The following is a 112,646-nucleotide window of genomic DNA, read 5'->3' as shown; positions in this document are numbered from 1 at the left end:
TGGTCGCCGGCCCGCACCAGCACCACATCACCCGGGACCAGGTCCGCCGCTGGCACCGCGAGCACGGCACCGCCGCGGCGCACCCGAGCCGTCGGACTGAGCAGCAGTTTGAGCTCAGCCACCGCACGCTCCGAACGCCGCTCCTGCGCGAAGCCCAGCACGCCGTTCAGCGCGAGGGCCACGCCGATCGCGATCGCCTCCCGGTAGGAGCGCTCCACCGCACCCGCCACCGCCGCCGCAGCGGCCAACGTGACGGCCAACGGATTGGCCACCTGCGCGAACAGCAGGCGCCACCACGGTCGGGCCGGCGGCTCGTCCAGCCGGTTCGGCCCGGTCTCCCGCAGCCGGCGGCGGGCCTCGGCGGGCTCGAGGCCCTGCGCGGGATCCACGTCGAGCCGCTGCGCGATCTCGTCGGGTTCGGCACGCCAGGGCGCGGAGATCATCGGCGCGCCGGGACGACGGCGACCGGGCACGGGCTGTGGTGGATCAGGGCCTGGCTGGTCGATCCCAGCAGCAGCCCGCGGAATCCGCCACGGCCCCGTGAACCGACGACCACGAGCTGCGCGCGGGCGGCCTCGTGCAGCAGCGCACGAGCCGGGCCATGACGGACGACGAGCGGGCGCACTTCGACGTCCGGGTGGCGCGTGCGGTGCGCGGCCACCTGAGCGTCAGCCACATGCTGCCAGTCCGCGCCGATTGCCGCTTCGTGCCATGCGCTCTCGACGATCGTGTCCGGGCACGCGTGCACCACCACCAACGGCACATCACGCAGCTCGGCCGCCTGAAACGCGAGGGCGAGCGCGGCATCGCTCTCGACCGACCCGTCCGCCCCCGCCACGATCGGCACCGCAGCGTCCGGTTCGTCGCCTCGGACGACAACGAGCGGGCAGTGGCCATGCGCCGCTACCGCAACGGCCGTCGAGCCGACCAACAGCCCGGTGAACCCGCCGAGCCCGCGCGAACCCACGACGACCAGTCGCGCCGCCGACGACAGGCCGATCAGTGCCGGCGCCGCGCTCGCGCGGCTGAGCCGCACACCGACCTCCACCTTCGGCGTCACCGCCTGAGCCTGCGCTGCGGCGGCCGCGAGGTACTGCTGACCTATCTCCAGCACTGCCTGGTGATAGGGCCTTGGCAATGGGAGGCTTGCGGGCACGTACACCGCGTCCAGTGCCGTGGCGTGGACTATGGACAGCGGGGAGCTCGTGAGCTCCGCTTCCTTCGCGGCCCACCGCACCGCGTGCGCCGCCGACTCGGACCCGTCGACGCCCACGACAACCGGGTCCGGCCCCGGCGTGTCCTTGATCATGGTGACTCCTCGGGTTCAGACGCCGGTCGACCGGCGGGCAGCCGCCCGGTCCGGCGCAAGCCGCCGGCCCCACCGCTGCGGCGGGAACATCAGGACCAGCACGCCCACCAGCCCCAGCAGGTTGCCCACGCCGTAGGCGCCGCTGGCCGCAGCGGCGATCACCGCCGCCAACAGCGCGGTCGGCTTCACCAGCCGCCTGGTCCAGTGCCCGTCCGGCAACCAGAACGCGACACGCACGAGCATGTCCGCCAGCGCCAGCCCGGTGCCCACCGCCCACAGGAACGCACCGACGCCGGGCAGGCCCGCGACCGTGAACGCCGCGCCTGCCACCAGTTCGTGGCCGACCAACGCCAGCAGGGCCGGCTCACCGTGTCGGGCCGACCAGTTCCGCAGCCCCGTCGTGGCCATGCGATCGCCTCCCGGGTGGTCGCGGCTCCCGCCGGTGGCCTTCGCCACTGGAACCATCACAGCTCGCGACCGTCCCGAGGCGACAGTGCGCGAAGACCTCCGGGCCGGGGACCTTCGGCCTGCCCGCCGCCCGGAGGCCGTGCCAGGTGGACCGCAAGAGCCAGATCACGGCCGCGCTGTCGCTGACGGCTCAGGTCGACGGCGTGGTCGATGTGATCGACCAGCTGGACTTCGTGTTCGACGACAGCCATTTCGGGCCGGCGGACGAGGTGAAACTGGGTCTCACCGACATCTGACCCGACACCGCCTGCGGGGCACAGGGCCGCGGCTGGATCCCGCTGTCACCGCCATGGGATGACGACTGAGGACACGCCGCGTGAAAGGCCTTGTGGCCCTGTGGGGGCGCACGACCACGCTCCTAGCGTCGATTTGAGGACCGGGTGTGCCGGAGAGGAGGCCGGCATGGTGACCGAATGGGACGCGGACCGCATCGAGCGAGAGGTCCGTCGGCGGGCTGCCGTCGAACGCGCGCCGCTGTCCGCCCGCCACTTCGTGATGGTCTGCCACGACGTGTTCGACGCCGCGGGCGTCGGCGTCCAGCTCATCGCCGACGACGGCGCGCTGGAACCTGTCCACGCCACCACCGACGTCGTCGAGCGGGTGATAGAACTCGAGACCACGCTGGGCGAGGGGCCCGCTCACCTCGCCGTCGCCGGCGGCCGGGCGGTGGCGGTCGACGACTTCCGACAGCAGCGCGCCCGGTGGCCGCTGTTCAGTGACGCCGCCGAGTTCGCGCGGGTACGCGCGGCGCTCGCGTTCCCGATGTGGCTGGGGTCGGGCACCATCGGCGCCGTGGAGGTCTACTCGCCCGAACCGCGCCTGCCCACCACGGCCGAGCTGGACCTGGGCGGGGTGTTCACGGAACTGCTGACCGACCAGATCGTCACGCGACTGGACGAGGTGGGCGCGGATGCGCCCGAGGAGTTCGGCATCGAGCGGTTCCACATCCGCTGGCAGGTGGTGTACCAGGCGACCGCCATCGCGTCGATCCACCTGCGGTGCGGCCTGCCCGAGGCGTCCCTGCGGCTACGCGCGCACGCCTTCGCCAGCGGGCGACGCCTGTGCGAGGTCGCCGAAGACGTCGTGACCGGCGTTGTGAGGCTTGCTCCCGACGATCCGTTCGGCCTGGAGGCGCCCTGATCGACCTCGGCCGCGCGGCGCAGGACGACGTCCGGCTGCTACGGGGGAACTTGGCTTGCCACAACGGTTTACTGGCTGGTAACAACGGTGTCTCCGTACTCCCCGCTCGAGGAGGAACGAATGCACCGCCGCATCCTGCTCCCCGTGCTGGTGGCCGGACTCGTCGCCGAGACCGCGGCGCCGGCGTGGTCGAAGCCTGCTCACGAGCAGCACTCGGTCACGCTGGTCGCCCGCGACGGCATCCATCTCGCCGCCACCGTGCTGGAACCGACCGCTCCCGGCCCGCATCCGGGCCTCGTCCTGGTGCCGGGCTACGGCACGAACGACAACCTCTACGCCGCCCAGGCGAACAAGTTCGCCGAGGACGGCTACGTCACGCTCACGTACACGCCTCACGGGTTCTGGGACTCGCAGGGCACCATCGACGTGGCCGGACCCGACGACGTCGCCGACGCCTCGACCGCCGTGGACTGGCTGCTGGCCAACACCGACGCCGATCCGCAGCGCATCGGCATGGCGGGCCTGTCCTACGGCGCCGGCATCAGTCTGCTCACGGCCGCCCACGACAGCCGCGTGCGCGCGGTCGCCGCACTGAGTCCCTGGGCCGATCTCGGCCGGTCCTTGCTGCCCAACAACACCTGGAGCCAACAGGCCATCGGGCTGTTACTCGCACTGGGCGGCCTCACCGGCCGGCCCGGTCCGGACCTGACCGCCGCGACGACGGCGTTCCAGCACGACGACCGCAGCGCGGTGCCGACCCTGTCGGCACAACGGTCCCCGGCCGGCCAGGTGGACCGGCTCAACACCAACCAGCCGGCCGTGCTGTTGGCGGCCCCCTGGGGCGACGACATGTTCCCGCCCGAGCAGCTCATCGACTTCTTCCAGCGGCTGAACCTGCCCAAGCAACTGCGCCTCGTGCCCGGCGACCATGCGATGCCGGAACTGGGCGGACTGCTCGGCCTGCCCAACGAGACGTGGGACGAGGCGCACGCGTGGCTCGATCACTACCTGTTGGGCGCGCCGAACGGCGTCGACCGGCAGCCGGCGGTGCAGGTGCGACCGACGCTGGGCGGCCCGTGGCAGGGATATCCGTCCTGGGCAGCGATGAGCACTTCGCGCGAGCGCGATTTCCTCGGCGCCACGACGATGTCTCCACAGGGCGCACCCGCTTGGAGCGAGCCCGTCACGGCCGGCTTCGACACCGTCGCCGACGGCGGCATCATCGAGTTCACCGCGGCACTCCAACAGATCGGTGTCCCGCACGTCGCCTGGATACCTGCTGTCGCAAGGACAAACGCCATGGTGTGGGAGTCTGCGCCCGGCGTCCAGAGGCTGCGCGGTGAGCCGCACATGCATCTGCGCATGACGTGCGGTGCCACGTCCACCACGGTCATCGCCTATCTGTATGACGTCGCGCCCGACGGTGTCGGCACGCTGCTGTCCTGGCAGCCCGACACACTGCTGGACGTCGCTCCGTCCGCACCGCAGGATGTGGACATCACGCTCGGGCCGGTCGTGCACGACGTCCCCGCCGGGCACCATGTCGCGCTGGTCGTCGACACGGTCGACCCGCTCTACCGGGACGCGACGAGCCCGGGCAGCACGGTCGCCTTCAGCGCCACCGCGACCGACCAGTCCTATGTGGACTTCCCGCTCGGCTGATCCGCCATCCCCAGCACGTCGACGATCTCCAGGGCCAGGTGCAGTTGCGCCACATCCGCCGGCCGGCCCAGGTTCCGGCCGGTCAGCCGGGCCACCCGGTGCAGCCGGTAGCCGACCGTGTTGCGGTGGCAGTGCAGCCGCCTGGCGGCCGCCGCTGGTGAACCGTCCTGCTCCAACCAGGCCCGCAAGGTGGACAGCAACGTCTCGTGCTCGCGCCGGGCCAGCGACAGGATCCGGCCGAGCACGGCGTCGGCGAGCCGTCGCGCCGCGTCGGGCGCGGCGGCGATCAGCAGCGGCACCAACGCCTGGTCGTGCCGCACGACTTCGGTGCTGCCGGGCCGCCCCGCCGAGCGCGCGGCGCTCGCCTCGGCGAGGGCGGTCCGGACCTCGTCGAGGTTGTGGAAGACCTCACTGACTCCGATACGCGTGGTGGCCCGATCGGCGAGCTCCCCGCACAGCTGCGCCAGGTCGAACCGCGGCCCCAGCACCACCAGGCCGTGTTCACCCGTCCGGCGGCGCAGCCACACCGACACGACACCGCGGGCCAGCAACCGGTCCTCGATCCCGGACAGTGCCGGTCGGCCGTCCTCGCTCTCGCCGGTGACGACCACGAACGTGCCGTCCAGAGGAAGCCTCAGTTCGGTCGCCACCTCCGTCGCGCACCGCTGCCCGCCGTGGAACAGCGCGTCGAGCGCCTCGGCCCGCGCCTTGGTGTCCGGCCGGATCCGATACGTCTCGAGCCGCTCGTAGGCGTCGGTGACCGCCTGGGACAGCTCGTCGATGACCGTCCAGACCCGGTCGGAGGCGTCCAACAGGATGGTCCGCCGAGTCTCGGCCGCCATCACCGCCGTCCACACGAACTGCCCGCCGATCCGCAGCGCGTGCAGCGCCGCCGTCACCGGGACTCCCTGCTCCGCGTGCAGCCGCGCGCCCTCCCGCACCTCGGTGAGCGCGGCCGCGCTGTCGTCGGCGAGCACGTCGGCCGCGTTCACGAGCGCGCGACGGCACATCGCCGCCACTTCCTCGGCCGTCAGCAGCACACCGGGCCGGTAAGCCGACTCCTGCTCGGCTATGCGGCTGGCGAGCTCCGGCGCGAGCTCGTCGGCACGGCGGCGGACGAGCTGGACCACACGTAGCACGGCCGGAGCAATCGTCCGGCCTCCGTCGGACGTCACCCGCGAAGGATAGCCAGGACCGGTCGTGCTTGTGTCAGGGCACAAAGTCCCGCATCCGATCTTTGTGCCCGACCCCCTGGCGTCCCCCCGCCGGCTGGGCCAGGCTCGGAGAGGTTGCCGCCGGCCCTGCCTCCCGGCCTTCGCCCGGGCACAGCGCCGTGCTCGCCTTCACCCTGTTGCCGCAGACAACACGGAGGACGCTTGCACGCGCAGCAAACCAGGGCCCGCGACCAGCGCGGGGCCAAGGCCGTCAATCTGGAGACGTTGCAGCGTAAAGGATTTTCCGTACCATCCTGGGGCGTTGTCGAGGTCGACGTGTTCCGCCGGTTCGCCGCGGAGCGACGCGTCGCCGGCCCCATCGCCGCCGCGCTGCGGGAGGTGACGCCCGACAACGCCGGTGTCGTCGCGGAGCTGATACGGCGCCTGGTCACCAGCGCCGAACTCACCGCGGACGCCGTCGACGCCGTCGCCCGCGCGTGTCGGGACGCCGGCGGCGACACGTTCGCGGTGCGGTCGTCCGGACCCGACGAGGACGGGGCCGTCCTGTCCTTCGCCGGCCAGTTCGACACCTTCCTGAACGTCGCCGGATTCGACGAGGTCTGCGCCCGGGTGCGTGACTGCTGGGCGTCCGCGTACAGCGAGCGGGCCCTGCACTACCGCATGGACCACGGCCTGGCTCCGGTGTCCGGCGGACTCGCGGTGATCGTGCAGACGATGGTGCACGCGGACAAGAGCGGCGTGCTGTTCACGGCGGATCCCGTCAGCGGCAGCCGGCGCGAGTACGTCGTCAGCGCGACCCCAGGACTCGGTGACGGGCTCATGGCCGGACTCGCTGCGGCCGACACCGCGCACATCGACGTGGCCACCGGAGCCACTCGTGACAACGGCAGCGGCTGCCTCACCGATCAGGACATCGCCGCCCTGCACCGGGTCGGCCGCGACATCCGCGAGGCGTTCGACGCCCCGCAGGACGTGGAATGGACGATCACCGGCGACGAGCTGCGCCTGGTGCAGTCCCGCCCGATCACCACACCGCTCGGCGGCGAGCCGCTGATCTGGGACAACGCCAACATCGTCGAGAGCTTCAGCGGCCTCACCTCGCCGCTCACCTACAGCTTCGCGGCGGACGTCTACACGCGGGTGTACCAGGAGTACGCCCGTTCACTGCTTCTCCCCCACGGCGTGCGCCGGCAACTCGACGACTGGCTGCCGGCGATGCTCGGCTACTTCCACGGGCGCGTCTACTACAACCTGTTGCACTGGTACCGAATGGTCCGGCTCGTCCCCGGGTACCGGCTGAACCGCAAGGTTCTCGAGGTGTCCCTCGGCGTGGCTCCGCTCGACGACGACATCGCCGACCGGGTCCGCCCGTACCGGCGCGCGCCGCTGGTCGCGCTGACGTCCGGAGCCGTCTTCGCCTGGCGGTTCCTCACCATCGGCCGCTCGGTGCGCCGCTTCTGCGGCGAATTCGACGCCGCCGCCGCGGTGTTCGACCACGCCGACCACGACGGTGTGCCGTGCGATCAGCTCTACCAGCGGTTTCGTCTGCTCCAGCGGGAACTCATCGAACGATGGGGGCCGATGATGGCGCTGGACGCCACGCTGCTCACGTCGGTCGGCGTGCTGCACCTGCTGACCCGCCGGTGGCTGCCGGCCGCGCCCGACTGGTTCTTCTGGGCAGCGGCCGGCCCGGGACCGGAAGTGCAATCCATCGAACCGGTGACCGCGCTGCGCCGGCTGGCGGCCGAGACGCACCGGGATCCGGACCTGGCCGCGCTGGTCCGCGACACGCCGGCCGCCGAGCTGCGGGCGCGACTGGCGGCGGCCGGTCGGCACGATTTCCTCGCGGCGCTGGACGACTACGTCGCGCGGTTCGGGTTCCGCGGTGTCGACGAGATGAAGCTGGAGACGCCCGACCTGAGTGAGGATCCCTCGCCCCTCGTGGCCATGCTGCGGGCGGCACCGGCCGCCGGGGACACGCCGCGCGGCGACGTCGCCGCATATCTCGACGCCGTGCTGGGCGGCGCCCGTCGAATCGTCTACGACGTCGTGCGCCGCAAGGTCTCCACCGGCATGGCCGACCGGGAGCGCCTGCGCTGGCGGCGGGCCAAGGCGTTCGGCATGGCCAAACGGATGCTGCGGGCCATCGGCAAGGACCTGGCCCGGCTCGGCGCCCTCGACGAGTGGCGGGACATCTTCCTGCTGCGCCTGGACGAGGTGCGCGGGTGCTGCGAGGGCACGATCGCGCACACCGAGCTCAAACCGCTCGTCGCGCTGCGTCGCGAGCAGCGGCTCCGCGACGAGCACGTGACCGCCCCGACCCGCTTCGAGACGCGCGGGGCGCCCTACTGGCTCGGGAACCTCGAACGCGCCGGGTGGGGTGCGCCTCCGACACCGTCCGACGGAGCGGCCCGCGTCCTGCGCGGAACGCCGTCGAGTCCGGGCGTCGTCGAGGGCACGGCGGTGTACGCGGGCGGTGGCGCCGGCATCATGCTCGCCCGCCACACCGATCCGGGTTCGGTCGCGGCACTGTCCTCCGCGTCCGCCCTGCTGGTCGAACGCGGCAGCCCGCTCACCCATGTGGCCATCGTCGCCCGTGAACTCGGCATCCCCACGGTGGTGCAGATCGAGCATCTGCTCTCGAGCGTCCGCACCGGTGCACGGCTCCGGGTCGACGGCGGCGCCGGGATCGTGGAGGTGCTCGAACCGTGACGAGCCCGGACGTCGAGCAGTTGCTGAAGCTGGCCATGGCCGAGGTGCACGTGCCGCCGGGCAGCGCGGTCGTGCTGGAGGGGTCGATCGCCGAAGGGTTCGGCACACCGCACTCGGACGTCGACTTCCTCGTGCTCGTCGACGGCGAGGACCAACCGTCGATGCCGACCGTGTTGTTCCTCGACGGCCGGCGGGTGGAGGTGCGCATGCGGTCCGTACGGCAGGTCGCGGCGCAGTTCGACGCCGCCCTCACCGCGCCCGACGCGGAGGTCCTCGACCGCTGCCAACGGCTGCTCGGCGCCGTGCCGATGCGGGGCGAGTCCCTGCTGCGCAGCGCACGGAGTGCGGTGTCCACCGAGGCGTTCGGCGACCGGGTGTCCGCCTGGTGCGGCGAACGGTCGCGACAGGCGCTTCGGTACGCGCAGGCGATGGCGCAACTCGCACAGGCCGACGATGCGGCGGACTGGGCCGCCGTCGGGCTTCTGTACGCCGTGAAGTCCTGGGCGGCGCGTCACGGCGAGACCTACCTGGAGCCCAAGTGGCTACCGGCCCAGCTCGATCGGATCGAGGCGCGTGCCGGCGGTCCGCAGGACCTCGTGCGCCGGTACCGTGCGGGCGTCACCGGCGCGGCCTGCGTCGACCTGGCCGAGGAGTTCGGTGTCACGGGTTGCCGCGTCGAGCCGGGCGGCGTGCGGCTGCGCCGCGTTCCGGACGTGACCACGTGGCCGATCGGCGACCGGGTGCACGTGCTCCGTGACGGTGTCGACGTGTTCGCGTTCGACGACGGCGCAGGCGAGGTGTGGCGGTCCATCGTGTTCGACCGCGCGCCCGCCGACGGTGTCGACCTCGACGTGCTCGCGCAGTTCGTCCGGCTCGGCCTCGTCGGCCTGTCCGACGCCGCCGGGGACCCCGTCCGACCGGACCTCCGGCCGGTCACGCCGCCGCCCGGTCGCACTTGCCCGGCGCTGTCGGCGCGCGGCGGCGCGGTCGTCGGGCCGGTGACGCTCGTGCCGCTGCCGGCACACCGATTCTGCGCGGCCGGCCTGGATCTGGTGTGGTCGAACGTGCTCGCGGAGAACGCGCGGGAGGACCTCCTCGGCGCGCTCGCCGTCGGCGGCGCCGGCGCCGGCGAGTTCGCCGGGCGCCGGATGGCCCAGGTGGCCTGCCGCGGATTGTTCAGTGCCGCCGGCGTCCACCCGCTGCCGCCGGACGACGCCCTGACGCGGTCGCTGGGCGAACTGCCCTTCATCGACGGTTCGCTGGTGGAGCTGGCCCGGCGGGCCGAGCGGCCGCCGGTGTCGCTCACCGACCTGGACTACCTCGTGGCGGAGGTCCGCGCCCACACCGGCGCGGCCGGGTTCCCGTCCTCGTTCGAGTCCGCCGCGGACTGGCAGCGCACGCTCGAACTCGGCCACGACTGGCTGCGGCTGGCCGCCTACCTCGGCGCGGTCCTGCCCATCAGCGACGCGGCCGACCTGCTGGCCCCGAGGGGGACGGCATGAACGTCGTCGTCACCGGCGCGGCCGGTCTCGTCGGCGCGGAGGTCTGCGCGCGACTCGCCGCGTCCGGGCACAGCGTCGTCGCCCTCACGCACCGCAGCGCGACCGTCGCCGACCACCGCGGCGTCATCCCGACGACGCCGTTCGGCGGGCGCTTCGCCGCCGGTGTGTCGCGTCTGACCGTCGACGTCACGCGACCCGACCTCGGTCTCGCCGCGGAGCTGGTCGACCGGCTGTGCCGGGGCCGGTGCACCCTCGTGCACGCCGCGGCGGTGACGGAGTTCGGCCGCGACGACAGCGTCTACGACGCCGTCAACGTCCGTGGCACCGCGCACGCCCTGGCGCTGGCGCGGCGGGGCGAGATGCCGTTCGTGCACGTCAGCACCGCGTACGTGGCGGGTGCCAACGGGTATGAGCGCAGCAAGTCCGCCGCCGAACGTCTCGTGCGCGGCAGCGGCCTGGACGCGGTGGTGATCCGGCCGAGCATCGTCGTCGGCACCGAGGCGACCGGCGCGATCCGCGCCTTCCGCAGCTTCTACGTGCTGCTCCGTCTGATCGTGGAGGGCAAGGTCGGCGCCCTGCCCGGTCGTTACGACGCCCTCCTCGACCTGGTGGCCGTCGACCGCGTGGCCGACCTCGTGGCGGATGCCGTGCACCGGTTCGGCGAAGTCCGGGGCCGGACGTTGCCGGCGATCGGCGGCCGCCCGGTGTCGCTGCGGGAGTGTTCGGACCTGTTCGCCGAGTACCCCTCGTTCCGTGTGCCGAAGTTCGTGCCGCCGGAGGTCTTCCGCGCGGACACGCTATCGCCCGCCCAGCGCCGCTACCACGACCGCGTCGTTCGCCTGTACGAGCCGTACCTGCGCGACAGGACGTCCTTCGAGGACAGTGCGACCCGCGCTTTCCACCACCGCCGGCCCGGCATCACCGGCGTCGCGCACCTGAGGCGCCTGCTGGACTACTGCCTGGCGATCGGGTACCTGCGATGACCGACGTCTACCTGGACGACTGTGTCGCGCAGCTCGACCGGCTCGGCGTCGACCCGGCGGCGTTCGCCCACGAGCACGGTCTGCTGCTGCTCAAGCCGGACGCCGTCGTGGCGCGACGGCTGCTGCCGGCCGTCGACTGGTTGTCGCGCCACGGCTTCCGCATCGTCGCGGCCGAACGGATCAGCCTGGGGCGGCACGCCATTCGCGCCGTGTGGCAGGAACCGTGGCGGTCCGCGACGTGGCAGCGGCGGCGCATCGCCGACCTGCTCGCGACCGCCACGGATTCCCTCGTGCTTCTCGTGCGCCGGGAGGTCACGGGACGGGCGCCGGTCTGCGTGCGGCTGACCGCCATGAAGGGTGCCGGTGACCCCCTTCGGCGTGAGCAAGGTCAGCTGCGCCACGCGCTCGGCGCACACGGGTTCCTGCTCAACATGGCGCACACGGCCGATGAACCCGTCGACGTGCTGCGCGAGTTGGCCATCTACTTCGACACCGACCATCTGTTCCGCACGCTGCGCGGCACGCTCGCCGGCGCGGACCGGTCGGCGCGCGCCAGGCAACTCGCTCGGGAGCTCTGCGCGCGATTCCCGCCGCAGTGCCTCGATCTTGCCGAGCGAGCGGCCAGCCTGCTGCGGGAGGTCGACCGTCTGCTGGTCGACGACGCCATCTCGACGGCGGCGCGGGCCGGCCTGCGGGCCGCCGTCGGACCGCCGGACGCGGACCTGCGGGCGGCGCTCGCCGGCATTCTGCTGTGGGCGTGGCAGTGGGGTGTTCGGCTCGACCCCTGGAACGTCATCGTCGTCGGCGCGGCGGTGCTCCCGCTGACCAGCGAGACGACCGACACGAGGCGAGGAGTGGCATGCACCGGCTGACGTTCTCCCGTACCGTGCCCCGCGAGCTCGTGCATCGGGCCTCGGTCGCCGAGGTGTTCGTCACCTCGTTGGTCGAGCGCGGCGGCCAGATCGCCGTCGGCGTGCAGCTTCCCAGGTCGCACGCCTTCTACCGGGACTCCGTCACCGGCCACCACGACCCGGTGGCGTTCGTGGAGGCGGGCCGCCAGGCGTGTCTCGCCGTGGCGCACCAGTGCTTCCGGGTGCCGCCCGAGGCGCGGTTCGTGCTGCGCCGCTTCGAGCTTCGCGTGCACGACCCGGATGGCCTCGCCGTCACCGGCGCTCCCTGCGACGCCATCCTCCACTGTCAGGTCGTACGGCGCTTCACCCACGACGAGCAGCTGTGCGGCCTGCACCTGCGCCACCGGTTCGAGATCGATGGCAGTCACGTGCTCACTGCGGACTTCGCCTTCTCCTGGGTGCTGGAACACGAGTGGGCCGCGGTGCGCGGCACGATCGAGCCGCTGCGCACGTCACCGCCACCGGCCAGGTGTGCGGCTGCCGTCGTCGGACGCAGCTGTGCGCGCAATGTCGTGATCGGGCCGCCGCACATCGACGGCGTCTTCGCCCGCGCCGCCGTCGTCGTGGACACCGGCCATCCGACGCTGTTCGACCATCCCGTCGACCACACGCCGGGCATGGTGCTGGTCGAGGCGGTCCGACAGCTGGCGACCGCGTGCGCGGCGGTGTCCGCGAACCTGGGTTTCGGTCTGGTGACGGCGCTGCGCTGTCGGTTCAGCGACTTCACGGAGCTCGGCGCCGAGGCGATCTGCCACTGCCAGCTCGGTGCGGTCCAGACGGTGGGCGACGCCCGGGAGGTGGACGCCTGGTGCTGGATCGACCAGTCCGGCAGCGCTGTCGCCGACGCTCAGCTCCGGATGCGCTTCCCGGTGACCGCGGACGCCGAGCAGACCGATTTCGCCGCGCGCACATGCTGATCGACGAGGCGCTCACCACCACACGCGCCGTGCGCCGCGGCGTCGACCTGCGCCGACCAGTGACTCGCGACGTCATCGAGCAGTGCCTGCGGCTCGCGGTGCACGCGCCGACCGGGGGTGGCCGGCAGGACTGGCGGTTCGTCGGGATCGACGACCCGGGGCTGAAGCACGCCGTCGCCGAGTACTACCGCTCGGCCTCGGCGGCGCACCTGAAGCACGCGCCGCCGTCCACGGACGTCGAATCCGCTCGGTACCTGGCCCAGAACCTGGAACGGATCCCGGTCCTGCTGCTGGCGTGCATCCTCGGCCGGCAGAGCCCCTCGGAGCACCCGGCCAGGACCGCGAGCCGCTACGGCTCGCTGTACCCGGCGGTGTGGAGCTTCATGCTGGCCGCGCGGGCGCGGGGCCTCGCGACGGCCTTCACCACCGTGCACCTGGCGTACGAGCGCGAGATCGCGGACCTGCTCGGCATCCCGTACGACCAGGTGACCCAGGGTTGTCTGGTGCCCGTCGGGTACGCCAAGCGCTGGTTCGGCGCGGCGGGTCGGCGGCCGGCCGCCGACGTCACCAGCTGGAACCACTGGCGGCACGGATGACGGCGCCCGCGAGCCGCCTCTGGGGCTTCGTGCTGGTCAGATTCCGCCCGCACATCTACGTCACCTACGGCGTGCTGTGGTCACTCGCGCTGGAGGCCGTGGCGAGTGACCACTGGCGTCCGTCGCCGGCGACGGCGGTCCGCGCCACGAGCGTCGTGCTGAGCCTGTTGTTCCTCCGCGTGCTCGACGAGCAGAAGGACCTCGGCTACGACCGTGCGCACCACCCCGACCGCCCCTTGGTGACGGGCGCGATCAGTGTCCGCGAGCTGCGGACCGCGATGGTGTTTCTCGCGCTTTCCGTGCTGGCGCTCAACTCGCTGCTGTCGGCGCTCTCGGTGGTCCTGTCGCTGCTGGTCCTTGGCTACGGCCTCGTCCTTGCTGCCGTGGAGCGCCGATCGGCGGCCGTGCGGGACGACCTGCTGCTGAACCTCGCCGTCAGCTATCCGGTGCAGCTCCTGATCAGCTGCTACCTGTATGTGTCGCTGACCGCCGGCGTGGATTGGCGGGTGGTGCCGGTCGTCGTGGTCTTCGCCTGCGTGTTCCTGCACTTCGAATTCGCCCGCAAGACGCGGTGGCACGGCGTGCCCGGGGAACGGCTGTACTCGGCGGTGCTCGGTCCGGCGCTGAGCGGCACGGTGACGCTCTGCTGGGCCGTCGCCGCGGTCGCATTCATCGTCGCGCTCACCACCACCTGGTTCGTCGTGCTGCTCGTGCCGCCCGTCCTCGCGGCGCGGCGGTTCCTCGCCGGCGCGAGCGAGTGCTGGCCGCTGCGCCCCGCCATGGCCTTCGTGCTGTTCAGCTACCTGTTCCTCATCGCCTACGGGCTTCGCTGACGTCCGGGAGCATCGCCTTGCTCAACCGCCTTGCCGACTTCGCCGTCACGCGTCCCCGCACAGTGCTCGTCGCGGCGGCGGTGTTCCTGCTCGTCGCGGTGGTCTGCGGGTACGGCGTGGCCGATCACCTGCGGGGGCTCGGCGCGACCGATCCGGCGGCGCCCTCGTCGGCCGCCGCCCGCACTCTGGCGGCGGAGTTCCCCACCGCCGACCCGAATCTCACCCTGCTGGTGGACTGCGAGCGCGGTGTGGACGACCCGGCCTGCGCGGTCGACGGGTCCACCGTCGCCAGCCGGCTTGCCGGCGAGGAATCCATCACCGGCGTCACGTCCTACTGGACCGGCCGGCAGCCCCCGTTGCGCTCGCGCGACGGCCGGCAGGCGCTGATCACAGCCCGGATCACCGGCTCCGATCTGGCCGCGGCCGACCGCTCCGCGCAGCTCGCCGCGGCCTACGACGGCCGACACGGCAGCGCGCTCGTTCGCACCGGCGGCCCGGCGGCCGTGGCGGACCAGGCTCGACGCGCCATCAGTGACGACCTCACCCGTGCGGAGCTGATCGCACTGCCGCTCACCCTGCTGGTCCTCGTCTTCGTCTTCGGCAGTGTGGTGACGGCGTTGCTGCCGCTCGTGGTCGGCGCCATCGCCATGGTGGGCACGGGCGCCGTGCTGCGCGCCGTGAGCGCGTTCGCCGATCTGTCGGTCTTCGCCCAGGACTTGAGCGTCGCGCTCGGCCTCGGGCTGGCGATCGACTACGCGCTGTTCATCGTGCGCCGCTTCCGCGAGGAACGACCGCATCCCGACGCAATCCGCCGCGCCGTGCTGACAGCCGGCCGCACAGTGCTGTTCTCCGCCGCCACCGTCGCGGTGTCGCTCGGCGCCCTGGTGCTGTTCCCGCTGGGCTTCCTGCGGTCGTTCGCGTACGTGGGAGTGAGCGTGGTGCTGCTCGCGGCGCTGGCAGCCCTGACGGTCGTGCCGGCCGCGCTCGCCGTGCTCGGCGACCGGGTCGACGCCGGCCGCCTCGTCCGGATGTCCGAAGTGGACGGCCGCCGCTGGACACGAGTGGTCATCAGGTACGCCCCGCTCGTCGCCGCTCTGACCGCGCTCGGACTGGCGCTGTCCGCGGTGCCGTTCCGCGACGTTCGCTTCGGCTCGGTCGACGACCGGCAGCTGCCGGTGGTCGCGCCCGCCCGCGTGGTGCAGCAGAACATCCGAGACAACTTCAGCGGCAACGCCAACGGGCGGATCGACGTCCTCGCGCCGGAGTCCGCACCGGACGTGGCGGCCCGGTTGTCAGGTCTGCCCGGTGTGGTCGCGGTGACCATCACCGGTCGCGCGCAGGGCACCGCCGCCTACGCCGTGGAGTCGGCCGGCGACGCCGTCTCGCAAGCCAGCCAGGATCTCGTCCGCGCGATTCGCGGCCAGCGCGGCGACCTCGCGGTGGCCGGCCCGGCCGCGGAGCTGGTCGACGCGCAGGCGGCCGTCGGCGGCCGGCTGCCGTACGCGCTGGCGTGCATCGCCGCCGCGACCCTCCTGCTGGTGTTCCTGATGACCCGGACCGTCCTGCTGCCGGTCAAGACCGTCGTGCTCAACGCGCTGAGCCTCACGGCCACGTTCGGCGCCGTCGTCTGGGTGTTCCAGGACGGCCACCTGTCGGGCCTGCTCGGCTTCACCCCCGTCGGCGCCGTCGACACGACGCTGCCGGTCCTCATGTTCTGTCTGGCGTTCGGGCTGTCCATGGACTACGGCCTGCTCGTGCAGTCACGGATCCAGGAGGAGTACCGCCGGACCGGGGACAGCCGGGAGGCGGTGGCCGTCGGTCTGGCTCGCAGCGCCCGGGTCGTCACCGCCGCGGCGGCGATCCTCGTGATCGTGCTGGTCGCCGTCGGCACCTCGGACGTGCTCAACATGAAGATGCTGGGCCTGGGATCGGCCCTCGCGGTCGCCGTCGACGCGACCGTCGTCCGCTGCCTGCTCGTGCCGTCCGTGATGGTCCTGTTCGGACGCGTCACGTGGTGGTCCCCTTTTCCCAGGGAGAAGCGATGAACACTGTCAGCACCATGCCCCACCGGCTGCCGGTCATCGGCCACGGCCTGCCGCTGCTGCGCCGGCCGCTGCCTTTCGTGCTGTCGCTGCGCGACCGTGGCGGCATCGTCCGGATCCACCTCGGTGGGACCCCGGCGTACGTCGTCACCACGCCCGCCCTGACCCACCGCGTGCTCAGCGGAGCCGCCGGCGACTTCACCCGCGACGATGTCGCCGACGCCGTCCGGGCGTTGTGCGGACGCGCGCTGGCCACGCTCGGCGGTGCGGAGCACCGGCAGCGACGCCGCCTGCTGGCGCCCGCGCTGCGGACCGCCCGCGTTCGCCAGCACGTGCCGACCATGGCGGACCTCGCCGAGAGACGGGTCCGGTCGTGGACCGACGGGGCGCGCGTCGCCGTCGACGCCGAACTGTTCGAACTGTCGCTCACCACCTTGACGACGACCCTGCTCGGCGCCGACCTCGCCCCGGCCGTGGCGGCCGAGATCCGCCGCTCGCTGCCGGTGGCGCTGGCCGAGATCCCCCGCCGGCTGCTGCTGCCGCGTCGACTCCGGCAGCTGCCCACCCCCGCCAACCGGCGGTTCGTGGCCGCCGCCTTCCGGCTGCGGCGGGCGTTCCGCTCGGTGGTCGCACAGCGCCGCCTGGTCGGCCCCGGCGGCGACCTGGTGTCCGTCCTGCTGTTCGAGGCCGGCCTGTCCGACGAGGAAACGGTGGACGAGCTGGTCGGGCTGGTGATCGCGGGCGTGGACACGCCGGCTGCGGCCATCGGGTGGGTGTGCCACGAACTCGGCGAGAATCCCCGGCTCGAGGCGCGGGTGCACGACGAGCTGGACACGGTGCTGGGAGACGGTCCGATCACCGCTGACAGCGTCGCCGCGCTGCCCCTGACCGGTCGGGTGATCACGGAGGCGCTGCGCAAATACCCCGCCTGGATCAACCTGCTGCAGGCGGCGACCGAGGTGGACCTCGGCGCCGTGCGGCTGCCACCGGGCACCACGGTCGCCGTCAGCCCGTACCTGCTGCACCACGACCCGGCCCGCTTCCCCCGGCCCGCGGAATTCGACCCCGACCGCTCCCTCGCCGGCTCGCTGCCGTTCAGCACGGGGACGCGCCGGTGCCCGGGCGAGGGGTTCGCGCTGGTGCAGATGGCGGTGCAGGTCGCGGCCGTCGCTCGGCGGTGGCGACTGCGACCGGCCGGCCCGGTCCGACCGGCGACCAGCGGTGTCGTCGTTCACCCGGACCGGTTGACCATGACCGCGCGCCGGCGGTGATCGTCCCCGTCGGCGCGGCGGCGCGCCCGGCCCCGTCCGGCGGCGGCTACGCTCGTCCGACGGCAATCGGCTAGGGGCGACTGTGGATCCCGATCGGGAAATCGAGATCACCGAGGCGATCCGCGACCGAGCCCGGATCGAGGGCGCGACGGTGGCGGTCCGCCATGTCTGCGCCGTCGCGGCGAGGACCCTGAACGCGACGGGCGTGGGCGTGTACCTCGTCTCCGACCTCGGTCCGATCGAGCCGGTGCATGCCACCGACCCCGTCGGCAGCCGGCTGGCCGAGCTCCAGGTCGTGCTCGGCGCCGGTCCGGCCACGGTGGCCGTGGCCAAGGACCTCCCGGTGCTGGTGGCCGATCTCGACACGGCGGCCAGCCGCGAGCACTGGCCCATGTTCGCGCCCGAGGCGCTCGCCGAGGGGGTTCGGGCGGTGTTCGCCTTCCCCATCGGCGCGAACGGGGTGACGATCGGGGCGCTGGAGATCTACCGCGCCGACGCGGGGCTGCTGTCCGCGGCCGATCTCGAGGACGCGTGGCTGTTCGCCGACGCGGCCATGGCGCTGATCCTGGCCGGCGTGTCGGACGCGCCCACGGTCACCGAGTACGGCCTGTTCGCCAGCGAGTTCGGCGAGCGGTGGGCGGAGGTGCACCAGGCCACCGGCATGGTCGCCGCTCAGCTGGGGGTCGACCCCACCACGGCGTTCCTGCGGCTGCGGGCCCGGGCGTTCACCAGCGGCGAGGGGCTGTCCCGGCTGGCCGAGGACATACTGGCCGGGCGAACCCGGCTGGACGACGGCAAGGACACGGAAGGGCCATGACTCAAGGGGACAACGCAGGCGGCCCGTCGACGGCCCGCGACGGGCGGCTGGCGGCCACGTTCGTGGAGCTGGCCGACACCCTGGTCGCCGGGTTCGACATCATCGACATGCTGCACACACTGACCGAACGGTGCGTTGAGCTGCTCGACGTCACGGCTGCCGCCGTGCTGCTGCCCGACCGCCGCAGCGCACTCCAGCTCGTCGCCTCCTCCAGCGAACAGCCCCGTCTGCTCGACCTGATGCGGCTGCGCAACCAGGAGGGGCCGTTCCTGGACGCCTACCACTCAGGAGAGCCGGCCGCCAGCGCCGACCTCGCGGCGGAGGTCTTCCGGTGGCCGAGGCTGGCCGAGGCGGCCCGCGACAGCGGCTACGTCGGCACGCAGGCACTCCCCCTGCGGCTGCGCGACCAGCCGCTCGGCGTGCTGGGTCTGTTCAGCGCGGACGCCGGCGCCCTCGCCACGGACACCGTGGCCGTCGGCCAGTCGATGGCCGACATCGCCACCATCAGCATCCTGCACACCCGCGCCTTCCAACGTCGGGAGCAGGTCGCCGAGCAGCTGCACAACACGCTCAACGCCCGGATCACCATCGAGCAGGCCAAGGGCTTCCTCGCCGAGAAGCTCCGGGTGCCGGTCGGCGAGGCCTTCGCCCTGATGCGGGCGCACGCGCACGCCCACCACCTGGCGCTCACCGAGCTGGCCCGAGGTGTCCTGACGTCCCAGGTCGATCCCGCCGACCTGCGCAGCTCACCGCCGGGCGGTTGAGCACCGGCTCAGGGACTTTCGGCAGTACGCCGGCGAGCACTGCTTCTCTTCGCCGGCCACCGCGTTGCTCCTAGCGTCGAGATGCACGGAATTCGTGCCCTGACGTCGAGGAGAGCGAAGTGACCAGCAACCTGGCCGGCCGCCACATCGTGGCCGGCGTGGACGGATCCGAATCCGCGCTAGACGCCGTCCGCTGGGCGGCGGACGAGGCGGCACGGCGCCGCATGTCGCTGCGCCTCGTGCACGCCGTCGAGGTCAGCACCATCGCCTACGGGGGCGCATTCGGCCTGCCGAAGGACTTCTTCGAGGCGCTGCGGCAGTCCGGCCGCGCCTACCTCGACGCCGCCGTTTCCGCCGTCGGCAAACTGCACCCGGACCTGACGGTCACCACCGAGCTGATCGACGGCTCGCCGATCCCGGTGTTGGTGGACGCGTCCGAGCACGCGGCGATGATCGCGCTCGGCTCGCGCGGGCTGGGCGGCTTCACCGGCATTCTCACCGGGTCCACCGCGATCGCGACGATCGCCCGCGCGCACTGCCCGGTCGTGGTGGTCCGCGGCGACCGGCCCGATCCGGCCGGACCGGTGGTGGTCGGCGTCGACGGGTCGCCGACCAGTGAGAGCGCCCTGGCCTGGGCGTACGAGGAGGCGTCGTTCCGGGGCGTCGAGCTGGTCGCCGTGCACGGCTGGACCGAGTTCGCCTCGGAGAACTCCTACGCGTTCGCGCGGCAGTTCGTCGTGGACTGGGACGTCGTCGAGACCAGGCAGGACGAGCAGCTGGCCGAGCGCCTCGCCGGCTACGGGGAGAAGTTCCCGGACGTGACCGTGCGGCGGATCGTCGAGGGCGGCCGGGCCCGGCAGCTGTTGCTGGACCACGCCCGCGGCGCCCAGCTGGTGGTCGTCGGCAGCCGGGGCCGTGGCGAGCTCGGCGGCCTGCTGCTGGGCTCCACCAGCCAGGCGCTGATCCACCACGCGCCCTGCCCGGTGCTCGTCGTCCGAGCCGAGCACTGACCCGCGCCCGGCGCCGACGCGCCGAGCGCGGGCCAGCCAGCTGCGGGCGAAGTCCTTGGCCCACAGGAAAGCCCGTGACAGCGCCGCGCGTCCGTGAGCCGTCGCAGCACCGGCTGCCCCGGCTCACGGACGCGATGGCAACGGTCGGCTTCGAGCGGGCGTAACAGACCGTGCGTCGACGCTGTACGCGGTTCAGGTGATGTCGGTCGGGCGTGCCTCGTCCGTGTCGCGTGCCAGCTCGCGGTCGATGTCGGCCTCGGTGATCGGCCGGCGCACGAACGCGTTCCACGCATGCATGACCAGTCCGATACCCCAGGTGAACATCACGATCGCCGGCCAGAAGAAGCCCTGCGGTCCGACGTTCGCCCAGACAAAGAGCAGCGTGCCGTTGACGAACAGGTAGACGACCAGGTGCGGGAGGAAGCCGCGGCGGTCCTCGATGCGCTTGCGTGCGGCTTCCCTTCTGTCGTCGAGTGTCTCGGTCATGGAAGCCACCTCCTCGCCTCCAGCCTCGGCCGGTGCCGACGCCGCGCACAGGGGCGTCGGTAACCGCGTGGCAGGGACCATCGTCGCGTCAGGCCAACGCGAGCACTGAGGCGAGCAGGCGGGCCGCCGCACCGCCTTCGGTCACCGCGACGTCGACGGCCCCGGCGACGTCGAGATCGCGTGCGAGCACGTCGAGCACCCGACCCGGGTCCCCGCCCGGCCGTCCCGCCGCGGCGTAGAGGCGGTCCACCCGGTCCGCCGCGACGTCCAGCAGCCCCTCCGTGTAGTCCCAACTCCGCGCCCACGGCCGGTCCAGGATCATCATCCGCACCACGGCGGCCGGCGCGGCGGCGAGAAGGTCCTCCACCAGCACCAGATTGCCCGCGGACTTGGCCATCTTCGCGCCGTCCACGGTCACCGTGCCGACGTGCAGCCAGGCCCGTGCGTACGGCCGGACGCCGGTCACCGCCTCGGCCATCCCGCGGTGATAGGCGTGATGAGGGAAGGCGAGATCGGCCCCGCCGGCATGGAAGTCCACACCGACACCGATCACCGACATGGACATCGCGACGCACTCGGCGTGCCAGCCCGGCCGGCCGGGACCCCAGGGGGAATCCCATGCCGGGTGGCCGGCCTCGGCCGCCTGCCAGACGGCGACGTCGAACGGATCCTCCTTGGCGGGATCGTCGAGCCGGCCGCCGTATTCCGCCGCGAGCGCCGCCGCGCGGACCGGGTCCAGCCCACTGTCCTCGACGACGCGGCGGCCCCGGAAGTACACGCTGCCGCCCCGGACATAGGCGTCGCCGGTCGCCAGCAGCGCCGCCGCCAGGCGCACGACGACGTCGACGTACCGGCGCGCACGAGGCTCGTGCTCGGGCTGGCGGATGTTCAGCAGCGACATGTCGTTCTCGAACTGGAACTGCTGCACCGCCGCGAAGCGGTCGTAGTACGCCCCGACCCGGCCGGCGGCGGCGTCCAACACGTCGTCGACATCGGTGACATTGCGGCACATGACCGGCTCCACGTTCAGCGCGCGCAGGACTCGTGCCAGCGTGTCCGCCCACACGAAGGTCGCGGCGTGCCCGAGGTGGGTCACGTCGTACGGCGTGATGCCGCACGTGTAGATCCGGGCGCGGTCCACCAGCGGCACGGTCCGGCCGGCGAGCGAGATCTGCTGCGGCTCTGTCACATCCGGTAGTGTGCGCCGCCGCGGCCAGGGTGCGAGAAGGGTCCTTCGACCGCGCGGGTCCGGTGACATCGGCTCTGGGGAACGCGGTCCGCCCGGCCGACCATCGAGTCATGAGCGACACGCCGGTTCGGCTCGAGGCACGCCTGGACGAACACCTCAGTCCGGGACTGTGGCTGGTGAAATGGCTGCTGGCGATCCCGCACGTGATCGTGCTGTTCTTCCTGTGGATCGCGTTCGTCGTGGTGACGGTGGTCGCCTTCGTGGCGATCCTGGCCACCGGCCGGTATCCCCGGCCCCTGTTCGACTTCACCGTGGGGGTGCTGCGCTGGAGCTGGCGGGTCGGCTACTACGCCTACGGCGGGCTGGGCACCGACCGGTACCCGCCGTTCAGCCTCGGCGAGGACCCGGACTACCCGGCGACGCTGGACATCGCCTACCCGGAGCACCTGTCGCGCGGGCTGGTCCTCGTGAAGTGGTGGCTGCTGGCCATCCCGCACTATGTCGTGATCAGCTTCTTCGTCGGCGGCGGAGCGCAGGGCACGCACTGGAACGCCGGCCTGATCCTCGTGCTGACCGTGGTCGCGGGCGTCGTGCTGCTGTTCACCGGCCGGTACCCCGAGCGCGTGTTCGACCTGGTGGTCGGACTGCAACGCTGGGTGTTCCGGGTGACCGCGTACGCCGCGCTGATGACGGACGCCTACCCGCCGTTCCGGCTCGACCAGGGCGGCACCGAGCCATTGGGGGGAACTGCGCCATGAGCAGGATCGCTGCCACCCAACCGATTCCGGCGCTGGAGAACGCGACGCGGCTTGCGACCGAATGGGTCCGCGACGTCGTCGACGTGTTCGACACCGACGACACACCGTTCGCCTACCGTGTGCTGCGGGTCTGGCTGCACGCCCTGCGGGACCGGCTGACCGTGCCCACCGCGGCGACAGCGAGCCGCGGCTTGGGCATCGCCGCCATGGCACACAGCCGGTCGACGACGGCGTGCAGGCCGGGCGCCTCCTCGGGGCCGACGACACGGGCCCGCATGGCGTCCAGGGCGATCCGGTCGGAGAACCAGAACTGCGCGGCCAGCAGCCCGCCGGCGATGAGCACGACCGCCACCACGGACTTGATCAACACAAGCAGCGCAGCCACGAACGCGACGTAGGCCAACCCCAGCAGGAACATGGTCAGCAGCATCCGCGCGGTGAGCTGGTGGTCCGGGCGGAACCGGGTCGGCGCGGTGGTCACGGTCCGACTGTCCCGCACCGGCGGCGCGAACCGGCAGAGCCGAACGCACCGCCGCATGGGCCGGAGGTCCCGTCGGCCGCCGGTCGCGGTGGGGTCCTTGTGCCCCAACGGCAGCGTCCACCGGCACTACCAGGGACCGGCGTCGTGGCGTGATGGTGAAGACGTGAGCGAGAAAAGGGTGACGGTCGGGACCGACGGTTCCCGCTGGGGCGAAACCGCGCTTCACTGGGCGGCCCGTCATGCCTGGAACCGCGGCGACGAGCTACTGGTGCTGCGTGGCGCGCACGGCGGGTCCACGCGGCCGATCACCCGCGATTTCCCGCTGCTGCCCGTGCGCATCCGGACCACCGTCGGCAACCCTCTGGCCGCATTCGCCGAATCCAGCTGGGAGTCCGAACTCCTGGTGCTCGGCTGCCGCGGCGAGCGGCACCGCCACCCGGGGCTCGGCGACCTGGTCGTGCCGGCGGTGCTGACCGCGCACTGCGACATCGTCATCGTGCGGGGTTCCGACGACGCGGTGGACGGGCGGCACAGGCGGGTCACCGCCATGGTCGGCGGCAGCCCGGACGATCCCCTCGTCGTCGCGCACGCCGTCGACAAGGCGCTCGCGCTTCGCGCGCAGCTGATGGTGCTGCACGCCGTCCCGGACCCGCTGACCCACCACCCGGTGTCACGGCAACACGACACGGACGAGATCCTGGTCGCCGCCGAGAAGGTGGTGGCTGGTCTGGCCCGCTACCCGGCGACGTTCATCGAACCGGTCCGCGCGCACCCGCACGAAGTCGTGGCCTCGCGCACCGATACCGACCTGCTGGTCGTGGGCCGCGGCCGGAGCGGGGCGGTGATGAGGTCGGCGCTGCACCTCGCGCCGTGTCCGGTGATGGTCGTGCACGACCCCACCCCGCCCGTCCGCACCGCGCCCAGCGGCCACCGCGCCACGTGGACACCGTGCCTGCCATGGCCGCGCGACAACCGCTCTCCCCTCACCCCGGCGACAACTGGAGGTATTTGATGGCAAGGCTCAACGTGGTTCTGCTCGCCGGTTGTGGGGTACTCGCCGCGTGCGCCACGACCAGCACTGTGGCGACGCCGTCGACGACCGCCTCGACCGTGGCCACCAGCACGACAGCTGCGGCGGCGCCGTGCCGCACCGAGTCCCTGCGGGTGTCCCTCGGACAGGGCGAAGGCGCCGCCGGCCACCACTACGTGCCGATCGTCTTCACCAACGCGGGGCCCGCCTGCACGATCACCGGCTTTCCCGGCGTGTCCTACTACGCGGGGGCCGACCAGCACCAGGTCGGCGACGCGGCCGCCCGTGAGCCCGGCGCGCCCACCGCGATCGTGCTGGGCCCCGACAGTTCCGCGTACGCCTGGCTCAACCAGGTCAACGTGGACAACTACGACCCGGCGGTGTGCCAGCCGGTCGCCGCGACCGGACTGCGGGTGTACCCGCCGGACAACACCGCCTTCGTTCTGCTGCCCGAACCGAACGCGCGGGGATGCACCCGCCCGATGGATGGCCAGCAGCTGACCGTGCGCGCCGTCCAAGGGGGCAGCAGCCCGCACTGATCCGGAGGAGAAACCATGCTGCACGCCAGGAAGTGGCACATCGAGATCTACATCGACGAGCACGACGACCGCACCCGCGCCGAGGCGCGGCTGACGACACAGGACGCCGCGGTGACCATCGGCCGTGGTTACGCCCGGCGGAATCCGCACGACCTCGACGTGCCGGAGATCGGCGACGAGCTCGCCGTCGCGCGGGCGCTGGCCGATCTGAGCCACCAGCTGGTCGACGCCGCCGTCCAGGACGTCGAGGCCATCACGCACCGGCCGGCGCATTTCGCCGAGTGAGTCCTGGAGGTCGGCGATGAAGGGCACGATCCCTTGTGGACGGTGGGCCGGCATCCCCATCGGAATTCACTGGTCGGCGCTGGCCGCCGTCGCGCTCATCGCCTACATGGTGGCGTTCAGCGTGCTGCCCGGGCTGACCCCCGGCTTGTCGGCCGCCGCGTACTGGATGGCCGGCACGGCAGCGGCGGTGCTGCTGATGGTGTCGTTGCTGGCGCACGAGTTGGCCCACACCGCGACCGCGCTGCGGTCGGGCATGCGGGTTCGTGCCATGACGCTCTGGCTGCTGGGCGGGCAGACGGAGCTCGATGGTGATGCGCCCAACCCCCGCACCGAGCTGCGCATCGCGCTCGCCGGCCCGCTGGCCAGCGCCGCCGTCGGCGGCGTCTTCGCCGGACTGACCTCGCTGGCCGGCTACGCTGGCTGGCCGCCAGTCGTCCGGGCCTGCCTGGCGTGGCTGGCGCTGGTCAACCTGATCCTGGCAGCGTTCAACCTGCTGCCGGCGGTCCCGATGGACGGCGGCCGCGTGCTGCACGCGCTGCTGTGGCGGCGTCGCAGCACGGACCGTGCCACCGCGATCACCGCGCTGGTCGGCCGCCTGATCGGATCCCTGTTCATCGGCTTCGGCGTCGTCATCCTGTTCGGCGGCGACCTCGTGGACGGCATGTGGCTCGGCCTGCTCGGCTGGTTCCTGCTGGCGGCCGCGGCCGGCGAAGAGGTCAACGCCGTACGCCGCAACCAGTTCTCCCAGGTCTTCGTCCGCGACGTGATGGCCCCGGCCGACACCATCGCGCCGGCGTGGTTCACCGTCGACACCTTCCTCGAACAGGTGGCGTCGGCCGCACACCGCCGGGTGTTCGCGGTCATCGACTTCTCCGGCCAGCCGTTCGGCGTGCTGAGCCTGGCCATGCTCACCAGCGTGCCGGTCGAGCGCCTGCGCACGGCACGTGTCGCCGACGTCTGTCGCAAGCTGGCGGACACGGTCGTCGTGGCGCCGGACAGCACGCTCGCGGACCTGCTCGCCGCCCTCCAGCGGCGCGGCGGTGCGGTCGGCCCGGCACTGGTCATCGACAACGGCACGATGGTCGGCACGATCGGCGACGACGACATCGCCAGGGCCGTGGAGCTCGCGCTGCTGCGGCAGTCCTCAGGCGCCGCCGCCGTCGCGGTGCGCCCGTGACCGCGCCAGCAGCGCGAGCACCTCGTCGTCCGTGGTCGGCCGGAAGTCCTCGTACCACTGGCCGACCGCGCCGAACTCCTCGGGACACAGCGGGCACACCAGCTCGTCCACCGCCGGCCGCAGCGCGGCCAGCGCGTCGACCGAGGCGACCGGCACGGCGAGCACGATCCGCACGGCGCCGAGAGTCCGGGCGACCTGACAGGCCGCGCGTGCGGTCGATCCGGTGGCCATGCCGTCGTCGACGACGACCGCCTCGCGGCCGGTCAGGTCGAGACGGGGCACCGTTTGGCGATACCGCCGCACGCGGCGTGCCATGGCGGCGTGCTCCTTCGCCAGCACGGCCTCGAACTCGCTGTCCGTCACGTGCGCCAATCGGCGGAACGGCTCGTCGACCACCTCCGCGCCGCCCTCGCCGATCGCGCCCATCGCGACCTCGGGCCGGCCGGGCACGCCCAGTTTCCGCACGACGATGACGTCCAGCGCAAGGTTCATCCCGGCGGCGACCTCGTACGCCACGGGCACGCCGCCGCGGGGCAGACCCAGCACCGTCGCCTCGCCCACACCCACCAGCTCGTTCGCGAGCCGGCGACCGGCCTCCCGCCGGTTCGCATAGCGCACGTGCCGCTCAGCCACGCCGACCAGTCCACCGCCGTCCGGTGGCGGCGGCAACCGCACGAAAGGAGCCAGTCATGCTCGCCGAACGCGTTGTCGTCCTCGGCGGCGGATTCGCCGGCCTGGAGACGGCGTTCCAGCTCGCCGCGATGGTGAAGCCGAGCCGGCTGCACCTGACCGTCGTCTCGGACCGCGACCGCTTCCTGTATCGGCCGGGCCTGGTGGCGCTGCCCTTCGGCGCGGCCGAGGCGCCGCTGCACGTGCCGCTGAGCCAGGCGCTGGACCTGCACGGCATCAAGCGCCGCCTGGCCTGTGTGGAGAACATCGACACCGACCGGCGGGTCGTGCACACGAACCGGCTGGCGCCGGTCCACTACGACCATCTGGTCATCGCGACCGGAGCGCAGGCGCACCCGCACCGTGTTCCCGGACTGGCCGAGCATGCCGTGGCGATCTCCTCCCCCGGCCAGCTGCACCAGCTCGGCGAGCGGTTCCAGTGGGTCGCGCACAACGCCGGCCATGGCCGCCCGCAGCAGGTGTTGTTCGTCGTGCCGCCGAACACGGCGTGGCCCGGTCCGGCCTACGAGATCGCCCTCATGCTGGACACCTGGCTGCGTCGGCGCGAGGTGCGCCACCAGGTCGGGATCACCTTCGCCACCGCGGAGCGGACCTTCGGCGAGCACCTCGGCGAGGGCCTGCACCACATCCTGGCCGGCGAATTCGCCACCCGGGGCATCGCCGGCCGGACGGGCCTGGCCGTCACCGAGATCGCCGAGGTGCACACGGGCTTCGACGACGGGACGAAGGTCCAGCACGACCTCGTCGTGGGGGTGCCGCCGGTGGCCGCGGCGATGTGGCACGACGGGATGCCGGCCGACGGCCGGGGCTTCCTCACCTGCCGCCCCGCCGACCGGTCCGTCCTCGGACAGGATGGCGTCTATGCGCCCGGCGACGCCGGCGACTTCCCGGTCAAGCAGGCGTTCCTGGCGGTGACGCAGGCCAGGGCCGTGGCGACGGCGATCGCCAGCCGGATCCTCGGCCGCCCGGCCGGGACCGAGTACGAGCCGACGGCGCTGTGCGTGCTGGACACCGTGGACAAGGGCATCCTCGTCGAGGCCCCGCTCACCGCCGAGGGACTGGTCCGCGTCGACCACGACCACGTGCTGACCGGACCCGCCTGGCGGGCGGTCAAGCACGCCATCGGCCGGTACGTGCCGATGCGCTACCGGCACGGCCGGCCCGCGCTGCCGCGAACCGGCGACGGGCTGCTCACCGCGGCTCGGCGGCTACTTGGCCCGATAGGCCGATAGTCCCCGGCCCGGACGGGCCCGTCGGCGCGCGGAGAGGAGCCCACGGGCCGTGTCGGCGGTCACGCTCCCGGCGTGAGACTTCCTTCAGGTTCAGGGAAACTTCGGAGGCGGCCATGTCGACGACGACGCAGCGGGTGATCGACGACCGGCGATACGCGGACCTGCGGGACCGGCGGCTCGCGGCGGCGCTGGCCGCCGAGGACGCCGCCGAGACCGACGGGCTGGACCCGTTGGAGCGCATGACGTGCGGCCTGCACCGCAAGTGGATCCACCGCTGCGTGCACTCGCCCATGCACGTCATCCCGGTCACCGGGCATCGCTGGTGCCGCGACTGCTCGACCGCCGCCGACGTCATGATCGACGAGCTGACCGGCGAGATCCGGGTGACCTGCCCGGGCTGCCGCCGGACGCCGAATCCCCGCGCCACCAAGCAGATCGTCCGCACCTGCCGCGCGAGCCTGTCGGCGGCATCGGCCTGACCTCGTCGAGAACCGTAGTGGGGTGATGACATGAACAAGCACTGGTGGCTCGCCGCCGTTGCCGTCGTGGTGCTGGTCGGGACGGCGATCGTCATCGGCGCGCAGTTGCCGTCCGACACCGCCGCGCCTCCCTCGCACCCGCCGACGGCGACCACGACGAACGCGGCCACCGTCAGCAGAACGACACCCGTTCCGGCGGCGAAGTACCAACTGCTGTGGCCGTTCGCGGACGAGCGGCAGGCGGCCGCGTGGCAGGCCGGCTACCGGGCCGGCGGTCACCAGCCCTGGCACCTCGACGCCGACCTGACGGCCCAGTCGTTCACTCAGGGCTACCTCCGCTACGGCACGCTCGACCAGGTCACCAGCGTGTCCGTGGTCGGCACGGACGCCCGCGTCGGCGTCGGGTACAAGCGGCCCGACGGCAGCACCGCCACCGCCGCGGTGATCCATCTGGTCAAGATCAGCAGCGGCACGGACGCCCCCTGGGAGGTCGTCGGCACCGACGACACTGCGGAGCTGACTCTCACCACGCCCGCCTACGGTGCGATCGCCAGCCCGCCGGTGACGGTCGGCGGCCGGATCACCGGCGTCGACGAGAGCCTGCGGATCCAGGTGCTCCGCCTGGCCGACGAGAACGCCATCGGGCAGGCCGGCGGTATCCCGGCCGGTGGTCAGAACGCGCCGTGGACCGCGCAGGTGTCGTTCACCGCGCCGGCGGACAGCACGCTCACCATCGCCGTGTCGACCGGCGGGCACGTCAACGACGTCGAGCGCTTCGCCGTCACGGGTGTTCGCTCACTGAACGCGATCCACGGATGACCGCTCGGCCCGCCAGGCCGACGGCGAACATCACCACGCCGGCGAGCACCGACTGCCAGGGCAGGGCGGCCACGAGGACCACACAGCCGGCGGCCCCGAGCACGTTGAGCCAGCGGGGCCACCGACGCTGATCGGGCGGCTGTGTGAAGGCACTGGCATTGGCGATGGCGTAGTAGATCAACACCCCGAAGGACGAGAAGCCGATGACTCCGCGCAGGTCGACGGTCGCGGCGGCGACGCTGACCACGACCGCCAGGGCCATCTCGGCGTGGTGCGGGACCTGGTAGCGGTGGTGGACGGCGGCCAGCCAGCCCGGCAGGTCGCGGTGGCGGGCCATGGCCAGGCTGGTACGGCCGATGCCCGCGATCAAGGCCAGCAGCGCGCCGAGCGAGGCCAGAGCCGCGCCGACGCGGACCACCGGATCCAGGCCGCCGGCCCCGGCCGCCTCGACCGCGGTGGCCAGCGGCGCGGTCGCGGCGGCGAGCCGCTCCGGGCCGGCCGCGAGCAGGGCGCTGACGCCGACCACCACGTACACGGCGACGGCGACGAACAGGGCGATCGGGATGGCGCGGGGAATCGTGTGCCGCGGGTCGCGGACCTCCTCGCCCATGGTGGCGATGCGGGCGTAGCCGGCGAAGGCGAAGAACAGCAGGCCGGCGGCCTGGAGGATGCCGTAGACGCCGCCGGTTCCCCAGCCGACGAGGTTGGCCTCGGTGGCCCGCCCGCCGACGAAGATCCCGATCACCACGACCGCCAGTGCAACCAGGCTGGTCGTGACCAGGATCCGGGTGAGCAGCGCGGTCCTGGTGACACCGCGGTAGTTGAGCGCCGCCAGTCCGAGCACGGCGACCACCGCGACCACCCGCTGCGCCCACCAGGGGCCGGGTACGGCATAGGAGGCGAAGGTGAGGGCCATCGCCGCGCACGAGGCGGTCTTGCCGACCACGAATCCCCAGCCGGCGGTGAACCCCCACCACTCGCCGAGCCGCTCCCGGCCGTAGATGTACGTGCCGCCGGACGTCGGGTACGCCGCCGCGAGCTGCGCCGACGCCGTGGCGTTGCAGTAGGCGATCACCGCGGCGATGGCCAACCCGATCAGCAGGCCGGTGCCGGCGGCACGGGCGGCCGGGCCGAACGCGGCGAAGACGCCGGCTCCGATCATCGACCCCAGCCCGATGACAACGGCGTCGCCCGTGCCCAGCCGCCGCGCGAGTGCTCCCTGGCTCACGCCGTCATCGAACCATGTCAGGTCGGCTCGGGCCGCATCTCGATCGCGCCACAGGGGCACTCCGACACGCAGATCCCGCACCCCTTGCAGTAGTCGTAGTCGATCTCGTAGCGCCGGCCGGGGCCGAGCTTGATGACGGCGTTGTCGGGGCAGACGCCGTAGCAGTTGTCGCACTCGAAGCAGTTGCCGCAGGACAGGCAGCGGCGGGCCTCGAACAGCGCGGTCGACTCGTCCAGGCCGCCGGTCACCTCGTCGAAGGTGGAGACGCGGCGGGCGGCCTCCAGCTGCGGCCGCACTGTGGCGTGGGCGTCGGAGTAGTACCAGGTGTTGAGCTTGTCGTAACTCGCGAGCTTCGGCGGTTCCGGTGCGCGGTGGTCGCCGTGGCGGAGCCAGGAGTCGATCTGCCGGGCGGCGTTCCTGCCGTGCCCGATGGCGATCGTCACGGTTCGTTCGGACGGCACCATGTCGCCGCCGGCGAAGATGCCGGGATGCCCGGTCATCAGGTTGGGCCCGACGCGGACAACGCCGTCCTCGGTCTCGATGCCGGAAACGCCGTCCAGCAGCGCGAGGTCTGCCTCCTGCCCGAGCGCGAGCACGACGGTGTCGGCGGTGAGTTCCTCGAACTCACCGGTCGGCTGCGGGAAGCCCCTGTCGTCCAGGCGCATCTTCTCCACGGTGATCGTGTCGCCGTCGGCCCGTTTGATGGTGGACAGCCACTTCATGGTGACGCCCTCGTCGGTGGCCTCGGTGACCTCGATGTCGTGCGCGGGCATCCGGTCGCGGGTGCGCCGGTAGACGACGAGCGCGTCGGTCGCGCCGAGCCGTTTGGCCGTGCGGGCGGCGTCCATGGCGGTGTTGCCGCCGCCGTAGACGACGACCCGGCGGCCGAGCATGGGCGGCTGCGCGTCCTCCATGTCGTGCAGGAGGGACACGGCGTCCAGGATGTGCGCCGAGTCGCCGGCGGGGATGTAGGCGCGCTTGGCGATGTGGGCGCCGACGGCGAGGAACACGGCGTCGAACTCGGCCAGCGCCGCCACGACATCGGTGACGGGGCAACGGCGTTCCAGCGTCACGCCCATCGCCAGGATGCGGTCGATCTCGGCGTCCAGCACCTCGCGGGGCAGGCGGTAGCGGGGAATGCCGTAGCGCATCATGCCGCCGGGGGCGTCGCCGGCATCGCGAATCGTCACGTCATGGCCGAGCAGCCGCAGGTGATAGGCCGCCGAGAGACCGGCCGGGCCGGCGCCGACGATCAGCACCCGCTTGCCGGTCGGCGACACCGTCACCGGCACGGTCCAGCCGCTGCGAATGGCCTCGTCGCCGAGGAAGCGCTCCACGGAGTTGATGCCCACGGACTCGTCGAGCTGCCCGCGGTTGCAGGCGGTCTCACACGGCCGGTAACACACGCGGCCCATCACGGCCGGGAACGGGTTGTCGGCCATGATCTGCCGGCACGCGGCCTCGTAGCCGCCGCCCTCGGCGTGGTAGAGCCACTGCTGGATGTTCTCGCCGGCCGGACACGCCTGGTTGCACGGCGGCAGCAGGTCCAGGTAGACCGGGCGCTCGGTCCGCCACGCGCCGGTCTTGTTGGCCAGGCTGGACCCGACGTCCAGGGTGATCGCGAACGGCTTCTCGCGGTCCATCACGCCTCCTCGAGCAGGCCGTAGCGGCGGATGTTGCGGTCGGCGATCTCCTGGAGGCGCGCCACCGTCCCGGGGCTGCCGTACTCGCCGAACAGGTGGGCGTAGCGGCTCTGGAGCCGCAGGTAGTCCTCGACCGGCACGCGGTGGCGGATCTTCGACACGTCGGTGATCTCGCCGCGTTCGGCCTCGAACACCGGGAACAAGCCGCTTTCCTTGGCCAGCCGGGCGATTCGCACGGTGTCGCAGGAGGCGCTGCCCCAGCCGAGCGGACATGGCACGAGGATGTGCAGGTACCGGGCGCCGTGGAACTCCATCGCCCGAGTCACCTTGTACTCCAGGTCCCGAAGGTCGGCGACGGTGGCCGTTGCCACGTAAGGGATCTCGTGCGCCATCGCGATCGCCGGCACGTTCTTGCCCTGCCCGAAGACGTTTCCCGGCTCCGGACCGACGGCCGGGGTGGTCGTGGTCCGCGCGGCGGGCGGCGTCGCGCCGGAGCGCTGCACGCCGGTGTTCATGTAGGCCTCGTTATCGTAGCAGATGAACAGCACGTCGTCGTTGCGCTCGAACATGCCCGACAGGCAGGCGAATCCGATGTCGACGGTGCCGCCGTCGCCGCCCTGGCCGACCACCCGGACGTCGTCGCGCCCCTTGGCCTTCAGGCCGGCGGCGACGCCGGTGGCGACGGCAGGTGCGTTACCGAACAGCGAGTGCAGCCAAGGAATCCGCCACGATGTCTCCGGATACGGCGTGGAGAACACCTCAAGGCAGCCGGTGGAGTTGACGGCGACCATCTGGTTGCCGGTGGCGCGCATCGCGGCGTCGAGCGCGTAGCGGGCGCCCAGCGCCTCGCCGCAGCCCTGACACGCGCGGTGCCCACAGTTCAACGAGTTCGTCCGGTCGGCCCGAGCCTGCACGGACCGCCGATCTGGGGCCAGCAGGCGGTTCCCGACGACGAAACTTCCGGTTTGGTAGAACTTGATCGGCTGGACCGGCACGGCTCCCCCTCACCCGATCCGGGACGCGACCGCGCCCAGGTCGCGCAGCATGTTCTCGGCCATCGGCCCGGACCGCCGGCCGGCGGCCATCCGCGCCAGCTCGTTGCCGATCAGCTGCCGGTTGAGGTCCAGGAACGTCAGCGGCTCCAGCCGGCCGGCGACCGCCTCGTCGAGCATCCGGCGCAGCGACGCCTTGGTGATGGCACGGCCGCCGAGCCCGGCGATGACGGTGGACACGTGTTCCGGCACCACCGCCATGCGGACGTTGGCGGTGACGATGCCGCCGATGCCGACCGCGAGCGCCTTCTCCAGCACCACAACGTGGTGTGCGTCGCCGACGGCGGCGCGCACGGCGTCCAGCGGGAACGGACGGAAGCTGGTGATGCCCAGGACGCCGATGCGCACGCCGTCGCGACGCATCTCATCGACTGTGTCCTTGATGGTGCCCAGCACCGAACCCAGCGCCATGACGACGGTGTCCGCGTCGTCGGTGCGGTACGGGTGCACCAGGCCGCCCGAGTTGCGGCCGAACGCCTCGGCGAACCGGGCGGCGACGTCCGGGATCAGCTCCAACGCCTGCATCTGACGCGCGTGCGCCAGGTACCGAACCTCCGTGAACGCCTCCGGACCGACCATCGCGCCGATCGACACCGGGTCGGCCGGGTCGAGGACCTGGCGCGGCTCGTAGGGCGGCAGGAACGCGTCGACCTCCTCCTGCGTGGGCGTGTCGACCTGCTCCCAGGCGTGGGTGAGGACGAAGCCGTCCATGCACACCATCACCGGCAGGGACAGCTCCTCGGCGATCCGGAACGCCTGCACGTGCAGGTCGGCCGCCTCCTGGTTGGTCTCGGCGTAGAGCTGGATCCAGCCGGAGTCGCGCTGGGACATGCTGTCGCTGTGGTCGTTCCAGATGTTGATCGGCGCGCCGATCGCCCGGTTCGCCACCGTCATCACGATCGGCAGCCCCAGTCCGGACGCGTTGTAGACGGCCTCCGCCATGTACAGCAGCCCCTGGCTCGCGGTCGCCGTGTACGCCCGCGCGCCGACCGCCGAGGCCCCGATGGCCACCGACATCGCGGCGAACTCCGACTCGACGGTGACGAACTCGCAGGGCGCCAGCCGGCCCGACTTCACGTGCTCCGCCAGCGCCTCGACGATGTGTGTCTGCGGCGAGATCGGATACGCGCACACGACTCCCGGCCGGCACAGCGCGACCGCGTCCGCCACGGCGCGGGATCCCTCAACCTGCCTGAGCATGCCGCAGCTCCTCCTGCTCGGCCCGGACGAACTCGTAGGCGGCGGTCGCCGCCGCGATGTTGCCGGCGGCCACCGGACCGGTGAAGCGCCGGCCGATCGCCGTCGTCACCGACTCCAGCGACACCAGGCCGCTCAGCGCCGCGAACCCGCCCAGCAGCACGGCGTTGGGCACCGGCCGGCCGACGTGCTCCAGCGCCAGCTCCGTCGCCGGCACCACCAGCAGCCGCTCGCGCCGGAAGTCCCGGACGAACTCGCCGATGCCCAGCTCGTCGAAGCCGCGCGCGGAGTTCACCAGCAGGTAGCCGTCGGGCCGCAGGCCGTCGAAGACCTGAACCTGGTGCAGCAGCGTGACGTCCTGGATGATCACCGCGTCCGGCCGCACCACCGGCTCCCGGGACCGGATCGTGTGGTCGTCGATCCGGCAGAACGCCACCACCGGCGCCCCGGTCCGCTCGGAGCCGAAGCTCGGGAACGCCTGGGCGTGGCGCCCCTCCAGGAAGGCCGCCACCGACAGCAGTTCGGCGGCCGTCACCACTCCCTGGCCGCCGCGACCGTGCACACGCACTTCGAACATGTCCCCAGCCTCCCGGCCCGGCGTCCCGGCCAGGCAGGGACGAAAGGCATCACCGGCAGGGTGGAAGTTCCCGAGTCAGCGTTCGGCCCGATCCTCAGGCCACAGCGACGTCCAACACGAACTCCCGGACCCGACCGGCCGGATCGAGCATCGTGAACACGCGGAACGGCGTCTTGTCCCGGACGCCGACCGCGAACGTGCACTGCCCCTCGAAGTAGCCGGCGAACCGGATCGCCCGCAGGCTCGTCCAGGACGCCAGCTGGCTGACCGGATACAGCTGGTCGCCGACTCCCGCCAGCACCGGCCCGGACCCGTCCGCACCGCGCTCGACCGCGCGCACCACGACCTCCAGCGTCGCGCCGCCCCGCACCGGCAGCGGGTCGCCCTTGGCGTCGGAGTACACCATCGGCACGTAGCCGACGGTGTAGCCGACCGGAGCCGGCCCGTCGACGTCGAAGACGATCCGGTCGTAGCAGTCGTGCCGGCCGATCCGCACGGCCACGAGCCGCGACTGCGACATCTCGCTCCGGTACGCCATCCCGGTGCCCCACTGGCCGCCCGCCGGGCAGTTGGTGGTCGCGGTGGTGGTCCGGGGGTCGTCGGAGTGGGCGTGCCGGTCGTCGGTGTCGCAGCCGCACTGGTCGTGGCCGTGGTCGTCGAGACGCTTGTCGTCGGGGCAGATGCCGGACGGCCGCCGCATGCCGTCAGCGCTGCGACCGCCATCAGCGCGGCGGCGAGGATTCCTGTGGTTCTGCGAAGCATGATGGCCACCTCCCGCCATCTGTGGTCAAATCCAGCCGCGCAGCTCCCGCGCGGCGGCCCGGTGCCAGGTCCGCGGCCACAGCACCCGCAGCCGCGCGCGTTCGGCGCGTTCGATCGCGATCAGCTCACCGGCGGCGACGCGGCCCTCGGGCGTGACGTCGGCGGTGGCCCGCAGCCATCCCTCCGCCACCACGGTGTCCTGGTGGTCTCCGAGGACGGTCTGGATGTCGGCGATGGCGCCGGCGAACCGGTGCGCCGGCTCGCCGATCACCGGCGCGACGGCGTCCGCGGCGTAGCGGCAGCGCTTGGCCAGGATGCGGATCGCGTGCAACTCGGCGTCGGTCGGCTCGTCGCCGGCCGCACGAACGGCGTGCGCCAGCCGACGCCAGGCGTGGCCGACGAGTTCGGGCGCATGCTTGCGGGCGGAGCGGGCATCGACCGCCGCGAAACGCGGATTGCGGGCGGCGTCCACGAGCGAGTCCAGCAGTGTCGCGTAGCGGTGACTGCGCAGCGCGGCCAACAGGTCGCACCGGGCGGTATTCGACTCCTCCGCGAGCCGGGCCAGCAGCGCCCCGACTCCCACGTCGTCGACGTCGGGCAGCTGTGTCGCCTCCCGGCGCAGCCGTTCCCCGAGGACGTCACGGTCGCGCACCACGCCGGCCCGGTCACAGAGCCACCGCAGCTCGTCCCGGAGCACCGTCACCCACGCCCCGTCGAGGAAGCCGATGAAGGTTCGCAGGTCGGCGCGCAGACGCCGGGTGCCGACCCGGAACTGGTGCACGTGCTCGGGATCCTCGCCGAGCCGCACGCCGGCATCGTGGCGGACGATCCGTTCCACCGAGGCGGCGACCGCATGCCGGACGAGTTCGAGCATGCCCGCGTCCACTCCCATCTCCGGCACCACCACGTCGGCCGGCTGGCGCGCCCGCTTGCCGAGGGCGCGCAGCAGCTTCGGGGTCGGCGGCCCCGGCTGGCAGCCGGCGACGACCAGTTCGGCCACCACCGCGTCGGCCAGGCCAATGTCACCGGCGGTGAGCTCGACCTCCACCTCCCGGAACCGCCGCGGCTCGTTCATCTGGTCATGTCCGATGACGACGTCGTCCGCGACCTCCACCTCGTCGCCGCCGGCCCGCACGACGACGGTCCGCCGGTCGGTGTCGACCTCGCCGACCTCGACCAGTCGCTCCGTCCGCAGGTACCCGCGCACGAGGTCGATCGCCTTGTCGGGCACGATGTCCGGGGTGCCGGCGAAGTCGATCTCGCGGCGGACGACGCGGGTTGCATTCACACCCAACGGAATTTTGAGTGTCCACACGGGAGTATCGTCGCCGGTGCGGTGTCGCAGTGTCACGCCGGCGCGGGCCAGCCGCAGGTCGGCGGCGTCGTAGTAGCGGGCGACCAGCGTGCGGTGCGGGGCCTGTTCGGCGACCGCACCGTCCACGACACCGGTCAGGTCGGGCAGTTCGAACTCGGGCGGTGCGCCGAGCTTCGACTCCCGTTCGACCGTCATCTCAGGCTCCGGCCTTCACGGGCTGCCGACCGTTCGCCGCGACGGACGCCTCGACCTGCGCCGGCTGCTCGGATGTCTTCTCGAAGAACCGCAGCAGCTCGACCGGGAACGGCATCACCAGTGTGCTGTTCTTCTCCGCCGCCACGTCGACCACCGTCTGGAGCAGCCGCAGCTGCAACGCGCTCGGCGTGCCGGCCATCCGCTCGGCGGCCTCGGCCAGCCGGCTGGAGGCCTGGTACTCGCCCTCGGCGGCGATGACCCGGGCGCGGCGCTCGCGCTCGGCCTCGGCCTGCCGCGACATCGACCGCTTCATGCCCTCGGGCAGCGTGACGTCCTTGACCTCGACGCGTTCGATCCGCAGCCCCCACGGCTGTTCGGTGGGCGCGTCGATCACCGACTTCAGCTCGGAGTTGATCTCCTTGCGGTCGGACAGCAGTGTGTCCAGGTCGAACTCGCCGATCACGGTCCGCAGCGAGGTCTGGGCGACCTGGAGCACCGCCCGCGGGTAGTCCTCGACACGGATGATGGCCTTGACCGGGTCGACGACCCGGAAGTACACCACGGCGTCCACGGTCAGGGTCACGTTGTCCTTGGTGATCGCGCCCTGCGCAGGGATGCCCAGCACCACCGTGCGCATGGACACCTTCACCATGCGGTCCACGAACGGGATGATGAACCGCAGCCCCGGCTCCCGGACGCCCGGCAGCAGTCGGCCGAACCGGAAGACGACACCCTCCTGGTACTGCTGCACGAGCCGCATCGACCCGCCGACCAGAAGGATCAGCACGAAGACAGCCAGGAACACTATCGCCAGCACCATGGCCGGTCACTTCCCTTCCGACGGGTTCCTCTCCCCCGACGGTAGGTCGGCGAGCGGCTTCCGTTGCAGGGCAGCAGGAACCGGCGCGGCAGGGCCCTTGGTCACCGTCCGGTGAGCGGCACTCGCCACCGCACCAGCGTGCCGCCTTCGGGCAGCGCGGAGACGCTGACGCTGCCGCCGGCGGACCGGGCGCGCTCGGCCATGTCCCGCAGGCCGTTTCCGTCGGCGCCGTCCTGGATGCCGACGCCGTCGTCGGCGACCTCCATGTCGAACTCCTCGTCGGCGGTCACCGACACCGACACCGCATGCGCACGGCTGTGCCGCACGACGTTCGACAGCGCCTCGGTCAGCACGACGACCGCGTGTTCGGCGACCACCGCCGGCACCGCCGAGTCCACGGTGCCGTGCATCCGGGTGGTAGGAGTGAGCTCGGTGTTGTCGGTCGCCTGCACGACGACGTCGAGCAAACGGCCGCGCAGTCGCTGTGGCTCGGCGGCGTTCTGGAGGTCGTAGACAGACGTGCGGATGTCGGCGATGACCTGGTCGATCTCCTTGACCGACTCGCCGACCCGCCGCGCCCCGGTGCCGCCGACGGCCGGGATCACGCCCTGTAGCCGCAGGCCGACCGCGAACAGCCGCTGGATGACGTTCTCGTGCAGCTCCTGGCCGATCCGGTCGCGATCGGAGACGACGTCGAGCCGGCGCTGCATGTGCTGCTTCACGGCCAGTTCGAGGGCCAGCGACGCCTGGCTGCCGAAGAACGCCAGCAGCGGCAGCTGCTCGTCCAGGAACGCCGCTTTCTCCTTGCCGCGCAGCACCAGCAGCACGCCGGCGATGTGGTGGCCGGACCGCATGGTGACGGCCATCGAGTGCTGGTGGCCGGCCAGCGCGGCGGCCAGCGCGGTCTCGCCGCGGTGTCCGGCCAGATCAGTCTCGATCATCGCCGACCCGCTGGTGACGACGTCGCCGATCAGCGGGTCGTCACGGGATATCACCCGTCCGAGCACGGCGCGGTCGACGTCGCCCACCACGGCCTGCACCACGCGGCGGTCCCGGTGGGCGTCCGGCGTCAGCAGCACCAGGGCTGCGTCCGCCGCGGTCAGTTCGACCGCGCGACGGGCCACCAGCTCCAGCGCCTTGTCCTGGTCCATGCCGGACAGCAGGTCGGTGGTCAGCTCGGTGAGCGCCTCCAGCCAGCGCTGCCGCTGTCGGGTCTGCTCGAACATGCGGGCGTTGTCCACGGCGATGCCGGCGGCGGCGGCCAGCGCCTGCACCACCACCTCGTCGTCCTCGGTGAACTGGCCGCCGCCGCGCTTGTCGGTCAGGTAGAGGTTGCCGAAGACGGTGTCCCGGATGCGGACCGGCACGCCCAGGAACGTCCGCATCGGCGGGTGGCGCTCCGGAAAGCCGACGGACTCGGGGTGCGCCCCGATACTCGGCAGCCGCAGCGGTCGCGGATCGGCGATGAGCTTGCCCAGCAGCCCGTGGCCGGTCGGCAGTGGGCCCATGCTCGCCACGGTGGCCTCGTCGAGGCCGATGGTCAGGAAGTTGGCGAGTTTTCCGTCCCCGCCGAGCACCCCCAGCGCGCCGAACTCGGCGTCGACGAGGTTCACGGCCGCCTGCACGATCTGATGCAGGGTCTCGTCGAGGTCGAGTCCGGTCGAGACGGCCATCACGGCGTCGAGCAGGCCCTGCACCTGGGTCTTCGCCACCGACAGCTCGGCCACATATGAGGAGAGCTCGGCGACGAGTTCGTTGAGACGCAGGCGCGAAAGGTCCACATCAGGCTCCCTGCTGAACCCGGATCGACCTGTCCTGTCTAAACCGCGCCGCGTGCCCAGGCAAGGGGCCGTGAGCCCTACGCCCCGACGCCGACGGGGTCCGAGGTCCCGGCGCGCGGTGGCCTTGGGCACTCCTACCAGGCATTTCCCGTTCCTACGGTGGAACGCATGACGGACGCGATCTCCGCGTCGGGCCTGCGCAAGCATTTCGGCCGGACGCGTGCACTCGACGGCCTCGACCTGCGTGTGCGCACGGGCGAGGTCCACGGCTTCCTGGGGCCCAACGGGTCCGGAAAGACCACGACGCTGCGCATTCTGCTCGGCCTGCTGCGGCCGGACGGCGGCACGGCCACGGTGCTCGGCGGCGACGCCTGGCGCGACGCGACCAGCCTGCACCGCCGTCTGGCCTACGTGCCGGGCGAGGTCGCGCTCTGGCCGAATCTGACCGGCGGCGAGGTGATCGACCTGCTCGACCGGTTGCGCGGACGAAGCAATCCCGGGCGGCGCAAGGAACTTCTGGAACGATTCGACCTGGACCCGACGAAGAGGACGCGCGCCTACTCCAAGGGCAACCGGCAGAAGGTGGCGCTCGTCGCGGCGTTGGCCAGCGACGTCGAACTGCTGCTGCTGGACGAGCCGACTGCCGGCCTGGACCCGTTGATGGAGGCGGAGTTCCGGGCGTGCGTGGAGCAGGAACGGGATCGCGGCCGGACGGTGCTGCTGTCCAGCCACATCCTGTCCGAAGTGGAGGCTCTCTGCGACCGCGTGAGCATCATTCGCGACGGTCGTGTCGTCGACTCCGGCACGCTGTCCGATCTGCGCCACCTGACGCGGACCGCCATCACCGCCGAGCTCGCCGGGCCGCCGAACGGGTTGAGCACGCTGCCCGGCGTGCACGACCTGGACGTGCAGGGCGACCGGGTGCGGCTGGAGGTGGACAGCGACAAGCTCGACGCGGTGCTGGCCAGCCTGACCAGCACCGGCGTGCGCAGCCTGACCAGCCAGCCGCCGACGCTGGAGGAGCTGTTCCTGCACCACTACGCGGTGCGGCCGTGACCGGCGTGTGGCCGCTGGTGCGCCTGGCGCTGCGCCGCGACCGTGTGATGATCCCGGTCTGGATCGCCGCGCTGGTCGGCATGTCGGTGACCTCGGTGCTCGGCACGGTCGGGCTGTATCCGGACGCCGCCTCACGGACGGCGGCCTCGGCCGGCATCAACGGCGTCCCGTCGCTGGTGGCGCTGTACGGCCGGATCTACGACCCGGCCTCGCTCGGGGCGCTGTCGATGATCAAGATGGACGGCCTCGGCACGGCCTTCGTCGCGATCCTCGGCCTGCTGCTGGCCGTTCGCCACACCCGAGCCGAGGAGGAGGCCGGGCGGCTGGAGCTGGTCGGCGCGGGCGTGGTCGGCCGCTACGCGGCACTGACGGCGGCGCTGATCGTCGCCGTCGGCACCAGCCTGGCGCTCGGCGTCGTCACGGCGCTGTCGCTCATCGCCTGCGGCCTGCCGGTCGCCGGCTCGTTCGCCTTCGGCGCCGCCTGGATGGGCGCGGGCATTGCCTTCGCCGGAATCGGCGTGCTGGCGGCCCAGCTGACCCGAAGCCCGCGCTCGGCCAACGCGATCGGCGTGGTGGCTCTAGGCGCGGTGTACCTGCTGCGGGCTGTCGGCGACACGCGGGGCCCGGAGTGGCTGTCGTGGCTGTCCCCGATCGGGCTGAGCCAGCAAATTCGACCGTTCGCGGGCGAACGATGGTGGGTGTTCCTGATCCTGGCCGGCATCGCCGCGGTCTTCTCGGCCGGCGCGTACGTCCTGCACGGGCGTCGCGATCTTGGCACCGGACTGCTGCCCGACCGAGCGGGCCCGGCCCACGCGGACAGGCTGTTACACGGACCGCTGGGCCTGGCCTGGCGCCTGCACCGGGGCTCGGTGCTCGGCTGGGCGGCGGCGTTCTTCGTACTCGGGGCGGTCTGCGGGAGTATCGCCCACAACCTCGGCGGCCTCGCGACCACCCCGCAGGTGAAGGCGATGTTCGAAGCCCTGGGCGGGGAGCAGGGCCTCACCAACGCGTTCCTCGCGGCCGAGCTGAGCATCGGCGGCATCACCGCCGCCGTGTACGGCATCCAGGGCGCGATGCGCCTGCACAGCGAGGAGACCTCGCTGCACATGGAGTCGCTGCTGTCCACCGGCGTCAGCCGCGTCCGCTGGGCGCTCAGCCACATCGTGGTCGTCGCCCTCGGCTGCACGGTGCTGCTCCTCGCGATGGGCCTGGGCGCCAGCCTGACCGACGGCCGCATGCTGCTCGGCGCGGCGCTGGCGCAGCTGCCGGCGACGCTCGTGCTGGTCGGCATCACCGTGGCGGCGTTCGGGTTCGTGCCGAGGTTCTCGGCGCTCGGCTGGGCCGCGCTGGTGGCGTTCGTGCTCGTCGGCGAGCTCGGCCCGCTGCTGCGACTCAGCCACTGGGTGATGGATCTGTCGCCGTTCACCCACCTGCCCAAGCTTCCCGGCGGTGTCGTCACCGCCACCCCGCTCGTGTGGCTGTCCGTGGTCGCGGTCGGCTTCGCGGCGGCCGGACTGGCGGCTTTCCGTCAGCGGGACATGTCATGACCACGGATTGGAGAACGCCATGAAGGCCGCCGTCGTGCCCGAACTCGGCGCACCGCTGGAGATCCGCGACCTGCCCGTGCCGCGGCCCGGCCACGGCCAGGTGCTGGTGCGGATGATCGCGTGCGGGGTCTGCCACACCGACATCCACGCCGCCCGCGGCGACTGGCCGGTCAAGCCGCACGCGCCGTTCGTGCCCGGCCACGAGGGCGTGGGCATCGTGGACGCGGTCGGTGAGGGCTGCACGCTGCGGCAGATCGGCGACCGGGTGGCCATCGCGTGGCTGGGCTCGGCCTGCGGGAGCTGCTCGTACTGCGTGTCCGGTTGGGAGACGCTGTGCGAGGCCCAGCAGAACAGTGGTTACAGCGTGGACGGCGCCTACGCCGAGTACGCCGTCGCCGACGAGCGTTTCGTGGTGCCGGTGCCCGACGGCGTGTCCGCCGTGGACGCGGCCCCGCTCACCTGCGCCGGCGTGACGACGTTCAAGGCGGTGAAGGTCGCCGACATCCAACCGGCGGAGAAGGTCGCCGTCTTCGGCATCGGCGGCCTCGGGCACCTGGCCATCCAGTACGCGCGGCTGCGCGGCGCCGAGATCATCGCCGTCGACGTGACCGAGGAGAAGCTGGAGGTCGCCGAGGAGGCCGGCGCGGACCGGCTGGTCAACGCGGCCACGCAGCCCGCGGCGGAGACAATCGCGGCGCTGGGCGGCGCGGACGTCACCATCGTGCTGGCGGCCGCGCCGGACGCGTTCGAGCAGGCGTTCCGGTCGCTGCGCCGGGGCGGCCGGCTGATCTGCGTCGGCCTGCCGGCCGGCGGCACGATCACCCTGCCGATCTTCGACGTGGTGCTGCGGGGCCTCACCGTGAAGGGCTCCATCGTCGGCACCCGGCAGGACCTCGCCGACGTGTTCGAGCTGCACGCCGCCGGTCGCACGAAGATCATTTCCGAGACCCGCGAGCTGGAGGAGATCAACGACGTGTTCGCCGAGGTGCTCGGCGGACGGGTGCCGGCGCGGGTCGTCCTGGAGTTCTGAGGAGGAGACCATGGTTTCCGTACTGGTGGGCTACGCCAGCGCGCACGGCTCCACCGAGGAGATCGCCGGCCGGATCGCGGACCGCCTCGCGGTCGACGACATCCACGTCGACCTGCGACGGATGACGGACGTGCGCGAGATCGGCGGCTACGACGCCGTCGTCCTGGGCAGCGCCGTCCACAACCAGCGGTGGCTGCCGGAAGCGGCAGCGGCCGTCAAGCGGCTCCGGTCCGAACTCCTGGACAAACCGCTGTGGGCGTTCAGCGTCGGCATGCCCGGCGCGCTACCCCGCGCCCTGCGATCCCTTGCCATGCGCGAGGAGGCTGAGATCCGCGGGCTCGACCTCGAATCACTGCACCCGCGTGACCACCACCTGTTCACCGGCGTCATCCGACCCGAGCACCTGCCGTTGTTCGGCCGCGTGGTGATGCGCGTGATGGGCGTGCGGTTCGGCGACTTCCGGGACTGGGCGGAGATCGACCGGTGGACCGACGAGGTCGCCGCCGCGCTGCACGGCCACCAGGTCGCGACATGACCGAAGCCGCGGTCCGCGAGACGCACTGCGCCACCGTCTTCTTCACCGGCGACCGCGCCTACAAGGTGAAGAAGACGGTGGACCTCGGCTTCCTGGACTTCACCACGGCGCAGGCCCGGCGCGCAGCGTGCCACCGCGAGGTGCGGCTCAACCGCCGCCTCGCGCCCGACGTGTACCTCGGCGTCGCCGAGGTACACGATCCGGCCGGCGAGCCATGCGAATGGATCGTCGTCATGCGGCGGATGCCGGCGGAGCGGTCCCTGTCGCGGCTCGTGGTCGACGGCGTGCCCGTGCACGACGAGTTGCGGCAGGTCGCCCGCCTGATCGCGGCGTTCCACGCCACCGCCAAGCGCGGTCCGGAGATCGACCGGGTGGCGCTGTTGGAAGGCCTGCGCGAGCGGTGGACGGCCAACCTGACGGAGATGGTGCCGTTCCGGAACGGCCCGCTGGACGCCGCCGTGCTCGCGGAGATCACCGACCTGGTCAACCGCTACCTCGCCGGCCGCCAGCCACTGCTGGCCGCCCGCGCGCAGGCCGGCGTCGCCTGCGACGGGCACGGCGACCTCATCGCCGACGACATCTTCTGCCTGCCGGACGGCCCCCGCGTGCTGGACTGCCTCGAGTTCGACGACCGGCTGCGCTGGGTCGACTCGCTCGACGACGCCGCTTTCCTCGCGATGGACCTGGAACGGCTCGGCCGGCCGGACCTCGGCGCGTGGTTCCTGGACTGCTACGCGGAGTTCTCCGGCACCGAGCGCTGCGTGTCGCTCGAGCACCACTACATCGCATACCGGGCGGTCGTGCGGGCCAAGGTCGCCTGTCTGCGGCACGCCCAGGGCGTCGCCGGTCAGGACGAGCAGGCGCGGCAACTGGCCGACCTGGCGCTGCGGCACCTGCGCCAGGCCGAGCCGAGGCTGGTCGTCGTCGGCGGCCGGCCGGGCGCCGGGAAGTCCACAGTGGCCGGTCGGCTGGCCGACGAACTCGGCGGCGTGCTGGTGCAGTCCGACCGGGTCCGCAAGGAGATGGCCGGCATCTCGCCGGAGACCAGCGCCGCCACCGGCTGGCAGGAAGGCATCTACAGCGCCGCCGGCACCGAGCACACCTACCGCGAGATGCTGCGGCGCGCCGAACTCCTGCTGGGGCGCGGCGAAACCGTGGTGCTCGACGCCAGCTGGCGTCGGGCTGCGCACCGGGAGCAGGCCCGGGCCGTGGCTGCCGGCACGTCGAGCCGCATGGTCGAGCTGCTGTGCCGGGCGCCGGACGAGCTCGCCGACACGCGGATCGGGCGGCGGGCACGAACCTCGCACTTCTCCGACGCCACCGCGGAAATCGCGGCGACCATGGTGCGGGAGTCCGACCCGTGGCCGGAGGCGGAGATCGTGGACACGACCGCGCCAGCCCGGTGAACGGGCCGGCGCGGTCGTGCCGGGAGGTCACTTGTGATCCGTCTTCTTCTCCTGCTTCTCCTTGTACGCCACCGCCCCGAGGTAACGGGCCAGCGGGTCGCCATGCGTCGTCTTGGCCGTGGGCTCCGCCTTGAGCTCGTCGCGAGCCTCCGTCGCGGCCTTGGCGGACTCGGCGTTCGTCATCTCGCCCACCTCCTTCCCCACCAGATCGTCCCGCTCGTCCCGGTCGGGCCGCAGGTGCCGAAAGCCCCGCTCCCCCACGTCCTTGCGGCCCTTCGGAACCCGAATCCGCCTCCCTACCGTCGTGGTCATGACCAACGTGCAGGATCTGCTCGCCGACGCCGTGGGATCGGCCAATGCGGTGCCCGGCGCGGATGCCTCCCCCGACTACTCCCGTGACGAGTCGCTGACGTGCACGCCGCAGACGCCGGCCTTCGTGGTGCGGCCCGGCTGCACCGCCGAGGTCGCCGCGGTGCTGCGGGTCGCCGGCCGCGAGGGAATCCCCGTGACGGCAAGGGGATCCGGGACGAGCCTGGCCGGCGCGGCGATCGCCCGGCCGGACGGCATCCTGGTGTCGTTCGAACGGATGAACGCCATCCTCGAGATCGACGAGGCCAACCAGGTGGCGGTGGTGCAGCCGGGCGTCACGTTGACCGAGCTGGACGCCGCCACGGCGGCGCACGGCCTGATCTACCCGGTGCATCCCGGGGAGATGGGGGCCACGGTCGGCGGCAACCTGGCGACCAACGCCGGCGGCATGCAGGCCGTCAAGTACGGCGTGACCCGGCACAACGTGCTCGGGCTGGAGGCCGTGCTGGCCACCGGCGAGGTCATCCGCGCGGGCGGCCGATTCGTCAAGAACAGCACGGGATACGACCTCACCCAATTGATCGCCGGCTCGGAGGGAACGTTGGCGCTGGTGACGCAGCTGATCCTGCGCCTGCGGCCGCGCCTGCCCCACCAGGCGGTCGTCCTCGCGCCGTTCGCCGACGCGCACGAACTGACGCTGGCGGTGCCGCGACTGCTGGCGACGGGCATCGACCCGGTGGTTCTGGAGTACGTGGACGCGCTGACGATGGCGGCCCTCGCCCACGCCGAGGACATGGCGTCCGCGGTGCACGAGTCGGCGCAGGCGTACCTGATCGTCGAACTGGAGTCGCGTACCGCCGAACGCCTGGCCGAGGACGTCGTCGAGGTAGCGGAATTCCTTGCCGCACAAGGAGCCGCCGATGTCTACCCACTGGATCGGGCGACCGGTCGGCGCCTGCTCCGGGCACGGGAACGGGCCCTGCACACGTCGAAGGCGGCAGGCGCGAACGACCTGCTCGACACGGTCGTGCCCCGCGCGGCGATGCCGGACTTCCTCGCCGAGGTGCAGCGCCTCGCCGCCGACACCGGCTCGTACGTGATCGGCTGCGGCCACGCGGGCGACGGCAACGTACATCTCTCGGTCTTCCAGCCGGATCCGGAGACCCGGCAGCAGCTCATGACGTCCGTGCTCAGGGCGGGCATCGCGGCCGGCGGCAGCATCTCCGGCGAGCACGGCATCGGCGTGGACAAGCGCGTGTACTTCGACGCGTTGGAGGATCCCCTGCGGACGGATCTGATGCGCCGCATCAAGCACGCGTTCGACCCGGCTGGCATCCTCAACCCGGGCGTGTTGTTCGAGCCGGCGGGAGCGATGCGATGAACGGCGCGGAGACGGTGCTGCGGACACTGGTCGCGTCCGGGGTGGACGTGTGCTTCGCCAATCCCGGCACCTCCGAGATGCAGTTCGTGGCCGCGCTGGACGAGGTGCACGGCATGCGGGGCGTGCTGGGCCTGTTCGAGGGCGTGGTGACCGGCGCGGCCGACGGCTACGGCCGGATGGCCGGCCGTCCCGCCGCGGCACTGCTGCACCTCGGGCCCGGCCTGGGCAATGGCCTGGCGAACCTGCACAACGCCCGCCGCGCGAGCACCCCGGTCGTGGTGGTCGTCGGCGACCACGCCGTGGACCACCTGAAGTTCGACCCGCCGCTGGCCTCGGACATCGACGCCGTCGCCGGAACGGTGTCGGCGTGGGTGCGCCGCGCGCATGTGGCGACGGACCTGGGCCGCGACACGGCAGCGGCCGTCGCCGCCTCGATGAACGCCCCCGGTCACGTGGCGACGCTCATCGTGCCGGCCGACCTCGGCTGGTCCGAAGCCCGCAACGTGGGTCAGCCGGTGCCGGCGACCACCGCACCCGTGGTGGCCGAGGTGACCGTCTCGGCGATCGCGAAGATCCTCCAGTCCGGCGAGCCGTGCACGCTGCTGCTCGGCGGCGGAGGCACGCGTCGACGGGCGCTGCTGGCCGCGCAGCGCATCGCCGCGGCGACGGGTGCGCAGCTGCTGTGCGAGACCTTCCCGGCGCGGCTGGAGCGTGGCGGCTCGCTGCCGGCGGTGGAGCGTCTCGGCTACTTCGCCGAGCAGGCCGGCGCGCAACTCTCCGGCGTGCGGCACCTGGTGCTGGCCGGCGCACGGTCACCGGTGGCGTTCTTCGCCTACCCCGGCAAGCCCGGCAGCCTCGTGCCGCCGGAGTGCGAGCAGCACGTGCTCGCCACCGATCACGAGGATGTCACCGAGGCATTGGAGCACCTCGCCGATCTCGTGTGGACCGACACGCCGCTGCCGCCGTCCGGGCCCCGGGTCTCCGCGCCGACCGGGCCGCTCAACGCCCAGTCGATGGCCGCGGCGATCGGCGCGACCCTGCCGGACGGTGCGATCGTCGTCGACGAGGCGAACACGTCCGGGCTGTTCCTGCCCGCCGCCACCGCATCCGCCCCCGAGCACGACTGGCTCACGCTCACCGGCGGTGCGATCGGCCAGGGCCTGCCGGTGGCGACCGGCGCGGCGGTCGCGTGCCCGGACCGTCCGGTGCTGTGCCTGGAGTCCGACGGCAGCGCCATGTACACGATCTCCGCGCTGTGGACGCAGGCGCGGGAGGGGCTGGACGTCACCACCGTCATCCTCGACAACGGCTCGTACGCGATTCTCAACATCGAGCTGGCCCGCACCGGCACCACCACGCCCGGTCCCCGGGCGCAGGAGATGCTGTCGCTCGCTCCGCCGCACCTCGACTTCGTCTCGCTGGCGGTCGGCATGGGCGTGCCGGCCAGCCGCGCCCTGACCGCCGACGAGCTCGTCGCCGAGCTGCGGCTGGCCCAGGCCGAGCCCGGCCCCCACCTGATCCACGCCGTGCTCTGAGGGCCGGAAGTCCCTGCCCCACCGGGAATCCCGCCACTGCCACCGGGACCAGGCCCATCCATAGCCTTGACCCGTAAGGCATCCACGACACCGGGAGCCCGTCATGCGCACGACGTTCCACCAGGAACTGGAAACAATCGACGAGAAGCTGATCGGGATGACGCAACTGGTGCAGTCGGCCATGGGGCGGGCCACGACCGCGCTGCTGGAGGCCGACGACGTCACCGCCCGCGAGGTGATCAGCGACGACAACACGGTCGACGCGCTGCGGCGTGAGATCGACGAGCACATCCTCCGCGTGCTGGCGACCCAGCAGCCCGTCGCCGGCGACCTCCGCACGCTGGTCGCCGGCCTGCGGATGGACCGCGACCTCGAGCGCATGGGCGATCTGGCCCGGCACATCGCCGAGATCGCCGCCGAGGACGCGCCCCGCGACGCCGTGCCGATCCAGCTGCACGGGATCGTGCACTCCATGAACCGGGTCGCGCTGCACCTCGCCGAGCAGGTCAAGGAGGCCATCGCCTTCCGTGACAGGGAATCCGCCGCCGAACTCGAGCGTGAGGACGACGAGATGGACACCCTCCACGCCGCCCTCTACAAGGAACTGCTGGCCAGCGCGCTGCCCATGCAGACCGCCCTCGACCTCGCGCTGCTCGGCCGGTACTACGAGCGCTACGCCGACCACGCCGTCGCCATCGCCGAGAGCGTCCGCTTCGAGGCGGCTGCGTCGGCATGAGCCGCCGCTGGAAGGACCTCACGCCGGGCCAGCGCCGCTGGATCGTGCTGCTCGGCACCGTTCAGCTCACCCTGGCCGCCTTCGCGTGGACCGACCTGGCGCTGCGGCCGGCCGAGGTCGTCAACGGCCCCAAGCGCCGATGGGCCTGGCTCATCGCCGTCAACTTCGTCGGCCCGCTGGCCTACCTGCGCTGGGGCCGCCGCCTCTACTCGGACGAGAAGCGCTGAACCCTCACGGCACCAGGACGGCGGCGCCGTCGACGCGGTCGCCGGCCAGGTCGGTCAGGGCGCGGTCGGCCTGGTCCAGCGGGTACGGCGTCGTCGTCACGTGCAGGCGGTGCTGGGCGGCGAAGGCCATGAAGTCGGCGCCGTCCTGACGGGTGTTGGCGGTGACGCTGCGCAGCTGCCGTTCCTGGAACAGGTGCCGCTGGTAGTTCAGCACCGGGATGTCGGACAGGTGGATGCCGGCGACGGACAACGTCCCGCCGCGATCGAGGGCGGCGAGGGCCGGCAGCACGAGGTCGCCGACGGGGGCGAACAGGATGGCGGCGTCCAGCGGTTCGGGCGGCATGGCGTCGGCGGCGCCGGCGGAGGCGGCGCCGAGGCTCAGGGCCAGTTCACGGGCGGCGGGGCTACGGGTGAGCACATGCACGGTGGCGCCGCGTGCGAGCGCGACCTGAGCGGCGAGGTGGGCGCTGGCACCGAAGCCGTAGATGCCGAGGCGGCCGCCAGCCGGCAACTCGGCGCGCTCCAGCGCGCGGTAGCCGATGATGCCCGCACACAGTAGCGGCGCAAGCTCGGCGTCCGAGTAGCCGACGGGCAGGCGGTAGGCGTACGCCTCGGGCACAACGGTGTAGTCGGCGTAGCCGCCGTCGGCGTCCCAGCCGGTGTACCGCGAGTTCGGGCACAGGTTCTCGGCTCCGCGCTGGCAGTAACGGCACTGGCCGCAGGTGTGCCGCAGCCACGCGATGCCGATCCGCTCCCCCACGGCGAACCGCGAGCCGGCCGACGCGACCTCGCCGACCACCTCGTGCCCCGGCACGACCGACGGACGGTGCACGTCCAGGTCGCCCTCGGACACGTGCAGGTCCGTCCGGCACACACCGCAGGCCAGCACGCGGACGAGCACCTCGCCGGCGGCCGGCTCGGGTCGGGGCTCCTCCGACAGCCCCAGCGGCCCGGTGGCCATCGGTCCCGGTCGGGTCACACGCCACGCCCTCATGCTCATCTCCTCTGACAGAGTTCCGCGAACACCTCGTCGAAGCTGGCGGGCATCTCCGACAGCGTGCCACCGACCCCGTCGAGCGCCTCGGCGACAGCGGCCGTGTCGGAGCCGGTCACCCGAAGATCGCGGCCATGCAGCGAGACGGCCTGCTGATCAGCCCCGGCACCATGATCACCGAGGTCGTCAGGTCGGGGTTGAACAGCACCTCCACCCGCAGCCGCGCGGCGTTCCGCCGGCCGACAACGCCCGGGCGGCGAACAGATCGGTGCCGTCCACCAGGACGCGCACCGACCTGTCGGCCGCCGTCCAGCAGCAACGGGATCGCGATGAGCATCGCCAGCATCCGCCGGTCCCGGCGCAGCTGGTGGAACTCCTTCGCGGCGGTGGCCCACATCTCCGGCTCAGCCGGCGCGTTCGGTGTTCAGGGCGTCGGCGCAGGCCCGTAACAGCGCCGGTGTGCACACGGCGGCCATGTGCGGGTTCATCCCGCGCGGGATCGCCGGTTGCCGGCCCGGGTCCTCGTGCACGAACACGACCTGGCGCCGGGCGCGGACCCCGCACACCGCGCCGTACTCGCGGGCGGTCAGCTCGGGGTCGTCGGCTCGCACGTCGACCAGGACGCCGGCCGGATCCCTGCCGTCGAGCGGGCATCCGCCGCCCGGCGCGACCGCCACGCACGCCGCGCCGTCGTTGTGGCACGTGCTGACCCGGCAACCCAGTTCACGCAGCTGGGCAACGAGCCGGCTGGAGCAGCCGGCCCGGGACTCGGTCACCAGGACGTGCACGGAACTCACCTCGCGGTCGTGGCCGACGTCTCGATGTGGGCGTCCGGGCCGGGGAAGATGATCGCCTCGTGGTCGTTCTCGGTCCACCGCACGACGTAGGGCGGCTCGCCGTCCGCGCCGTGCACCTCCGTGATCAGCCCCCGCCGGGACGGCACGTCCAGCGTCGCCGACTTGATCACCAGCCAGTCACCGGGTTTCGCGTGCACAGCTCCTCCTCCAAGGTCAGCGGGCCGACAGCTGGGCCCATTCCAGATCGATCGCGGCGAACTTCCGGTGGTCCGTACGCCAGCGGACGACCAGGTACACCGCCAACAGCAGCCCCTCGGCGCCGGCCGCGCCGACCGCACCCGCGGTGAGCCCGTTGACCACTGCGTCGTCGGGAGTCATCGGCGTGGCGGCGATACCGCCCTGGCCGTCAAGCCAGACCGGCACGCTCGTGCCGGCGGCCAGCCCCGCGGCCTCCACGGTACGACCGGTGCGAGTGACGCCCGTCTGGTCGGTGTAACGCACCTGCACCGGCATGCTCAGCACGGTGCTGCCAGGGGCGGCGACCGAACTGTCGAGCATCACTCCGGTCGTGGCGTGCAGCTGTGACATCTGCTGCGCGGACGTCGCCAGATCGGACTCCGCGACCGTCAGTCCGAATGCGACACCGCCGAGGGCGATCGCGGCGCTGAACAGCCACGCCAGCACGACGAGCAGGCCCTCGACGCGGTCGACCGGGCGTCGCAGCGTGTTGCGGCCCCAGCCGATCCGGCGGACCAGTCCCAGCAACGGGTCATGCCGCGAGTACCTGCGCATCGTCTTGTCCCTTCCGGCTAGTTCAGCGGCTCGACACGAGCATCGCCTCAGCGCCGCCGCCTCCCCAGAGTCGTTGGCCGTCGCAGGTGGTCCCGTGCCGACAGGGACTTCCGACCCCGTCGTACGCGCCGGATGGCGGCCAGCGCGGGGCCTTCTCCTCTGCGTCCCGCGCCCCGCCGAGGAGTCCGATGGAGGGGCAGGACCACCGAGGAGGAAAGGAGGCCGAGATGGTTACGCCGGCCCGCAGGCAGCACGGCCTGCTGCCGGACCTGATCGACTGGGCCGAGTCCTTCCCGTCCATGTTCGGGTTCCGGCCGGCGTCGGGCATCCAGGGCATCCGGGTCGAGGACTTCGTCGAGGACGGCATGTACGTCGTGCGCGCCGAACTGCCGGGCATCGACCCGGGCAAGGACGTCACGATCACCGTCGACGACCGGCTGCTGACGATCAGCGCCGAGCGCTCCGAACAGACGACCGAGAAGAACCGCTCCGAGTTCCGGTACGGCTCCTTCTCGCGCGCCGTCGCGCTGCCCGCCGACGCCAAGGAGGAGGACATCAAGGCCAGCTACGCCAAAGGAATCCTCACCGTGAGGGTGCCCGTGGACGAGACGGCCAAGGTCCACCGCAAGATCGAGATCGAGACCGGGGACGAGAGCTGACGTCCCCACGTCGTGGCCGCCGCCGGGGGCGGCGGCCACGGCACGCGGCGCGTCGGCGGAAGGAGAAGTACGGTGAAACACCGAGAGATCAGCACCGTGATGACTGCCGACGTGGCCGTCGTGCGCGGCGACACCCCCTTCAAGAACATCGTCGCCCTGATGGCCGAGAACCACATCAGCGGCGTGCCCGTGATCACCGAGGACCAGCGCGTGGTGGGCATCGTGTCGGAGACCGACCTGCTGCGCGGCACCAGCGAGCACCACCGGCCGTTCTTCGCCGGCGGCCGGCACGGCTACGACCCGCACACCGTCGCCGCCGAGATGATGACCTCGCCGGCGGTGTGCGTGCACCCCGACACGACGGTCGCGCACGCGGCGAAACTCCTCGCCGAGGAGGGCGTCCACCGGATGCCGGTGGTCGACGCGGAGGGCCGCCTGGTCGGCATCGTGACCCGCCGCGACGTGCTGCGGGTGTTCCTGCGCTCCGACCAGGAGCTGCGCGAGGAGATCCTCGCCGAGGTCTTCGGCCGCACGCTGTGGATGGACCCGACCGAGGTGTCCGTCGAGGTGACCTCTGGCATCGCGACCCTGCGCGGCCAGGTCGAGACGAAGGCGCTGGTGGACATCGCCGGCTCGCTGACCCGCGGCGTCGACGGCGTCGTGGACGTCCGCAACCACCTGACCTACGAGCGTGACGACGGCCGCATCGATCGCGCGCACGGCAAGTTCGTGGAGTTCGACCACGAACCGCTCAAGCCGGTGCCGCACCACGGAGGCGCGTCGTGATGCCCTGGTACTACAACGGCCCCACCTGGTTGATGCCGCTGACGATGGCCATCGGCATGGCCGTGTTCTGGGGCGGGCTGGTGACGGTGGTCGTGCTGGTGCTGCGGCGCTACGGCCCGCAGCACCGCTCCTCCGGAGCCGAGCAGGTGCTGGCCGAGCGGCTGGCCCGCGGCGAGATCGACGACAAGGAATACACCCGCCTGCGCGACATCCTGCGCACACACTGAAGGAGCTGGCATGTCGCGCTACGTGAGGAACTTCGGCGAACTCGGCAGGAGCGACACCGCCATCGCCGGCGGCAAGGGCGCGAACCTGGGCGAGCTGACCCGGGCCGGGCTGCCGGTGCCGGCGGGCTTCGTGGTGACCGCGCAGGCGTACCTGGACTCGCTCGACCGCGGCGGCCTGCGGGCCGAGATCGACGAGGCCTTCCGCGCGGCGCTGGCGGTGTCGCAGTCGCCCGAGTTGACGGCCGCCTGCGAGCGGATCCAGGCGCTGGTCCGCAAGGCCGGCGTCGCCGACGACGTCCGGGCGGAGATCGAGGCGGCCTACCACCAGCTCGGCGACCACGCCGAGGTGGCGGTCCGGTCGTCGGCGACCTCCGAGGACACCGCCGGCACCTCGTTCGCCGGCATGAACGCCACCTACACCAACTGCCACGGCATCCACGACGTGCTCACCCGCCTGATCGACTGCTGGGCCTCGCTGTTCGGGCCCCGGGTGGTGGCCTACCGCGCCAGCACCGGACTGGACGAGGAGCCGGCGATCGCCGTCGTCGTGCAGCTGATGGTCGATTCCGCCCGGTCGGGCGTGGCGTTCACCGCCGACCCGTCCACCGGCGACCGCGGCCGGATCGTCATCGAGGGCGCGTACGGCCTGGGCGAGGTCGTCGTCAGCGGCGCGGTCGAACCGGACACCTACGTCGTCGCCAAGCAGGGGCCGCGTCTGCTGCACGCCCGCACCGGGCACCAGACGCACAAGATCGTGCGCGGCCCGGACGGCCACGACCTGCGCATCGACCTCGACGCGCAGACCGGCGCGAGCCGGGTGCTGACCGATGACGAGGCGATCGAGCTGGCCCGCCTGGCGCTGCGGGTGGAGGAGCACTACGGCAGCCCGCAGGACATGGAGTGGGCCATCGCCGACGGGCAGACCTGGCTGGTGCAGTCCCGCCCGATCACCACCCTGCACGAGGACCAGGCCGCCGGCTCCGAGCTGGTCACCGGCCTGGCGGCGTCGCCGGGCCGCGCCGTCGGCCGGGTGCGCCGGCTGGCCGGCCCGGACGAGGGCGACCGGTTCCTGGACGGCGAGATCCTCGTCGCCGTCATGACCACCCCGGACTGGGTGCCGACCATGCGCCGCGCCGCCGCGCTGGTCACCGACGGCGGCGGCATGACCTGCCACGCCGCGATCGTCGCCCGCGAGCTGGGCGTGCCGTGTGTCGTCGGCACCCGCAACGCCACGGAGGTGCTGCGCGACGGCGAGACCGTCACCGTGGACGGCGCGGCCGGCAAGGTGTTCGCCGGCCGGCTGGAGCCCGCCGCGCACACCGTTCCGCAGATCACGCCGATGACGGTGCCGGCCGTGGAGACGTTGGCCACCAAGGTGTACGTCAACCTGGCGATGCCCGAGCACGCCGAGGAAGTGGCGGCGATGCCGGTCGACGGCGTGGGCCTGCTGCGGGCCGAGTTCATGGTGACCGACGCGCTGGACGGGGAGCACCCGCGCGCGCTGCTGTCCCGGGACGGCGGCAGCGAGAAGTTCACCGCGCGGATGACCGAATCCCTGCTGCGGGTCACGCGGGCGTTCGCGCCGCGGCCGGTGATCTACCGCGCGATCGACTTCCGCACCAACGAGTTCCGCCACCTGGCCGGCGGCGCCGACTTCGAGCCGGTCGAGGACAACCCGATGATCGGTTACCGGGGCTGCTACCGGTACGTCCGCGAGCCCAAGCTGTTCGCGCTGGAGCTGTCCGTGCTGGCCAAGGTCCGCGAGCAGACGCCGAACCTGCACCTGATGATCCCGTTCGTGCGGACGCTGTGGGAGCTGCGCGCGTGCATGGCCGCGATCGACGCCAGCCCGCTGGGCCACGACCGCCGGCTGCACCGCTGGGTGATGGCCGAGGTTCCCTCGGTGGCGTACTGGATTCCCGAGTACGCCAAGCTCGGCGTCGACGGCATCTCCATCGGCAGCAACGACCTGACGCAGCTGGTGCTCGGCGTCGACCGCGACTCCGAGATCTGCTCGGAGCTGTTCGACGAGGCCGACCCGGCCGTGCTGGACACCATCGAGCGCATCATCACCGCCGCCCGCGAGAACGGCATGACCACCTCGCTGTGCGGGCAGGCACCGTCCACCAAGCCGGGTTTCGCCGAGCAGCTGGTGCGCATGGGCATCACGTCGGTCTCGGTGAACCGGGACGCGCTCGCCGCGACCCGGTCCGAGATCGGCTCGGCCGAGCGCCGCCTGCTGCTGCGGTCGGCGCGAGAGAGGTGAGCACCGTGATCACGACTCCGGACGTGCAGACGCTGCGGGGCGCGGTGGCGCTCGGGGCGCGCGCGCCGTCCATCCACAACTCGCAGCCGTGGCGCTGGCTGCTGGGCACGACCTCGCTGCACCTGTACGCCGACGCCTCGCGCCTGTTGCCGGCGACCGACCCGGACGGCCGGGACCTGATGCTGTCCTGTGGCGCCGCACTGCACCACGTTCAAGTCGCCCTCGCGGCATCGGGCTGGGCCTCGCAGGTGCACCGGTTCCCCAACCCCAACCAGCCCGACCACCTGGCCGCGGTGGAGTTCATGCCCCGCGAGCCCGTACGGGACGACGTCGCACTGGCCGCGGCGATCCAGCGCCGCCGCACCGACCGCCGCCGCTACACCTCCTGGCCGGTTCCGGCCGAGCTGCTCGACGACCTCGCCCGCACCGCCGGCACCTTCGGCACCGTGCTGATGCCCGCCACCGACCCGGACGACCGCTACCAGCTCGTCAAAGCGCTCGCCGAGGCCTCGACGCGACAGGAGGCCGATGTCGCCTACGCCGCTGAGCTGGCCACCTGGACCGGGCGCAGCCCGTTCGTCACCGAGGGCGTGCCGGCGACGAACATCCCGGCCGAACGCCGCCACGGCGACACCACCATGCGGGCCTTCCCCAACGGCCAGCTCACCGAACGCGGCGACAAGTGGGAGGACGACGCCGGCGAGCTGCTGGTGTTGGCCACGTCCACCGACAACACCGATGCCCGCCTGCGTGCCGGCGAGGCAATGAGCGCGATCCTGTTGTGGGCCACGGACTTCCGCATGGCCACCTGCCCGCTCAGCCAGGTGCTGGAGGTCGAGGCGACCCGGAACCTGGTGCGCGACCGCGTGCTGGACGGCTTCGGCGTGCCGCAGATCGTGCTGCGGATCGGCTGGGCGCCGGTCAACGCGGCCCCGCTGCCGGCCACCCCGCGGCGCCCCGTCGACGACATCCTTGGGAGGCAAGAACAATGAGCGTGAAGGTCGGTGTCAACGGGTTCGGCCGGATCGGCCGGGACTTCCTGCGCTGCGTTCTCTACCGCAACGACGGCGTGCTGGACGTGGTAGCCGTCAACGACATCACCGCGCCGTCGGTGCTGGCCAACCTGCTGCGCTACGACTCCACCTACGGCCAGCTGAGCCAGGAGATCACCTTCGACGACCACTCGATCACCGTCGACGGCCGTCGGATCCAGGTCTGGTCCGAGCGCGAGCCCGGCCTGATCCCGTGGCACGAGGCGAATGTCGACATCGTCATCGAGTCCACCGGCCGGTTCCGCACCCGCGAGGCCGCCGCCGGGCACCTGGACCACAGCGTCCGGAAGGTGCTGCTCTCCTCCCCCGGCAAGGGCGTGGACGTCACGATCGTGCTCGGCGTGAACTACGACGACTACGACCAGCACCGCCACCACATCATCTCCAACGCCTCGTGCACCACCAACTGCGTGGCCCCGATGGTCGAGGTGCTGCACCGGGCGTTCGGCGTGCGCCGCGGCATGATGACGACCATCCACAGCTACACCAACGACCAGGCGCTGCTGGACGGCCCGCACAAGGACCCGCGCCGCGGCCGGTCGGCGGCGCTGAGCCTGATACCGACCACCACCGGCGCCGCCAAGGCCGTCGGCGAGGTGCTGCCCGAGCTGGCCGGCAGGCTCGACGGCGTGGCGATCCGGGTGCCGGTCGAGGACGGCTCGCTCACCGACCTGGCGGTCGAGCTGGAGCAGCCGGTCACCGTCGCGCAGGTCAACCGCGCGTTCGCCAACGCGGCCAGCAGCTATCTCAAGGGCTACCTGCGCTACAACGAGGACCCGATCGTGTCCCGGGACGTCATCGGCGACCCGTCGTCGTGCGTGTTCGACGCCACGCTGACCCAGGCCGACGGCCACCTGGTCAAGGTCTTCGGCTGGTACGACAACGAGTGGGGCTACACCAGCCGCCTGGTCGACCTCACCGAGCACGTCGCCCAGCTGCTGTGATGGACGCCTTCGGCCTGGACGGCCTCGACGAGCTGGTGCGGGCGCTGATCGCCGACGGCCACCGGGTGATCGGCCCGCGGCGGCGCGACGACGCCATCGTGCTCGACGACGTCACCGGTGTCGCCGATCTGCCGTCCGGCTGGGGAGTCGAGGTCGCGCCGGGCCGCTACCGCCTGCACCGCCGGGGCGACGACGCCCTGTTCCGCCACTCGGCCGGGCCGCAGTCGTGGAAGCGGTTCGTGCATCCTCCTCGGCGCAAGCTCTGGGAGACGACGGACGTCGGCTTCGCAGCCGCTCCCGACGACGAGCGCAGGCTCGCGTTCCTCGGTGTTCGCGGCTGCGACCTGGCGGCGCTCGGCGTGCTGGGTCGCGTCCTCGGCGCCAGGTCCCGGCCGTTCATCGTGGCCGTGGACTGCACGGAACCCGGCGGGCTGTGCTTCTGCGCCAGCACGGGCACCGGCCCGAGCGTCGGCCCCGGCTACGACCTGGCGTTGACCGAACGTCTCGACGACACCGGTCACTGGTTCCTCGCCGACGCCGGCAGCGAGGACGGCGAGCGCATCCTGGCCGCCGTCACCCGCCGCCCGGCCACCGCCGACGAGGTCGCGGGGGCGCTGCGGGACGTCACGGCGGCCGCCGGCAGGATGGGCCGGCAGATGCCGGCGCTGGACCTGCGGCAGCTCCTGCACGACAGCCGGCAGGCCCAGCACTGGAACGACGTCGCCGAGCGCTGCCTGACCTGCGGCAACTGCACGATGGTGTGCCCGACCTGCTTCTGCACCACCACCGAGGACGTCACCGACCTGACCGGCGACCACGCCGAGCGCTGGGAGCACTGGGCCTCCTGCTTCGAGGTCGACTTCTCGTACCTGCACGGCGGCAGCGTCCGCACCTCGGCCGCGAGCCGCTACCGGCAGTGGCTGTCGCACAAACTCGGCACCTGGCACGACCAGTTCGGCGAGTCCGGCTGCGTCGGCTGCGGCCGGTGCATCGCCTGGTGCCCGGTCGGGATCGACATCACCGCCGAGGTGGCCGCGCTGGCGGCGGAGAGGAGTGGTGACGATGTCGATGTTTGACCAGCTCAGCGCGTTCGCGCTGCTGTCCGGGATGTCGCCGACGCACATCGCGGTGCTGTCCAGCGCGGCCAAAGAGGTCTCGTTCGCCGCGGGCGACCGGCTGTTCCACGAGGGCGCGCCGGCCAAGGGCTGCTGGCTCGTGCAGCGCGGCTGCGTCGCCGTGGACGCCGCGGTCCCCGGTCGTGGGTCGGTGGTCGTGCAGACCGTCGGGCCGGGCGAGGTGGTCGGCTGGTCGTGGCTGATCACGCCGGCGAGGTGGCACTTCGGGGCGATCGCGGTCGCCCCGACGGTGGCCATCGAGCTGGACACCGACCAGCTGAAGGCGTTCGCCGAGCACGATTCGTCCTTCGGCTACCCCATCGCGGTGGCGCTGCTGACGATGGTGCTCGACCGGCTCCAGACCACCCGGGCCCGGCTGCTCGATCTGTACCGCAATCCCGCCGACACGCCGATGAGCCCGCTGTGACGGAGATGCTGCCCGCGCGGTACGTGGTCACCGGGAGGACCGTGGAGACGGCCGACTCCGTGACGCTGCGGCTGGAGCCGCTGGAGCGGCCGATCCCCCGGTTCCAGCCGGGGCAGTTCACCATGCTGTACGCGCGCGGTGTCGGCGAGATCGCGGTGTCGATCAGCGGCGATCCGTCCGTTGTGGACTCCGCGCTGACCCAGACCGTCCGGGCCGTCGGCGCGGTGAGCCGCGCGCTGCATGACGCCAAGCCCGGCACCGTGGTCGGCGTGCGCGGCCCGTACGGCGTGGGCTGGCAGCCGTCGCTGGCGTGGGAGCGGGACGTGTTGGTCGTCGCGGGTGGCGTCGGCCTTGCGCCGCTACGCCCGGTCGTGCTGACGGTGTTGGCCCAGCGCTGGCGCTATCGACGGCTGATCGTCGTCGCCGGAGCCCGCACACCGCGGGAGTTCCTGTACTCCGACGAGCTCAAGTGGTGGTCGTCGCGGGACGACCTGGCGCTGGAGCTGACCGTCGACCACGCCGCCGACGGCTGGACCGGGCAGGTCGGGTTCGTCACCCAGCCGCTGGCTCGGCTGCCGCTCGATCCGGCCGCCACCACGGCGTTCGTCTGCGGCCCGGAGCCGATGATGCGGTTCAGCGCGGAGACCCTGCTGCGGCGCGGAGTTCCCGCTGACCGGATCCGGATCTCGTTGGAGCGCAACATGAAGTGCGGAATCGGGCAGTGCGGGCACTGCCAGCTCGGGCCGCTGCTGGTGTGTCGGGACGGCCCGGTGGTCGACTACGCCAGGGCCGCGGAACTGTTGTCCGTCAGGGAGTTGTGATGACACCGCCCACGCTGGCCGTGTGGAAGTTCACCTCGTGCGACGGCTGCCAGCTGACCCTGCTCGACTGCGAGGACGAGCTGCTCACCCTGGCCGGCGCCGTGCGCATCGCGCGGTTCACCGAGGCCAGCAGCGCCATCTCGCCCGGCCCGTACGACGTGTCCCTGGTGGAGGGCTCCATAACCACGCCCGAGGAGGCCGAGCGGATCCGCGAGGTGCGGGCGCAGTCGCGGGTGCTGGTGGTGATCGGGGCGTGCGCGACCGCCGGCGGCATCCAGGCGCTGCGCAACTTCGCCGACGTCGAGGAGTTCCGGTCGCTGGTGTACGCGAGCCCCCAGCACATCGGGACCCTCGCGACGTCCACACCGATCTCCGCGCACGTGGCCGTCGACTACGAGCTGCGAGGCTGTCCCATCGACCGGCGCCAGCTGTTGGAGGTGCTGTCGGCGTTCCTGGTGGGGCGCAAGCCCGACCTGCCGGACGCGAGCGTCTGCACCGAGTGCAAGCGGCGCGGGCTGACCTGCGTGATGGTCGCCGACGGCACGCCGTGCCTCGGCCCGGTCACGCACGCCGGCTGCGGAGCGCTGTGCCCGGCGTACCGGCGCGGATGCTTCGGTTGCTTCGGGCCGGTGCAGGATCCCAACATCGCGGCGCTGACTGCGCAGCTGCGCGCCTGCGGCCTGTCCGAGGAGGCCATCGACCGCGCGTTCCGCACGTTCACCCACTTCCGTCAGGAGACGGCGACATGAGCCATCGCGCGCGTCAGCTCCGGGTCAGCGCGCTGGCCCGCGTCGAGGGCGAGGGGGCGCTCAACGTGGTCGTCCGGGACGGCTCCGTGGAACGCACCGAGCTCCGGATCTACGAGCCACCACGGTTCTTCGAGGCGCTGCTGCGGGGCCGCGCGCACACCGAGCCGCCGGACATCACCGCCCGCATCTGCGGCATCTGCCCCGTCGCCTACCAGCTCAGCGCCTGTCACGCCATCGAGGACGCCTGCGGCGTGACCGTGCCCGAGCCGGTCGAGGCGCTGCGCCGGCTCCTCTATTGCGGCGAGTGGATCTCCAGCCACGCGCTGCACATCCACCTCCTGCACGCCCCCGACTTCCTGGGCTATCCCGACGCCATCACCATGGCCGCCGACCACCGCGACGCCGTGGAACGCGGCCTGGCGCTGAAGAAGGTCGGCAACGCGCTGCTGGAGGCCGTCGGCGGCCGCGCGATCCATCCGGTCAACGTGCGCGTGGGCGGGTTCTACCGGGCACCGACCCGTGCGGAGCTGGCGCCGGTCGCCGAGCAGCTGACCGCCGTGCTGTACCTCGCGCTGGCGACCGTGCGGTGGGTTGCCGGCTTCGACTTCCCCTCGGTAGAGCTGGACCACGAGCTGCTCGCCGTGCACGAGGACCACCGCTATGCCATCACCCGCGGCCGGCTGGTCTCCGGCGACGGCCTGGACTTCCCGGTGTCGGACTTCTCCTCGCACGTCGTCGAGCACCAGGTGCCGCATTCCACCGCCCTGCACGCTTCCCTGGACGGCCGCCGCTACCTGACCGGACCGTTGGCGCGCTACAGCCTCAATCACGCACAGCTGTCGCCGCTGGCACTTCATGCCGCCGCCGAGGCGGGGCTGGGGCCGTCGTGCCGGAATCCCTTCCGCAGCATCGTGGTCCGAGCCGTGGAGATCGTGTACGCGGTCGAGGAGGCGCTACGGCTGATCTCCGAGTACGAACCGCCGGAACCCGCGCACGTGGACGTTCCGCCGCGGCTCGGCGTCGGGCACGGCGTCACCGAGGCCCCGCGCGGCTTGCTGTACCACCGCTACGGCATCGGCGCCGACGGCCTGCTCACCTCCGCCGTGATCGTGCCGCCGACCTCGCAGAACCAGGCCGCCATCGAGGCCGACCTGCACGCGCTGGTCACCGCCAACCTCGCCCTGCCCGACTCCGAGCTGACGCCCTTGTGCGAGCGGGCGATCCGCAACTACGACCCGTGTATCTCCTGCTCCGCGCACTTCCTCGACCTCACGCGGAGCCCCGCGTGAACGTCGTCATCGGCGTCGGCAACCCTTACCGCCGCGACGACGCCGTCGGCCTCGCCGTCGCCGAAGCGGCCGCCGGTCGTGGCATCAACGCCGTGCAGTCCGACGGCGAGCCCGCCGGTTTGCTCCTCGCCTGGGAAGGCACCGACCTGGCCGTCATCGTCGACGCCGTCGTGTGCGAGCCTGCGACCCCCGGTCGCATCCACCGCACCCCCGCACTGCCGTCCGCCCACGGCGGCACGAGTTCCCACGGCCTCGGCATCCCGGACGCCGTGGCCCTGGCAACCGCCCTCGGCCGCATGCCCCGGCGGTTGATCGTATACGCCGTCGAGGCCGCCGACGTGAGCCTCGGTGTCGGCCTCAGCACCCCCGTGGCCCGGGCAGTGCCATGGCTCGTGGACCGCGTGCTCGCAGACCTGACATGACCAGCGGACGCCGCGCAACTCGAACTTCACCACGAGCACGCACAGATCGAGCGGATCCGGTCGGCTGATCACGGTCTCCCGGAACAACCGTTCGAAGCAGGCGTGTGGACCGCATCATCAGCCATGGCGACAGTCACCTGCACAGCGGACACTCACGAAGCACGGGCGCGCGAAGCCGGTCAGGTGTTCGGGGTGAGGCTGAAGTAGCCCTGCTCCTCCTGCGCGAAGTGCAGCGTCAGCACGGCGTCCAGGCCGTACAGGGTCGCGCGCAGGTCGTCGACCTGGCCCGGCTGCACGGGCCCCTCCGACAGGTGACGGGCCAGCCGGCGCACGAGGCGTTCGATCTCGGCGTGCCCGCGGCTCATCGTGGCGGTGGACTCGCTGCTGCCCAACATCTCCCCCACCGCCGGATACAGCTCGTGCTCCTCCGCCCGCTCGTGCGGCAGCAGGTGGTCGACGAGCAGCCGGTACGCCCGCCGCGTCTCGGTGTCGGAGAGCTCGGTGGCACCGTCGGCGAGCGAGTCGGCCGCTGCACGCACCGCCGCGCGTACGGGCACCAGCAGCTCGTGTTCGCCGGCGAAGCGGCGCAACAGCTCGCGGTCGCGCACGCGGAGCCGCCGGTGACGGTTCGGCAGCAGCGCGCGAAGGCTGTTCAGGATCACCGCCACGTCGATCAGCTCCTGCACGAGCGCGCCGGCAACGGGCGGCAGCAACCCGAACGCGGCGACGCCCATCGCAGCCACGGACAACCCGAGGCCGGTCGCCGCGCTCTGCACGGCGATCCGCCGCGCATGCGACGCCGTCTCCACAGCGTCGGCGAGCGGGTCGATCCGGTCGCTGAGGATCACCGCGTCCGCCGCCTGCGCCGCCGCCGTTGCGCCACGCGCGCTCAAGGCGACGCCGACGTCGGCCGTGGCCAGCGCCGGCGCGTCGTTGAGACCGTCGCCGACCATGAGCGTGACGGCCTGGCTGCGCTCGGCCGCCACCCGCTCGACCTTCGTCTCCGGCGTCGACTCGGCCTGCACGTCGTCGAAACCCAGTAGTCCGCCGACATCGGCAGCGGTATCCACGCGATCGCCGGTGAGCAGCACGATGCGCCGGAGGCCGACGGCGCGCAGGCGACGCAGCGTCCGTGCGGCGTCCAGCCGGATCTCGTCCTTGGCGAGCACCACGCCCGCCGCCTTGCCCCCGATCGTCACCCAGATCGGCGTCGCGCCGTCGAGTGCCGCGCGGCGCAGCGCCGACACTGCCCACCCCGAAGACGGGACCTTCCGTGGCGGCCGGCCCACCGTGACGACCTCACCATCGACGGTGCCGGTCGCCCCCTGCCCGGGTTCCTCGCTGACGTCGGTCGCCGGCGGGATGCCCAGCGGGCGCGCGGCATCGACGATCGCCGAGGCGAGCACGTGCGACGACAGTGTCTCCACCGCGGCGGCGGTCCGCAGCACGGCGTCCCGATCACGGCCGGGAGCGGTCAGCACATCCGTCACCGTCGGCGCGCCGACGGTGACCGTGCCGGTCTTGTCCAACACGGCGGTTTCCGCCCGCCCCAATGCTTCCAGCGCACGGCCGTCACGGACGACGACGCCCTGCCGGCTCGCGCGGGACATGCCGGCGGTGACCGCGATCGGCACGGCCAGCAGCAGCGGACACGGCGTCGCGGTCACGAGCACCGCCACCGCCCGAACCGCGTCCCCGGTCAGCGCCCAGGCGATCGCCGCGATGACGACCGCGAACGGCAGGAACACGGCCGCGTACCGGTCCGCCAGGCGCGCGACCGGGGCGGCGTTCGCGGAGGCGGCGCCGGCCAGCCGGACGATGCCGGCGTACGTGCTCTCGACCGCCGGGCGCACGGCGACGATGTCAACCGCCCCGCCGGCGTTCACCACGCCGCTGCTCACCTGCTCGCCCGCCAGCCGCTCCACCGGCAGCGGTTCGCCGGTCAGCGCGGACTGATCGAACGTGCCGGTCATGGCCAGCCGACCATCGACCGGCACGATCTCGCCCGGCAGCACCACGACGGTGTCGCCGGGCGCCACCCGGTCGACGTCCACGGGCGTCAACTCGTCGCCCACACGCAGCCGGGTCCGCGTCGGCGACCGGTCGAGCAGCGCGCTCAGATCCCGGCCCGCGCGCCGTTCGGCGTACAGCTCCAGCACGCGGCCGGTCGCGAGCATCACTCCGATGACCGCGCCGGCAAGGTACTCGCCGACCGCCAGCGTGCCGCCGAGTGCCAGCACGGCGAGCACGTCAGCGCCGAGACGACCGGCACGCAGGTCGACCACCGCCCACCAGACGGCCGGCACGAGCGCAGCCGCCGCACCGACCGCCCACGCCACGTCGGCCCAGCCGGTGTCGAGTGCCCACAGGACCAGGCCGACAGCGACGGCGGCAGCCGTCAGTACCAGCAACGCTCGCGCGAATCGCTCCATGTCAGTACAGCGGTCCCGGTGTCGCGGGCGCCTCGACCACGTGATGTTCCGTGGCGTGGTGCTCCCTGGCCTTCGCGGTCTGCCGCGCCGGCGTGATCACCACCGGGCAGGTGGCGTGCCGCACGCAGTACGCGGTCACGGACCCGAGCAGCCGCTCCGCCAGCCACGAGTGGCCGTGCCGTCCGAGCACCAGCAGGTCGGCGCCGGCGGAGATGTGCACCAGCGCCCGCGGCGGCCACTGATCGACCATGTGCAGCTGCATGGCGACTCCCTCGGTCGCGCCCCGCACGGCCTCCATGACCCGGTTCTGGTGGGCCTGCCCCTCCGCGAGCGCGGACTCCCTGGCGCGGTAGGGAGTGCCGACCATCGGCGGCGGTCCCTCCACCGGCGGCGGGTCCGTGTGCCACGCGGTCACCACATGCACCTCGGCGCCGCGCTTGCGCGCCTCCTCCAGCGCCCACCGCACCGCATCCACACTTGCGTCCGAACCGTCCACGCCCACGACGATCTTTCCGTTGCCAGCCATCGTTCCTCACTCCTTCCCGACTCCACGGTCGTCCGCCGGCCGGGCGGCCGCCAGCGGCGGGCGGCCCGTGTGCGCCGGGACCTTGGGCCCGGGCCGCCCGGGTTCACACCGTTCGACCGGGTCCGGGCGGGGCTTTGTGCTCTGCTCCCCGGCCGGCGCGCGGAGTGCCATGGAGGTGGCACGACTCCATGGCTGAACGGAGCCAACGATGCGAGTGGAATCGCCGGCGCAGTCGCCGACCGTCGACGTGGAACTCGGCGGAGTGGCCGCCGCCGACAGCGCGGACCGGGTTCGCACCAGGATCCAGTCCCTGGCCAGGTACGCGCCACGGCCGATCATCGCCGCCACGGTCCGGTTCTCGAGCCCCTCCGGCCGCAGGCACACGCTGGTCGCACACGCCACGCTGGCACTGCCCGGCGTCCGCTTGGACGCCTTCGGCACAGGCCCCACCGTCGGCGAGGCGACCGACCAGGTTCGCACCAGACTTCGCCGCCAACTGCTCGATCTGGCGCACGGCCGCCGCAAGCACGCCGCCAGTCCGTCCGCATCGGACGACGAGCAGGCGGTCGCGCGGCACGTGACCCGGATGCCGGCGTGCGCATCGCCCGAACAGGCCGTGCTCGCGCTCGAACAGCTCGGCCTGGAATTCGGCCTGTTCCTCGACACCGCGGCCGGTCGCGAGACGGTGGTGTGGCGCGGCCCCGACGGCCGGCACGAGTTCGCCGCCGCGCAGCCGATCGCGCTGACCGAGGCCGAGGCGATCGAACGCCTGATGCTGACCGGCGAGCCATGGCTGTTCTACACCGACCGGCGGACCGGCCGCGGGCGCATCGCGCACCGGCGCGGGGACCACCGCTACGGACTGATCGTCCCGTAGCCCGACCGGAGGAGGTCGCCATGACCAGGGCACCGATCGTCGCAGCCATCGACGGCTCCGACTCCGCCCGGCAGGCCGTCCTGTGGGCGGCCCAGGAGGCCACCCGTCGGGGCATCGGACTGACGATCGTCCATGTCGCGCCGGATCTCGCCGCCGCGCTGGCGCAGGGCCGTTCGTGGCTCGACGAGACGTCGGCGGCGGCCCGCCGCGCGGCGCCGACCGTCACGACGTCGGCCGAGATGATGTCCGGCTCCGTCGTCGAGACCCTGACCGCGGTGTCGACGTGGGCCGACACGGTGGTGCTCGGCACGCGCGGGATCGGCGGGTTCACCGGCCTGCTCGCCGGGTCCGTGGCCATCGGCGTCTCCACCCGCGCCCGCTGCCCGGTCGTCGTCGTCCGTGCGCCGGCGCCCGCGTCCGGCCCGATCGTGGTCGGCGTCGACGGCGGCAGCGCCGAGGAGGCGACCGAGTGGGCGTTCACCGAGGCCGCCCTCCGTGACGCGCCGCTGATCGCCGTCCACACGTGGACCGAGGGCGCGCTCAGCCGTGGCTGGGACACCGTTCCGTACGTCGTCGACTTCCAGGCGCTCAACGACTCGATGCGCGGCATGCTGTCCGACCGCGTGGCGCCGTGGCGCGAGAAGTTCCCGAGCGTCCGCCTCGACCTGGTCACCGCCCTCGACAACCCGGCACGTGCGCTGGTCGACCAGTCGCGGCACGCACAGCTGGTGGTCGTCGGCACGCGCAGGCACCGCCCGCTCGCCGGTGCGCTGCTCGGTTCCACCAGCCACGCCTTGTTGCACCATGCCGCCTGCCCGGTCGTCGTGGTGCACGCCGATTCGTGAAGGAGGGCCCTATGACTCTGCCCGTGACAGTCGGCATCGACGGCTCCGCCGCCGCGGAACGCGCGCTGGGCTGGGCCGCCTCGGAGGCCGTGCTCCGCCATGCGCCGCTGGACGTCGTGCACGTCAGCCAGCTCGTCACCGTCCCGCCCGGCGTGCCGCCGGCCACCAGCATGAACGCCGCGATGGCCGAGGAACGCCAGAAGTGGCTCGACGAGGCCGCCGCCGTGGTGAAGGCCGTCGCCCCCGAGGTCGCCGTCAGCACCACGCTGATCGACGACCGGGTGCTGGACGGCCTTGCCGGGCGGTCGTCCGGGGCGCAGCTACTCGTGCTCGGCTCGCGCGGTCGCGGCGGCTTCACCGAGCTGCTCGCCGGTTCGGTCGCCGTCGCCCTGTGCGCCCACGCCCGCTGCCCAGTGGCGATCATCCGCGGTTCGATCCCCGACCCCGCCGCACCGGTCGTCGTCGGCATTGACGGCTCCGCCACCGGCGACGCCGCCCTCGCCTTCGCCGTCGACGAGGCGTCACTGCGGTCCGTACCGCTCGTCGCGTACCACGTGTGGAGCGACAACTCGCACCTGCCGGGCGTCCAGGGCCAGCCCTTCGTGCTCGACTGGAACGCCATCCGCGAGGCCGAGGAGAACGTGCTCACCGAGCGCCTCGCCGGCGTGCAGGACCGCTACCCCGAGGTCGAGATCCGGCGCGTCGTCGAACGCGACCGCCCCGCCCACGGCCTCATCCGCCAGTCGTCCCGCGCCCAACTCGTCGTCGTCGGGTCCCGCGGCCGCGGCGGCCTCACCGGGATGCTGCTCGGCTCCACCAGCCACGCGCTCATCCACCACGCCACCTGCCCGGTGGTCGTGGCTCGCTGACCCGGGCGTGAAGGCGGCTCCGCACCAGTGCGGAGCCGCCTTCACGCGTCCTCACACCACCAGCACGTACGCCACGGTGGCGTGCTTCCACGGCACCACGAAGCCCAGGAGGTGGACGAGACCGTGCAGGACGAACAGCACGGCGATCACCCGTCGGACCATGTCAGGCCACCGGGATGTGCGAGGTGGCGATCCGCCTGCGGAACACCCAGTACGTCCAACCCTGGTAGACCAGCACGGCGGGTGTGCCGAACAGCGCCACCCACGACATGACGGTCAGCGTGTACGGGCTCGACGCCGCCCCGGCCACGGTCAGCGAGTAAGCCGGGTCCACTGTGGACGGCAGGACGTCCGGGTAGAGCGATCCGAACAGGGTCACCACGGCCGCGGCGACGGCCACCCCCAGCAGGGCGAAGGCCTGCCCCTCGCGGCCGGCCATCAGCCGGCTCACCGCCAGCAGCGCGGCGGCGACGACCACCAGGAGCGGAATCCAGGTCAGGGTGGAGCCCCGCGAGAACTGGACGACCAGCAGCACCGCCGCGAGCGGCAGCAGGGCGATCGGAGCGACTCGGAGCGCCAACCGGCGCGCCCGCTCGCGAATGTCGCCGTCGGTCTTCAGGGCCAGGAAAACGGCGCCGTGGACCAGGGCGAAGCCGGCCACCGCCAACGCTCCGAGCAGCGCCTGCCACGACACGACGGCCAGCGGCCCGCCGACGCGGTCGCCGTGGGCGTCCAGCGGAATGCCGGTGACGTTGGCGGTCAGCACGAGCCCGACGCCGATGGCGGCCACCCACGAGCACACGAAGATCACCGTGTCCCAGGTCCGCCGCCACCGGTCGGAGTCGATCTTCCCCCGGTACTCGAACGCCACGCCCCGCCCGATCAGGGCCACGAGGAACAGCACCAGCGGCAGGTACGAGGCGCTGAACAGGGAGGCGTACCAGCCCGGGAAGGCGGCGAACGTCGCGCCGCCGGCGACCAGCAGCCACACCTCGTTGCCGTCCCACACGGGGCCGATGGTGTTGATGAGGACCCGGCGCTCGGTGTCGGTCCGCCCCAGCACGGGCAGCAGCATGCCGACGCCGAAGTCGAAGCCCTCCAGGAACAGGTAGCCCAGCCACAGCAGGGCGATCACGCAGAACCACAGCACGGGAAGGTTCACCGCGGTCTCCTAGTACGCGAAGGTGAAGACGTCGGAGGAGGGGGTGTCGTCGGGCTCGTCGAGCTCGACCGGCTTGCGCACGGCCCGCACCACCAACACGGCCTCGACGACGGCGAGAATGCCGTACACGAAACTCAGCACGAGCACGGACGTGAGCGCCTCGCCGGCGGTCAGCGAGCCGGAGACGGCCTGGGCGGTGAACATCCACACACCGTCCACTCCGGACGGATTGGGGGCCACCACGAACGGCTGCCGGCCCATCTCCGTGAAGATCCACCCCAAGGCGTTGGCCAGAAACGGAGTGGCGACGCCGATCAGGGCCAGCCGCACGAACCACCGGCCGGGACTGCGTCCGCGCCGGATCAGCCACAGCGCCAGCGCGCAGCCGGCGGCCGCGAGCAGGCCGAAACCGATCATCAGCCGGAACGCCCAGTACGTCACCGGCAGCACCGGCACGTAGTCGACGGCGGCGCCGTTCGGATAGGTGGCCCCGTACTTGGCGCGGTACTGCGCGACGAGGTCTGTGACGCCGGTGACCTTGCTGCCCGGATCGGAGTTGGCCAGGAAGCTCAGCAGCCCCGGCAGCTCGATGCTCTTGACGCTCTCGCAGTTGGGCTGGGACACGTCGCCGATCGCGAACACCGAGAACCCGGCCGGCTGCTCGGTGTGGCACAGCGCCTCGGCGGCGGCCATCTTCATCGGCTGCTGCTGGAACATCAGCTTCGCCTGCGCGTCGCCGGAGATCGCCACCGCGAGGAAGGCGGCCACGCCGACCCACGCGCCCAGCTTCAGCGACGACCGGAACACCCCGCCGTCGGTCTTGGCCTTCCACAGCCGCCAGGCGGAGATGCCCACCAGCACAGTGCCGGCGACGGCGAACGCGCCGGCCAGGGTGTGCGGGAAGGTGGCCAGCACGGTGGAATTCCCCAGCACCGCCCAGATGTCGGTGAGCCGGGGCTTGCCGTCGACCAGCTGCACGCCGACCGGGTGCTGCATCCACGAGTTGGCCGCCAGGATGAAGTACGCGGACACGTTGGTGGCCAGGGCCGCGGCCCAGATGCAGGCCAGGTGCACCCCCTTGGACAGCCGGTCCCAGCCGAAGATCCACAGCCCCAGGAAGGTCGACTCGACGAAGAACGCGATCAGGCCCTCCATCGCCAGCGGCGCGCCGAACACGTCGCCGACGAACCGGGAGTAGTCGCTCCAGGCCATGCCGAACTGGAACTCCTGCACGATGCCGGTGACCACGCCCATGGCGAAGTTGATCAGCAGGATCCGGCCCCAGAACCGGGTCATCGCCAGGTACCGGGGATTGCCGGTGCGCACCCACGCGGTCTGCATGCCCGCGACCAGGATGGCCAGGCCGATGGTCAGCGGGACCATCACGAAGTGGTACACGGTGAGGATCGCGAACTGCCACCGCGCGATGTCGAGCACGTTCACCGGTCATCCCTGCCGTTCAGGGACTTCTCGTCATGCAGCGCGTCGACACAGCCGGTCAGCAAGGCACCGGAGCGGATCGACGACACGCGGTGCCGCAGGCCGTCCGGGACCGGCGGCTTGTCGTGCCAGCCCGGACCGGTCAGCACGACCGGCACCCCGGCGCGGACACCGCAGACCGCGCCGAACTCACGGGCGGTCAACTCCCGCTCGTCGCGGACGGCGACCACCATGGCGGTGGGCCCCCGGCCTTCCAGCGGGCAGCCGCCGGCCACGACGCCCTTGCAGACGTCGGTGCTGCTGTTGTGGCAGGTGCTCACGACGCAGCCGAGGTAGCGCAGCTTGAGGGCCAGCTCGGCGGACTGGCCCGGGTTCTGTTCCGTCACAAGGACATGCATGGCACTCACTCCGGTTTCACGACGGCGACGGGGCATGGGGCGTGGTGCAACAGGGCGTGGCTGACCGAGCCGAGTAGGGCGTTCGCCAACGCGCCGCGTCCCAGCGAGCCCACCACGAGCAGCTGCGCGCCTTCTGCCTCGTGCAGAAGCCGTTGTGCGGGCCGGTTCTCGTGCACGACCTGACGAACAGTGGTGTCCGGGTAGCGTTCATGCCAGCCGGAGAGGCGCTCGGAGAGCACGATGCGCTCGTCGGTCGCGACGGCGTCCCAGTCCAGGTCGGGAATCGGCACGGAGCCGCCCCACACGGAGATCACGTCGCTCCACACGTGCACGGCGACCAACTCGGCATCCCGCCGCGCCGCCATGTCGTACGCGAAGGCCAGCGCGGCCTCACTCGCGGGCGAGCCGTCCACGCCGACGACGATCGGACCGCCGGCGGTTTCCTTCCCCCGCACGACGATGACCGGGCAGCGCGCTCGAGCGGTCAGCGCCACGGCGGTGGATCCCACGATCAGCTCGGCGAAACCGCCGCGGCCGCGGGCGCCGACCACGACCATCGACGCCTTCTCGGACTCGTCGGCGAGCAGGTCGATGCCGGGCTTGAGCTCCAGCACCGGCTCCACGTCGAGCGTCGGATGCGCGTCGAGCGCGCGCTTCACACCGTCGCGCAGACAGTGCTGCGCCGCGGCCCGCGCCTCGACCAGGAACCCGGACGGCAGCCTGGGCGTGGTGATCGAGTGCCCGTGCGCGATCCGGAGCGTCGCGTGCCGGCGGTCGGCCTCGTCGGCCGCCCAGCGCACGGCGTCCATCGACGGCGCGGAGCCGTCGACGCCTACGGCGATCATGTTCGTCATGTCTGGCTCCAGGGGTTGAGCTCGGCCGGTGTGAGGCCGAGCAGGGCTTGGGGATATCCGCCGAGTGCGAAGTCGTTCATCAGCCGCAGCCGCGTGTCCCGCAGGTGCATGGGCCGCACGATCGGGTGCGGAATGAAGCCGAGTCCCGGCGCGGCCAGCATCGCCACCTGCGTCACCGCGCCGGCGAGCACGTGGTTCGCGCGCGTGTCGGTCTCGGTGACGACCACGAACATCGGCTGCGTGGCAAGGCGATCGGTCAGCTCCCGGATCAATTCTCGGCGGGTCGCCGGCCCGGCGGGCACGAACTGCCGCTGCCAGGGGATGAGCTCGGCCGCGCACCGCCGGTCGCCGTCCAGCTGCCGGCTCGCGTCGTGCAGGATGGCCGCGAACGCGGCGCCGCCGACCGGTTCGAGCCTTGCAGTGTGGAACCGGGAGATGCCGATCAGGCGGCTCAGTTCCTCCGCACCGCCGTGACCGCGGTGCGTCACGTCCGGGGCGGTGATGCTCCGGTACAGCTCCAGCTCGCACGGGCTCGCCGGATCGCTGCGCCCGGTCGTGATCCGGGCGACCAGATCGGGCTCGCGATGCCCGCCATCGAGGCCGACGGCGACGTCCCAACCGAGGGCACGGATGGCCAGCACGACGTTGACCAGCGCGGTACCGCAGGACAGCAGCCGGTCGATGCCGGCGGTGTCGCGACGCTCGCCGCCGATCACCTCGCGGAGTTCGACCTGGTGTCCCGTCGTCTCCAGCACCCACGGTTGCTCGTGACACAGCACGGGCGCGCCGCGCGCGGCCCGCACGATCGCGGCGGTCTCGTCCTCGGTCCAGTCAGTCACAGTCCCACCTCGCCAGCTCTCGGCGGGTCCGCGACCCAGGTCCCTGTACTGAACGGCGCCCTCGCAAGCTCGGTCACAGCTGGTCTCCTTCGAGCAGGCCGACGAGGTGCACGCCGTCGACCACGCCGAGCGCGTCGGTGTGGTCGCGGCGCAGCTGCTCGTCGATGTGGCGGCGGTCCGCGTCCGGCGACACGCAGGGCGCGGGTCGCCGGCACAGCAGGCCGACGAGGTCATCGGGACCGATGGCATCGGCCAGCTCCTGCTCCCCCACCAGGCCGACGCAGTGGCGCTGTTCGACCACCGGCAGGTGGTGCACGTGCAGGCGTCGCATCAGCCGGATCGCCTCCGACACCTCGGTGTCCGGCTCAACCGCCGGCACCTTCCGCATCAACGTCCGGGCGGTGTCAGACATGGCGTGTCCTCGCCGCGACGACCCCGATGGACACGACCGCCAGGGCGAGGACCGCCGTGATGATCTGGACCGGCACCTGGAGTCCGAACAGGACGAACTGGAGCGCCAGCCACCCGAGCAGGATCACGCCGGCGGCGATCGACGTCGCGGCGGCGTGGCGGATGCCCTGCCAGCTGGCGACGGCGGCGACGGCCATGGGCCCGCCGATCAGCGCGATCAGGGCGATGCCCGGGAGCAGCCAGCTGCGCAGTCCCAGCGGCGCGATCCACTCCGTCGGCAGCTGGAAGGCCGCCGCTCCGACGGCCAGTTCGAGGCCGCCCCACACCGCGAGCAGCGCGATCAGCGCGTCCAGACCGGCCAACGCCAGCAGCCACGGATCCCCGTCACGTCCACGCATCGCCACTCACCGCCACTGCTTCCACCGGGGCGCGGTCCGCGCCCAGTCCTGGTCCCAGGTGTGGGCGCTCCACCGCTGGATCGGCAGGCGCACCAGGAACAGCAGGCCCCGCAACAGAAGGAAAGCGACGGTCATGCCGCCGCCGAGCGCGACGGCCACCATCAGGACGATGTCGAGTGTCCCGATCGGACGGTCCACGGCCGCGCCGGCGGCATTGGTCCAGATCCGGACCGATGCCCCCGCATGCTGCTGCGGCATGACCGTGACCGGGCCGCTGTGGTTCGTGCCGTCCGCGGTCTTCCAGCGGGCCAGCGCGGTCGGCGCGGTGCCTGAGTCCGCCAGCAGCACCGCGGTCGTCGCGGTCCGGGTGGCCTGCTGCTGGGTCGCGACGCCCGACTCGTAGGTCGCCAGGCGGAGTCCGAACAGAGCCCCCGCGGCGACGATGGCCGCGCCGACCAGGACCGCCAATCCGACGACGAGGCCGTCGACCCGGTCCACCGGCCGGCGCAGTTCGTTGCGTCCGAATCCCACCTGGCGGGCCAGCCGCAGCACCGGGTTCATCGTCACCACTCTCCCGCCGTGTCGCCGAATTCGTCGCATTCAGCGTCGCGGGAAGCGGCGGTCGGTCCCAGGGCCGTAGGCCACGGCCGAGGTCCCGACCTGACCAGGACTTAGGACCCTGCGGCCGGCACGACCACGACCGGGCAGGTCGCGTGCCGCACGCATTCGCGGCTCACCGAGCCGAGCAGCACCTCGCCGAGCGCGTTGCGCTGGTGGCTGCCCAGCACGAGCATGTCCGCGCCCTCGCTGACCTCGTGCAGCACGCGTGCGGCGTCCCCCTGGACGCTGGAGTAGCTGACGTTGTCCGTGCGGGGCGTGCCGGTGACCAGCGCGACCTCGCGCGCCAGCAGCTCGGTGGAGTCCTCCTTGATCTGCTGACTGGGCAGCAGATCCGTCATCGGGTCGTACCGCCAGGCGTGCACCACGTGCACCGACGTCTGCCGGACCGCACCCTCGCGCACGGCCCATTCCAACGCGTTCTTCGACACCTCGGTGCCGTCGATACCCACAACTATCATGTCGTCCTCACTTGTCCGGACCGGCGGCGCCGACGCCACCGGTTGAGTTCGTCCACGCCCCACACCACGACGGGGAAGGGCACCAACATCAACAGCACCCACGGCGGCAGTGCCGCCGTGCCGAACACCGCCTGCAACGGCGGCGCGTACACCAGGGCTGCGGTGAAGGCCAGCTCGAACGCGATGCCAACCAGCAGCGCGCGGTTGGTGGTCACGCCGATGGACCACAGCGACGCCCACTCCGTGCGGGCCGCGAAGGCGGTGCCGACCTGGCAGGCGACGATGCCGGCGAAGGTGGCGGTGGTCGCCTCCAGGTAGACCTGGTGCAGGGGCGCGCCCACGCCAACCGGGTCACCGGGATGCCACCCTCCGGCCAACAACACCGTGAAGAATGCCAGCAGCACCAGGATTCCGGCGGTGAGGCCCATCAGGCCCCAGGCCCGCCACAGCAGGTGCTTGGTGATCACACCCTCGCGGCGGGACCGCGGCGGCAGCGTCATCAGGCCGGGTTCGGCCGGCTCACGGCTCAGCGCCAGCGCCGGCAACGTGTCCGTGCCGAGGTCGATCGCGAGGATCTGGAGCACGCCCAGCGGCAGCGGCACGAGGCCGCCGGCGAGCGCGAACACCAGGAAGGGCAACACTTCCGGGATGGCGTGCACGAAGATGTAGAGGATGAACTTGCGCACGTTGTCGAACACGCGCCGGCCCTCCTCGATGCCGGCGGCGATGGTGGCGAAGTTGTCGTCGGTGAGCACCAGCGTCGCGGCCTCCCGGGCCACGTCGGTGCCGGCGGCGCCCATCGCCACGCCGATGTCGGCGCGGCGCAGGGCCGGCGCGTCGTTCACGCCGTCGCCGGTCATCGCGACGACCTCGCCCTTGTGCCGCAACGCGTCCGCGATGCGCAGCTTGGTCTCCGGGGTGGACCGGGCGAACACGATCTCACCCTGGTCGGCGAGCAGCCGGTCCAGCTGGTCCTCCGGCATCCGGTCCACCACCAGGCCGTCGACCACGCGGTCGGCGCCGATGCCGACCTGACGAGCGATCTCGGCGGCGGTGTGGCCGTTGTCGCCGGTGACCACGTGGACCTTGATCCCGGCGGCGTGCACGGCCTCGACCGCGGCCGCGACCTCCGGGCGCGGCGGGTCGAGCAGGCCGACCACCCCGACTGCGGTCAGCCCGGACTCGGCATCCTGCTGCGGGGGAACGTCTCTGCTGGACAGCGGCTTCGTCGCTACGGCGAGCACCCGTAGGCCACGACTCTCCAGCTCCTCGGCGTGCCGACGCAGCGCCGACACGTCACCGACGCACCGGCTCAACACCGCCTCCGGCGCGCCCTTCACGTGGATGCCGTTGATGTCCACCGTGGACATCATCTTGCGTCTGGGGTCGAACCTGTTGAGCGCCAACCGCTCCCGGTCGCGAATGGCCACATCGGACTGCGCACCGGCTTCCCGGGCGTAGCGCAGCAGCGCCACCTCCGTCGGGTCGCCGGTGGTGTCGTCGGCGGTGCCGCAGCGGAACAACGCGTCCGCCAGCGCCGGCGACTCCGGTCTCGCCTCGACGACGTGCATCGAGTTCGCGGTCAGCGTGCCGGTCTTGTCGGTGCAGATCACCGTCGTCGAGCCGAGCGTCTCCACCGCCGACAGCCGCTTCACCACCGCGCCCCGGCGGGCCATCGACCGCACGCCGACGGCCAGCGCCAACGTGATCGTGGGCAGCAGGCCCTCGGGCACGTTCGCCACGAGCAGGCCGATCGCGAACAGCAGCGCCGCCCCCAGCGACAGCCCGGCGACGAGGCCGAGCGGAAGAAAGGCCACGCCGGCCCCCACCGCGACGATGGCGATCAGCCACGCCACGCGGCGCACCTGGCGCTCGAGCGGACTCTCGTCGACATGCACGCGCTGCGACAGCGCCGCGATGCGCCCGAGTTCCGTGTGCGCGCCGGTCCCGACCACCAGCGCCTTCGCCGAGCCCTCCGTGCAGACGGTCCCGCTGAACACCCGCACCGGCGAGTCCAGCGGATGCTCGGCGTCGTCGGCCGACGACGCGTCGCGCAGCACCGGCGCGGATTCGCCGGTCAGGGCCGAGTTGTCCACTTCGACGACGCCCTCGACCAGGCGCGCGTCGGCCGAGACCCGGTCGCCCTCCTCGATCAGCAGCACGTCGTCGGGCACCAGGTCGATGGCCAGCACCTGCTGGCGGTGCCCGTCGCGGAGCACCCACGCGTGCTGAGGGAGGTAGCGCCCGAGCGCCTCGACGGCGTGCTCGGCCTGCTGCTCCTGCACGAAGGCGAGCAGGGCGTTCAGGACGATGACGACCAGGATCGCGATCGCCAGCTCGGTCGATCCGGACGCCGCCGACAGCGCGGCCGCCATCCACAGCAGCAGCGCCAGCGGGTGGGTGAACTGCTTGACCAGGTCGCGCCACCATCGGCGCGTCGACCGCTGCGGAAGCGCGTTCGGGCCGTACTGCTGGAGGCGGCGCTGTGCTTCCCGGGTGGACAGTCCAGCCGGGGTCGAACTCACCGTCAGGGTCATGGTTTCGAGGCTCGCGCCCGCGCGTTCGTCACAACTAGGGCCACAGGACCCATGGGTCCCGGGCGCGATGGCACTGTCCGCCAGGGTCCGCGTGCGGTGAGCTGATGTCATGCCGACGAGCTACCCCACGGTCCGATCGGTGATGACCACCCCGGTCATCGCCGTGACGCCGGACGCCCCGTTCAAGGAGATCGCCCGCGCGCTGGCCGAGCACCGGATCAGCGCCGTGCCGGTCATCGACGCCGGCGGCCGGGTCACCGGCGTGGTGTCCGAGGCCGATCTGATCCACAAGGAGGAGATGCGCGGCGGCTTCGACCAGGTGCTGGCCACCGGCTACCAGGTGCGCAGCCGCAAGGCGCACGCCGCCACGGCGGACCGGCTGATGACCTCTCCGGTCGTCACCATCGGCCCGGACGCGAGCGTCGAGGACGCCGCCAGCAAGCTCGGCCACACCGACGTGCGCCGGCTGTTCGTCGTCGAGGGCGACGGGCGGCTCATCGGCGTGCTGGCCCGCGCCGACGTGCTGCGCCTGTTCCTCGTCTCCGACGACGTCATCCGGGACCGGGTGCTCGCGGCCGTTCCCGCGGGCGTGACGGCCACCGTGGCCGAGGGCGTCGTGCAGCTCGGCGGCTGCGTCCCCCGGCGCAGCCAGGCGCTGGCCGCCATCCGCATCGCCTGGGCGCTGCCCGGCGTCGTCGGCGTCACCGGGGCCGTCCAGCACGAACTCGACGACGTGAAGGCGTGACCGGCGACCAGGAACGTGGAAGGCTGACAGACATGACCATCGGCGTGTTCCTGGTGGACGACCACGAGATCGTCCGGCGCGGGATCTCCGATCTGCTCGAGGGCGAGTCGGACCTCAAGGTCGTCGGCGAGGCCGGCGCGGTGGCCGAGGCCATGGTTCGCATCCCCGCGGTGCAACCGCAGGTCGCCGTGCTCGACGTGCGGCTGCCCGACGGCAACGGCGTCGAGCTGTGCCGCGAGCTGCGCTCGTCGATGCCGCAGCTCCAGTGCCTCATGCTGACGTCGTTCTCCGACGACGACGCCCTGTTCGACGCCATCATGGCCGGCGCCGCCGGCTTCCTGCTCAAGCAGGTCCTCGGCAGCGACCTCGTCAACGCCATCCGCACCGTCGCCGGCGGCCAGTCGCTGCTCGACACGCACACCACCTCCGCCCTGCTCGCCCGCCTGCGCCGCGACCAGGAGCAGCGCACCGACCCGCTGGCCGTCCTGTCCGACCAGGAACGCGTCGTGCTGGAGCTCATCGGCGAGGGCCTGACCAACCGCCAGATCGCCGAGCGCATGTTCCTGGCGGAGAAGACCGTCAAGAACTACGTCTCCCACCTGCTCGCCAAGCTCGGCATGCAGCGCCGCACCCAGGCCGCCGTGCTGGCCACCGAGCTCAAGGACAAGCGCGGGTCATAGCCCGAACGCGCCGCCTTCGACCAGGATCAGCACGCCGATGCCGACCAGCACCGCCGGGAGCACGACGTGCCCCCAGCGCGAGAGGGTCCGCGCGATGACCGGCCGGGTCGCCACGTAGCGGCCGATCGCGCACCACAGCGCCGTGAGCATCAGGAACACCACGCCGAACACGATCAGGCTGCCGACGCCGGCGGTGGCGAACACCGGCACGTAGACACCGATGTTGTCGCCGCCGTTGGCGAACGTGACGGCGGCGACCGCCAGTACCGTCGGGCCGCCGGCCGGCACGACTTCGACATCCGCCGCACCGCGGTCGCGCCGGGCCGTCCACGCGGCCCGCAGGCCCAGCAGCAGTGGCACGACGCCCAGGTAGGGAATCGCCGACGCCGGCAGCAGACCCGCGCCCAGCGCCCCGACGACGGAGGCCGCCAGGATCGCCGTGAAGCCCAGGAACTGGCCCAGCACCACGCGGGTCGCGGCGCCGCGCCGGCCCGCGGCCTGGCCGAAGAACAGGGCCAGGATCACGATGTCGTCGACGTTGGTCGCCGTGAACATGCCCACGGCCTGGCCGACCAGCCCCAGTTCCACCGCGATCCTCTCCGTGCCCGACGCGGCGGACGATACGGGACCTCAGGAGACCGGCCGGATGGGGACCTGCCACGTGTAGCGGGTGCCGCCGTCCGGGCTCGGCGCGACGGTCAGCGTGCCGCCGAAGGTGGCGGCGCGGTTCTCGATGTTGGCCAGCCCGCTGCGGGCCAGGGTCTCGGGAACCCCGACGCCGTCGTCGAGCACGTCGACGATGAGGTCCTTGGCGGCCTCGATGGTGACGACGATGTGTTTGGCGCGGGCGTGGCGCAGGGCGTTGGACAGGCCCTCGCGGAGGGCGGCCTCGGCGTGCGGGGCGACCTCGGGTGGCACGAGCGTGTCGACGGCGCCGGACATGCGGACGGACGGGGAGACGTCGGTGCCGTCGGTGAGCTCGGAGACGACGTCGAGCAGGGTCCGGCGCAGGCTGGAGACCTCGTCGGCGGTGTGCAGGTCGAAGATGGACGTCCGGATCTCCATGACGGTCTGGTCGAGCTGGCCGACGGCGGCCTGGATCCGCTTGCGGGCCTCGGTGTCGGGGATCATCCGCAGCGAGCCCTGCAGGCTCAGGCCGGTGGCGAACAGTCGCTGGATGACGTGGTCGTGCAGGTCCCGCGCGATCCGGTCGCGGTCGGCGAGCAGGTCGAGCATGCCCTTGGTGCGCTGCTTCTCGGCCAGCTCCAGCGCCAGCGCGGCCTGGTCGGCGAAGGACGTGACCAGCGGGACGTCATCGGGGCGGTACTCGGCGCCGCCCTTGTCCCGGGCGGTGACGAGCGCGCCGGTGCCGCCGTCGGACGTGCGCAGCTCCACGACGAGACCGGGACCGAGGATGTCACCGGCGAGGCGGCCGTCGAGCTCCTCGGCGAGGTCGGCGATGAGCCGAGGCGCGCCGTCGAGCAGCCGGTGCCCTTCGGGCAGCACCACGGTGGCGAGCCCGTCGGCGCAGGTCCCGACGACGCCCCGCACGGTGAGGGTGTCGTCGCCGTCGGCGATCAGCACCATCGCGCACGACGAGTCCGTCAACTCCATGGCCCGCAACACGACCAGCCGCAGCGCATCGTCCACAGTGGCCCCGCCGAGCAACTCGGCGCGGATCTCCGACGTCGCCTCCAGCCAGCGCTGCCGCTGCTGCGAACGCTCGAACAGGCGGGCGTTCTCGATCGCCACGCCGGCCGCCGCGGCCAACGCGCGCAGCACGACCTCGTCGTCGGCGGTGAACTCGCCGCCGCCGCGCTTCTCCGTCATGTAGAGGTTGCCGAACACCTCGTCGCGCACGAGGACCGGCGCGCCGAGGAAGCTGTGCATCGGCGGGTGGTTGGCGGGGAAGCCGACGGACGCCGGGTGGGTGGCCAGGTCGGCCAGCCGGATCGGCTTGGGGTCGTGGATGAGCAGCCCGAGCAGGCCCCGTCCTTCCGGCAGGTGGCCCATCAGCTTGCGCTGATCGGCGTCGATGCCGAGGTACACGAACTCGGACAGGCCGTCGCCGGTGCTGGCCAGCACGCCGAGCGCCCCGTACCGGGCGTCGACCAGGTCGGCGGCGGCCTCCACGATCCGGTTCAACGTCGAATCCAGCTCGATCCCGGAGCCGACGGCGAGCACGGCGTCGAGCAGGCCCTGCACCCGGTCCCGGGTCTTGACGATCTCCGCGAGCCGCTCCTGCACCTCCGCCAGCAGCTCGTCCAGCCGCAGGCTGCCGAGCATCGCTGACGTCTCGGGCTCTGGCATGCGGCGGCTCCCGTTGATCTCCATCGGACCCCGCCAGCCTCCCACGCCGGCAGGTCACGGCCAAGGGACGTACGCATCTCGTGGACGACGGCCCTAGTCCACCGTGACTTTGGGCCGTGTCTGCGAAACCGCCCCGGCGCGCACCGTTGAGCCATGACCAGTCCAGTTCCCGCCAGCCTCGGTCTTAGCCCGGACGAGGTGGCCACCGTGCTCGACGCGGCGGCGATGGCGCCGTCGGTGCACAATAGCCAGCCGTGGCGGTTCCGGGTGCTGCCCGACCGCATCGAGCTGCACGCCGACGCCACGCGTCGGCTGCACGCCACCGATCCGGACGACAAGGAACTGCGGCTTGCGTGTGGCGCCGCGCTGGCCAACCTCCGGATCTCGCTGGAGGCCCTGGGCATCCGCCCGATGGTGACGCTGCTGCCCCACGCCGCCGGCCCGCACGCCCTCGCGGTGGTGCGCCGCGGCGGCCACGTCTCGCCGAGCGACCACGTCTTGGACCTGCGCCGGGCCATCCCCTCCCGGCACACCAACCGCAAGCCGTTCCGGGACGTCCCGGTGACCACCGCCGAGGTGAACCACCTGGTCCGGGCGGCCCAGACCGAGCGCTCCTGGCTGCACCCGATCACCGACCCGTCGCAGCGGTCCCGCCTGCACGCGCTGGTCACCCGCGCCCACCAGATCCAACTGGGCAACCTGGAGTTCCGCGCCGAGCTGGAACAGTGGAGCGGGCACGGCGGCGAGCGGCGCGACGGCGTGCCGGCGCTGGCCGCCGGACCGGCGTACGAGCCGCAGGACCGGTGGGTGCTGCGCGACTTCAGCGGCGGTCACGCCCGGGAACGCGTGCCGGGCAAGGACTTCGAGCGGGAGCCGCTCATCGCCGTCGTCTGCTCGTACTACGAAGGCGCGCTCGCCGAGCTGCACGCCGGTCAGGCCATGCAGCGGGTGCTGCTGACGGCCACCACGCTCGGCCTGTCGGCGTCGTTCATCGCGCAGCCGATCGAAGTGCCCTCCTGCCGTGAGGAGCTCCGTCATCTGCTGGGCGCCGGCATCACCGCCCAGACCATCCTGCGAGTGGGCCACGGCAGCCCGGTCGCGCCCACACCTCGACGTCCGGTGGCAGAGCTGCTCATCGACGCCGCTCACATGCTGCCGGGAGGCACCCCATGACCACCAAGGCCGTTCTGGTCGGGCTCTCGCCCGACACCGACTCCATCGCGACGATCACCTGGGCCGCCGAGTACGCGGGCCGCCTGGACGCCCCACTGCGCGTCGTCCTCGCCGAAAGCGGGAACCTGCCGGCGCTGTACAACGCCGCAGCCGCACTCCGCGCCCGCTACCCGCACCTGTCGCTGTCGGCGACCACCGCTGAGGGTGGCCTGGCCGACGCCCTGCTGGACCGGACCGCCGAGGCGCACCTGGTCGTGGTCGACCGGGAGGCCGCGAAGGCCGGCGTCGCGTCGGCCGTCGCGGCCGAGGCGAGCTGCCCGGTCGCCGCCGTCGCGCCGGGCACCGGGTGGGACGACGGCGACCGGCCGATCCTGGTCGGCGCCGACGGCACCGAGCACTCCGAGCAGGCGCTGCGCTGGGCGTTCGCCGAAGCGCACCGGCTCGGCCGCGGCGTCCGCGTGGTCCACTGCGGAAGCGCCACCGGAGCCCGGAACTCCGTGTTCGACCTGGTCTCGCTGTTCGCCGGCCGCTACCCGGCCATGGCCGTGCAGGTGCACACGCTCAAGTGCACGCCGGCCGAGGCGCTGGCCTGGCACTCCCAGTTCGCGTCGATGGTCGTCATCGGCCACCGCGAGCACGGCCTGGGCGGCCGGACCTACCGCAAGGTCCTGCGCGAGGCGGCCTGCCCGGTCGTCGTCGCCGGTCCCGAAACCACTCTCGACGTCGCGCTGGCCGCGGCGTCCGCCATGGACACCGTGAGGAGCTGACGATGAGGGCACAGGACGTGATGACCAGCCCGGTCGTGACGGCGCGTCCGGACCAACCGGTCAAGGAGGTCGCGGCGCTGCTGGCCGAGCACGGGTTCACCTCCGCGCCGGTGGTCGACGACGACGGCCGCGTGGTCGGCATGGTCACCGAGGCGGACGTGCTGCGCGACCGCATCCCCGTGGACGCGCGTACACGTATCTGGGGCGACGAGGTGCCGGAGGTCCATCCGGCGCAGACCGTCGCCGAGGTGATGAGCACGCCGGCCGTGGCCATCACGCCGGGCACCGACGCCGCCGCGATCGTCCGCATGATGCTGGACGACCACGTCCGCGCGGTGCCGGTGGTCGACGGCCGCGGCGTGGTCGGCATCGTCACGCGGCGCGACCTGCTGCGCGCCATCGCCACCGACGACGCGACGGTCCTGACGGCCGTCAGGTCGCGGCTCTCCGCGTACGGCGGCGGCGACCGCTGGTCGGTGACCGTGTACGACGGCGTGGTCGAGATCGTCGACGACTTCGACGACGCCACCGACCGACACGTCGCCCAGGTCATCGCCGAGTCCGTGCCCGGGGTCGCCGAGGTGCGCGTGCGTAGCAGGGAATCGGTGCTATGACCGGCGTGCGGGCACTGCTGGCGGACGGGCGCGTTGCGCTCGTCCGCCACCTCACGCCGGCCGACACCGACGCCGTCCGTCTGCTGCACCAGGGCCTGCCCGAGAAGGACACCTACCTGCGCTTCTTCACCCTCCGGCCGCCTCGACTGGAGACCTTCGCCGCCCACCTGACCTCGGAAGACGTCCGGCACGCCACGCTCGGCGCGTACGTCGACGGCGTGCTCACCGGCGTCGCCACGTACGAGGTCGTCGCCGACCCCGCCGAGGCCGAGGTCGCGCTGGCCGTGGACCACCGGCAGCAGGCGCACGGCGTCGGCACGCTGCTGCTGGAGCACCTCGCGTCGCTGGCCCGGCAGCACGGTGTGCGGCGCTTCGTCGCGGACGTGCTGGCGGAGAACACCGGCATGCTGCGGGTGTTCCACGACTTCGGGCTGCCGTGTCAGGTCGACAGCAACGGCTCCGAGGTGCGTGTCGTGCTGCCCCTCGACCCGGACGACCGGTACCTGGACACGGTCACGGACCGGGAGGTTCACGCCGACATCGCCAGCCTGACCCGGCTGCTGCGCCCGCGCAGCCTCGCCGTCGTGGGTGCCGGCCGCACCGCCGGCACGATCGGCCACGCCATCCTCGGACGGCTGGTCGACGCCGGTTTCAGCGGTCGGCTCATGGCCGTGAATCCGCATGCCGGCGACATCGGCGGCGTCCCCTGCTATCCATCGGTGATGGAGCTGCCGGCGGTTCCCGACCTCGTCGTGGTCGCTGTGCCGGCCGGATCGGTTCCGTCCGTGCTGGCCGACTGCGCGGCCCGCAAGGTGCCGGCGGTGGTCGTCATCACCTCGGGCATCACCGGCGACGAAGCGCTGCACGGCGAGGTGCTGAAGGCCGTGCGCGGTGGTGGCTTCCGCATGGTGGGGCCGAACTGCCTCGGCATCGTGAACACGGATCCGCGGATCCGGTTGGACGCCTCGTTCTCCGACCGGCCGGCGGCCGCCGGCGACGTCGGCGTGGTCACGCAGTCCGGCGGCGCCGGCATCGCGCTGGTCGACCAGCTCGCCGCGGCCGGCCTCGGAGTGTCCACAATGGTCTCAACCGGCGACAAGTACGACGTCAGCGGCAACGACATGCTGCGGTGGTGGGAGTTCGACGACGCCACCAGGGTGGCGGTGCTCTACCTGGAGTCCTTCGGCAACCCCCGCAAGTTCGTACGGCTGGCACGGCGACTCGGCCGGCACAAGCCGGTCGTCGCACTGCGCACCGGAACCAGCGAAGTCGCCCGCCGCGCCGCCGCCTCGCACACCGCCGCCAGCGCCACGCCCGCCGTCACGCGGGACGCCTTGTACCGGCAGGCCGGCGTCATCGTGGTCGACACACTCACCGACCTCACCGCCACGGTTTCGTTGCTGAGCAAGCAGTCCGTGCCTCGCGGCCTCCGCACTCTCGTTCTGACGAATGCCGGTGGCGGCGGCGTCCTCGCCGCCGACGCCTGTGCGCACGAAGGTCTGCACGTCGTGCCGCCGTCGCCGGCGCTGCACAGCGCCTTCAGCCGCCTGTTGCCGGCCACCGCAAGCCTGGGCAATCCCGTCGACACAACCGCCGCCGTCTCCGCGGACACGTTCGCCCGCTGCCTGCGTGCCGCACTGGACGATTCGGAGGTCGACGCCGTCCTCGCGATCACCGTGCCGACCGCGCTCGGCGACCCGTCGGCCGACATCGCCGACGCCGTGGCGAAGGCCCGCGCGCACGGTCGCGAGGCGCCAGTGGTAGCCGTGGACCTCACTCAGCGGGAAAACCTGCGCCTGGTCGGCGACGCGATTCCCAGCTTCGCCGAACCCTCGGTCGCGGTGGCCGCCCTTGCGCGCGCCGCGCATTACGGCCAGTGGCTGCGCCGCGTCCCGGGCATCGTGCCCGCGCTGTCCGGCATCAACACCCGTGCCGCCCGTGAGATCGTCGACAGTTTCCTCGCCGAACATGACGGTGGAGGCTGGCTGCCCGCTCCCGACGTGACGAAACTGTTGTCCCACTTCGGGATCCCGACGCTCGACGTCGTCCCGGCGGCCGACGAGGAGGCGGCCGTCGCCGCGTTCCGCGCCCAGCTCGGGCCCGTCGCACTCAAGGCGGTCGCGCGGGGTCTGCTGCACAAGAGCGCCGGCGGCGGCGTCACCCTCGGCATCACCACCGAGTCCGAGCTGCGCGGCCGGGCGCGGGCGATGCGCGAGCACTTCGGCGACGACCTACTTGGCTACCTCGTGCAGCCCATGGCCACCGCCGGCCGGGAACTCCTGGTCGGCGTCGTCGGCGACGCCTCCTTCGGGCCGCTGGTCGTGTTCGGCCTCGGCGGCACCGACACCGACGTCGTCGACAAGCGCGTCAGCTGTCTCGTGCCGGTCACCGACGTCGACAGCCACGAGCTGCTGCGCAGCCTCCCCGCGCCCAGGGCCCTGGCCGGTGTCGACGTGGACGCCGTCGCCGCCACGGTCATGCGCGTGGGTCGGCTCGCCGAGCTGCTGCCGGAGGTCGCGGAGATGGACCTCAACCCGCTCATCGCGTACGAGACCGGCTGTGTGGTCGCCGACGCGCGGATCCTGCTCCGACCCGTCACCCCCACCGACACCGCGCTGCGGGCACTTCGGGTGTAGGGACGCCGACCGAAAGCTCCTCGGGCCTCGGTCCGGGGAGCTTCGTCCTGTGGCGATCAGTCCGGCACCGCAGTGACCCGCCGTCCGGTGATCGAGCCGATCGCGATGCGGATCAGGTGGTCGCGGCCACCGACCCACGACCGTGGCGCGACCTCCGCAGCCTCGGCGACCTCGGCGGGATGGTCGACCACGGCGGAACGGCCGATGACGACCACGCTCCAGCCCTTGCCGTTGTCGAGGTCGATGTCGTCCGCCTCGAATGCCACGACAGCGTTGCGGGTGGCGGCGGCGAGCTTGCTGCCGGCGCCGGTGCGTATCAACAGCGACCCGTCCCACACCGAGAAGTTCACCGGCAGCACCGCCGGCAGCGCCTGGTCTGTGAACACGATCCGACCGAACGACACGGTCTTCACCAGGGCCAGGCACTCGGCGCGGTCCAGGACCTCGAGGCCGGCGGCGTCGAACATGGTTTCTCCACTCTCCTACTACGGACATGGCTGTGTGGCCAGAGCCGAGGCCCTGGCCACACAGGTGGTGGTGCTTGCTCGCCCGTCACCGCAGCCACGGGTTGTTGCGCACGACGGCAAGCCGCTCCCACTGCCGGCCCAACCCCCACGTCACGCCGGCGCCGAACAGCGCGGCGACGATCAGCACCAGGGCGAAGATGATGTGGTAGTCGATCAGCGGGTTGGTCGAGCCGCTGGGCTTGCCGGCGGCGGTGGTCGTGCTCAGCGGCCACTCGGCGGCCCACATCAGCACCAGCAGGATCGTGCCGGCGATCGCGGACAGCCGCAGCGCCACGCCGAGCGTGACGGCGACGCCGATGCCCAGCAGCGCCAGCATGAACAGCCAGTCGGCCCACGCGGCGCCGGCCCAGGCGTGGAACATCGACTGGAACGGGCCGACGGCGACGTTGCCCAGGAAGCCCTTGGTGGGCGAGCCGCCGCTCAGCCACGACTTCGCGGCGGGAGTCGCGTAGCCGAGCCCGAACAGCTTGTCCACGAAGGCCCACACGAAGATCAGGCCGACGGCGATGCGCAGCACGGCCAGCCACTGCATGGCGGCCGGCCGGACGCTCACGGGCGCCGGACTCGCGGCAGGACGCTCCTTGACGGACATGGTCTCCTCCTCAGTTCAGTGTTTCCTCGGTCTGCCTTGCCATCTCCAGGTCCTCGCGGGCCGGCGTCACGGTCGGCGCGACACCGAGGAACTCCAGGCCGACGGTCAGCTCGTCGAGCAGGCCGGGCTGGTGCTCCGCGACGCCGCCGGTGAGGACCAGCGCGTCCAGTCGTGGCAAGGAGGTTCGGGCGGCCGCGATCTCGCGACGCAGCCGGTGCAGGTAGACGCGGACGGCGAGATCCGCGTCGACACAACCCTGCGCGCGGGCGGCGAGCACCTCGCGCAGGTCTCCGCCGGCGCCGGACAGGCCGGCGAGTCCACTGTGGTGATTCAGGCCGTCGGCGAGCGCGTCCAACGGCATCTCCCCCGCAAGATGCAGCAGCAGGCCAGGATCCAGCGCGCCGGGGCGCGTAGCCATCGGCACGCCGTCCAGCGGCGTGAAGCCCATCGAGGTGTCGACGCTGTGTCCACCGCTGATCGCGGTGACGGAGACGCCGGAGCCGAGGTGGCAGCAGATCATCGCCACATCGCGTGCACTCCGCCCCAGCGTCTCCGCTGTCGCGCGCAGCGCGTTGGCGCACGACAGTCCGTGGAATCCGTACCGCCGGACCCCGTACTTGCGGGTCCACTCCGCCGGGATCGCGTAGGTCGACGCGGCCGCCGGCAGGCTCGTGTGGAAGCTGGTGTCGAAGCAGGCCACCAGCGGCACGTCCGGCCACCACGTCCGCAGCGCCCGAGCCAGCAGCAGCGATCGCGGCTGGTGGATCGGCGCCAGCGGGACGAGTGCCCGCAGGCTTGCCTCCGCCTTGGCGTCCAGCAGGACCGGGCCGGTGCGGTCGCCGCCGTGCACGAAGCGCAACGCGATCGCGTCCACCGGGCCGACCGCCTCGACGGCGCCCGGATCGGGCAGGCCGTCCCAATCCGGCACCGACCACTCGCCGATCGCCGCGCCACCGTCCACAACGGACACCTTGAGACTGGACGATCCCGGGTTGACGGTCAGCACGCGGGTCACGGCGTCCACCTCCAGTCACGGATCTCCGGCAGGTCCTCGCCGGTCCGGCGGATGTGGTCGTGATGCACGGCGAGCCGATCCAGCAACTGCTGGCGGACGTGCCCGAGCCGGCCGGCGACCCGCGGCACGCGCTCCAGCGCGGCCAGCGCAAGGTGGTAGCGGTCCAGCTCGTTCAGCACGCACATGTCGAACGGCGTCGTGGTGGTGCCGTTCTCGTGGAAGCCGTGGACGTGCATGTCGTCGTGCCCGGGCCGGCGGTAGGTCAGCCGGTGCACCAGCCAGGGATAGCCGTGGTACGCGAAGATCGCAGGTGCGTCGGTGAAGATCTCCCGGTACGCCGTGTCGCCGATGCCGTGCGGGTGCTGCTCCGGCGGGGCCAGCCGGGCCAGATCCACCACGTTCACCACGCGGATCCGCAGGTCCGGCACGAACTCCAGCAGCACCTTGACCGCCGCCAGCGTCTCCTGCGTCGGCACGTCGCCGGCACATGCCATCACGACGTCGGTGTCGCCGTCGGCGTCGGTGCTGGCCCAGCGCCACACGCCAAGTCCCTGCTCGCAGTGGGCGGCCGCAGCGTCGGCGTCGAGGTACTGCAACGCCGGCTGCTTGCCGGAGACGATCACGTTGACCAGGCCGTGGCTGCGCAGGCAGTGGTCGGCGACGCTGAGCAGGCAGTTGGCGTCCGGCGGCAGGTAGACGCGGACGACCTCGGGCCGCTTGTTCAGCACGTGGTCGACGAAGCCGGGATCCTGGTGGGATGCGCCGTTGTGGTCCTGCCGCCACACGTGCGAGGTGAGCAGGTAGTTCAGGCTGGGAATCGGCCTGCGCCAAGGGATTTTGGCGGCGGTGTGCAGCCACTTGGCGTGCTGGGCGACCATCGAGTCCACCACGTGCGCGAACGCCTCGTAGCTGGACAGCAGGCCGTGGCGGCCGGTCAGCAGGTAGCCCTCCAGCCAGCCCTGGCACAGGTGCTCGGAGAGCACCTCCAGCACCCGGCCGTTCGGCGAGAGGTGGTCGTCGCCCGGCTCGATGGCCAGCTGCCAGCGCCGGCCGGTGACCTCGAAAACCGCGTCCAGACGGTTGGAGGCGTGCTCATCGGGGGCGAACAGCAGCAGGTTGTTCGGGTTCAGCTCGACGGCGTCGCGAAGGTACTGCCCCAGCAGCCGGGTGGATTCCGCCGTCACGACGCCCGGCGCGGGCACCGCCGCCGCGTGCTCGGCGGGATCCGGCAGCTTCAGGTCGCGCTGAACCTGGCCAAGCGTAATGGGTTTCGCGCTGATCCGGTCCGTCCCCAGTGGACGGTGGTCACGGATCATCGGCACCGGCGCGCCGTTCGCCTCGAACAGCTCCTCCGGACGGTAGGACAGCATCCACTGCTCCAGGCACGCGAGGTGGTGCGCGTCCTCGCGGACCGCCGCGAACGGCACCTGGTGCGAGCGCCAGCTGCCCTCGACCTGCTTGCCGTCGATGTCGTGCGGACCGGTCCAGCCCTTCGGCGTGCGGAGCACGATCATCGGCCACTTGCGGTCCCTGCCACCGTAGCCGCGGCGGGCGGCGGCCTGGATCTCCTGGATGCCCAGCACGCACTTCTCCAGCGCGTCGGCGTAGGCCTCGTGCACCTCGTCCGGGTCGCTGCCGCCGACCTCCATCGGCCGCCAACCGTGTCCGATCAGCAGCGAGTTCAACTCGTGGCGGTGCATCCGCGCCAGCAGCGTCGGATTGGCGATCTTGTAGCCGTTCAGGTGCAGGATCGGCAGCACCGCGCCGTCCCGCTCGGGCGAGAGGAAGGACGTGGCGTGCCAACTGGTCGCCAGCGGGCCGGTCTCGGCCTCGCCGTCGCCGATCACGCACGCCGCGATCAGGCCGGGGTTGTCCAGCGCGGCGCCGGTGGCGTGGGCCAGCGAGTAGCCGAGCTCGCCGCCCTCGTGGACGGAGCCGGGCAGGTGCGCCGAGGCGTGGCTGGGCACGCCGCCGGGGAAGGAGAACTGCCGGAACAGGCGGCGCATGCCGTCCAGGTCCTGGGAGATCTCCGGGTAGCACTCGGAGTACGTGCCCTCCAGCCAGGCCGCCGCGTTCAGGCCGGCCGCGCCGTGGCCGGGGCCGGTCACCAGCATCAGGTCCAGCTTGTGCCGCATGATCATGCGCGACAGGTGGGCATAGGTCAGGGTCAGGCCGGGCACCGTTCCCCAGTGCCCCAGCAGGCGCGGCTTGACGTGCCTGGGCTGCAACGGCTCCCGCAGCAGCGGGTTGTCCAGCAGGTAGATCTGTCCGACGGACAGGTAGTTGGCCGCGCGCCACCACGCGTCCAGACGCTGCATCCAGCGCGTCGCCGGCTGCCGCTCGATCGAGCCTGCGGTGATCATCGATGCTCCCGTGGTCGCTGCTCTCGATTCGGCGACCACAGTCGCCCATCGCGACCGTTCCCGGCCGCAGGCGGCGGACTCTCAGGCATGGGGTCTTTAGGCCCCGTGCGGGCCTTACGACGGTCCCTGTCGCAGGTCAGCGGGGTGCGCGACGGTGGACGCACACCCGAGGAGGTCCCGATGCTCGCCGCCACGTCCCTGCCCGCCCCGCGAACGCCCGAGACCCGCGCCGCCGAGGTGGTGACAGTGGGCGCCGACGGCTCGTACTGGGGCGGCATGGCCGTCGACTGGGCCGCCCAGCACGCCTGGCTGCGCGGCGCGTCCCTGCGGGTGGTACGGGCGCAGGACGACGTGCCCTCGGACGTCCCCGCCGACCTCGGCCTCAGCCACGCCCACCGGCTCTACCCGCTGCTGCCGATCACCTGTCACGTCGCCGGCGACACGCCGGTCGTCGACCTCACCGCCGCCAGCGCCGACAGCGCCCTGCTCGTGCTCGGCTGCCGTGGCCACCGCCGCTTCGGCCTCGGCGAGCTCGTCGTCCCGACGCTCGCGGCCGCCAGGTGCGACGTGGTCGTCGTCCGCGGCACCCCCATGTCGGTGCGCGGCGAGTACCACATCGTCACTGCCATGATCAGCGGTGGCGACGCCGACACCGCGGTGCTTCGCCGGGCCGCGGAGTTCGCCGCCTCCCACCGGGCCCGGCTGCGGGTCGTCCACGCGGCGCCGGACGAGCTCTGGCCCAGTCGCCAGCCCGAGGACGTGCTGCACATCGCCGAACTCCAGCTCAAGGCGCTCGGGGCGCCCACGCGAGTCACGTTCACGCTGGCGCGGCGTCTACCGCACGAGGCGCTCGAGGATCCCGGCCACACCGACCTCCTGGTGGTGGCCCGGGGTCACTCCGCACGGCACGCCCTGGGACCTGTCACCCGCGCTGCGCTGTACCACTCCCCCAGTCCGGTGCTCGTCGTTCGACGGTGATCGACGAAGTCGATCGCGCTCATCGCAAATCCCTTGTGCAGTGCGGGAATCGGCGGTGTGGCCGGCTTGGCCGCCCCCGATAGCGTGGCGGCTCCGCCGTCGCGTGCTGTCCGTCGGACAAGGGATGTCACGCATGAGGATGACCGCACCGCTCACCGCCGTCGCGCTCGGGGCATTGCTGCTCGGCGCACCGTCGGCGACCGCCGCACCCGCCAAGGCCGCCTGCTCGCCGGTCGCCTACCTCGGCAAGCAGATCTGCCTCACCGTCACGTCGAGCACCGTCACGGCGACGCTGACCGTCGACTCCGGCGGACGCGGCTGGTACGGCCAGGTCGAGATCGACGGTCCGCACGGCAAGCTGCTGCGCACCGGCGACCACGGGCTCGGCGCGCCGGCAACCTGGTCCAACAGCCACGCGACGGACGGGGCCGGCAGGTACTGTGCGATCGACTGGCGGTGGGACGTCTACCACGACACGTACTTCACGGAGGCCAGTGTCTGCCTGACGGTCTAGCGGCTCTTACCGCATTCTCACCGTCGCCACATCGAGCGCTCACCCGACTACGCAATGGTGATCACCGACGATTCCCGGTCGATCACGAAGGAAGTCATGAGCACCCTCAACGGCCTGCCCGCCCACATCCTGCTCGTGCACGTCATCGTCGTGTTGCTGCCGCTGAGCTCCCTGCTGCTGGTAGTGACCGCGATCTGGGCCAAGGCTAGGCGCAGGCTGGCCGGCGCGAACGCGATCCTGGCGGTGTTCGTGTGGATCATGGTGCCGGTCACGACCAACGCCGGCGAGTGGCTGGAACGGCGTGTCCCCAGCACGGATCTGCTGCGCACGCACACCGAACTGGGCGACACGGCGCTGTTCGTGGCGATCCCGGTGGCCCTGCTCGCCATCGTCGTGTGGTGGCGCCAGCGGGAAAGCGTCGCCGCACAGCAGGCCGCGACGTCCGATGTGGACGAGCCGACCGGCGGCGGCACCACGACCATGACCAAGACGGCCACGCGTCGCCGGACGTTCCTGGCGCCCGCGTCCACCGCCGTCACGACGGTGGTCGCGGTGCTGGCCGTGCTGGCCGCCGGCGGCGCCTGCTACCAGATCTACCGCATCGGCGACTCGGGCGCCCAGGCGAGCTGGCAGGGCAAGTTCAGCTCCGACCCCGCGCCGCGCCCGGGCCACTGACCGCGGTGTCCGAAGAGGACATCCAGGCGGGGCCCGGCGCCGGCTGGGCGCCGTGGCGGCATTATGGTGCCGTGCCGTACCGAGTGCTGGTCGCCGACGACGACCGGGCCATCCGTGAGTCGCTGCTGCGCGCGCTGGAGCTGGAGGGCTACGAGGTCGTCGTGGTGAGCGACGGCGTCGACGCGCTGGCCACCGCGCGCCGCGAGCGGTTCGACGTGCTCATCCTGGACGTGATGATGCCGTCCGTGGACGGGCTGGGCGTGTGCCGGGTGCTGCGCGCGGACGGTGACGGCACTCCGATCATGATGCTGACCGCCCGGGTGGAGACCTCCGACCGGGTCGCCGGGCTCGACGCCGGCGCGGACGACTACCTGCCCAAACCGTTCGAACTGGACGAGTTGCTCGCCCGCCTGCGGGCGCTGCTGCGACGGGCCGCGCCGGACACCGCGGGCGGCCCGGTCCAGCGCCTTCGGCTGGACCGGCTCACGGTCGATCCCGGGGCCCGGCGGGTGTGGTGGCTGGACACCGAGATCACCCTGTCCAAGACCGAGTTCGACCTGCTGGAACTGCTGGTCCGCAACGCCGGCATCGTGCTGGACCGGGCCACCATCTACCGCCGCATCTGGGGCTACGAGTTCGGCCCGGAGTCGAAGAACCTCGCCGTCTACATCGGCTACCTGCGGCGCAAGCTCGAGGACGCCGGGGCGACCGGCCTGATCCACACCGTCCGCGGCGTCGGCTATTCGGTGCGGTCTGCATGAACCTCTCGGCCCGGCTCGCGCTCACGTTCGCCGCCGTCGGCGCGGCGGTGTCGGTGCTGGTCGGCGCGTTCAGCTACGAGACCGCCTCCGACCAGATCCACCAGGAGCTCGACCGGACGCTGCTGGACACGGCCGCGGAGATCGCCGCCGGCGAGACCGCCGTGCTCGCCCCGAATCCGGCGATCACCGGCGCGGACAACACGCACGACCAGGCCCAGCCGATGGTCGCCCAGCTGATCCATCCGGACGGCAGCGTCCAAGCCATCGGCGGACGCCTGGTCGCGCTGCCGGTCACCCAGGACGATCGGGACCTGGCCGCGAGGGGAAGGCCCGGCGACCACCGGTACGACGACGCCACCGTGAGCCCCGACGACTACCGCGTCGTCACCGTCGCCCAACATCCCGGCGACGGCGCCCTCCAGCTGGGCATCGACGTCGACCAGACGCGAGTCGTGCTGGCGGCGCTGGCCGTGCGCATCGCCCTGGTCAGCGGGCTGGTGCTGGTGGTCGCGGCGGCGGTCGGCTGGTTCATCGCCCGCCGCGTCACGCGCCGGCTGGTGCGGCTGACCGCGCTGGCCGAGCAGGTCAGCGCCAGCGGCCGACTCGACGTCGAGGTGCCGGTGGACGGCCGCGACGAGGTCGGCCGCCTCGCGGCCACGTTCGACGCCATGCTGAGTCGGCTGGCCACCTCCCGTGACGACCAGGAGCGGCTGGTCCAGGACGCCGCCCACGAGCTGCGCACGCCGCTGACCAGCCTGCGCACCAACGCCCGCGTCCTGCGCCGCTTCGCCGAGCTCGACCCGGACGCGCGGGAGCGGCTGCTCGAGGACGTCGACGGCGAGACTCGTGAGCTGACCCACGTGGTGGACGAGCTGGTCGAGCTGGCCACCCGCCGCTACGAGGAGGAGCCGCCGGAGCCGGTGGACCTGGCCGAGGTCGTCACCCGCGCCGCGGACCGGGTGCGGCGACGGTCCGGACGCGAGATCCACGTCGACACCGAGCCGGTCCGCCTGCTCGGACGCGCCCGCGCGCTGGAGCGGGCGGTGATGAACCTGCTGGAGAACGCCGTGAAGTTCGACCGCACCGGGCCGGTCGAGGTCGTGCTGCGCGGCGGACGGGTCGAGGTCCGCGATCACGGGCCGGGCATCGCCGAGGCCGACCTGGCGCGTGTGTTCGACCGGTTCTACCGCGCAGACACCGCCCGCGCCCTGCCCGGGTCAGGGCTGGGCCTGGCGATCGTCCGGCAGGTCGCGCTCGCGCACGGTGGCGACGTCGTCGCCGCCCGTCGACCCGGCGGCGGCGCGGTGGTGGGATTCACGGTCGCCGAGGAGCGGCTCTCACCGGACTCTTAACAACTCCACGCTCGGCCCTCACCCTGTGCGGGCAGTGTGGCGGGAAACCGACCCGGGAGCCCCGTTGACCGCCACCCTCCGCAGCCGCACCCCGATCAGGCCGAGGCTGCCGCGACCCGCCCGCCAGTGGTGGCGTGACGTGTCGGGCCTGACCGCCTGGTTCAGCGTCCTGTTCGTGGTGGCGCTGTGGGTGTCCGGCCGCGGCGTGCAGAATCTCGCGACCGATCCGCTGACCACGCTGGGCCGGCTGACCGGCCTCGTGTCCGCCGACCTGTTGCTGCTCCAGGTGCTGCTGATGGCGCGGATCCCGTGGGTGGAACGCAGTTACGGCCAGGACGAGCTGGCCCGCCGGCACCGGCTCGTCGGGTTCGGCTCGGTGAACCTGATGCTCGCGCATGTGGTGCTCATCAGCCTCGGCTACGCCGCCGATGACCGCAGCGGGCTGCTGGGCGAGGTGTGGGACCTGGTCACCACCTATCCCGGCATGCTGCTGGCCACCGCCGGGACTGTGGCGCTGATCCTCGTCGCGGTGACGTCGATACGGGCGGCCCGCCGCAAGCTGCGGTACGAGTCGTGGCACCTGCTGCACCTCTACGCGTACCTCGGCGTGGGGTTGGCATTGCCGCACCAGTTGTGGACCGGCGCGGACTTCACCGCCTCGCCGGTCGCGACCGTGTTCTGGTGGACGGCCTACGCGCTGGCCGCCGGCGCGATGCTGATCTGGAGGGTGGGAGTTCCCGTCACGCGCAACCTGCGCCACCGCATGGTCGTCGACGGCGTCGTCCAGGAGGCGCCCGACGTGGTGTCGGTGTACTTGCGCGGGCGCGACCTGGCACAGCTTCCGGTGGCGGCCGGGCAGTTCTTCGTGTGGCGGTTCCTCGACGGCCCGGGTTTCACGCGCGGCCACCCGTTCTCGCTCTCGGCCGCGCCCGACGGCGTCCGCCTGCGGATCACGGCGAAGAACCTCGGCGAGGGCAGCGCCCGCCTCGCCCGGCTCCGTCCGGGCATGCGAGCGCTGTTCGAAGGGCCGTACGGACGGCTCGGCTCCGTCCGCCGTGGTCCGAAAGTCACGCTGATCGCCGCCGGGGTCGGCATCACCCCGTTGCGGGCGCTCCTGGAGGCGATGCCGTATCGACGGGGCGACGCGGTGCTGCTCTATCGAGCCGGTTCCGCCGAGGACCTGGTGTTCCGCAAGGAACTCGACGCGATCGCCGCGCACCGCGGCATCCGGCTCGCCTACCTGCTCGGGCCTCGGCCTCGCGGTCGCACTTCGTGGCTGCCGGACCGCTACCAGGGCGCGTCCGACCCACATGTGTTGCGGCGCTTGGTTCCGGACATCGCCGAGCACGACGTCTACGTGTGCGGCCCCGAGGAATGGACCGCCGCCGTCATGGCCTCGGCCGAGGCCGTCGGCGTCGAGCGCAACCGCATCCACACCGAAAGCTTTGCCTGGTAGGAGGAAAGCATGACCAGGATCGCCGTGATCTTCGCGGCCACCGTGTCGGTGTTGGTGCTGCTGTTCAGCTATCGCACCAGCACTCACCCGGACGCCCTGGGCGCCACCGGTCCCCGCAATCAGGTGCCGGCCGGCTCGTCGGTGCCGAACACCACCGCCGCCCCGACGACGTCGAGCGGCACGCCGCCGGCCACCAACAGCGCGAGCGGCACGTACGACGGCGGCGCCGCCGACACCCCGTACGGGCCCGTGCAGGTCCGGATCACGGTGTCCGGCGGTCGGATCACCAGCGCCGAAACCGTGCAGGCGCCCAACGAGAGCCGTCGCGACGTCGAGATCAACGACGCCGCCGTGCCCCAGCTGGTGCAGGAGACCTTGCAGGCGCAGAGCGCCCAGATCGACACCGTCAGCGGCGCCACCTACACCTCCGAGGGCTACATACAGTCGCTCCAGTCCGCCATCGACGCCTCCCACCGGTGACCGGCCGGGTGGTCACGGGCCGGTCACCGGGATTCCTTTGTCAGGCCGATGATGGGACGGGTTCGGCGATCCGACGCGACCACACCCGGGCCAGCGCGAAACGGCCGGGACCGGTGAACACCACGATGAGCAGCGCCCAGCAGAACAACGCCGCCGCCTCGCCGCCGTTCTGGATCGGCCACAGGCCGTGGGGTGCGTGCACGGTGAAATAGGCGAAGGCCATCGAACCCGAGCCCAGCAGCGCGGCGGGCCTGGTCGCGACGCCGACGCACACCAGCGTGCCGCACACCAACTGGATGAGCGCGGCCCACCAGCCGGGCCACACGCCGACCGGGGACGGGTGCGAGCCGAACAGGCCGAAGATGGTCTTCAGTCCGTGACAGGCGAACAAAAGTCCGATCACGATGCGATACAGCCCGATCAGGTGCTCACGGGCGGGTTCCAGACGATGCATGTGCCCTCCGGGTCACTACGAGCGGGCGCGCGCGGGCGCCCACGGGCAGGGAAATGCACGGCGGCAGAAACCGTTTTCTCCCGGCAGGGGCCAACTTCCGGAGAGAAACGGCGCGGTCAGGTATACCGTGCCGGGGGTATCCGTGCACCCCTCGAAAGTTGCCCGTCGGCGAGTTCTCACCGTTCTCTTACCGGACATTCCCGCGAGATCACGAACCGGATCGCCCGAGCGGTCCAGCGTCGCGGGACCGTCTGTCGTCCGGTAATGCGAAGACTCCCCGATCGGATGCAAGTTTCTTTCTCCGCCGGCCGACCCGCCCGCCGGGTACGACGTCTACCTCGGCTACGCCGACACCCTCCGCCCGGCGCCGACCAACTTCCCGACGCCGTTCGACACCGGCGACGGCGTCGTCAACGAAAGCCTGCCGGGCAGCGCTTCGCTCGACGGCGGGGCGATCCGGATCGCGAACGCCACTGCCGCCAACGAGAACGTCGACTACGTGACTGTCTCATTTGGACCGTCCGTCTTCGACCTGTGGCCGCACACCGTCGCCGTGTCGTTCGGCGGCCAGCTCGTCCTCGGCCCGACGGCGACCGGCGGCGGTGACGGCTGCACGCGCGGCGTCACCACCGGCCCGCCTTGTCGTCGACGCTGACCAACGCCACCAGCGGCACCCCGTTGCCCGGCAAGAGCGTCACCATGTCGCTTGGTTCCGGCAGCACCGCCCAGAGCTGCACCGCGGTCACCAATGCCGCCGGGACCGCGGCCTGCTCCATCAACCCGGTCACCGTCGGGCTGGGACCGCGGCCGGTCACCGACAGCTTCGCCGGTGACGACGCCGACCTGCCGTCCGACAACGCCCAGCACGCCATCGTGTACGCCTACAGCCAGGGCGGCTCGTTCGTGGTCGGCGACCGCAGCGCGACCGGCGCGGTGACGTTCTGCGGCACCCAGTGGTGGTGGACCGCCAACTCCCTCAGCGGCGGATCCGCGCCGGCCAGCTTCAAGGGCTTCAAGGACACGTCGGCCGGCACACTTCCGTCGTACATGGCGGTCCTCGTGTCCAGCCACATCACGAAGTCGGGGCCGGTCATCGCCGGTGACACCGTGCACGTCGTCATCGTCAAGACCGACCCGGGGCTACCAGCCGAACCCCGGACACCCGGGCACCGGCACCGTGGTGGCCACGATCTGCTGACCGCCGAGTGGGGTGACGGGACGCAGTCCTGTCACCCCACCGGCAACGCGCTAGCCCTGCTCGCGGTCCTGGGCTCCGACCAGGCTCCGAGCGGCGCCGAGCGAGTCGAGCTGCTGACGGGCACGGTCGGCGTCCTCGGTGCGGCCCAACTGGCGGTACAGCTCCAGCGCCTCCAGCCACACCGCCCGGGCCTCGTCGTGCTGGCCGAGAGCGACGTGCGGCTGCCCGAGGTTCTCCAGGGTCTTGGCGAATTCGGCGGTGTGGCTGAGGGTGCGGGCGAAGGTCAGGGCGAGCCGGTAGTGCTCGATGGCATCGCGGTGGCGACCGGTGTGGTGGGCGATGTAGCCGAGGGCGCGCTGGTTGTCGGCGGCGACATCGGGGGTGCTGTCGGGGTCGAGCCGGACGGCGTGCTGGCAGTGCTGCCGCGCGGCGTCGTAGTCGCCGACGCGGGCGAGGCGCCAGCCGACCTGGGCGTGCGCGGTGGCCTGCCAGACCGGGCGGTCGAGGGTCCGGAAGAAGTCGAGGGCCCGGACGGCGTGCTCCAGGGCGCGCTGGTCGTCGCCGCGCACGCCCCAGGCCCACGAGAGCTGGTGGTGGGCATAGGCTTGCTCGGCGACGACCTGGTGGTGCTCGGCCAACGCGAGGGCCTCGTGGAGGTGCTCGATCGCCTCGTGATGGCGCCCCATCATGCCGTAGGCGACGCCGAGACGTCGTTTCGTACGAGCGAGATCGGCCGGATCGGTGAGATGCTCGACGGCGTTCGCCGCGGCCTGCCACGCCGCGAGATCCTCGTGGCGGTATCCCCGTCTGAGCCAGAAGGTCCCCACCTGCCAGGCAAGCTGCCAGATGGCGTCGGACCAGCGCAGGGCGATGGCGGCGTGCTGGGCGGCAAGGAGATTGGCGTGTTCGGCGTAGAACCAGTCCAACGCCGCCGCGTGGTCGCGCGGCGGCGCGGGCGAGATGCCGGGCGCGTGGGAGACGGGCGGGACGAGGGAACGGTGCGGGGCCAGCAGGCGGTCGGCGGCGTGGGCGGTGTGGATGTAGTGGTCGAGCAGCCGCCGCAGCGCCGCTTCCCGTTCCGTGGCAGCAATGCCTTGCAAGGCCGTGTCGACGGCGTAGCGCCGGACGATGTCGTGCATCACGTAGCGCCCACCCGGCCGCCGATGCAGGAGCGAGGCTTCCTCGAGCGCTCGGAGCACGGTCCGGGCCTGCTGCACCGGCAGCGCCGTGAGGCCGGCCGCGGCCGGCAGATCGATGTGGGTGCCGGGCGCGACGCCCAGGAGCCCGAACGTGGTGCGCTGCTCGGCGGTCAGCGCCCGCACCGAGCAGGCCATGACCGCGGACGGGCTGTTGTCCGGATCGTCGTCGAGGTCGGACTCGTGCAGTTCGGCGGCGAATTCCGCCAGCGGAATGTGCGGGCGCGCCAGGGCGCGGGCGGACATGATGGCCAACGCCAAGGGGTACCGGCCGCACAGCGCGGCCAGTTCCGCGACGGCTTCGGGTTCGGCGGCGAGCCGCTCGGCGCCCAACCGCCGAGCGAGCATGGCGTAGGTCTCGTCCTCGGTGAGCAGTCCCAGGGACAGGTGATGGGCCCCGTGCCGGTGCAGCAGCGAGGTGAGGATATTTCTGCTGGTCACGAGCACGGTGCAGCCGGAGGTGCCGGGCAGCAGCGGGACGACCTGCTCGCCGGTCGCGGCGTTGTCCAGCACGATCAGCATGCGCTTGTCGGCGACGTGGCTGCGGTACAGCGCGCTGTGCTCCTCCAGGCCGCCGGTCATGCGGGCGGGGTCGACGCCCAGACCGTGCAGGAAGCCACGCACGGCCGTCAACGGGTCGAGTGGGTCGCTGTCCGGGCTGAACCCGCGGAGGTCGACGAACAGCTGACCGTCGGGAAAGCGGTCGAGATGGCGGTGGGCCCAGCGCAGCGCCAGCGACGTCTTGCCGATCCCGCCGGCCCCGGAGATCACGGCGATCCTGACCTCGGAGTCCATGAACCGGGCCAGGTCGGTCAGTTCCGGGTCGCGGCCGGTGAACCAGGCCGGGGCGGCGGGCAGTTGGCGTGAGGGCGCCGGCTCCGCCGAAGCCGCAGGTCGGGGGCCCAGCAGCTCGTCGCGGTCGGTCTGATCGAGGCCCAGCGCCTCGGCGAGCAGTCGCAACGAGTCGAGCTTGGGGTTCCTGTTGCTGCCGCTCTCCAATCCCCGAATCGTTCGCACCGACAATCCGGATCGCTCAGCCAATTCCTCCTGGGTCATCCTCGCCCGTAGTCGCAGCCGTCGCAGCACCGAATCGTGCTCCCCCACACCGCCCCCTCGGTCGCCGTGACGCCAGGCACCCGAACCGGCAGCAAGCTGCCGGTTCGGGTGCCTGGCGTCGCCCTCGGTACCCCCTGACGATAGTGGTCCGCCCGTCAGATGAAAGGACTACACATGTCCCTGTCGTCCCGCTTCGCCCGGCTCACGTTCGGGATGGTCGCCGTGGCCGCCCCGGTCGCGGTCCCGGCCGCTTAAGGCGCCTCCATCATCGCCTGGTATCCCACTGTGTTGTTGGGGTTGTCGTACGGGGGCGTGCAGTCGCCGCCACCGGAGAAGACGCTCCATCCGATACCGCCGCCGATCCCCAGCACCCGGGCCACCCACGCCGGCACCTCGATCGGGCCGGTCAAGACGCTCCAGAAGATCGCGTTGGCGCCGCTGCACAGCGCACCGTTCCAGGAGAAGCCGCCCGACCGCCGGTAGCTGACGAACCTCGCGTTGTAGTGCGGCGAAAGGGAGACGTCGCCCATGAAGCGCGCGACGTGCCGGACGATGAAGTGCGCGTGCGGGCGGCTGTACCGCGCCCGGCTGTAGTGGCGCGCTCGGACGTGGTAGCGCGCTCGGACGTGCCGGGTGTAGCGATGCCGGACGACGCGGTGGCGGCGGTCGCCGTTGAGGTCGGTGGCGTTGATCGGGTCGGCGGAGACGTAGTCGTAGTCGTTGGCGCTGCCGCCTTCGACCGGATCGACCTGGAGGAAGCGGCCGAGGACCGGGCTGTAGACGCGGGCACCCATCTGGACCAGATCGAGGGCCCCGGCATGCTCGTACGCGCGCTGGTGCTGCCCGAGCCAGCCGTAGTCCATCTTGCCGGGCGAGTTGTCCGGCACGTTCTGTGGGTCGACGGCGCCGGCGGCGGTGAGCGGCTGCCCGAACGGGTCGTACGTGCGCAGGTCGCCTTGCTGCGTCCCGGTGTTCGTGGCGGTGAGCACCAGGTCGCCCCGGACCGACGGGTAGTCCCACGTGGACGCGGCGTTCTGGCTCGTCAGCACGACCCCGCCGGGCAGAGCCGTCGTGACGGAGAGCAGACGCTTGGCGCCGTCGTAGGTGACAGCGGCGGAATCCCCGCTGCCGGTGTATCCGTAGAGGACGGTTCCGGGCGAATCGCCGTCGCGGCGCACGATGCGGTCGGTGGCGTCGCGGGTGTAGGAGATGGCCGCGTTCTTGGCGGGATCACCGCTGGTGCTGGTGGCCAGGATGTTGCGGTCGGCGCTGTCGAATCCGAGGCGCGTGGTGACGTCGCCGCTGGTGTACGCGGTCGTGTTGCCGTGCGTGTCGTAGCCGATGCCGGTCATCGACGTCGCGCCCTGGACGGCGAGGAGCCGGTCGGCGGCGTCGTAGCAGTAGTTGGTGACGGCGGTGCCGCTGCCGGTCTGGTCGAGCAACCGCATCCGGTTGGTGTTCAAGCCCGCGTTGGCCTGGGTACCGGCCGGGCAGCTGGCGGCCGCGGCGGATGTGAAGTCGTAGGTGTAGTGGTGTCCTGTCACGTACGCCTCGGTGAGCCGTCCCGCGGCGTCGTAGGAGTAGTTGGCGCCAGCCGGGTTCGGGTCGGTGCCGCCGAGTGACTCGTCGGTGACGGTGCCGGCCCGGGTCCGTGTGACGGTCGAGGCGATCTGGTGGTTGTCGCTGGTGGTCCAGGTCAGGCCGGTGGTCTCGCCGGCCGCGTTCTTGGCGATGGCGCTGAGTTTGGTGCCGTTGGCGTAGGTGACGGTGGCGAGTTCGCCGGCGGCGTCGTAGCCGCTGGTCGCCAGCACCTGGTTGTCCTTCTTCACGGAGACCTGCCGGCCGGCGTCGTCGTAGGTGTAGCTCAGGGTCGTGGTGCCGTCGGCGGCGTTGGCGAACGCCGTGATCTGGCTGCCGACACGGCCGGCCTGGTCGTAGCTGGTGGTGGTCCTGGTGCCGTGGGTGTCGGTGTAGGCGACGGTGCGACCGAGCAGGTCCACCGTGGTGGTGACGGTGCCGGCCGGGTCGGTGACGGAGGTGGTGAGGGGGTCGCCGCCGACGGCGTAGTTGGTGGTGACGGTGCGGGCGCCGGTGGCGGAGTTGGCCGGGTAGGTGGCCTGCGTCACGCGGTCACGGGCGTCGTATGTGGTGCAGACCCAGTCGCCCGACGTGGCCTTGGCGACCACGCGGCCGGAGGCGTCGTAGACGTGTTCGTCCGTGCGCGCACCTCCGGTCGCCGGTGTGCTGGACGTCGTCAGCTTCGGCAGGCCGCCCTGGTTGACGGCGGGGCTGCCGGCGACACAGGGATTGGCTCGCGTTTCGGTGTCGCCGTAGTAGGCGTAGCTCACCTGGGCGCCGGTGGGCATGGTCTTGCTGGTCTTGCGCAGGTAGCCGGTGCCGACGGGCTCGTATCCGATGCCGCTGGCCAGCTTCAGGCCGTTCGGATCGGTCACCGCGCTGCTCGCCAGGCCGTAGGCCGCGTCCAGTCCGTTCTGGCCGTACTGGGTGCCGGTCGCCTTGTCCGGGACGCCGTCGGACTCGGACGTCGTGCTGGAGGTGCTCAGGCCGTAGCGCGGCCGCAGCTGCGTGCCGGGCACCGGCTGCTGCGTCCCGGACGGCGTGGTCCAGTCCAGCTCGAGCTGCGCGGTCAGGTCGAACTCGTAGTACTCGATGCGGATGCGTTTCGCCTGGCCGGGCGCGTCGCTGTGGACGACGGCCTGGCGCCACTTGGGCGTGGTGTTGATCCAGTCGTCGATCACCAGCTGGTCGTCCACCCACATCCGGACGCCGTCGTCGGCGAGCAGGCGCAGGGTGTAGTCGCCCGCGGCGGGGAAGGCGATGTCGCCGGTCGCCCGCAGGGAGAAGTGGTCCGCGGGGATGCCGGCGGTGGGCGCCGCGCTCCCCCAGTTCTCCACGAACGAGCCGTCCGCGGTGCCGAGGCCGGTGGTGTACACCTTCGGCGCGCCGTTGAACTGGTCGTTGTCGTACCAGGACACGGCGAGCCCGTTGACGTTCTCGTCGTAGCCGGTGTGGGTGTGCGGCACCGTGCCGGTGCACGCGGCGGTCGGGTTCTGGCCGCTGAAGCACGAGGCCGGGGCCGGCCCGTAGGTGTCGGCGGGCCGGTCGGCGTAGTCGTAGACCGTGGTCGAGACCCGGCCGGCGGCGTCGGTCGAGGTCAGCTCCTGGTCCTTGACGTTCCAGGTGGTGCTGGTGGCCCGGCCGGTCGCGTCGGTGGTGGACAGGGCCCGGTCGGCGTCGTCGTAGGTGACCTTCGAGGAGAAGCCGATCGCGGGGCTGAGGCCGGCGACGTCGACGAAGGTCTGGCGGTTGGCCGGGTCGTAGCGGTAGCCCTTGCCGGGCCGCGGCTGGCCGATGGCCGGCACGGCCGAGCTGACGCCGGTGGCCTTCGGCTTGGCGGCGGTGTCGTAGGAAATGGTCGTCGTCAGGTCGCCGGCGTTGGCCGTGCGGTTGGCCGGGTCGGCGGCGATCCAGTCGTTGTCGAGCGGGTCACGGGTGCCGACGAGCAGGCCCTGGGCGTTGTAGCCGTAGTCGGTGATCTCCGAGCCCGGATCCTCGATCCGGCCCAGGCTCAGGGTTCCCGTGCCGGTGTACCAGAGGCGCGTCTCGGTCCCGTCCCAGTAGCTGATCCGGCACAGCATCTGCGACGGCGGCAGCGCGGCGGCACCCGGGGGTGGGGTCACGCCGCCGTAGCAGTCGTCACCGGGTCGGTTGTAGTGCAGCACGTGGGACCGCTGCGCGACGGGGTCCTTGATCTCCCGCAGCCGGGACGGGGTGCCGTCGTAGAGGTACTGAAGCGTGGCCGGCTTGCGGCTGTCGAGCACGCTGGTCTGGGTGTCGAGCTTGCCGTCGGGTCGGAAGACGTACACCTCGGTGCCCTCGCTGAGGGTGACCTTGCCGGCCGTGTCCAGGGCGATCGTGCCGCCCTCGTTGTCCGGTGCGGTGTAGCCGCCGGTGCTCTTCTTGGTCCAGGTGTGCTTGGCTCCGGTGGCGTCGGTCAGGACGATGTTCTGGTCGGTGACCTTGGCCTCGGTGTAGCTCGAGCCGTCGCCGTCCAGATCGGCCGACAGCGTCCAGCCCTGCGGGAGCACCGGCAGGTCGGAGGTGAACAGCCAGTCGGCGGGCACGATCTGCGGGGCGACGGTGGTGTTGTCGGTGGTCCGGACGAACAGGCGCATCTTCGCCGCGCCGGTGGCCTCCGCGTTCTCCACCTTGATCGGGACCCGCTGCCCCGCGGTGAGGGAGACGTTGACGGCCTGGGTCCAGTTCAGGTCGCTCGGGGTGTTGACCTCGTAGACCTTGGCGTTGTCGATCCACACGGTGGCGCCGTCGTCGTGCACGCCCGCGAACTGGTACGTGCCGGTGGCCGGCGCCTGGAAGAAACCCTCCCAGCGGGCGACGAACCAGTCGGCCGGCAGCGCCGGCGGGAACGGTGAGTCCGTGCCCCAGTCGACGTCGACCTGGGGCTCGGTGCGCACGAGGACGGGCTGCTGGGCGTCGTTGATGATGCCGTTGTGGGACAGGTCGACGAAGTAGGACGCCCGCAGCCCCTTGTTCTCGACCTGCTGGGAGTTGTACGTGAACGACAGGCCGGCGTTGCCGCCGACGGTGGTGAACGACGGAGTCTGCTCGGCGGTGGACACGTTGCCGTTGGCCAGGTTGACGGTGACCGGTCCGGCGGTGTCGACGGGCGAGGGGCCGTGGTCGCCGATGCGCTGATCGATCTTGAAGTGGCCGATCCAGGACGGTGTGACCGTGGTGGCGCCGCTGTAGGTCATCGCCTGCCACGTGTAGGCGACGCCGTCCTGGAGGACACCGGCCGGGACGGTCCAGGTCGGCGTGGGCAGGCAGCCCGACTCGACGACGACACCGGACTTCGCGTCGGCGCCGGTGGCGATGCGGAAGCAGTACTTGACCGGGTCACCGTCGGGGTCGCTGACCGGGTTCACCGACAACGTCGGCGTCAGCGACGTCGACACCGTGCCGTCGGCCGGTCCGACCAGCGTGGCCGCCGGCGCCGGGGAACCGGTGTCGACGGTGAGCGTGGCGTTGAGGTTCTTGTACGTCCAGGTGCCGGGGTTCTCCGCGCCGATCAGCATGAACGACACGTTGGCGTCGCGGGCGTTCACCCGGTCACGCAGGAAGTTCGTCAGTGCCGGGCCGGAGAACGTGCCGACGTCGCCGACCAGGGCGCTGACCAGGTAGTCGCCGACGCCGTCGAAGTTGTTGTCCGACGCGTGGGTCAGGTTCGCGTTCCAGGTCCTGACCGAGCCGTTCACGCTCGTGTTGCGGGTGACGTCCACAGTCGCGCCGACGACCGTCTTGCCCCACAGCGGCGAGTAGTCGAAGTGCGCCACCGAGCGGTTGTAGGTGTCGCCGTTGGCCTGGCTGTTGCCGATCCGCAGGCCGCAGTCGTTGCAGTTGTAGCCGTCCGACCGGAACGCGAAGGAGTACTGCACGCCGTAGGTGACCGTCGGGTCGACGAAGACCGGGTACACCCGCTTCGGATCGCGCAGCCACTTCGGGTCGACCTTGACGGTCAGCCACCAGTCCGAGCCCGCCCGGTCCAGGGCGTAGGCGCCGCCCGTCATCGCCGGCGCCGTCTCGCCCTTGCCCGCGGAGTCCCAGGTCTCGATCGGCGGCAGCACGATCTTCGCCGCGCCGGCCTGGTCGGCCAGGGTGATCGAGCCGTTGGACTCGAGCTTCGGGGTCAGACCGCCGGTGGTGAGCTTGAACCGCCACGACGAACGCCCGTCAGCCGGCGCCCGCTTGAGCTTGATGGTCTCCTTGACCGCGCCCGGCGTGACCTCGTAGTCCAGGTCCGTGCCGGCCGCGACGTCGGCGTAGGTGACCGAGTCGCCCTTCACCGTTGCGGTGGACGGCGCGGCCTGGTCGAGCGCCAAGCCCGCGGTGTGGCCGCCGGACGCGACCTTCAGGACGGTGGCGTCGTTGGCCTTGGTCGCCAGCGACGGGCTCAGCGGGTGGTGGTCCGTGCCGGCACGGCGCGTCGTCGTGTCCGTGGTCAGCGCCGTCTGGATCGCTTGCCAGTGACCGGCTTCGTCCTGCACGTTCAGCGGCTGGGTCGACTGCCGCACCGAGTGCGTGCCGTCCGGATTGACGTACTCGGTGCTGAACATCGACCGCAACACCGGCTTCGACCGCTGCGGATCGAAGTGCGACCCGGCCCCGCCGTCCAACCGGCTCTGTGCCGTGAAATCGGCCTTCGACGGCGCCTGCGGCGCGACCGGGGCCGTCGGCGCGGACGGGAGCAGGCCGACGTCACGAGCGTTGATCGGCTTCGGCGCCACCGCCGCGTGGGGCGGTGCGGCGGCCGCGTCCACCCCGCCGACCAGCAGCGCCGCGACCACGATCAGCGGCACAGCCCTGACCCTTCGGGTCCAAAGGGCATGCGAAAAGCGCAGCACGACAGGTTCTCCCCCCTGTGACACGGCCTGCGGACGGCCCGCTGGACAGCCGTCTCACCGCGGGCAGACCCTAGCCCGAACCACCTTGCAGAAACCTTGCATGCACCTTGAACGACCGGCTCGGCGTCCTTCGGATGTCGGCGCCGGGCATGATGTCGACGTGACCACATACGGGCTGTCCCTGCCGCAGGGCAGCAAAGCCGATCTCCGACACGACATCACCACGGTCGCCCGCGAGGCCGAACGCCTCGGCTACCACAGCCTGTGGGTGTACGAACGCGTGCTGTTCCCGTTGCAACCCAACGACGGCATGTACGGCGTGCCGGGGCTGGCCTGGAACGACGGCTACCAGTTCAACGCCGAGCCGCTCACGGTGCTGACCGCGGCCGCGGCGGTCACCCAGACGGTCGAGCTCGGCACCTGCGTGCTGGTCGCGCCCCTGCACCAGCCGCTGCGGCTGGCCCGCACGCTGGCCACCATCGACCAGCTCAGCGGCGGCCGGGTGGTCGCCGGCTTCGGCGCCGGCTGGTCCTCGGACGAGTACCGTTCGCACGGCGCGGAGATCCGCCACCGCGGCCGCGACCTCGAAGCCACCATCGATGCCTGCCGGACCCTGTGGGGCCCGAACCCGGTGTCCTACCAGGACACCCGAACCGTGGTGGACAACGCCCTGGTGTCACCGAAGCCTGTCGGCACCATCCCGATCCTGGTCGGCGGCGGCTCCGCGCCGGCGGCGCTGGACCGCATCGCCCGCAAGGCCGACGGCTGGATCCCGTCCGGTCTGCCGCCCGAGGCGATCGGCCAGACCTGGCAGCACATCCGCCAGCTCGCCGAGGGCCACGGCCGCGACGCCGCCGCCCTGCGCCTGGTGCCGCTGATCCAGGTGTACGTGGCCGACCACGACATCCCCGGCGACCGCACTCCCTACCAGGGCAGCCCGGCCCAACTCGCCGACGACATCGCCGCGTTGACGGCGGTCGGTGCCGACGAGGTGATTCTGTACGTGGTCAACGGCACCACCGGCACGGAGATCGTGGACCGCGCCGGGGCGCTCATCGAGGAACTGCCGAACTGAGGACGGGGCCGGGAGCGCGCCGCGCTCCCGGCCCCCCGGACGGATCACGGCGACGGGTCGCGGTCCCGCGCCGCGCGTTCCACCTCGGCCAGATCCGCCTGGGTGACCAGGCGCAGCTCCGCGGCCCGGCGCGCGACCATGAACCGGACGTTCTGCAGTCGCCCGGGATGCTCGGACCCGTAAGGATCGTTGCGGACCCCGAACGCGAGCGCGGAGATGGTGCGGATGGCCTCGTCCACCCGCTGCGGCCGGTGCAGGTTCCAGGCATGGCCGCGCCAGTGCAGGATCCGCTCGTGGATCTCGCGGTTCGACGGCGGCCGCGGATAGTCGTCCTGACCGGTGAGCCACGGCTCGGTCAACGCGAGCGCCACGAACCAGTCCCGGCCGAACCGCTCCAACCTCGGCCCCTCGGTGGTCGCGTCCGACCCACCGGGCGCCGCCGGCCGACCCGGCTCGTCGGGCCGGGGGCGCACGATGTCGATGGCCAGCAACCGGTCGGTCAGGCGGCCGTCGGGATCCTGCCGGCCCAGCAACACCATCAGCTGGTTCTCGCCGTCGTCCAGCAACGCGGTCATGGACCGCGTCATGGTCACGCGGCGAGCGCCGCCCGGGGCGTCGAACAGGCTGGACAACTGCGCCTCGCCCGCCCCCAACCAACGCAGCGTCACCGTGCCGGTCCCGACGACCAGTTCACCGAGATCCCGGGACACGTGCGGCGCGCAGTCCGGCAGCGCCAGCACCACCCGACCCGGCGCGGGGGAAGCCTGCGGGGCGCGCCCGAACAGCAACGTCTCCCCCGGTCGCAACACCACGACCGGCAGACCGGCGCCCTGAACCGTCACCAGGGGTTCGGCTGTCATGGCCATCCTCGCGTTCACGGGCACGTGGGCGCAGCCCCATGGTCCGGTCCGAGGGCCTGCCACCGCTGCGTCAGTGTGGCGCGGTCGACCAGACCGCACATCGTCCGCACGGCGTCGTCCGGGTTCAGGTCCCAGATCCGGGTGGCGCCGTCCACGCTCGCGCTGGCCACCCGCTGCCCGGTCGCGTCGAACGCGACATCGTTGAGGGTGTCCCTGCTCCGGTCGAGTTGGTCGACCGGTTGGCGGGTGCGCACGTCCCAGATGCGCACCACGGAGTCCTCACCGACGGCGGCCAGGATCGTGCCGTCCGGGTCGAACGCGACCTTGCGCACCACGACGGCACTGGTGAGAGTGCCGATCTGCTGGCCGTCCGACACCCGCCACAGTCGCACCATCCGGTCCGCGCCGGCGGACGCCAGGATCGTGCCGTCCGGACTGAACGCCACAGTGTCGGCGATGTCGTCGTGCCCACCAAGCGTGGTCCACGCGGCGTCCGGATGGACCATGTTCCACAGCCCGATCCGGCCCCCGGACAACGCGACCGCCAGCGTGCGGCCGTCCGGGCTGAACGCGACCTCGTTCGGGTCGTTGCTGCCGGCGGCTTTCGCGTTGGGCACGCTGTTGTGCGGTTCCTGGGCGGTGGCGTGCCGTGCGCGCACGGTCAGATCCACCGCCTTGAGCAGCAGCACTTCGTTGTCATCCGGCGTGCCGCTGTCCGACGCCCGGACGGCCACCGCGATCGTCGTGCCGTCCGGGCTGAACGCGAGGCTGTGGAAACCGCCGCCGGACCCGGCGTACCGGTGGAGCTCGGCGCCGGTCGCCGAGTCCCGGAGGATCAGGGTTCCGCTGTCGTCGGCCGTCGCGAGTTCGCGGCCGTCCGGGCTGAACGCGATGGACAGCACGGCGCTCTGGTGGGTCGGCAGGTTCCGAACCAGGTCATCGGTGGTGGTGTCCCACAGGCGGACCGAACCGGCGCCGGTGCCGGTCGCCAGGAGTCGACCGTGGGGCTGGAACGCCACCGCGGTGACGGCGCCGTCCTCGGACGCGAGCGTCGTCCGGCCCAGCGACCACACGATGACCGGGCCGCTCTCGCTGGCGCCCAACAGGGTGTGCCCGTCGCCGCTCAGCGCGAGGGCGACCATGCCCGTCTGGGTCGGCAGCGGCAGGGCCTGCAGCAGCTGGCCGGTGCCGGCGTCCCACACCTGCACGTCGGTCCCCTCACCGCCGGCCACGACCAACTGGCCGTCCGGGGACAGCCGCGCCGTGACCGCGACCGAACCGTCCGGCATCTGAAGTGTCCGCTGTTGGGTCCAGCTACTGGTGTTCCACAGTAGAACCGGCCCCGAGGACGTGCTGCTGACCAACAGGGAGCCGGTCCGGTCGAAGTCGAGCGACGTGATGAGGCTGGTGGCCCCGGTGAGGGTGGCGAGTAACGTCGCGTCGGACAGCCGGTACACGTCGATGTCGTGGTTGGCGTCGTCCACGGCGATCATCCGACTGTCCGGGCCGAACCTCACGACGGTCGACGCTCCCACCGGGAGCACGGCGAGTTGTGCGAACGAACTCGTGTCGCGGATCACCAGGCCGCCCTCGGTCGAGACGGCGAACATCCGGCCGTCGGGCGAGACCGCCGTGCCGGAGGACTTGTCGGGAGCGGTGAACACCTTCACGCGGCGGGCGACGTCCCACAGGCTCGCCGACCGCTGATCGATGTCGAGCGCGGCCAGCAGCCGGCCGTCGGCGGACAGCGAGACCGAGTGGTACCACCCGCCGCCGGTGGCCAGGGTGGCCAGGGCGCGTCGGTTCGGGACGTCCCACAGCCGCAGTGTGCCGTCCTGGCTGCCGCTGGCCGCGATCCGCCCGTTGGCGCTGACCGCGACCGAGGTCGCGATGGCCGTGTGGCCCAGGAGCTCCCCTCGGAAGTTGTCCTGCTGGGCGTTCAGCAACGCGCTGCGCGCCTCGACCGTCTGTCCGGCCTGCCAGGCGCTGAGCGCGGTCAGCCCCTCCCCCACCGGATCGACGCCCCTGGCCAGGGCCGACTCCGCGGCCAGCTGCCGGGACAGGCTGAGCTGGCTCTGATCCAGCGCGTCCTGGCGCAGCCGGGTGGCCACGACGATCGCCACCGACGCGACGACCAGCAGCACCGACAACGCCGCCACCAGCACGCGCAGTCGCCGGGTCCGCCGTCGAGCCGCCGCGATGCCGGTCCGCTCGGCCGCGTTCGACCTGGCCAGGAAGTCGTGCTCGGCGGTCGGCAGCCGCATCCGGTCGCCGGTCGACTCCAGCCAGGCGTTCAGCGTGGCCAGCCGCACTCCGCGGTAGAGGTCGTCGGCCTGCTCGCCGGACTCCGTCCAGGCCCGGACGGCCTCGCCGAACCGGCGGTACTGGCTCAGCCCGGCGCGGTCCTCGTCGATCCAGTCCCGCAGCCGCGGCCACGCCGACAACAGCGCCTCGTGGGCCAACCGTGCCCCGGACTCGTCCACCGTCACCAGCCGGGCCGCGATCAGCCGGTCCAGCACCGCCGGATGTCCTTCCGCGGCAACGAGATCGCCCGGGTCCACACGGCGTCGCACGACACCGCCGTCGTCGGACACGGTCGCCAGCCGCAGCACCATCGACCGCAACGCCGCCCGGGCGGCCGGGTCCAGCTGGGTGTAGATCTCCTCGGCCGTGCGGGCCACCGACCCGTCGATGCCGCCCGCTTCCCGGTACGCGGCCACCGTCAGGGTCCGGCCGTCGCTGCGGTTCCAGGTCTCCCGCAGGACGTGCGCCAGCCGGGGCAGCGCGCCGGGGTCGTAGCCGGACTCGCCCCGCACCCCCAGGTCGGCGATCAGCCGCTCGGGCAGGCCCGGCTCGACGTCCACGCCGACGTCCCGAGCCGGCGCCACGATCACCTGTCGCAACGCGACGACGTCCATGGGCCCCAACAGCACCGGCGAGTTCAGCGCCGGCACCAGTGGGGCCAGTTCGATGCAGCGTTCGACCAGATCCGCCCGCACCGCCAGCACGACCAGCACCGGACGCGCGCTGGCGACCGCCGTGGCGAACGCCAGCCGGTCCGGCTCCGGGGCGCCGTGGGTGAACAGTTCCTCGAACTGGTCGACCACGAT

108 protein-coding genes and 1 pseudogene (2 of these 109 cut by a window edge) are annotated in these 112,646 nt (G+C 72.1%); 61 read left to right on the top strand and 48 right to left on the bottom strand.

Annotated elements, in window-relative coordinates:
* The 3 genes in view from BCF44_RS43005 to BCF44_RS42995 are tightly spaced (at most 15 nt apart) and all read right to left on the bottom strand, a layout consistent with a single transcriptional unit that may run on beyond the window.
* Positions 1-443: the start of a cation-translocating P-type ATPase gene (locus tag BCF44_RS43005; protein WP_116180349.1), read on the bottom strand. 2,215 nt of this gene lie to the left of the window's left edge; 443 of the gene's 2,658 nt are visible here — the first part of the coding sequence; it begins with the start codon at positions 441-443; its stop codon lies off the left edge, out of view.
* Entirely contained in the window at positions 440-1,309 is an 870-nt protein-coding gene (locus tag BCF44_RS43000) for a universal stress protein (RefSeq protein ID WP_116180270.1), read from the bottom strand. The genes BCF44_RS43005 and BCF44_RS43000 overlap by 4 nt, the downstream gene beginning before the upstream one ends.
* Positions 1,310-1,324: 15 nt before the next feature.
* On the bottom strand, positions 1,325-1,717 hold the full coding sequence (locus tag BCF44_RS42995; protein ID WP_147328859.1) for a hypothetical protein: 393 nt from the start codon (positions 1,715-1,717) through the stop codon (positions 1,325-1,327).
* Positions 1,718-1,863: 146 nt separating this feature from the next.
* On the opposite strand from BCF44_RS42995, the gene BCF44_RS56095 reads away from it, so the two are divergent.
* From BCF44_RS56095 to BCF44_RS42985, 3 genes are all read left to right on the top strand, one after another.
* Positions 1,864-2,013, top strand: a complete 150-nt coding sequence (locus tag BCF44_RS56095; RefSeq protein ID WP_170218060.1) for a hypothetical protein — start codon at positions 1,864-1,866, stop codon at positions 2,011-2,013.
* A gap of 166 nt (positions 2,014-2,179) precedes the next feature.
* Entirely contained in the window at positions 2,180-2,917 is a 738-nt protein-coding gene (locus BCF44_RS42990) for a GAF domain-containing protein (protein ID WP_116180268.1), read from the top strand.
* Positions 2,918-3,037: 120 nt separating this feature from the next.
* On the top strand, positions 3,038-4,579 hold the full coding sequence (locus BCF44_RS42985; protein WP_116180267.1) for a CocE/NonD family hydrolase: 1,542 nt from the start codon (positions 3,038-3,040) through the stop codon (positions 4,577-4,579).
* Here BCF44_RS42985 and BCF44_RS42980 read toward each other — a convergent pair.
* Positions 4,555-5,754, bottom strand: coding sequence for a PucR family transcriptional regulator (locus BCF44_RS42980; protein WP_147328858.1), 1,200 nt, complete (start codon positions 5,752-5,754; stop codon positions 4,555-4,557). The two genes, BCF44_RS42985 and BCF44_RS42980, sit on opposite strands and share 25 nt — an antisense overlap.
* A gap of 201 nt (positions 5,755-5,955) precedes the next feature.
* On the opposite strand from BCF44_RS42980, the gene BCF44_RS42975 reads away from it, so the two are divergent.
* From BCF44_RS42975 to BCF44_RS42925, 12 genes are all read left to right on the top strand, one after another.
* Positions 5,956-8,466: a PEP/pyruvate-binding domain-containing protein gene (locus BCF44_RS42975; protein WP_147328857.1), complete on the top strand. Its 2,511-nt coding sequence runs from the start codon at positions 5,956-5,958 to the stop codon at positions 8,464-8,466.
* Positions 8,463-9,968, top strand: a complete 1,506-nt coding sequence (locus BCF44_RS42970) for a nucleotidyltransferase domain-containing protein (RefSeq protein WP_116180264.1) — start codon at positions 8,463-8,465, stop codon at positions 9,966-9,968. Before BCF44_RS42975 ends, BCF44_RS42970 begins: the two co-directional genes overlap by 4 nt.
* Entirely contained in the window at positions 9,965-10,951 is a 987-nt protein-coding gene (locus BCF44_RS42965) for an SDR family oxidoreductase (protein ID WP_116180348.1), read from the top strand. Before BCF44_RS42970 ends, BCF44_RS42965 begins: the two co-directional genes overlap by 4 nt.
* Positions 10,948-11,823 (top strand): nucleoside-diphosphate kinase, encoded by an 876-nt coding sequence (locus BCF44_RS42960; protein WP_116180263.1) that lies wholly within the window; start codon positions 10,948-10,950, stop codon positions 11,821-11,823. Before BCF44_RS42965 ends, BCF44_RS42960 begins: the two co-directional genes overlap by 4 nt.
* Positions 11,811-12,779: a ScbA/BarX family gamma-butyrolactone biosynthesis protein gene (locus tag BCF44_RS42955; protein ID WP_116180262.1), complete on the top strand. Its 969-nt coding sequence runs from the start codon at positions 11,811-11,813 to the stop codon at positions 12,777-12,779. The genes BCF44_RS42960 and BCF44_RS42955 overlap by 13 nt, the downstream gene beginning before the upstream one ends.
* Positions 12,773-13,375: a nitroreductase family protein gene (locus BCF44_RS42950; RefSeq protein WP_116180261.1), complete on the top strand. Its 603-nt coding sequence runs from the start codon at positions 12,773-12,775 to the stop codon at positions 13,373-13,375. Before BCF44_RS42955 ends, BCF44_RS42950 begins: the two co-directional genes overlap by 7 nt.
* The gene (locus tag BCF44_RS54940) at positions 13,372-14,208 is read left to right on the top strand and encodes a hypothetical protein (protein WP_147328856.1); all 837 of its coding nucleotides are present in this window, start codon (positions 13,372-13,374) and stop codon (positions 14,206-14,208) included. Before BCF44_RS42950 ends, BCF44_RS54940 begins: the two co-directional genes overlap by 4 nt.
* 17 nt (positions 14,209-14,225) lie before the next feature.
* Positions 14,226-16,253, top strand: a complete 2,028-nt coding sequence (locus BCF44_RS42945) for an MMPL family transporter (RefSeq protein WP_147328855.1) — start codon at positions 14,226-14,228, stop codon at positions 16,251-16,253.
* Entirely contained in the window at positions 16,250-17,521 is a 1,272-nt protein-coding gene (locus tag BCF44_RS42940; protein WP_116180259.1) for a cytochrome P450, read from the top strand. The genes BCF44_RS42945 and BCF44_RS42940 overlap by 4 nt, the downstream gene beginning before the upstream one ends.
* Positions 17,522-17,603: 82 nt before the next feature.
* Positions 17,604-18,338, top strand: a complete 735-nt coding sequence (locus BCF44_RS42935) for a GAF and ANTAR domain-containing protein (RefSeq protein WP_116180258.1) — start codon at positions 17,604-17,606, stop codon at positions 18,336-18,338.
* A complete protein-coding gene (locus BCF44_RS42930) occupies positions 18,335-19,102 on the top strand; it encodes a GAF and ANTAR domain-containing protein (protein WP_116180257.1) in 768 nt (255 codons plus the stop codon). The genes BCF44_RS42935 and BCF44_RS42930 overlap by 4 nt, the downstream gene beginning before the upstream one ends.
* Positions 19,103-19,221: 119 nt before the next feature.
* The gene (locus BCF44_RS42925) at positions 19,222-20,112 is read left to right on the top strand and encodes a universal stress protein (protein WP_246016141.1); all 891 of its coding nucleotides are present in this window, start codon (positions 19,222-19,224) and stop codon (positions 20,110-20,112) included.
* Between the two features lie 192 nt (positions 20,113-20,304).
* Here BCF44_RS42925 and BCF44_RS42920 read toward each other — a convergent pair whose 3' ends face one another.
* Together BCF44_RS42920 and BCF44_RS42915 are read right to left on the bottom strand one after the other, a co-directional pair.
* On the bottom strand, positions 20,305-20,598 hold the full coding sequence (locus BCF44_RS42920; protein WP_170218059.1) for a 2TM domain-containing protein: 294 nt from the start codon (positions 20,596-20,598) through the stop codon (positions 20,305-20,307).
* An 88-nt stretch (positions 20,599-20,686) separates the two neighbouring features.
* On the bottom strand, positions 20,687-21,787 hold the full coding sequence (locus BCF44_RS42915; RefSeq protein WP_246016140.1) for a cysteine--tRNA ligase: 1,101 nt from the start codon (positions 21,785-21,787) through the stop codon (positions 20,687-20,689).
* Between the two features lie 110 nt (positions 21,788-21,897).
* Between BCF44_RS42915 and BCF44_RS42910 the strand changes: the two are divergent.
* Positions 21,898-22,524: pseudogene (locus BCF44_RS42910) on the top strand (DUF4389 domain-containing protein); the annotation flags it as partial.
* A gap of 133 nt (positions 22,525-22,657) precedes the next feature.
* Here the strand turns inward: BCF44_RS42910 and BCF44_RS42905 are convergent.
* Complete coding sequence (locus tag BCF44_RS42905; protein WP_246016139.1) at positions 22,658-23,026, bottom strand: M48 family metallopeptidase; 369 nt, start codon at positions 23,024-23,026, stop codon at positions 22,658-22,660.
* Between the two features lie 163 nt (positions 23,027-23,189).
* On the opposite strand from BCF44_RS42905, the gene BCF44_RS42900 reads away from it, so the two are divergent.
* The 4 genes from BCF44_RS42900 to BCF44_RS42885 are packed head-to-tail and all read left to right on the top strand — an operon-like array spanning position 23,190 to position 26,057.
* On the top strand, positions 23,190-24,038 hold the full coding sequence (locus tag BCF44_RS42900) for a universal stress protein (RefSeq protein WP_170218058.1): 849 nt from the start codon (positions 23,190-23,192) through the stop codon (positions 24,036-24,038).
* The gene (locus tag BCF44_RS42895; protein ID WP_170218057.1) at positions 24,038-24,595 is read left to right on the top strand and encodes a DUF4232 domain-containing protein; all 558 of its coding nucleotides are present in this window, start codon (positions 24,038-24,040) and stop codon (positions 24,593-24,595) included. The genes BCF44_RS42900 and BCF44_RS42895 overlap by 1 nt, the downstream gene beginning before the upstream one ends.
* Positions 24,596-24,610: 15 nt before the next feature.
* Complete coding sequence (locus tag BCF44_RS42890) at positions 24,611-24,880, top strand: DUF1876 domain-containing protein (RefSeq protein WP_116180251.1); 270 nt, start codon at positions 24,611-24,613, stop codon at positions 24,878-24,880.
* Between the two features lie 16 nt (positions 24,881-24,896).
* Positions 24,897-26,057: a site-2 protease family protein gene (locus BCF44_RS42885; RefSeq protein ID WP_116180250.1), complete on the top strand. Its 1,161-nt coding sequence runs from the start codon at positions 24,897-24,899 to the stop codon at positions 26,055-26,057.
* On the opposite strand, the gene BCF44_RS42880 is transcribed toward BCF44_RS42885, so the two are convergent.
* A complete protein-coding gene (locus tag BCF44_RS42880; protein WP_246016138.1) occupies positions 26,025-26,690 on the bottom strand; it encodes a phosphoribosyltransferase in 666 nt (221 codons plus the stop codon). The genes BCF44_RS42885 and BCF44_RS42880 overlap by 33 nt on opposite strands.
* A 56-nt stretch (positions 26,691-26,746) precedes the next feature.
* On the opposite strand from BCF44_RS42880, the gene BCF44_RS42875 reads away from it, so the two are divergent.
* From BCF44_RS42875 to BCF44_RS42865, 3 genes are all read left to right on the top strand, one after another.
* Complete coding sequence (locus tag BCF44_RS42875) at positions 26,747-27,979, top strand: NAD(P)/FAD-dependent oxidoreductase (protein ID WP_116180249.1); 1,233 nt, start codon at positions 26,747-26,749, stop codon at positions 27,977-27,979.
* A 113-nt stretch (positions 27,980-28,092) separates the two neighbouring features.
* The gene (locus BCF44_RS42870; RefSeq protein WP_116180248.1) at positions 28,093-28,458 is read left to right on the top strand and encodes a hypothetical protein; all 366 of its coding nucleotides are present in this window, start codon (positions 28,093-28,095) and stop codon (positions 28,456-28,458) included.
* 30 nt (positions 28,459-28,488) lie between these two features.
* A complete protein-coding gene (locus tag BCF44_RS42865; RefSeq protein ID WP_211353486.1) occupies positions 28,489-29,277 on the top strand; it encodes a hypothetical protein in 789 nt (262 codons plus the stop codon).
* Here BCF44_RS42865 and BCF44_RS42860 read toward each other — a convergent pair.
* The 9 genes from BCF44_RS42860 to BCF44_RS42820 form a co-directional block, all read right to left on the bottom strand.
* A complete protein-coding gene (locus BCF44_RS42860; protein ID WP_116180344.1) occupies positions 29,240-30,505 on the bottom strand; it encodes an APC family permease in 1,266 nt (421 codons plus the stop codon). The genes BCF44_RS42865 and BCF44_RS42860 overlap by 38 nt on opposite strands.
* Before the next feature lie 17 nt (positions 30,506-30,522).
* Positions 30,523-32,148 (bottom strand): NAD(P)-binding protein, encoded by a 1,626-nt coding sequence (locus BCF44_RS42855; RefSeq protein WP_116180247.1) that lies wholly within the window; start codon positions 32,146-32,148, stop codon positions 30,523-30,525.
* Complete coding sequence (locus tag BCF44_RS42850) at positions 32,148-33,143, bottom strand: thiamine pyrophosphate-dependent enzyme (protein WP_116180246.1); 996 nt, start codon at positions 33,141-33,143, stop codon at positions 32,148-32,150. The genes BCF44_RS42855 and BCF44_RS42850 overlap by 1 nt, the downstream gene beginning before the upstream one ends.
* Before the next feature lie 9 nt (positions 33,144-33,152).
* Positions 33,153-34,400, bottom strand: a complete 1,248-nt coding sequence (locus tag BCF44_RS42845; RefSeq protein ID WP_116180245.1) for a pyruvate ferredoxin oxidoreductase — start codon at positions 34,398-34,400, stop codon at positions 33,153-33,155.
* On the bottom strand, positions 34,384-34,974 hold the full coding sequence (locus tag BCF44_RS42840) for a 2-oxoacid:acceptor oxidoreductase family protein (RefSeq protein WP_116180244.1): 591 nt from the start codon (positions 34,972-34,974) through the stop codon (positions 34,384-34,386). Before BCF44_RS42840 ends, BCF44_RS42845 begins: the two co-directional genes overlap by 17 nt.
* A 94-nt stretch (positions 34,975-35,068) precedes the next feature.
* Positions 35,069-35,674, bottom strand: a complete 606-nt coding sequence (locus tag BCF44_RS42835) for an AMIN-like domain-containing (lipo)protein (RefSeq protein ID WP_116180243.1) — start codon at positions 35,672-35,674, stop codon at positions 35,069-35,071.
* 87 nt (positions 35,675-35,761) lie between these two features.
* Positions 35,762-37,246: a CYTH and CHAD domain-containing protein gene (locus BCF44_RS42830; RefSeq protein WP_116180242.1), complete on the bottom strand. Its 1,485-nt coding sequence runs from the start codon at positions 37,244-37,246 to the stop codon at positions 35,762-35,764.
* Position 37,247: 1 nt separating this feature from the next.
* Positions 37,248-38,066: a slipin family protein gene (locus BCF44_RS42825; protein ID WP_116180241.1), complete on the bottom strand. Its 819-nt coding sequence runs from the start codon at positions 38,064-38,066 to the stop codon at positions 37,248-37,250.
* 101 nt (positions 38,067-38,167) lie between these two features.
* Positions 38,168-39,847, bottom strand: coding sequence for a sensor histidine kinase (locus tag BCF44_RS42820; protein WP_246016137.1), 1,680 nt, complete (start codon positions 39,845-39,847; stop codon positions 38,168-38,170).
* A gap of 168 nt (positions 39,848-40,015) precedes the next feature.
* Here BCF44_RS42820 and BCF44_RS42815 point away from each other — a divergent pair, with 168 nt between their 5' ends.
* The 5 genes from BCF44_RS42815 to BCF44_RS42795 are packed head-to-tail and all read left to right on the top strand — an operon-like array spanning position 40,016 to position 45,421.
* Positions 40,016-40,903, top strand: coding sequence for an ABC transporter ATP-binding protein (locus tag BCF44_RS42815; RefSeq protein ID WP_116180341.1), 888 nt, complete (start codon positions 40,016-40,018; stop codon positions 40,901-40,903).
* Positions 40,900-42,450 carry an ABC transporter permease gene (locus tag BCF44_RS42810; RefSeq protein WP_211353485.1) on the top strand — a complete coding sequence of 517 codons (1,551 nt, stop codon included), beginning with the start codon at positions 40,900-40,902 and terminating at the stop codon, positions 42,448-42,450. Before BCF44_RS42815 ends, BCF44_RS42810 begins: the two co-directional genes overlap by 4 nt.
* Positions 42,451-42,469: 19 nt before the next feature.
* On the top strand, positions 42,470-43,480 hold the full coding sequence (gene adhP / locus BCF44_RS42805) for an alcohol dehydrogenase AdhP (protein WP_116180240.1): 1,011 nt from the start codon (positions 42,470-42,472) through the stop codon (positions 43,478-43,480).
* A gap of 10 nt (positions 43,481-43,490) precedes the next feature.
* Entirely contained in the window at positions 43,491-44,015 is a 525-nt protein-coding gene (locus tag BCF44_RS42800) for a flavodoxin domain-containing protein (RefSeq protein ID WP_116180239.1), read from the top strand.
* The gene (locus BCF44_RS42795) at positions 44,012-45,421 is read left to right on the top strand and encodes a bifunctional aminoglycoside phosphotransferase/ATP-binding protein (RefSeq protein WP_116180238.1); all 1,410 of its coding nucleotides are present in this window, start codon (positions 44,012-44,014) and stop codon (positions 45,419-45,421) included. Before BCF44_RS42800 ends, BCF44_RS42795 begins: the two co-directional genes overlap by 4 nt.
* A 27-nt stretch (positions 45,422-45,448) precedes the next feature.
* On the opposite strand, the gene BCF44_RS42790 is transcribed toward BCF44_RS42795, so the two are convergent.
* Complete coding sequence (locus tag BCF44_RS42790; RefSeq protein ID WP_147328854.1) at positions 45,449-45,733, bottom strand: hypothetical protein; 285 nt, start codon at positions 45,731-45,733, stop codon at positions 45,449-45,451.
* Here BCF44_RS42790 and BCF44_RS42785 point away from each other — a divergent pair.
* From BCF44_RS42785 to BCF44_RS42770, 4 genes are all read left to right on the top strand, one after another.
* Positions 45,732-47,111, top strand: a complete 1,380-nt coding sequence (locus tag BCF44_RS42785) for an FAD-binding oxidoreductase (protein WP_116180236.1) — start codon at positions 45,732-45,734, stop codon at positions 47,109-47,111. The two genes, BCF44_RS42790 and BCF44_RS42785, sit on opposite strands and share 2 nt — an antisense overlap.
* Complete coding sequence (locus tag BCF44_RS42780; RefSeq protein ID WP_116180235.1) at positions 47,108-48,646, top strand: acetolactate synthase large subunit; 1,539 nt, start codon at positions 47,108-47,110, stop codon at positions 48,644-48,646. The genes BCF44_RS42785 and BCF44_RS42780 overlap by 4 nt, the downstream gene beginning before the upstream one ends.
* A gap of 103 nt (positions 48,647-48,749) precedes the next feature.
* A complete protein-coding gene (gene phoU, locus BCF44_RS42775) occupies positions 48,750-49,382 on the top strand; it encodes a phosphate signaling complex protein PhoU (RefSeq protein ID WP_116180234.1) in 633 nt (210 codons plus the stop codon).
* Positions 49,379-49,609 (top strand): PLDc N-terminal domain-containing protein, encoded by a 231-nt coding sequence (locus BCF44_RS42770; protein WP_116180233.1) that lies wholly within the window; start codon positions 49,379-49,381, stop codon positions 49,607-49,609. The genes phoU and BCF44_RS42770 overlap by 4 nt, the downstream gene beginning before the upstream one ends.
* A 4-nt stretch (positions 49,610-49,613) precedes the next feature.
* On the opposite strand, the gene BCF44_RS42765 is transcribed toward BCF44_RS42770, so the two are convergent.
* The 5 genes from BCF44_RS42765 to BCF44_RS42745 form a co-directional block, all read right to left on the bottom strand.
* A complete protein-coding gene (locus BCF44_RS42765) occupies positions 49,614-50,603 on the bottom strand; it encodes a zinc-binding alcohol dehydrogenase family protein (RefSeq protein ID WP_116180232.1) in 990 nt (329 codons plus the stop codon).
* Positions 50,604-50,718: 115 nt separating this feature from the next.
* Entirely contained in the window at positions 50,719-51,000 is a 282-nt protein-coding gene (locus tag BCF44_RS42760; protein WP_116180231.1) for a hypothetical protein, read from the bottom strand.
* A 7-nt stretch (positions 51,001-51,007) separates the two neighbouring features.
* A complete protein-coding gene (locus BCF44_RS42755) occupies positions 51,008-51,391 on the bottom strand; it encodes a hypothetical protein (RefSeq protein WP_147328853.1) in 384 nt (127 codons plus the stop codon).
* Between the two features lie 5 nt (positions 51,392-51,396).
* Positions 51,397-51,597, bottom strand: a complete 201-nt coding sequence (locus tag BCF44_RS42750; RefSeq protein ID WP_116180229.1) for a DUF1918 domain-containing protein — start codon at positions 51,595-51,597, stop codon at positions 51,397-51,399.
* A 16-nt stretch (positions 51,598-51,613) separates the two neighbouring features.
* Positions 51,614-52,192 (bottom strand): Rv1733c family protein, encoded by a 579-nt coding sequence (locus BCF44_RS42745; protein ID WP_147328852.1) that lies wholly within the window; start codon positions 52,190-52,192, stop codon positions 51,614-51,616.
* 227 nt (positions 52,193-52,419) lie between these two features.
* On the opposite strand from BCF44_RS42745, the gene BCF44_RS42740 reads away from it, so the two are divergent.
* From BCF44_RS42740 to BCF44_RS42685, 12 genes are all read left to right on the top strand, one after another.
* Positions 52,420-52,851, top strand: coding sequence for an Hsp20/alpha crystallin family protein (locus BCF44_RS42740; RefSeq protein WP_116180227.1), 432 nt, complete (start codon positions 52,420-52,422; stop codon positions 52,849-52,851).
* Between the two features lie 72 nt (positions 52,852-52,923).
* Positions 52,924-53,637 (top strand): CBS domain-containing protein, encoded by a 714-nt coding sequence (locus tag BCF44_RS42735; protein WP_116180226.1) that lies wholly within the window; start codon positions 52,924-52,926, stop codon positions 53,635-53,637.
* On the top strand, positions 53,634-53,864 hold the full coding sequence (locus BCF44_RS42730; protein ID WP_379798407.1) for an SHOCT domain-containing protein: 231 nt from the start codon (positions 53,634-53,636) through the stop codon (positions 53,862-53,864). The genes BCF44_RS42735 and BCF44_RS42730 overlap by 4 nt, the downstream gene beginning before the upstream one ends.
* A 10-nt stretch (positions 53,865-53,874) precedes the next feature.
* On the top strand, positions 53,875-56,130 hold the full coding sequence (gene ppsA, locus BCF44_RS42725) for a phosphoenolpyruvate synthase (protein WP_116180225.1): 2,256 nt from the start codon (positions 53,875-53,877) through the stop codon (positions 56,128-56,130).
* A 5-nt stretch (positions 56,131-56,135) separates the two neighbouring features.
* Positions 56,136-57,122: an Acg family FMN-binding oxidoreductase gene (locus BCF44_RS42720; RefSeq protein WP_342775715.1), complete on the top strand. Its 987-nt coding sequence runs from the start codon at positions 56,136-56,138 to the stop codon at positions 57,120-57,122.
* Positions 57,119-58,126 (top strand): type I glyceraldehyde-3-phosphate dehydrogenase, encoded by a 1,008-nt coding sequence (gap, locus tag BCF44_RS42715; RefSeq protein WP_116180224.1) that lies wholly within the window; start codon positions 57,119-57,121, stop codon positions 58,124-58,126. Before BCF44_RS42720 ends, gap begins: the two co-directional genes overlap by 4 nt.
* A complete protein-coding gene (locus tag BCF44_RS42710; protein ID WP_116180223.1) occupies positions 58,126-59,202 on the top strand; it encodes a 4Fe-4S dicluster domain-containing protein in 1,077 nt (358 codons plus the stop codon). The genes gap and BCF44_RS42710 overlap by 1 nt, the downstream gene beginning before the upstream one ends.
* Complete coding sequence (locus tag BCF44_RS42705; RefSeq protein WP_116180222.1) at positions 59,189-59,668, top strand: Crp/Fnr family transcriptional regulator; 480 nt, start codon at positions 59,189-59,191, stop codon at positions 59,666-59,668. Before BCF44_RS42710 ends, BCF44_RS42705 begins: the two co-directional genes overlap by 14 nt.
* A gap of 5 nt (positions 59,669-59,673) precedes the next feature.
* Positions 59,674-60,489 (top strand): FAD/NAD(P)-binding protein, encoded by an 816-nt coding sequence (locus BCF44_RS42700; protein WP_116180338.1) that lies wholly within the window; start codon positions 59,674-59,676, stop codon positions 60,487-60,489.
* Positions 60,489-61,238, top strand: coding sequence for an NADH-quinone oxidoreductase subunit B family protein (locus BCF44_RS42695; RefSeq protein ID WP_116180221.1), 750 nt, complete (start codon positions 60,489-60,491; stop codon positions 61,236-61,238). The genes BCF44_RS42700 and BCF44_RS42695 overlap by 1 nt, the downstream gene beginning before the upstream one ends.
* Positions 61,235-62,527 (top strand): Ni/Fe hydrogenase subunit alpha, encoded by a 1,293-nt coding sequence (locus BCF44_RS42690; RefSeq protein ID WP_116180220.1) that lies wholly within the window; start codon positions 61,235-61,237, stop codon positions 62,525-62,527. Before BCF44_RS42695 ends, BCF44_RS42690 begins: the two co-directional genes overlap by 4 nt.
* Positions 62,524-62,949 (top strand): hydrogenase maturation protease, encoded by a 426-nt coding sequence (locus BCF44_RS42685; RefSeq protein ID WP_211353484.1) that lies wholly within the window; start codon positions 62,524-62,526, stop codon positions 62,947-62,949. The genes BCF44_RS42690 and BCF44_RS42685 overlap by 4 nt, the downstream gene beginning before the upstream one ends.
* A gap of 179 nt (positions 62,950-63,128) precedes the next feature.
* Here BCF44_RS42685 and BCF44_RS42680 read toward each other — a convergent pair whose 3' ends face one another.
* A complete protein-coding gene (locus BCF44_RS42680) occupies positions 63,129-65,381 on the bottom strand; it encodes a heavy metal translocating P-type ATPase (protein WP_116180219.1) in 2,253 nt (750 codons plus the stop codon).
* Between the two features lies 1 nt (position 65,382).
* Positions 65,383-65,907 (bottom strand): universal stress protein, encoded by a 525-nt coding sequence (locus tag BCF44_RS42675; RefSeq protein ID WP_116180218.1) that lies wholly within the window; start codon positions 65,905-65,907, stop codon positions 65,383-65,385.
* 208 nt (positions 65,908-66,115) lie between these two features.
* Between BCF44_RS42675 and BCF44_RS42670 the strand changes: the two genes are divergently transcribed.
* The 3 genes from BCF44_RS42670 to BCF44_RS42660 are packed head-to-tail and all read left to right on the top strand — an operon-like array spanning position 66,116 to position 68,498.
* A complete protein-coding gene (locus BCF44_RS42670; protein WP_147328851.1) occupies positions 66,116-66,784 on the top strand; it encodes an HPF/RaiA family ribosome-associated protein in 669 nt (222 codons plus the stop codon).
* Between the two features lie 20 nt (positions 66,785-66,804).
* On the top strand, positions 66,805-67,629 hold the full coding sequence (locus BCF44_RS42665; RefSeq protein ID WP_116180216.1) for a universal stress protein: 825 nt from the start codon (positions 66,805-66,807) through the stop codon (positions 67,627-67,629).
* 11 nt (positions 67,630-67,640) lie between these two features.
* The gene (locus tag BCF44_RS42660) at positions 67,641-68,498 is read left to right on the top strand and encodes a universal stress protein (RefSeq protein ID WP_116180215.1); all 858 of its coding nucleotides are present in this window, start codon (positions 67,641-67,643) and stop codon (positions 68,496-68,498) included.
* A 163-nt stretch (positions 68,499-68,661) separates the two neighbouring features.
* On the opposite strand, the gene cydB is transcribed toward BCF44_RS42660, so the two are convergent.
* From cydB to BCF44_RS42610, 10 genes are all read right to left on the bottom strand, one after another.
* Positions 68,662-69,660: a cytochrome d ubiquinol oxidase subunit II gene (cydB, locus tag BCF44_RS42655; RefSeq protein ID WP_116180214.1), complete on the bottom strand. Its 999-nt coding sequence runs from the start codon at positions 69,658-69,660 to the stop codon at positions 68,662-68,664.
* Positions 69,661-69,669: 9 nt separating this feature from the next.
* Positions 69,670-71,103: a cytochrome ubiquinol oxidase subunit I gene (locus BCF44_RS42650; protein ID WP_116180213.1), complete on the bottom strand. Its 1,434-nt coding sequence runs from the start codon at positions 71,101-71,103 to the stop codon at positions 69,670-69,672.
* A complete protein-coding gene (locus tag BCF44_RS42645) occupies positions 71,100-71,498 on the bottom strand; it encodes a hypothetical protein (protein WP_147328850.1) in 399 nt (132 codons plus the stop codon). Before BCF44_RS42645 ends, BCF44_RS42650 begins: the two co-directional genes overlap by 4 nt.
* 5 nt (positions 71,499-71,503) lie before the next feature.
* Positions 71,504-72,352, bottom strand: a complete 849-nt coding sequence (locus tag BCF44_RS42640) for a universal stress protein (protein ID WP_116180211.1) — start codon at positions 72,350-72,352, stop codon at positions 71,504-71,506.
* Positions 72,349-73,191 carry a hypothetical protein gene (locus BCF44_RS42635; RefSeq protein WP_116180210.1) on the bottom strand — a complete coding sequence of 281 codons (843 nt, stop codon included), beginning with the start codon at positions 73,189-73,191 and terminating at the stop codon, positions 72,349-72,351. The genes BCF44_RS42640 and BCF44_RS42635 overlap by 4 nt, the downstream gene beginning before the upstream one ends.
* 73 nt (positions 73,192-73,264) lie before the next feature.
* Positions 73,265-73,603: a CBS domain-containing protein gene (locus BCF44_RS42630; RefSeq protein WP_116180209.1), complete on the bottom strand. Its 339-nt coding sequence runs from the start codon at positions 73,601-73,603 to the stop codon at positions 73,265-73,267.
* A complete protein-coding gene (locus BCF44_RS42625) occupies positions 73,596-74,000 on the bottom strand; it encodes a hypothetical protein (protein WP_147328849.1) in 405 nt (134 codons plus the stop codon). Before BCF44_RS42625 ends, BCF44_RS42630 begins: the two co-directional genes overlap by 8 nt.
* A 6-nt stretch (positions 74,001-74,006) precedes the next feature.
* Complete coding sequence (locus BCF44_RS42620; RefSeq protein WP_147328848.1) at positions 74,007-74,561, bottom strand: Rv1733c family protein; 555 nt, start codon at positions 74,559-74,561, stop codon at positions 74,007-74,009.
* A 110-nt stretch (positions 74,562-74,671) separates the two neighbouring features.
* Positions 74,672-75,079, bottom strand: coding sequence for a universal stress protein (locus BCF44_RS42615; RefSeq protein ID WP_147328847.1), 408 nt, complete (start codon positions 75,077-75,079; stop codon positions 74,672-74,674).
* Positions 75,076-77,616: a cation-translocating P-type ATPase gene (locus tag BCF44_RS42610; RefSeq protein ID WP_246016136.1), complete on the bottom strand. Its 2,541-nt coding sequence runs from the start codon at positions 77,614-77,616 to the stop codon at positions 75,076-75,078. The genes BCF44_RS42615 and BCF44_RS42610 overlap by 4 nt, the downstream gene beginning before the upstream one ends.
* Before the next feature lie 109 nt (positions 77,617-77,725).
* On the opposite strand from BCF44_RS42610, the gene BCF44_RS42605 reads away from it, so the two are divergent.
* Together BCF44_RS42605 and BCF44_RS42600 are read left to right on the top strand one after the other, a co-directional pair.
* Positions 77,726-78,361, top strand: coding sequence for a CBS domain-containing protein (locus tag BCF44_RS42605; RefSeq protein ID WP_116180204.1), 636 nt, complete (start codon positions 77,726-77,728; stop codon positions 78,359-78,361).
* Between the two features lie 32 nt (positions 78,362-78,393).
* Positions 78,394-79,041: a response regulator gene (locus BCF44_RS42600; RefSeq protein WP_116180337.1), complete on the top strand. Its 648-nt coding sequence runs from the start codon at positions 78,394-78,396 to the stop codon at positions 79,039-79,041.
* Here the strand turns inward: BCF44_RS42600 and BCF44_RS42595 are convergent.
* Both BCF44_RS42595 and BCF44_RS42590 read right to left on the bottom strand, forming a co-directional pair.
* On the bottom strand, positions 79,036-79,629 hold the full coding sequence (locus tag BCF44_RS42595) for a cadmium resistance transporter (RefSeq protein ID WP_116180203.1): 594 nt from the start codon (positions 79,627-79,629) through the stop codon (positions 79,036-79,038). The genes BCF44_RS42600 and BCF44_RS42595 overlap by 6 nt on opposite strands.
* A gap of 42 nt (positions 79,630-79,671) precedes the next feature.
* Positions 79,672-81,351, bottom strand: coding sequence for a sensor histidine kinase (locus tag BCF44_RS42590; RefSeq protein ID WP_246016135.1), 1,680 nt, complete (start codon positions 81,349-81,351; stop codon positions 79,672-79,674).
* Positions 81,352-81,504: 153 nt separating this feature from the next.
* On the opposite strand from BCF44_RS42590, the gene BCF44_RS42585 reads away from it, so the two are divergent.
* From BCF44_RS42585 to BCF44_RS42570, 4 genes are read left to right on the top strand one after another with little or no spacing between them, the layout of a single operon-like run.
* Positions 81,505-82,524 carry an Acg family FMN-binding oxidoreductase gene (locus tag BCF44_RS42585; RefSeq protein ID WP_116180201.1) on the top strand — a complete coding sequence of 340 codons (1,020 nt, stop codon included), beginning with the start codon at positions 81,505-81,507 and terminating at the stop codon, positions 82,522-82,524.
* The gene (locus BCF44_RS42580; protein ID WP_116180200.1) at positions 82,521-83,291 is read left to right on the top strand and encodes a universal stress protein; all 771 of its coding nucleotides are present in this window, start codon (positions 82,521-82,523) and stop codon (positions 83,289-83,291) included. The genes BCF44_RS42585 and BCF44_RS42580 overlap by 4 nt, the downstream gene beginning before the upstream one ends.
* Before the next feature lie 2 nt (positions 83,292-83,293).
* Positions 83,294-83,905, top strand: coding sequence for a CBS domain-containing protein (locus tag BCF44_RS42575; RefSeq protein ID WP_116180336.1), 612 nt, complete (start codon positions 83,294-83,296; stop codon positions 83,903-83,905).
* Complete coding sequence (locus BCF44_RS42570; RefSeq protein WP_116180199.1) at positions 83,902-86,541, top strand: bifunctional acetate--CoA ligase family protein/GNAT family N-acetyltransferase; 2,640 nt, start codon at positions 83,902-83,904, stop codon at positions 86,539-86,541. The genes BCF44_RS42575 and BCF44_RS42570 overlap by 4 nt, the downstream gene beginning before the upstream one ends.
* Before the next feature lie 56 nt (positions 86,542-86,597).
* Here BCF44_RS42570 and BCF44_RS42565 read toward each other — a convergent pair whose 3' ends face one another.
* The 4 genes from BCF44_RS42565 to BCF44_RS42550 form a co-directional block, all read right to left on the bottom strand.
* Positions 86,598-87,008: a pyridoxamine 5'-phosphate oxidase family protein gene (locus tag BCF44_RS42565; RefSeq protein WP_116180198.1), complete on the bottom strand. Its 411-nt coding sequence runs from the start codon at positions 87,006-87,008 to the stop codon at positions 86,598-86,600.
* An 85-nt stretch (positions 87,009-87,093) separates the two neighbouring features.
* Complete coding sequence (locus tag BCF44_RS42560; protein ID WP_116180197.1) at positions 87,094-87,660, bottom strand: DoxX family membrane protein; 567 nt, start codon at positions 87,658-87,660, stop codon at positions 87,094-87,096.
* A 10-nt stretch (positions 87,661-87,670) separates the two neighbouring features.
* Entirely contained in the window at positions 87,671-88,675 is a 1,005-nt protein-coding gene (locus tag BCF44_RS42555; protein WP_116180335.1) for an acetate/propionate family kinase, read from the bottom strand.
* Positions 88,672-91,038: a phosphoketolase family protein gene (locus BCF44_RS42550; protein ID WP_116180196.1), complete on the bottom strand. Its 2,367-nt coding sequence runs from the start codon at positions 91,036-91,038 to the stop codon at positions 88,672-88,674. Before BCF44_RS42550 ends, BCF44_RS42555 begins: the two co-directional genes overlap by 4 nt.
* Before the next feature lie 180 nt (positions 91,039-91,218).
* On the opposite strand from BCF44_RS42550, the gene BCF44_RS42545 reads away from it, so the two are divergent.
* The 7 genes from BCF44_RS42545 to BCF44_RS42515 all read left to right on the top strand — a co-directional run bounded on the left by BCF44_RS42545 (position 91,219) and on the right by BCF44_RS42515 (position 97,254).
* Positions 91,219-92,016 carry a universal stress protein gene (locus BCF44_RS42545; protein WP_116180195.1) on the top strand — a complete coding sequence of 266 codons (798 nt, stop codon included), beginning with the start codon at positions 91,219-91,221 and terminating at the stop codon, positions 92,014-92,016.
* A gap of 133 nt (positions 92,017-92,149) precedes the next feature.
* Positions 92,150-92,530, top strand: a complete 381-nt coding sequence (locus BCF44_RS42540) for a hypothetical protein (protein WP_147328846.1) — start codon at positions 92,150-92,152, stop codon at positions 92,528-92,530.
* A gap of 96 nt (positions 92,531-92,626) precedes the next feature.
* On the top strand, positions 92,627-93,205 hold the full coding sequence (locus BCF44_RS42535) for a DUF2231 domain-containing protein (RefSeq protein WP_116180334.1): 579 nt from the start codon (positions 92,627-92,629) through the stop codon (positions 93,203-93,205).
* Positions 93,206-93,276: 71 nt separating this feature from the next.
* The gene (locus BCF44_RS42530) at positions 93,277-93,966 is read left to right on the top strand and encodes a response regulator transcription factor (RefSeq protein ID WP_170218056.1); all 690 of its coding nucleotides are present in this window, start codon (positions 93,277-93,279) and stop codon (positions 93,964-93,966) included.
* Positions 93,963-95,318, top strand: a complete 1,356-nt coding sequence (locus tag BCF44_RS42525) for a sensor histidine kinase (protein ID WP_116180193.1) — start codon at positions 93,963-93,965, stop codon at positions 95,316-95,318. Before BCF44_RS42530 ends, BCF44_RS42525 begins: the two co-directional genes overlap by 4 nt.
* 64 nt (positions 95,319-95,382) lie before the next feature.
* Complete coding sequence (locus BCF44_RS42520; RefSeq protein WP_116180332.1) at positions 95,383-96,774, top strand: ferredoxin reductase family protein; 1,392 nt, start codon at positions 95,383-95,385, stop codon at positions 96,772-96,774.
* Positions 96,775-96,783: 9 nt separating this feature from the next.
* On the top strand, positions 96,784-97,254 hold the full coding sequence (locus tag BCF44_RS42515) for an FMN-binding protein (protein WP_116180192.1): 471 nt from the start codon (positions 96,784-96,786) through the stop codon (positions 97,252-97,254).
* 40 nt (positions 97,255-97,294) lie between these two features.
* Here BCF44_RS42515 and BCF44_RS42510 read toward each other — a convergent pair whose 3' ends face one another.
* The 5 genes from BCF44_RS42510 to BCF44_RS58790 all read right to left on the bottom strand — a co-directional run bounded on the left by BCF44_RS42510 (position 97,295) and on the right by BCF44_RS58790 (position 107,313).
* Positions 97,295-97,708, bottom strand: coding sequence for a DoxX family protein (locus BCF44_RS42510; RefSeq protein ID WP_116180191.1), 414 nt, complete (start codon positions 97,706-97,708; stop codon positions 97,295-97,297).
* A gap of 623 nt (positions 97,709-98,331) precedes the next feature.
* Positions 98,332-98,580 carry a hypothetical protein gene (locus tag BCF44_RS42505; RefSeq protein WP_116180190.1) on the bottom strand — a complete coding sequence of 83 codons (249 nt, stop codon included), beginning with the start codon at positions 98,578-98,580 and terminating at the stop codon, positions 98,332-98,334.
* A gap of 9 nt (positions 98,581-98,589) precedes the next feature.
* A complete protein-coding gene (locus tag BCF44_RS42500) occupies positions 98,590-98,802 on the bottom strand; it encodes a hypothetical protein (RefSeq protein WP_116180189.1) in 213 nt (70 codons plus the stop codon).
* A gap of 154 nt (positions 98,803-98,956) precedes the next feature.
* Complete coding sequence (locus tag BCF44_RS42495; RefSeq protein WP_281283215.1) at positions 98,957-101,188, bottom strand: ATP-binding protein; 2,232 nt, start codon at positions 101,186-101,188, stop codon at positions 98,957-98,959.
* A 221-nt stretch (positions 101,189-101,409) separates the two neighbouring features.
* Positions 101,410-107,313 (bottom strand): PA14 domain-containing protein, encoded by a 5,904-nt coding sequence (locus BCF44_RS58790; RefSeq protein ID WP_379798476.1) that lies wholly within the window; start codon positions 107,311-107,313, stop codon positions 101,410-101,412.
* A gap of 448 nt (positions 107,314-107,761) precedes the next feature.
* On the opposite strand from BCF44_RS58790, the gene BCF44_RS42485 reads away from it, so the two are divergent.
* Complete coding sequence (locus BCF44_RS42485) at positions 107,762-108,676, top strand: LLM class F420-dependent oxidoreductase (RefSeq protein ID WP_170218054.1); 915 nt, start codon at positions 107,762-107,764, stop codon at positions 108,674-108,676.
* 44 nt (positions 108,677-108,720) lie between these two features.
* Here the strand turns inward: BCF44_RS42485 and BCF44_RS42480 are convergent, their stop codons facing one another.
* Together BCF44_RS42480 and BCF44_RS42475 are read right to left on the bottom strand one after the other, a co-directional pair.
* Positions 108,721-109,536 (bottom strand): hypothetical protein, encoded by an 816-nt coding sequence (locus BCF44_RS42480; protein WP_116180186.1) that lies wholly within the window; start codon positions 109,534-109,536, stop codon positions 108,721-108,723.
* A 14-nt stretch (positions 109,537-109,550) separates the two neighbouring features.
* Positions 109,551-112,646: the 3' portion of a serine/threonine-protein kinase gene (locus BCF44_RS42475; RefSeq protein WP_281283208.1), read on the bottom strand. 1,383 nt of this gene lie beyond the right edge of the window; the window shows 3,096 of its 4,479 coding nt (coding positions 1,384-4,479); the start codon falls outside the window, past its right edge; its stop codon occupies positions 109,551-109,553.

This window comes from Kutzneria buriramensis (genome assembly GCF_003387475.1).
In the GTDB taxonomy this organism is placed as follows: Bacteria; Actinomycetota; Actinomycetes; order Mycobacteriales; family Pseudonocardiaceae; genus Kutzneria; species Kutzneria buriramensis.
Note: the sequence above shows the minus strand (reverse complement) of the source record. Positions and strands in the feature narration are given on the sequence as shown.

Excerpts from the sequence above, each read along its gene's own strand:
- BCF44_RS42740 (WP_116180227.1), top strand. The coding sequence starts at position 52,420 with ATGGTTACGCCGGCCCGCAGGCAGCACGGCCTGCTGCCGGACCTGATC.
- BCF44_RS42570 (WP_116180199.1), top strand. The coding sequence starts at position 83,902 with ATGACCGGCGTGCGGGCACTGCTGGCGGACGGGCGCGTTGCGCTCGTC.
- BCF44_RS42745 (WP_147328852.1), bottom strand. The coding sequence starts at position 52,192 with ATGCGCAGGTACTCGCGGCATGACCCGTTGCTGGGACTGGTCCGCCGG.
- BCF44_RS42540 (WP_147328846.1), top strand. The coding sequence starts at position 92,150 with ATGAGGATGACCGCACCGCTCACCGCCGTCGCGCTCGGGGCATTGCTG.
- BCF44_RS42590 (WP_246016135.1), bottom strand. The coding sequence starts at position 81,351 with ATGCCAGAGCCCGAGACGTCAGCGATGCTCGGCAGCCTGCGGCTGGAC.
- phoU (WP_116180234.1), top strand. The coding sequence starts at position 48,750 with ATGCGCACGACGTTCCACCAGGAACTGGAAACAATCGACGAGAAGCTG.
- BCF44_RS42790 (WP_147328854.1), bottom strand. The coding sequence starts at position 45,733 with ATGACCACGACGGTAGGGAGGCGGATTCGGGTTCCGAAGGGCCGCAAG.
- BCF44_RS42480 (WP_116180186.1), bottom strand. The coding sequence starts at position 109,536 with ATGACAGCCGAACCCCTGGTGACGGTTCAGGGCGCCGGTCTGCCGGTC.
- BCF44_RS42660 (WP_116180215.1), top strand. The coding sequence starts at position 67,641 with ATGACTCTGCCCGTGACAGTCGGCATCGACGGCTCCGCCGCCGCGGAA.
- BCF44_RS42865 (WP_211353486.1), top strand. The coding sequence starts at position 28,489 with ATGAACAAGCACTGGTGGCTCGCCGCCGTTGCCGTCGTGGTGCTGGTC.
- BCF44_RS42575 (WP_116180336.1), top strand. The coding sequence starts at position 83,294 with ATGAGGGCACAGGACGTGATGACCAGCCCGGTCGTGACGGCGCGTCCG.
- BCF44_RS42580 (WP_116180200.1), top strand. The coding sequence starts at position 82,521 with ATGACCACCAAGGCCGTTCTGGTCGGGCTCTCGCCCGACACCGACTCC.
- BCF44_RS42625 (WP_147328849.1), bottom strand. The coding sequence starts at position 74,000 with ATGCGTGGACGTGACGGGGATCCGTGGCTGCTGGCGTTGGCCGGTCTG.
- BCF44_RS42515 (WP_116180192.1), top strand. The coding sequence starts at position 96,784 with ATGACCAGGATCGCCGTGATCTTCGCGGCCACCGTGTCGGTGTTGGTG.
- BCF44_RS42835 (WP_116180243.1), bottom strand. The coding sequence starts at position 35,674 with ATGCGGCGGCCGTCCGGCATCTGCCCCGACGACAAGCGTCTCGACGAC.
- BCF44_RS42510 (WP_116180191.1), bottom strand. The coding sequence starts at position 97,708 with ATGCATCGTCTGGAACCCGCCCGTGAGCACCTGATCGGGCTGTATCGC.
- BCF44_RS42545 (WP_116180195.1), top strand. The coding sequence starts at position 91,219 with ATGCTCGCCGCCACGTCCCTGCCCGCCCCGCGAACGCCCGAGACCCGC.
- BCF44_RS42710 (WP_116180223.1), top strand. The coding sequence starts at position 58,126 with ATGGACGCCTTCGGCCTGGACGGCCTCGACGAGCTGGTGCGGGCGCTG.
- BCF44_RS42700 (WP_116180338.1), top strand. The coding sequence starts at position 59,674 with ATGCTGCCCGCGCGGTACGTGGTCACCGGGAGGACCGTGGAGACGGCC.
- BCF44_RS42895 (WP_170218057.1), top strand. The coding sequence starts at position 24,038 with ATGGCAAGGCTCAACGTGGTTCTGCTCGCCGGTTGTGGGGTACTCGCC.
- BCF44_RS58790 (WP_379798476.1), bottom strand. The coding sequence starts at position 107,313 with ATGTTCAGCACCGAGTACGTCAATCCGGACGGCACGCACTCGGTGCGG.
- BCF44_RS42680 (WP_116180219.1), bottom strand. The coding sequence starts at position 65,381 with ATGGAGCGATTCGCGCGAGCGTTGCTGGTACTGACGGCTGCCGCCGTC.
- BCF44_RS42930 (WP_116180257.1), top strand. The coding sequence starts at position 18,335 with ATGACTCAAGGGGACAACGCAGGCGGCCCGTCGACGGCCCGCGACGGG.
- BCF44_RS42955 (WP_116180262.1), top strand. The coding sequence starts at position 11,811 with ATGCACCGGCTGACGTTCTCCCGTACCGTGCCCCGCGAGCTCGTGCAT.
- BCF44_RS54940 (WP_147328856.1), top strand. The coding sequence starts at position 13,372 with ATGACGGCGCCCGCGAGCCGCCTCTGGGGCTTCGTGCTGGTCAGATTC.
- BCF44_RS42550 (WP_116180196.1), bottom strand. The coding sequence starts at position 91,038 with ATGATCACCGCAGGCTCGATCGAGCGGCAGCCGGCGACGCGCTGGATG.
- BCF44_RS42760 (WP_116180231.1), bottom strand. The coding sequence starts at position 51,000 with ATGTGGGCCACCGCCGCGAAGGAGTTCCACCAGCTGCGCCGGGACCGG.
- BCF44_RS42645 (WP_147328850.1), bottom strand. The coding sequence starts at position 71,498 with ATGCATGTCCTTGTGACGGAACAGAACCCGGGCCAGTCCGCCGAGCTG.
- BCF44_RS42640 (WP_116180211.1), bottom strand. The coding sequence starts at position 72,352 with ATGACGAACATGATCGCCGTAGGCGTCGACGGCTCCGCGCCGTCGATG.
- BCF44_RS42795 (WP_116180238.1), top strand. The coding sequence starts at position 44,012 with ATGACCGAAGCCGCGGTCCGCGAGACGCACTGCGCCACCGTCTTCTTC.
- BCF44_RS42610 (WP_246016136.1), bottom strand. The coding sequence starts at position 77,616 with ATGACCCTGACGGTGAGTTCGACCCCGGCTGGACTGTCCACCCGGGAA.
- BCF44_RS42605 (WP_116180204.1), top strand. The coding sequence starts at position 77,726 with ATGCCGACGAGCTACCCCACGGTCCGATCGGTGATGACCACCCCGGTC.
- BCF44_RS42670 (WP_147328851.1), top strand. The coding sequence starts at position 66,116 with ATGCGAGTGGAATCGCCGGCGCAGTCGCCGACCGTCGACGTGGAACTC.
- BCF44_RS42560 (WP_116180197.1), bottom strand. The coding sequence starts at position 87,660 with ATGTCCGTCAAGGAGCGTCCTGCCGCGAGTCCGGCGCCCGTGAGCGTC.
- BCF44_RS42870 (WP_116180248.1), top strand. The coding sequence starts at position 28,093 with ATGTCGACGACGACGCAGCGGGTGATCGACGACCGGCGATACGCGGAC.
- BCF44_RS42885 (WP_116180250.1), top strand. The coding sequence starts at position 24,897 with ATGAAGGGCACGATCCCTTGTGGACGGTGGGCCGGCATCCCCATCGGA.
- BCF44_RS43000 (WP_116180270.1), bottom strand. The coding sequence starts at position 1,309 with ATGATCAAGGACACGCCGGGGCCGGACCCGGTTGTCGTGGGCGTCGAC.
- BCF44_RS42940 (WP_116180259.1), top strand. The coding sequence starts at position 16,250 with ATGAACACTGTCAGCACCATGCCCCACCGGCTGCCGGTCATCGGCCAC.
- BCF44_RS42840 (WP_116180244.1), bottom strand. The coding sequence starts at position 34,974 with ATGTTCGAAGTGCGTGTGCACGGTCGCGGCGGCCAGGGAGTGGTGACG.
- adhP (WP_116180240.1), top strand. The coding sequence starts at position 42,470 with ATGAAGGCCGCCGTCGTGCCCGAACTCGGCGCACCGCTGGAGATCCGC.
- BCF44_RS42705 (WP_116180222.1), top strand. The coding sequence starts at position 59,189 with ATGTCGATGTTTGACCAGCTCAGCGCGTTCGCGCTGCTGTCCGGGATG.
- BCF44_RS42695 (WP_116180221.1), top strand. The coding sequence starts at position 60,489 with ATGACACCGCCCACGCTGGCCGTGTGGAAGTTCACCTCGTGCGACGGC.
- BCF44_RS42985 (WP_116180267.1), top strand. The coding sequence starts at position 3,038 with ATGCACCGCCGCATCCTGCTCCCCGTGCTGGTGGCCGGACTCGTCGCC.
- BCF44_RS42505 (WP_116180190.1), bottom strand. The coding sequence starts at position 98,580 with ATGGCGTGCTGGGCGTTGTCGGACGGCAGGTCGGCGTCGTCACCGGCG.
- BCF44_RS42500 (WP_116180189.1), bottom strand. The coding sequence starts at position 98,802 with ATGACCGGCCCCGACTTCGTGATGTGGCTGGACACGAGGACCGCCATG.
- BCF44_RS42765 (WP_116180232.1), bottom strand. The coding sequence starts at position 50,603 with ATGAGGGCGTGGCGTGTGACCCGACCGGGACCGATGGCCACCGGGCCG.
- BCF44_RS42630 (WP_116180209.1), bottom strand. The coding sequence starts at position 73,603 with ATGTCTGACACCGCCCGGACGTTGATGCGGAAGGTGCCGGCGGTTGAG.
- BCF44_RS42800 (WP_116180239.1), top strand. The coding sequence starts at position 43,491 with ATGGTTTCCGTACTGGTGGGCTACGCCAGCGCGCACGGCTCCACCGAG.
- BCF44_RS42770 (WP_116180233.1), top strand. The coding sequence starts at position 49,379 with ATGAGCCGCCGCTGGAAGGACCTCACGCCGGGCCAGCGCCGCTGGATC.
- BCF44_RS42675 (WP_116180218.1), bottom strand. The coding sequence starts at position 65,907 with ATGGCTGGCAACGGAAAGATCGTCGTGGGCGTGGACGGTTCGGACGCA.
- BCF44_RS42960 (WP_116180263.1), top strand. The coding sequence starts at position 10,948 with ATGACCGACGTCTACCTGGACGACTGTGTCGCGCAGCTCGACCGGCTC.
- BCF44_RS42825 (WP_116180241.1), bottom strand. The coding sequence starts at position 38,066 with ATGGTGCTGGCGATAGTGTTCCTGGCTGTCTTCGTGCTGATCCTTCTG.
- BCF44_RS42950 (WP_116180261.1), top strand. The coding sequence starts at position 12,773 with ATGCTGATCGACGAGGCGCTCACCACCACACGCGCCGTGCGCCGCGGC.
- BCF44_RS42690 (WP_116180220.1), top strand. The coding sequence starts at position 61,235 with ATGAGCCATCGCGCGCGTCAGCTCCGGGTCAGCGCGCTGGCCCGCGTC.
- BCF44_RS42585 (WP_116180201.1), top strand. The coding sequence starts at position 81,505 with ATGACCAGTCCAGTTCCCGCCAGCCTCGGTCTTAGCCCGGACGAGGTG.
- gap (WP_116180224.1), top strand. The coding sequence starts at position 57,119 with ATGAGCGTGAAGGTCGGTGTCAACGGGTTCGGCCGGATCGGCCGGGAC.
- BCF44_RS42920 (WP_170218059.1), bottom strand. The coding sequence starts at position 20,598 with ATGACCGAGACACTCGACGACAGAAGGGAAGCCGCACGCAAGCGCATC.
- BCF44_RS42785 (WP_116180236.1), top strand. The coding sequence starts at position 45,732 with ATGACCAACGTGCAGGATCTGCTCGCCGACGCCGTGGGATCGGCCAAT.
- BCF44_RS42890 (WP_116180251.1), top strand. The coding sequence starts at position 24,611 with ATGCTGCACGCCAGGAAGTGGCACATCGAGATCTACATCGACGAGCAC.
- BCF44_RS42830 (WP_116180242.1), bottom strand. The coding sequence starts at position 37,246 with ATGACGGTCGAACGGGAGTCGAAGCTCGGCGCACCGCCCGAGTTCGAA.
- BCF44_RS42620 (WP_147328848.1), bottom strand. The coding sequence starts at position 74,561 with ATGAACCCGGTGCTGCGGCTGGCCCGCCAGGTGGGATTCGGACGCAAC.
- BCF44_RS42845 (WP_116180245.1), bottom strand. The coding sequence starts at position 34,400 with ATGCTCAGGCAGGTTGAGGGATCCCGCGCCGTGGCGGACGCGGTCGCG.
- BCF44_RS42615 (WP_147328847.1), bottom strand. The coding sequence starts at position 75,079 with ATGATAGTTGTGGGTATCGACGGCACCGAGGTGTCGAAGAACGCGTTG.
- BCF44_RS42525 (WP_116180193.1), top strand. The coding sequence starts at position 93,963 with ATGAACCTCTCGGCCCGGCTCGCGCTCACGTTCGCCGCCGTCGGCGCG.
- BCF44_RS42665 (WP_116180216.1), top strand. The coding sequence starts at position 66,805 with ATGACCAGGGCACCGATCGTCGCAGCCATCGACGGCTCCGACTCCGCC.
- BCF44_RS42875 (WP_116180249.1), top strand. The coding sequence starts at position 26,747 with ATGCTCGCCGAACGCGTTGTCGTCCTCGGCGGCGGATTCGCCGGCCTG.
- ppsA (WP_116180225.1), top strand. The coding sequence starts at position 53,875 with ATGTCGCGCTACGTGAGGAACTTCGGCGAACTCGGCAGGAGCGACACC.
- BCF44_RS42990 (WP_116180268.1), top strand. The coding sequence starts at position 2,180 with ATGGTGACCGAATGGGACGCGGACCGCATCGAGCGAGAGGTCCGTCGG.
- BCF44_RS42995 (WP_147328859.1), bottom strand. The coding sequence starts at position 1,717 with ATGGCCACGACGGGGCTGCGGAACTGGTCGGCCCGACACGGTGAGCCG.
- BCF44_RS42600 (WP_116180337.1), top strand. The coding sequence starts at position 78,394 with ATGACCATCGGCGTGTTCCTGGTGGACGACCACGAGATCGTCCGGCGC.
- BCF44_RS42780 (WP_116180235.1), top strand. The coding sequence starts at position 47,108 with ATGAACGGCGCGGAGACGGTGCTGCGGACACTGGTCGCGTCCGGGGTG.
- BCF44_RS42965 (WP_116180348.1), top strand. The coding sequence starts at position 9,965 with ATGAACGTCGTCGTCACCGGCGCGGCCGGTCTCGTCGGCGCGGAGGTC.
- BCF44_RS42855 (WP_116180247.1), bottom strand. The coding sequence starts at position 32,148 with ATGGACCGCGAGAAGCCGTTCGCGATCACCCTGGACGTCGGGTCCAGC.
- BCF44_RS42565 (WP_116180198.1), bottom strand. The coding sequence starts at position 87,008 with ATGTTCGACGCCGCCGGCCTCGAGGTCCTGGACCGCGCCGAGTGCCTG.
- BCF44_RS42535 (WP_116180334.1), top strand. The coding sequence starts at position 92,627 with ATGAGCACCCTCAACGGCCTGCCCGCCCACATCCTGCTCGTGCACGTC.
- BCF44_RS42815 (WP_116180341.1), top strand. The coding sequence starts at position 40,016 with ATGACGGACGCGATCTCCGCGTCGGGCCTGCGCAAGCATTTCGGCCGG.